Source organism: Streptomyces sp. NPDC090442 (genome assembly GCF_044769405.1).
Taxonomy (GTDB): domain Bacteria; phylum Actinomycetota; class Actinomycetes; order Streptomycetales; family Streptomycetaceae; genus Streptomyces.
Map to the genome: position 1 here is coordinate 1 of NZ_JBIVXW010000042.1, position 84,921 is coordinate 84,921.

Genomic DNA, 84,921 nt, shown 5'->3' on the forward strand with positions numbered 1-84,921 from the left:
TGTCGGGGGCGTGGGGGCGCGACCTGCCCGCCGCCGGCGGCTACATCGTGGAGGTCTCCGCGGCCGGCCCCCCCCCGCCCCCCCCCGGGGGGGGGGGGGGGCCCCCCCCCGCGCCCGCCGCCTCACCTGCCCGACTTCCCGGACTTCCCCGAGCGGGCCGTCGGCGCCGGCGCCGACTTCCCCGACAACTGCACCACCAGCAACACCACGCCGGTCATCAGGAAGTTGCGGACCGCGGCCTCCACCCCGTTCCACGCCTTCGACTGCCACATCGCGAACCACTCGCCGCCGATCGCCCAGAACCCCGCGCCGAACAGCAGCATCATCATCAGCAGCCCGGTGGTCGCCAGCCGCCGCGCCGCCGCGCCACCGGAGCCCCGGCGCAGCACCCCCACCGCCGTCGCCGCCACCAGCAAAAGTGCCGCCACCGACTCCCAGGCGATGATGCCCACGTAGGCGGCGTCCTGCACCGAGTGCGAGGTGATGGCCCGCCACATCAGGTCCGGGGCCTTGAAGGTGGTGTCCATCGCCAGGACATGGCGGACATAAGCCTGATTGGTCCCGAAGTCGGTGATGTTGCCGAAGGCGACCAGCGCGATGTAGAGCGCGACGACCCCCGTCAGTGCCACCGCCGTCCATGACAGTCGGCCCGACCCCGTCCCGCCGTTCCCCCGGTTCTGCATCCGTACATCCTTTCGTTTCGGTGGTTCGCGACGCCGACCGTATCGCGTCCGATCCGGTGCCCGCTCCGCGCCTCCTGCCGCGCCGTCAACTCCCGTACGCTGCTGACTGACCAGGCAGGACACGAGGGGAAGCGGGGAACATGAACCGGAAGCGGTGTGCGGGAACGGTCGCCGTGGCGGCGGCGATGCTCGCGGCGCCCGGCGCGGCAGGCGCCGAGACGACCGCCACGACGACCTCCACCGGCTACGGCACCAGCACCGCCGTCGGCGTCCACAACGCCTACGAGAAGGCCAAGTACCCCTACTTCGCAGATGCGTTGGACTCCGGCGCCGCGCTCGTCGAGGTGGACGTGTGGACCAACGGCCTGGGCGGCACCTGGCGCGTCTCGCACAGCAACCCGATGGGAAACAACAGCAACTGCGTGGGCGCCGGCACCGCCGCCGAACTGCGCACCAAGGACCGCAACCAGGACTTCGCCGGCTGCCTCGCCGACCTCCGCGCCTGGCACGACGCGCACCCCGGCCACCGTCCGATCCTCGTCAAGGTCGAGATGAAGGACGGCTTCAACGCCAAGAAGGGCCGCGGCCCGGCCGAGTTCGACGCGCTGGTCCGCGACAGACTGGGGGACGCCGTCTACGGGCCCGGCGACCTCGCGGCCGGCCACGCCACCCTGGACGAGGCGGTCCGGTCCCGCGGCTGGCCGTCCCGCGCCGACCTGGCCGGCAAGTTCCTCTTCGAGCTCATACCGGGCACCGTCGAGGAGCACAACCCGCTCGACCGGCTGTGGACCGACGTCGAATACGCCGGCCACCTCAAGGACCTCGCCGCGCGGGGCGCGTTGACGACGTCCACCGCGTTCCCCGCCGTGCACGGCGCCGCCCCCGGCGACCCCCGCGAGCGCTACGCCGACCCCGCCCTGCGCCCCTGGTTCGTGGTCTTCGACGGCGACGCGGCCACCTACCTGGGCGGCACCATCGACACGTCCTGGTACGACACCCGCCACTACCTGCTCATCATGACCGACGCCCACAAGGTCCCGCCGGCCCTGGACGCCACCCACCCCACCGAGGCCGAGGCCCGCGCCCGGGTCGCGCAACTCGCCGCCGCGCACGCCAGCTTCGCCACCGCCGACTGGTACCCGCTGCCGGCCGTCCTGCGCACCGTGCTGCCGCGCGGCGGCGCCTGACCGCCCGGCGGGCCGCCCGGTCAACCCCGGGTGGCCCGCCGGTACAGCGCCGCCACGTCCGCCCCGAAGCGGCTGCTGTACGACGTGGCGTCGTCGCCGCCCTCGTCCTGACCGCCGATCACCCCGATCAGCGAGCCGGTGCCGGTCACCTGGTCGACGTCGGTGAGCAGCGGGCCGCCGCTGGTCCCGGCCGGGAAGCCGGCGCAGGGGAAGCGGACCTGGTGGGGCCCCTCGGCCTCCGCGGTGTGCCGGCAGCCGACCGGGGTGTCGCTGTCCCCGGGATAGCCGGTCAACTGCGCCGGCCGGCCCGGCGGGGCGTCGAACCGGATCCGCTCGGCGCCCGTGACGTCCTCGATCCGCTGCTCGGTGCTCCCGTGCCGACGCACCCGGAGGAACGCCACGTCGTGGTCCGGGTCCCGGTCGCTGATCCAGCGCGGGTCCACGTCGATCCGGGTCGGCACCCACAGCCCGTACGGCGTGAGCCCGTCGTGCAGGCCGGGCGCGAAGACCAGCCGGGTGCGGAAGCCGCCGTCGTGGACGCAGTGCGCGGCGGTGGCGACGAGGTTGCCGGCGGGGGAGTGCACCACGCTCGCGGTGCAGTAGTGCGCGGCGGCGCCGTCGTCGCCGGGGGAGAACAGCGCACCGACCGGCGGCGCGGGCGTCGCCGCGGTGGCCACCAGGGGCCGGGAGGCGGGCAGCGGGGCCGGAGTACCGCCGGCGGGACGCGCCATCGCCGTCGCCGCGCCCGGCAACTCCCGGTAGGGGCCGGCCAGTACCGCGGCGGCCGCCCGGTCGCCGCTGGCCCGGGACGCCAGATAGGTCCCGGTCACCGGGTCCCCGGGCGCCACGAACGGGTCCTGCCGGGCGGCCTGCAACGCCAGCGCCGCGCCGCCCACGACGACCGTCAGCGCCCCGAGCACCGCGGTCACCCGCAGCGGCACGCCGGCCCGGGCCCGCCCGGTGCGGACCGGCCCGGGCGATGTGCCCGGCGCCGCCCCGGACGCCTCCTCCTGATCCGCCGCCTCGGGCCCGCGTTCGCTCGTCTCCACCAGTGCCGCCTTGCCGTGACTCAGCCGGCACCGCCTGCCCGCGCACCGCGGGGCGGGACGACGGGGGCGACGCCGGAACCAGACATTTCAACCAGTCTGATGCACGACGGCCCGCGCGGGTTCGGTCCGACGGCCGATCACGTGCCCGGCTGAGCCACCAGGGTGACACCGCGGCCGGCCAGGTTGTGCCCGATCAGCGTCCCGGCCATCCCGAACTCGTTGGGGAAGTCCATCGGCACGATGCCCAGCCCCCGCCAGGCGCTGCCGGCGCCCTCCAGCAGGCTCTTGACGCGCGGGTTGAGACGGTCGGCGTTGGAGCGCGGTGGCAGCAGGGCGGCCGTGGAGACGTAGTTGACGAACAGCTTGCCCGGCTGGTCGACCGCCTTGCGGAACTGCGCCTCGACCTTGGGGTACTTCCCGATCGGCTCGGTCATGTAGTCGTCCTGGACGTCGAAGAGCGCCGGGTCGGCGTACCGCACCCCGCCCAGCCCGTCGGCGTCCGCCAGCAGCACGACCCGGCCCCGGGCCTGCCCCAGCGTCGGCAGCCCCGGGTCCAACCGGAACAGCGAGCGGTACCCCTTGGCGTCCAGGTAGGTGCCGAAGATCCCGCGGAACTCCTCGGCGGAGACCTCCGAATACTCCTGCTTGACCCGCATCAACACGGTCTCGGACGGATGCGCCCGGAGGAAGTCCCGGCAGGCGTTGAGCACGTCGCCGAACATCAACTCCTGGTAGAACGCGCCGTGGTGGATCGCGAAGACGCCGTCGATGGCCCGGCAGCGGACGTCCAGGAACCGTATGCCAAAGGCCAGTTGCTCGGCGATCGAGGTGTTCTGGCAGGCCACCCAGGGGCCGCCGATCCGGGCGCCGGAGTCGTGGGTGCCGGGGACGGTCAGCCGCTGCACCGGCGTGGCGTCACCCAGCGCGGACATCCAGTCCTGCGTGGTGACCGCGGCCGGCGCCGCGGCCACCGCGGTGCCCCCGCCACCGAGGCCCGCCAGCACCCCGGCGGCGGACAGCCCCGCCGCGCCCCTGAGGAAACTCCGTCGATCCAGCGCCGTGCCCATGCCCTGCCCCTCCGTCGAGCCCGTCCGGTCCCGCACGCGGCGGGGCGCGCCCGGCTACGCGTACGGATGTGCGATCGGGGCATCGAACCACATCGGCGGGGAGGTGGGCACCCGGCGGCCGGAAACGCTCAGAGTCGAAGCGCCAGCGACAGGGCGAACCGCCCGGCGTCGTCGGTCCACCACTCCGTCAACTTCAGCCCGGACGCGGCGAGTTCGGAGCGTACCCCGTCCTCGCGGAACTTCGCGGAGACCTCGGTGCGCAGCTCCTCGCCGGCCGCGAACGGCACGGCCAGATCGACGCCGGGGATCTTGACGGTCAGGTCGGCCCGGGCCCGCAGCCGCATCTCGATCCACTCCCGTTCCGCGTTCCACCGCGCGACGTGGTCGAAGTCCGCCGGGTCGAAGTCGCCGCCCAACTCGCGGTTGATGACCTCCAGGACGTTCTTGTTGAAGGCGGCGGTCACCCCGCGGCTGTCGTCGTACGCGGCGACCAACGTGGCCTCGTCCTTGACCAGGTCGGTGCCGAGCAGCAGGGCGTCCCCGGGGGCGAGCAGCGCGTGCACGGAGTCCAGGAACGCGGCCCGCTCCGCCGGCAGCAGGTTGCCGATGGTGCCGCCGAGGAACGCCAGCAGCCGCGGCCCGGGCGTCTCCGGCAGCGTCAGGCCGCGCTGGAAGTCGGCGACCAGGGCGTGCACGGTCAGCCCCGGGTGCTCGGCCAACAGCGCCTCCCCGGCCGCCCGCAGCGCCGACTCGCTGACGTCGACGGGCAGATAGCTCTCCAGCCCGGTCAGGGCGCGCAGCAGGTGGCGGGTCTTGTCGGACGAGCCGGAACCCAGCTCGATCAGGGTGCGGGCGCCGGTCGCGGCGGCGATCCGGTCCGCGGTGGCGCGCAGGATCTCGCGCTCGGCGCGGGTCGGGTAGTACTCGGGAAGCGTGGTGATCTCGTCGAACAGCTCGCTGCCGCGGGCGTCGTAGAACCACTTCGGCGGCAGGTGCTTGGGCGTGCGGGACAGCCCCTCGGCGACGTCGGCGCGCAGCGCGGCCGCGGTGGCATCGGGGGGCAGGGTGCGGGTGATGCTGAGGGGGCTCACGTTGCGGGCTCCTTGAGCGGGGTGAGGTGGACCTCGGTGCGGGTGGCGCGCAGCAGCGTGCGGTCGGGGACCTCGGTCCAGTGGGGGGAGGTGTCATAGGGCTCGGAGGCGACGACCCGGCCGCCGTCGGGGAGGGCCAGGTGGAACAGGGTGTCGCCCCAGGTGGTGGCGGCGATGCCGGTGCCGTCGGTCAGCAGCAGGTTCAGCCGGGAGCCGGGCGCGGCCTCGGCGACCTCCCGGACGGTCTCGGCCAGCGCCTCGCCCGGGTCGTCGCCGCGGGCCAACCGGTGCTGCACCAGGGCCCACAGGAACGCGGTGTCGTTGCGGGCCGCCAGCCGCAGCAGCTCCCGCGCGGGCAGCCCGGCGGCCAGTGGCGCCATGGTGTCCGGCCAGCCGGTCACCGCGCCGTTGTGGCTGAAGAGGTACCGCCCGGCGGCGAACGGCGCGGCGGCCGCCTCGGCGTCCGCCCCGGCCACGGTGGCGTCCCGGACGGCGGCCAGCAGCGCCCCGGAGCGGATCACCCGCCCCAGATCGGGCAGTTGCTCGTCGGCCCAGATCGGGCCGGCCCGCCGGTAGCGGGCCGGTAGCGGGTCGTCGGGCGCGTACCAGCCGACGCCGAAGCCGTCCGCGTTGACCGTGCCGTGCCGCTGGTGGCGCGGCGCCCAGGACTGTCGGTACAGGCCGTGCGGCGGCTCCAGGACCACCCGTCCGAACGGGATCTCCGGCCCCAGGTAAGCGAGATGACGGCACATCAGGCAGCACCTCCGGCCGTCGGGTCGGCGTCCCGGGCGGTGCGGAACCCGGAGAAGATCTGCCGCCGCACCGGGAGGTCCCAGTTGCGGAAGGTGCCGCGGCAGGCGACCGGGTCGACGCCGAACGAGCCGCCGCGCAGCACCTTGTACGGGCCGCCGAAGAACACCTCGGAGTACTCGCGGTAGGGGAAGGCGACGAAGCCGGGATAGGGCAGGAAGTCGCTGGCCGTCCACTCCCAGACGTCGCCGATGAGTTGGCGGACGCCGAGCGGCGAGGCCCCTTCGGGATAGCTGCCGACCGGGGCCGGCCGCAGGTGTCGCTGCCCGAGGTTGGCGCGCTCCGGGGTCGGGTCCGCGTCGCCCCAGGGGTAGCGCCGGGCCCGTCCGGAGTCCGGGTCGTGGCGGGCGGCCTTCTCCCACTCGGCCTCGGTGGGCAGCCGCCGGCCGGCCCACCGCGCGTAGGCGTCCGCCTCGTACCAACTGACGTGCAGCACCGGCTCGTCGGGCGGCACCGGCTCGGTCACCCCGAACCGGCGGCGCAGCCACTGCCGGCCCTCGCGGCGCCAGAACAGCGGGGCCCGCAGCCGGTGTTCGCGCACCTGGGCCCAGCCCTCCGGCGCCCACCAACGCGGCTCCTCGTAGCCGCCGGCGTCGAGGAAGCGCTGGTAGGCGGCGTTGCTGACCGGGGTGGTGTCGAGGAAGAAGGGCGGCACCGTCCGCTCGTGCGCGGGACGCTCGTTGTCCAGCGCCCACGGCTCGGTGGAGGTGCCCATCAGGAACGGGCCGCCGGGGACGAGGACCTCGGCCGGCAGCGGACCGTCGGGCGCGGGCGGCGGCTCGGGCGCGCTCAGCACCGGCGGGCCCTTCCGCAGCTGATGGGTGATCAACATCGTTTCGTCGTGCTGCTGTTCGTGCTGCGCGATCATCCCGAAGGCGAACCCCGCGGAGTGCAGCGGGCCGCCGTGCAGCGCGGTGCGCTCAAGGACGTCCAGCGCCCGGCCGCGCACCTCGGCGAGATAGCCGCGGGCCTCGGCCGGATCCAGCAGCGGCAGCGTGGGACGCGCGGCGCGCGGATGCTCGAAGGCGTCGTAGAGGGAGTCGATGTCCGGGCGCAGCGGGTCGCGGCCGCCGACGGCGCGCAGCAGCCACTGCTCCTCCTGATTGCCGATGTGCGCCAGGTCCCACACCAGGGGCGACATCAACGGGGAGTGCTGGGCGACCAGGTCGGGGTCCTCGACGCTGGTGGTCAGCAGGCGGGTGCGGTCGCGGGCGGCGAGCAGCGCCGCCGCGGCCCGCTCCCGGAACGGCTCGGGGTCGATGGTCACTGGCTGTCCTTCCCGAGGAGGGGGCGGCCCCCGGCCGCGGTGCCGGGCGCCTCGCCGGCCGGGTCCGGGCCGCCGCCGGCGTCCGCCGCGGCCAGCGCGTCGAGCTGGTCGTCGGCGGGGCACCGGCCGCGCGCCACATAGCGTTCGACGAACTCCGCGACCGCCGCCCGGATTTCGGGGGCGGTGCCGAGCCGGGGCAGTGCCTCCTGCGCGGCGGCGAAGCAGGCCGCCGCGGCCGCGTGCAGCTCGGGGTCGGTCAACCCGGCCCGGGCCGCGGTCCGCCACAGCGGATTGCCTGGCGCCGGACGCGAACCGGCCGTCTCCGCAAGCGGCTTGACGGTGCGGTAGGCGAACTCGGCGGCCGCCGGATCGTCGAACAGCGCGGCCGTGACGGCCAACGGCACGATCCACCCGTCCGGCCCCGGCTGCGCGTCGATCATGCGCAGCTCCAGATGACCGCGCGGCCGCACCGGCGGGAAGAGGGTGGTGACGTGGTAGTCCAGGTCCTCCCGGGTCGGCGGCCGGGGCACGCCGGTGCGCAGCCACTCGCGGAAGGTCAGCCCCTCCGGCGCGTCCCACGGGCCGGCCGGACGCCGGACGCACATCACGGGGGCGTCCAGCACGTAGCGGGCCCACGCGGCGCGCGGGTCGGCGTCCTGGGGCGGGGCGAGCGTGCGACCCGGGTCGAGCTGCCCCCAGATGGCCTGGCGGGTGGTGCGGTAGCCGGTCGGACATCCCTCGGCGAGCGGGGAGTTGGCGAACGCGGCGGCCAGCACCGCGCCCAACAGGTGCGCCAGCAGCCAGCGCCGGCCGAACCCCAACGGACCGGGCTCCTCGTGGCCGGCGTCCAGGCAGACCTGGACGGAGGCGGTGCCGCACATCATGGACCGGCCGGCCGTGCCGCGCCGGTCGAAGTACGCCTCCATGGCGTCGTAACGGGGAGCGAGGAGCACCCGCCGCGGGGGGTGCCAGGGGTTGTGGCCGTGGCCCGAGAGTTCCAGGCCCCGCTCCCGCAGGACGGGGCGGACCCGGGCGAGATCGGCGGTCACCGCCTCGACGCAGGCGGTGAGGGAGTCGGCGGGCAGCGAGCTGAGCTCCAGCTGGCCGCCGGGTTCGAAGGTGAGGGCGGAGTGCAGCGGCAGGGCGCGCAGGGCGTCTTGCGCGGCGTGCATCCGGGTCGGTGGGACCGGACATCGGGGGTTGCGGGCGTCGTGCACCAGAAGCTCGATCTCGACGCCTATGCGGCGCGGGGGACCCGTCTTGAAACAGATCCCGCGCAGGTGGGCCTCAAGTTCCGCTTCCGACACTGCCGGTCGTACGGGCATCGCTTCCCTTCCCCTCCGGGGCGGCGGCTGGATTGCCGCCCTCCACCTAATCCCTTGCGGGCGGTCCGCTCAAGAGCGCCTGCCCGCGACGGACCGTCCGGGGCGGGGGACCGGCCAGGTGGGGAGGGGGCGGGCGGCCGGGGAAATCGGTACGCCCGTTCGGGTGCCGCGGGGCCGCGGCCGGGGGTTCGCGCCCGCCCTCCCGGCCGCGCGGTCGCCGCTACTGCCGGTACCCGGCGAGGAAGCGCCCGATCCGGCTGATCGCCGCGTCGAGGTCGTCGGCGCGCGGCAGGGTGAGGATCCGGAAGTGGTCCGGGCGCGGCCAGTTGAAGCCGGTGCCCTGGACGACCTGGATCTTCTCCCGCAGCAGCAGGTCGAGGACGAACTTCTCGTCGTCGTGGATCTTGTGGACCGCCGGGTCCAGGCGCGGGAAGGCGTAGAGCGCGCCCTTGGGCTTGACGCAGCTCACGCCCGGGATCTCGTTGAGGCGCTCCCAGGCCCGGTCGCGCTGCTCGCGCAGCCGGCCGCCGGGGAGCACCAGGTCCGTGATGGTCTGCCGGCCGCCGAGCGCGGCCTGGATCGCGTACTGCGCCGGGGCGTTGGGGCACAGCCGCATGGAGGCGAGGGTGCCCAGCCCCTCCAGGTAGTCCGCCGCGTGCTCCTTGGGGCCGGAGACCACCAGCCAGCCGGAGCGGAACCCGGCCACCCGGTAGGCCTTGGACAGGCCGCTGAAGGTCAGGCAGACCACGTCCGGGGCGAGGACCGCGGCGTGGTGGTGGACCGCGTCGTCGTAGACGATCCGGTCGTAGATCTCGTCGGCGAAGACCATCAGTTGGTGGCGGCGGGCCAGGTCGAGCATGCCCTCCAGCACCTCGCGCGGATAGACCGCGCCGGTGGGGTTGTTGGGGTTGATGATGACCAGCGCGCGGGTCCGGTCGGTGATCTTCGAGGCCAGGTCGTCCAGGTCCGGCAGCCAGTCGGCGGACTCGTCGCACACGTAGTGCACCGGCTTCCCGCCGGCGAGCGAGGTGACCGCCGTCCACAGCGGGAAGTCCGGCGCGGGGATGAGGACTTCGTCCCCGTCCTCCAAGAGTGCCTGCACGGCCATGGAGATCAGCTCCGAGACGCCGTTGCCGAGGTGGATGTCGTCGACGTCCACGTCCGTCAGTCCGGCGTCCTGGTAGCGCTGGGCCACCGCGCGGCGGGCGGAGAGGATGCCCCGGGACTCCGTGTAGCCGTGCGCGCGGGAGAGGTTGCGCATCACGTCCTGGAGGATCTCCTCGGGGCACTCGAAGCCGAACAGCGCCGGGTTGCCGGTGTTCAGTCGCAGCACGCTGTGGCCGGCCTCCTCCAGCGCGTCCGCGTGCTCGATCACCGGTCCGCGGATCTCGTAGCAGACGTCGGACATCTTGCTGGACTGCTTGAACTGCATGCGGCGGCCTCCCACTTCCTGCGTCCACCGCCGGTCGCGGTAGCACTCGTCACCGTACTTGGTTTTCCAAACTTCCAACTTGGAAAATCCAATCACATGTCTATGCTGGTGTCATGCCGCGCCGAAGTTACGACCAGTACTGCGCCGTCGCCCGGGCCCTGGACGCCGTGGGCGACCGGTGGACGCTGCTGATCGCCCGGGAGCTGCTCGGCGGCCCCCGGCGCTACACCGACCTCCACGCCGACCTGCCCGGCGTCAGTACGGACATGCTCGCCTCCCGCCTGAAGGACATGGAGCGCGACGACCTGCTGACCCGCCGCCGGCTCCCCCGGCCCGGCACCGCCTCGGTCTACGAACTCACCCCGCGCGGCCGGGCGTTGCTCCCCGTCCTCGCCGCGCTCGCCGACTGGGGCGCCCCCGCGCTCGACGAGCAGCGCCCCACCGACGCGGTCCGCGCCCACTGGTTCGCCGTCCCGTTGCTGGCCCGTCTCGCCCGGCACTTCGCCGACGCACCGGTGCGGGTCGTCGACGTCACCCTGGACGAGGGCGCCTTCCACCTCGTCCTGGACCCGGACGACCCCACCACCGGCCACTACGCCGACGGCCCCGCCCCCCACCCCGACACCGTCCTGCGCATGACCGCCGCCACCTGCGCCGCCCTCGCCCACGACCGCTTCACGCTCGCCGAGGCCCTGGCCGCCGGCTGGATCGACCAGTCCCACCCCGACGACCGCACCGCGGACCCCGCCACCGCCTGACCGACGGCCCCCTTGCCGCCGCCCGCCGCCCGTGTCACCGTCCCCCCCGATGACGACCGACCGGACGCCGCCCGGCCCGCCCTCCGGGGCGGCCCGCTGGCACACCCACGACCTCACCCTCCACCCCGACCGGGTCGTCAAACGCTTCCGCGCCGCCGAGGGCCCCGGCCCCCGCGCCCGCGAACGCCGCGCGCTGACCCTCCTCGCCGCGCACGCCCCGGGCCTCGCCCCGACCCTCCTCGACCCTCACCCACCGCCGACGGATACCGGCCCGCCGACCCTGGTGATGTCCAGGCTCCCCGGCGCCCCGCTGCGCGGACGGCCCCTCGGCGCCCGCGAGTTGAGCGCCTGGGCCCGCGCCGTCGAGACCGTCCACACCGCCCTCCCGCCCGCCGAGCTGGCCCGGGTGCCGCTGCGTCACGGCCACCAACGGGAGACCGTCGAGCGGGTCCGCGCCTGGCGCGCCCGCACCCCGGAGGAGACGCTCAGCCCGCCCGTCCGACGGGCCGTGCGCGCCGGTCTGGCCTGGCTCGACACCACCGGCCCGGGCGCCCCCGACGCCCCACCCGGAATCCCGCCGGACGTCCCCGCCGTCTTCGGCGCCGGCGACGGGAACTCCGCCAACTACCTCTGGGACGGCCACCGCGTCCGGGTCGTCGACTTCGAGGAGTCCGGCCGCAGCGACCGCGCCTACGAACTCGCCGAGATCGTCGAGCACATCGCCGCCCGGGTGCCGCGCCCCTTCGACACCACCGCGTTCCTGCGGCGCTTCCCGCTCACCCCGGCCGAGGCGACCCGCCTGCCCGCCTGCCGGACCCTGCTCGCCCTCACCTGGCTCACCCTCCTCGCCCACGACGACCCCACCCGCCCCAGAAACCCACCCGGCACCGCCGAAGCCCAGGCCCACCGACTCCGCCGCCTGCTCGACGGCGACGGTGCGCCCTAGGACCTCCCCAACGGGCCGGCCCGGCCCGCCATTCGGCCCCGTGGACGGCGCACCGGGCGCCGCCACGGGCCACGCTCGGGACATGAGACGAGGACGGCGGTTCCTGGGGCGGTCCGGCGGGGCGTGGCTGCTGGCCGCGGTGTTGGTGGCGGGCGCGGTGCCGTCGTCCGCGGCGGTAGGGGCGGCCCGGCCGGGGGAGCGGGGGCCGCGGATGTCGGCCTGGTTGCCGTTCTGGGGCGACGTCGACGGCGCCTACCGGGACGCGCTGGCACACGCCGATCAGCTACGCACCGTCAGCCCCTTCTGGTACGAGACCGCCTCCGGGCGCGCGGTCACCGGCCGACCCGGCGCCGTCCGGCCGGACTTCGTGGCGGGGCTGCGCCGCGCCGGCCTCGCGGTGGTGCCGACGGTGACCGAGACGCCGGACGCACCGGCCATGGCGGCCCTGCTGCAGGACCCGACCCGCCGCCGGGCCCACGTCGACGCGCTGCTGGCGGTGGTCCGCAGCCAGGACTACGACGGCATCGACCTGGACTACGAGACCATGGCCGTCACCGGGGACGCGGCGACCCGGGAGCGGGTGCGCAGCGGCTACGTCGCGCTCGTCGGCGAGCTGTGCGCCCGGCTGCACCGGCGCGGCAAGACGTGCGTGGTGACGGTGATGCCCTCGCACGCGGCCTTCGACTACCGCCGGCTGGGCGCGCTCGCCGACACCGTGCGGTACATGGGCTACGACCTGCACTGGTCCATGGGCGAGCCGGGACCGCTGTCCTCGAAGGACTGGTACGCGCAGATCCTGCGAGAGGCCACCGCCGACATCCCCCGCGACCGGATCGAGCTGGCCTTCCCGGGCTACGGCTGGGACTGGGTGCCCGGCAGCGGCCGGCGCGCCACGCACCGGACGTGGTGGGAGGCCGAGGCGCTGCGCAAGCGGGTGGGCGCCCCCTACACCTTCGACGCGGCCTCCGGCACCCCGCACTTCCGCTACGAAGAAGGCGGCGCACACCACGAGGTCTGGTACCAGGACGCCCGCGGCGTCCGGGCCCAACTGCCGCTGCTGGCGGCGTACGGGGTGCGGGGGAGGGGGCTGTGGGCGCTGGGGTTCGAGGACCCGGGCGTCTGGGAGGTCCTCCGCGGCCAGTAGGCGTCACGCGGCGGCCGGGACGCCGGTCCCCGCCAGGGGCGGGCACCCGCCCCCGGGGTGGGGGCGCACGCCCGCGACGGGTCCGGCCGGAACTGTTCCTTCACCGATACCGACCGCTTAGTATGCCCCGTGGCGAGGGCCCGATCCGGCCCCGCACCGGCCCGGTCGACCCACCATCTGTGGAGGCATCAGGTGAAGGCATGGCGCGTGCACGCGAACGGGGAGCCGCGAGCGGTGATGCGGCTGGAGGAGGTGCCCGATCCGCAGCCGGGCCCCGGCCAACTGCTGCTGCGGGTACGGGCCGCCGGCGTCAACTTCCCCGATGCGCTGCTGTGCCGGGGCCAGTACCAGGTTCGGCCGCCGCTCCCGTTCACCCCCGGCGTGGAGATCTGCGGCGAGGTGCTGGCCGCGGGCGAGGGCGCGGCCGGCGAGGTCGGCGCGCGGGTGCTGGCCCAACCGGCGCTGCCCGGCGGCGGCTTCGCGGAGCTGGCGGTGGTCGACGCCGCGACCGTCCGGCCGGCCCCCGGGGCGCTGGACGACGCCGAGGCCGCCGCGCTGCACATCGGCTACCAGACGGGCTGGTTCGGCCTGCACCGCCGGGCCCGGCTCCAGGCGGGCGAGACGCTGCTGGTGCACGCCGCCGCCGGGGGCGTCGGCAGCGCCGCCGTCCAGCTCGGCAAGGCCACCGGCGCCCGGGTCATCGGCGTCGTCGGCGGTCCCGAAAAGGCCCGCACCGCCCGCGCGTTGGGCTGCGACCTGGTGCTCGACCGGCGCACCGACGACCTCGTCGCCGCGGTCAAGGACGCCACCGACGGGCGCGGCGCCGACGTGGTCTACGACCCGGTGGGCGGCGACGCCTACGCCAAGTCCACCAAGTGCATCGCCTTCGAGGGCCGGATCGTCGTCGTCGGCTTCGCCGGCGGCGCCGTCCCCACCCCCGGCCTCAACCACGCCCTGGTGAAGAACTACGCGATCCTGGGCCTGCATTGGGGGCTCTACAACACCAAGGACCCGGCCGCCGTCGACGCCTGCCACGAGGAGCTGACCAAGCTGGCGGCCCACGGCGCGGTCAAGCCGCTGATCGGCGGGCGGGTCCCGCTGGCCGAGGCCGCCGACGCCGTCCAGCGGGTCGCCGACGGGGACTCCGTCGGCCGCCTCGTGGTGGTCCCCGGAACGGGGGAGACGCGATGACCGACGCCACCGACCTGCGCCGCCGCACCGCCGACCTGCTCGCCGCCCATCCCCCGGGCACCACCGACCGGTTGGACTTCCTCCGCGCCCGCTTCGACGCCGGCCTCGCCTGGGTCCACTTCCCCCAGGGGCTCGGCGGACTGGACGCCCCGCGCGCCCTCCAGGCCGTCGTGGACGCCGAGTTGGCGGCCGTCGACGCCCCGGACAACGACCCCGGCCGGATCGGCATCGGCCTCGGCATGGCCGCGCCGACGATCCTCCGCTACGGCACCGAGGAGCAGAAGCGGCGCTTCCTGCGGCCGCTGTGGACCGGCGAGGAGGTGTGGTGCCAACTGTTCAGCGAGCCCGGCGCCGGCTCCGACCTCGCCGCGCTCGCCACCCGCGCCGTCCGGGACGCGGACGGGAACTGGGTGGTCGACGGCCAGAAGGTGTGGACCTCCAGCGCCCATCTGGCGCGCTGGGCGATCCTGGTCGCCCGCACCGACCCGGCCGTGCCCAAGCACCGCGGACTGACGTACTTCGTCTGCGACATGACCGACCCCGGCGTCGAGGTGCGCCCGCTGCGCCAGATCACCGGCGAGGCGGAGTTCAACGAGGTCTTCCTCACCGGCGTCCGCATCCCCGACACCCACCGCCTCGGCGCGGTCGGCGACGGCTGGCAGGTCGCCCGGACCACGCTGATGAACGAACGGGTCGCCATCGGCGGCGCCCGCACCCCGCGCGAGGGCGGGATGATCGGGGTGGCGTCGACCGCCTGGCGCGACCACCCCGAACTGCGCACCCACGACCTCCACCAACGCCTGCTGACACTCTGGGTGGACGCCGAGGTCGCCCGCCTCACCGGCGAACGGCTGCGCCAGCAACTGACCAAGGGCCAACCCGGCCCCGAGGGCAGCGGCATGAAGCTGGCCTTCGCCCGCCTCGCCCAGCAGATCAGCGGCTGGGAGGTGGAGTTCCGCGGCGAGGCGGGCCTCACCTACGACGACTGGACGCTGCGCCGCCCGGAGGGCGTCGACTTCACCGGCCGCGAGGCCGGCTACCGCTATCTGCGCGCCAAGGGGAACTCCATCGAGGGAGGCACCTCCGAAGTGCTGCTCAACATCGTCGCCGAGCGCGTCCTGGGCCTCCCGCCCGAACCGCGCACCGACAAGGACATCGCGTGGAAGGACCTCCCCCGATGACCCCCACGACCCCCGCCCACGAACCCGACCTCCTCTACTCCGCGGAGGAGGAGGCCCTGCGCGCCGCCGTCCGGGCCCTGCTCGCCGACCGCTGCGATCCGGCCACCGTGCTCGCCGGCCTGGAGAGCGGCCGGCCGCACGACCCGGGTCTGTGGCGGGCGTTGGCGACCGAGATCGGTGTCACCGGCCTGCTGGTCCCGGAAGGGTTCGGCGGCGCCGGCGCGACCGCCCGCGAGGCCGCCGTCGTCCTCGAAGAACTGGGCCGCGCCATGGCCCCCGTGCCGTACCTCACCAGCGCGGTCCTCGCGGTCACCGCACTCCTCGGCTGCGACACCGACCGCGCGGAGGTCGCCGACCTCCTGGCCGCGCTCGCCGAGGGCACCACCCTCGGGACGCTCGCCGTCCCGCTGACCACCGCCCCCGGCGACACCGGCCCGGCCCCCGTACGGGCGGACGCCGCCGGCCGGCTCACCGGGCGCGTCACCTCGGTCGCGGACGCCGCCGGCGCCGGACTGCTGCTCGTCCCGGCCGAGGGTCCCGACGGCCCGGAGCTGTACGCGGTCGACGCCACCGCGGACGGGGTGCGCACCGAGCCGATCACCCCGCTCGACCTCACCCGCCCCCTGGGACACCTCACCCTCGACGCCGCCGCCGGCCGCCTGTTGGCCCGCGGCGACCGGGCCCGCGCCGCGCTCGACCGCGCGCTGCTCACCGGCGCCGGACTCCTCGCCTCGGAACAACTCGGCCTCGCCGACTGGTGCCTGACCGAAACCGTGCGGTACACCGGCGAGCGCACCCAATTCGGCCGCCCCGTAGGGTCGTTCCAGGCCCTCAAACACCGCATGGCCGCCCTCTGGCTCGACGTCGCCTCGGCCCGGGCCGCGGCCCGCAACGCCGCCGACGTGCTGTCCGGAAATGGTCCCGAGGCGCCGCTGGCGGTCGCCGTAGCCCAGTCCTTCTGCGCCCCGGTGGCCGTCCGCGCCGCCGAGGAGTGCGTCCAACTCCACGGCGGCCTCGGCATGACCTGGGAACACCCGGCCCATCTCCACCTCAAGCGCGCCAAGGCCGACGAGCTCGCCCTCGGCACACCGGGACGCCACCGGGAGGCGCTGGCGGGACTGGTGGACTTGGCGGCGCCGTAAGAGGGGAGAGTGGGGGGACCGGCACGGCGCCGGGCGCCCGCCGGTCCCCCCGAGCCGACTTCCGTTCCCGTCCGTCAAGTCGGCCCGGTGCGCCGGGGCGCACCCGCCACGGGGCGGCCGGGCCGACCGGCCCGGCCGCGCCGTGGACGACCGGAGCTCCCCGCCAACTCCCGCCCCCGTTCCCCTACTTGGTGATGGCGAACGGTCGGCTGAAGGCGTGCGCGAGGTCGTTCCCGGCGGCCACCTCCAGGGCGTACTTCGATCCGGGCGGGACCGCGGGGAGCGTCACCAGGGCCTCGCCCGCCGGTGCGGCGCCGGCCTTGGGGGAGACCAGGGCCAGTCGCTGTATGCGGCCGTGGCCGGCGGCGGCGCTGAGCCAGACGTCCACCTCGCTGCCGGTGGTGTTGGTCCAGGTCACCGGGAAGCTGCCGTTGGGCCGCAGGCTCATCGGGCCGGCCGGCGCGGTGATCTCGATCCGGCCGGTGCCGGGGGGCGCCGCATCGGGCCGGGGGCCGGTGAGGCTCCCGAGCCCGGCGGTCGCGGCCCGGGCCGCCGGACCGCCGGGTCCGACGGGGCGGTGCGCCCCGTCGTGGGCGACGGCGGCGTTGGGGCGGCCGGGGGCGGCGGGCTGCCTGGTCCCGGAGTGGTGTGTGGGGGCCAGTTCGAGGACCAGCGTGCAGCCGACCGCGGTGGCGGCGACGGCGATGGCGAGGGAGTTCGCCGCCTCGGCGACCCTGCTCATCGTGTCCTCCTTTCCTCGGGGGAGGGGCGAGCCGGAGCATCCCCGGCGACCTTGATCATCAAAAAGCCGCGCCCGGCGACCACCTGCATGGGCAGCTCCGGCGCGACAGGGCCCGCGCGGGACGCGATACTCCGTGGCGCATCGCGGCGATCAGTAAAGAATCCGTAAATTGGCGAGGGTGTCTTGAAAGTGCGGTTCAGGTAGCGTCGGAGCCATGAAGACCGCCTCCCGCCGTGTGCTGATCGGACCGGTGCTCCTGCTGCTGGCCGCCCTCCTCGCGATGGTCACCGCGGCCGCACCCGGTGCGCACGCCGCAGGTGGACTGGACGAGGCGGCCGCCGCCCTACGGAAGGGCCCGGTCTACGTCGACCCCCGCGCCTCGGGTCAGTTTTCGGCCAGCCAGGCGGACGCCCTGGCCAAGAAGATCAAGGACTCCGGCAAACCGGTCTTCGTCGCCGTCCTGCCCCGCACCTCCGACTACCAGCCGTCCACGCTCCTCCAGGACCTGCGTACCAAGGTCGGCATCAGCGGCGTCTACGCCGTGGAGTTCGGCGACGGCTTCAACGCCGGCGCCGACCCCCGCGTGATGCCGCACACCGCCGTCCAGAACCTCGTCGGCGCCGTCAAGCGCTCCCAGTACCCCACCGTCTCCGAGCGCCTCAACAGCTTCGTCGACACCGCCACCACCGAGGCCCGCGGCCACGCCCCGGCCTCCTGGGGCGGCACCGGCGGCGGCATCGACACCGGCACCGTCGTCGGCCTCGGCGCGCTGATCGCCATCGGCGGCGGTGGCGCCTACGCCATCGCCCGCCGCAACCGCCGCAAGCGGGCCGAGGAGGAGCGCGCCGCCCTCGAAGACCTGCGGGTCGTGGTCGACGAGGACATCACCGCCTTCGGCGAGGAGCTCGACCGGCTGGACTTCGACCCGGGCGAGCCCGGCGCCGACGACGCGATGCGCGCCGACTACGCCCACGCCCTGGACGCCTACGAGGACGCCAAGTCGGCGATGGCCTCGGCCGAACATCCCGGCGACGTCCAGGCGGTGACCAAGGAACTGGACGAGGGCCGGTTCGCCCTCGCCACCCTCGCCGCCCGCCGCGAGGGCCGGCCGCTGCCCGAGCGCCGGCTGCCGTGCTTCTTCGACCCCCGGCACGGCCCGTCGATCGCCGACGCCACCTGGGCCCCGCCCGGCGGCGCCCCGCGCACCGTCCCGGTCTGCGCCGCCGACCAGAGCCGCCTGGCGGACGGCCGCGAACCGCTGGCCCGTACGGTCCGCACCCCGCAGGGCGACCGCCCCTACTGGGACGCGGGCCCGGCCTACGCCCCCTGGGCCGGCGGCTACTTCGGCGGCGGCCTGCTCCCCGGCCTCCTCGTCGGCACCGCGCTCGGCCACATGATGATGACCACCCCCGCCTACGGCGCCGACTTCGGCGGCTACGGAGGCGCCGAGGGCGGCGACGTCACGGGCGCCGACTTCGACCCCGGTGACTTCGGGGGCGGTTTCGGCGGCGGCGACTTCGGCGGCGGGGGAGACGGCGGCTTCGGCGGGGACTTCTGAGCGGCCCACCCCGGACCGTTCCCGCCCGACCCACCACCGCTGCCGGATAGGCCCCCGGCAGCGCCCTCGCGACTCCTCGGCGCCCTGTCCCTCCGCCACCGTCGCGGCACGCACCCCCGCCACCCCGTATGACGGACATTCAGGTGTCCCGGCTCCCGTATGGCGGGCGGCCGAGCAGGGGACGTTCCGCGGTGTCCCGGATGGTGCCTCGATCCCGACCGGGCCGCAGACGGCGGGGACTTGAGGGCGCGCGGGGGAACGCGGCGGGTGTGGGTGCCGACCTGCTCCCTGGTGCTGCCCGCCACGGTGTCGACGAGTCTCGTTGCACGTCCGAGTCCGGGCCCGACGTGCACTCGACACCGCGAGGAGACCCCGATGGAACGCCGCACCTCCCAGGCCGCACTCGTCAGCGCGGCGGCCGCCGCCGTGCTGGCGGCCGTCGTCCCCACCGGCCCGGCACGGGCCCTGCCGCACTCCGACCCCGGCCCCGAGCCCACCTCGCGCGCCAGCATGCTCGACGCGATGCGCCGGGACCTCGGCCTGTCGTCGGCCCAGGCCAGGACCCGGCTCGCGCAGGAGGCCCGGGCGCAGCAGGCCGCCCTCGCGGTGCGCCAGGCGCTGGCCGCGCCGCCCGCCGGGATGTGGTTCGACAAGGCGGCCGGCCGCCTCGTGGTCGCCGTCACCGGAACCGCCGACGCCGGCCGGGTGCGGGCCGCCGGCGCCCTGCCGCGCACCGTCCGGCACAGCCGGGCGACGCTCCTCGGGGTGGTCCGGCAGATCGCCGACCGGGCCGGCCGGGGCGTCCCGGGCGTCACCGGCTGGGGCATCGACGAGCGCGCCAACGCGGTGGCGGTGCGGGTCGACCGCTCGACGCGCACCCTGCGCACCGCCGGCTTCGAGAGCGCGGTGCGGCAACTCGCCGCCCGCTCGCGGGTCCCGATCACCGTCGAGCGCGACGACCAGGCGCCGCGCCAGCAGAACGGCACCGTCGTCGGCGGCGAGCGCTGGATGCCGGGGACCGACGGGATCTGCTCCATCGGCTTCTCGGTGACCGGCGGGGGCGGCGCCCGCGGCTTCGTGACGGCCGGTCACTGCACCCTCAAGGCCAACCAGCCCGCGTTCGGCAAGGACGGCACCCGGCTGGGCACCTCCAACCCGCAGGGCACCCACAGCGTCAACGGACAGGAGGGCGACTTCGGCCTGGTGGCGGTCGACCAGCCGGGCTGGAAGCTGAGCCCCACGGTGGCCGGTGAGGGCGGCAGCCCGGTCACCATCACCGGCTCCCAACAGGGCATCGTCGGGATGTCGATCTGCCACTCCGGCCAGACCAGCGGCTGGCGCTGCGGTGAGATCACCCGCACCGACCAGACCGTCGACTACGGCAACACCGTCATCCCCGGGCTCTCGTTCACCAACGCCTGCTCCGCGGCCGGGGATTCGGGCGGCTCCTACGTCACCCAGCCCGGCGCCCCGAAGGCCGTCGGGGTGCACTCCGGCGGCGGCGCGGCGACCTGCGACACCGGCGGGGACACCGTCACCATCTTCCAACCCATCGACAAGCCGCTCCAAAAGTGGAACCTGAAACTGGTGACCGGCACCTCCTGACGCCCCACCCGACCCCGGCCCACACCGGCACTTTCCAGCCACCGGGGACCGATTCATGACCCCGCTTTTACGACTGCTTTAATGGCAACCGCACAAATGCGAGCCATTCGCAACAACAGTCGATCTCCAAGAGGGGTGTGGGCATGACGTCCCGGTCCATACGGCGAGTGGCCGCCACGGCGCTGGCGGCCACGATGGCGCTCACCGCGGCGGCCTGCGCCACTCCGGACGAGGGCCGGGGCAGCGGAAAGCCCACCGACACCGCGGTCGTCGGCATCGCCTTCGAGCCGGAGACGCTCAGCCCGCTGCTGGGCTACGGCAAGGACGGCAACTCCAAGGTCTTCGACGGGCTGCTCACCCACGACGCCGACATGCGGCTGACGCCCGCGCTCGCCGCCGAACTGCCCAAGGTCACCGACGGCGGGAGGACCTACACGTACACCCTCCGCCAGGGCGTGAAGTTCAGCGACGGCAAGCCCCTCACCGCCGACGACGTGGTCTTCACCTACGCCACCATCCTCGACGAGAAGACCAACAACGCCTCCAAGGCCGAACTCGACGCCCTGGAGAAGGTCGAGAAGAAGGACGACCGGACCGTCGTCTTCCACCTGAAGTACCCCTACGCGCCGTTCGCCGAGCGCACCGTCCTGCCCATCGCGCCGCGGCACATCGCCGGCCAACAGGACGTCAACACCGGCGACTTCACCACCCACCCCGTCGGCACCGGCCCCTACGTCCTCACCAAGTGGTCCAAGGGCGAGAAGCTCACCTTCACCGCCAACCCCCACTACTGGGGCGGCGCGCCCAAGGTGAAGCACCTCACCATGGCGGTCATCAAGGACGACGACATCCGCGCCACCCGGCTGCGCTCCGGCGACCTCGACGGCGCCATCCTGCCGCCCGAACTCGCCGCCACCTTCAAGGGCGACAAGAACCGCACCACCCTCACCGCCAAGACCTTCGACTACCGCAACGTCACCCTCCCCACCGCCAACCCCGTCACCGGCGACCTGGCCGTGCGCCGCGCACTGGACCTCGCCGTCGACCGCCAGGCCATGGTCAAGGGCATCCTCAGCGGCGCCGGCAAGCCCGCCTACGGGCCGGTCCCCACCGACAGCCCCTGGTTCGCCAAGGGCACCGAGCGCCCCCACGACCTCGCCAAGGCCCAGCAGCTCCTCGACGACGCCGGTTGGAAGAAGGGCCCCGACGGCATCCGCGCCAAGGACGGGAAGCGCGCCTCCTTCACCCTCTGGTACCTCTCCGGCGACAAGCTCCGCCAGGAGCACGCCCTCGCCTTCGCCTCCGACGCCAAGAAGGCCGGCATCGAGGCCAAGGTCGAGTCCGGCACCTGGGAGGCCATCGAGCCCAACATGAAGCAGGACGCCGTCCTCGCCGGCGGCGGCAGCCCCGCCGACCCCGACTTCGACCAGTACCTGCTCCTGCACTCCTCGCTCGCCGGCGACGGCTTCAACAACATGTCCCGGTACGCCAACAAGACCGTCGACGACCAACTCGTCGCGGCCCGCCGCACCGACGACCGCCAGGCCCGCAAGGCCGCCTACGACGCCGTCCAGCGCGAACTCGCCAAGGACCCGGCCTACGTCTTCCTCACCCACGTCGACCACGTCTACGTGACCGACAAGCGCTGGACGGACCTCACCACCCAGGTCGAACCCCACGACCACGGACTGGCCTCCGGCCCCTGGTGGAACGTCGAGGACTGGCAGCCCACCAAGTGACCACGCGCCACCGCCCCTTGCCCTGGGGGCCGATGGCGCGGATGACGGCACGGCGGGCGCTGACCGCCGTGCCCGTCCTCCTCGCCGTCACCCTCGGGGTGTTCGCGATCGCCGCTGCCTCACCCTTCGACCCGGTGCGCGCCTACGCCGGCGGCGCCGGGCTCACCGCCTCCCAGGAGAATCTCGACCAACTCCGGCACAACCTGGGCGTCGACCAACCCCTGCTGACCCGTTGGTGGCACTGGCTCACCCACGCCCTCACCGGCGACCTCGGCGACTCCACCAGCCTGCGCGCCCCCGTCTCCCAGGTCATCGGCGAACGCCTGGGCTGGTCCCTGCTGTTGTGCGCGCTGGCCTTCGTCCTCGCCGTGCTCGCCGGCACCGTCCTCGGCGTACTGGCCGCCCGGCGCCGCGGCGGCGCCTTCGACCGCGCCGTCACCTCCGTCGCCTACGTCCTGGAGGCCGCCCCGCCGTACTGGCTCGGCCTGCTCGTGGTCTGGCTCTGCGCGCTCAAGCTGGGCGTCCTCCCGGCCGGCGGTCTCACCGACACCGGCAGCCAACTCGTCACCGCCGACCAGATAGCCCGCCACCTCGCGCTGCCGACCGTGGTGCTGGCCGCCTCCCAACTCCCGTGGTTCGTGCTCTACGTCCGCCAGGGCGTCGGCGACGCGCTCGACGAGGACCCGGTGCGCGGCGCCCGCGCCCGCGGGCTGCGCGAGCGCACCGTCCTGCTCCACCACGCCCTGCGCTCCGGCCTGCTCCCCGTGCTCACCCTCATCGGCTCCCGGGTGCCCGAACTCATCACCGGCGCGCTCCTGGTGGAGACCGTCTTCAGCTGGCCCGGCATCGCCGCCGCCACCGTCCAGGCCGCCACCAGCGTCGACTTCCCCCTGCTGGCCGCGCTCACGGTGCTCGCCACCGCCGCCGTCCTCGCCGGCAACCTCCTCTCCGACCTGCTCTACGGACTGGCCGACCCGAGGGTGGGATTCGATGGCTAGCACCACCACGTCCAGCGCGTCCGCCGCGTCGACCAAGACACCGCGCCGCCGCGGCACCGCGCCGCGGCACGCCCGCCGGCTCCGCGTCTGCCTCGCGCTGCTCGCCGTGATCGTCCTCGCCGTCGTCCTCGTGCCGCTGCTGTTCCCCCTGGACCGGCAGGCCGTGGACCTGGCCGCCAAGCTCCAACCGCCGTCCGCCGCCCACCCGTTCGGCACCGACGAGGTCGGCCGCGACCTGCTGCTCCGCTGCGTCTACGGACTGCGGGTCTCGCTGCTGGTCGGCGTGGTCGCCGCGCTGGTCGCCACCGTCATCGGCACCGCCGTCGGCGCGCTGGCCGGCGCACTCGGCGGGTGGGTCGACCGCACCGTGATGCGCCTGGTCGACCTCTTCTCCTCGGTGCCGCACCTGTTGCTCGGCATCTTCATCGTCGCCATGTTCCGACCCGGCGTCTGGCCCGTGATCGTCTCGGTGGCGCTCACCCACTGGCTCTCCACCGCCCGGATCGTCCGCGCCGAGGTGCTCTCGCTGCGCTCCCGGCCCTACCTCGACGCGGCCCTGTCCGGCGGTGCCTCCCGCTGGCGGGTGACGACCCGTCACCTCCTGCCCGGTGTACTGCCGCAGGCCGGCCTGGCCGCCGTCCTGATGGTCCCGCACGCCATCTGGCACGAGTCCGCCCTGTCCTTCCTCGGCCTCGGGCTGCCCGCCCACGAGGCGAGCCTGGGCATCATGGCCAACGCCGCCCGCAGCTCCCTCCTGGCCGGCGACTGGTGGCCCACCCTCTTCCCCGGCCTGTTCATCATCGTCCCCACCCTCGCCGTCGCCGGCCTGGCCGGCGCCTGGCGGGAACGGCTCAACCCGCGCCGGCGATCGGAGTTGACGCTGTGAACGCCAACGGGATTCCGCCGCAGGCCACCACCGGGGACCCGCTCCTCTCGGTCCGCGGGCTGACCGTGCGCTTCCGGATGTCCGGCGGCCGCTCCGTCGCCGCGGTCACCGACGCCACCTTCGACCTGGCACCGGGCGAATGCCTGGTCCTCGTCGGCGAGAGCGGCTGCGGCAAGTCCGTCCTGGCCTCCGCGCTCCTCGGACTGCTGCCCGGCAACGCCGAGGCCACCGGGACCGCGCACCTCGCCGACGCCCACGGCCCGACCGACCTGCTCGCCGCCTCCGAGGCCGAGCTCGCCCGGTCCGTCCGCGGCCGCCGGATCGGCCTGATCCCGCAGAGCCCGGCCGCCCACCTCACCCCCGTCCGCACCGTCCGCTCCCAACTGGAGGAAACCGTACGGGAGTTGGCCGGCACCCCGCGCGGTCCCGAGCTGCGCGCGGCCGCCGAACGGACCGCCGAACGCGCCGCCTTCCCCGCCGACCACCTCGACCGCCACCCGCACCAGCTCTCCGGCGGCCTCGCCCAGCGCGCCGCCGCCGCCCTCGCCCTCTCCGGCGACGCCCCGCTCCTGCTCGCCGACGAACCGACCACCGGCCTCGACCGTGACCTGGTGGACCGCACCGTCGACGAACTCCGCCGCCACCTCGCCACCCCGTCACAACCCGACCCGTCCGCACCCGCCGACGCCGGCCGCGCACTGCTGATGATCACCCACGACCTCCGGGCGGCCGAGCGGATCGCCGACCGGGTCGCCGTGATGTACGCCGGCCGGATCGTCGAACTCGCCGACGCCCGACGGTTCTTCGGCACCCCCGGCCCCCGCCACCCCTACGCCCGCGGCCTGCTGGACGCGCTGCCCGACCGCGCCTTCACCCCCATCCCCGGCATGCCGCCCGAACTCGGCGACCTGCCGGCCGGCTGCGCGTTCGCCGCCCGCTGCGACCGCGCCACCGACACCTGCGCGACGCTCCCCGCACCGCGCGACGGCGTCGCCTGCCACCACCCGCTGCCGCCGGCGGGCCCGGTGCCGCCCGAGAGGGAGAGCTGACCGTGCTCGAACTGCGCGACATCACCGCGGGATACGACCGCGGCGCCCCCGTCGTCCGCGGCGCGTCCCTGGCCCTCGCCCCGGGCGAGGCGGTCGGCCTGCTCGGCCCCAGCGGCTGCGGCAAGTCCACCCTCGCCCGGGTCGCCGCCCTGCTGCACCGCCCCGACGCCGGCACCGTCCTCCTGGACGGCGCCCCCGCCGCCGGCTGGCGGCACCGCGCCCCCCGCGCCCAACGCACCGCCTTCGGCGTCGTCTTCCAACAGCCCCGGCTCTCCGTCGACCCCCGCCTGCGCCTCGCCGACCTCATCGCCGAGCCGCTCCGCGCCACCGGCCGGAAGTCCGAAGTCCCGGACCGGCTGAGGGAGTTGGCGCCCGACGTCGGCCTCACCGACGACCTGCTCGCCCGCCGCCCGCACGAGGTCAGCGACGGGCAGTTGCAACGCGCCTGCCTGGCCCGCGCCCTGGTGCTCCGCCCCCGCTGGCTGATCTGCGACGAGATGACCGCGATGCTGGACGCCTCCACCACCGCCGCGCTCGTCGCCGTCGTCGAGTCCTACCGTGCCCGCAGCGGCGCCGGACTGCTGGCCGTCGGCCACGACCGGATGCTGCTCCGGCGCTGGTGCGACCGCATCGTGAGCTGGGCGGAACTCGGCGCGGAGGGCGGAATGCCGGGCACCGACTGAGCGTTCCCGCCTACGATGGGCCGACATGTGGTCCCTGGGGAGACAGGAGCGATCGTGGCCGAAGTGGCACCTGTGACGACGGAGGCGGGCACGGACGGGCCCTTCACCGTGCCGATCACCGTCCGCGGCTACGAGACCGACAGTCAGGGACACCTCAACCAGAGCGTCTACCTCCAGTACGCCGAGCACGCCCGCTGGTCCGCCCTCCAGGCCGCCGGCGTCCCGCAGAGCACGTTGGTCGCCCGCGGCATCGGCCCGGTGACCCTGGAGACCACCATCCGCTACCGCAGGGAACTGCGCGCCGGCGACGAGGTCGAGGTCTCCTGCGCGTTCGTCTGGCGCGGCGGCAGGACCAGTGGCAAGACCTTCGTGATCGAGCAGCGCGTGCGCAGGGCAGACGGCACCCTCTCCGCCGAGATCAGCGCCGTCTGCGGACTCCTGGACCTCACCGAGCGCCACCTCGTCGCCGACCCGCGGGCGGCCCTGCGCGAACTGGCCACGAACCCCGGGGTGCTGGGGCTGGCGGAGGAGTAGGGGCGGCTCCGGGAAGGCCCTTGGGGGAGGGGCGAACGGATCCCGTAGGGGATGCACGGGCCCCCTCGGGGCCGTCAACGGCCGGGCGTGGGTGGGGTATTCCCGGCACGGCACACACGATGGCCACCGCACGATGGCCCGCCACACAGCGGCGCGGCAGAGGCCCGGGCCGCCCCTCACCCCCGCTGCTCCACCACCCGCACTTCCGTGCCCGCCGCGCGAACCGCCCGGATCCGGTCCGCCGGCAGGCCGTCGTCGGTGATCAGCAGGTCGAAGTCGGTCAGCGGCGCCAGCGCGTACAGGCCGTCCTTGCGGAACTTGGTGTGGTCGGCGACCAGCACCCGGCGCGCCGCGCTCTCCATCATCGCCCGCTTGACCAGCACCGTCTCCGGCGAGGTGTGATAGCAACGGCCCTTGGCGACGGCCGTCGTCGACAGGAACAGCACATCGGCCCGGTACGCCCGGACCGCGTCCGCGGTGTGCAGCCCCATGAACGCGTCGTACGCCGGGAAGTACGCCCCGCCCAGCGTGATCAGCGAGATCCCCGGCTCCTTGGCCAGTGTGGTGATCGCCGGCAGCGAGTTGGTCAGCACGGTCAACGGCGCGTGCTCGGGCATCTGGTGCGCCAGCATCAGACACGTCGTGCTGTCGTCCAGCATCACCGTCTGCCCCGGCACCAACAGCTCCGCGGCGGCCCGCGCCAACTGCTGCTTGGTCGCCGCCATGGTCGCCATCCGCTCCGCGACCGTCCCGTGGAACTGCGCCGACGGCAGCCCCGTCGCCCCGCCCCGCACCTTCCGCAGCCACCCCTGCGCCTGGAGCGCGTCCAGATCCCGATGGGCGGTCATCAGGCTGATCCCGAACTCGGCGGCCAGCTCCGAGGTCCGCACGAACCCCCGCGAGATCACCGACTCCCGGATGCGGCGCCGCCGTTCCTCCTGGGCCTCGATCCGGTCCATCGCCCCGTTCCCTCCGGTTCGCACCGCGGTCACCCGAGTGAAGGCGCCGCGTGATGTTCGCACGAATGTAACGCGGCACGACGGGTCCGCGTGCCCGCCGAGGGCGGTTCCGCACCGATGCATCACGGCAGGTCGCCCCGGCAATGGGAAGATTCCGGCCACCCTTGACGCCCCTTTTACGCGGACGGTTGCATCACCGCGTCGTCCACCGGCCGCGCGCCCCACCGCACCCTCCGCCGGCCCGGACCCACTCGCACCCGTCCCGCCGCAGAAGAAGGGGAGCTTCGATGACGAACCCTCCGCTGCCCGCGCCCCGCGCGCTCCTGACCCGCCTCGGTATCCCCCCGACCCTCGCCTGGGGCTACCTCGGCCTGCTCCTCTTCATGATCGGCGACGGCGTCGAGTCCGGGTACCTCTCCCCGTACCTCATCGACCGCGGCGTCCCCGAACCCCGCGTCGCGCTCCTCTTCACCGTCTACGGCATCGCCGCCGCCCTCGCCGCCTGGCTCTCCGGCGTCCTCGCCGACCTGTGGGGACCGCGCCGCGTGATGTGGACCGGCCTGGCCATCTGGGCCGCCTTCCAACTCCTCTTCCTCACCGCCGCCCTGCCGCTCGACAGCTACCCGCTGATGCTCCTCGGCTACGGCCTGCGCGGCCTGGGCTACCCGCTCTTCGCCTACGGCTTCCTCGTCTGGATCGCCGGCGTCGCACCCCGCGCCCGCCTCGGCACCGCCATGGGCTGGTTCTGGTTCGCCTTCACCGGTGGCCTGCCCACCCTCGGCTCCCTCGTCGCCAGCGCCCTGATCCCGCACATCGGCGCCTACGCCACCCTCTGGTCCGCCCTGGCACTGGTGGCCGCCGGCGGACTGCTCGCCCTCCTGCTGGTCCGCGACGAACAGGGCTCCCCGCGGCCGCGCGGCGCGGGCGAGGGCCCGCTGGCCACCCTCGTCGGCAGCGTCACCGTCCTGTGGCGCAACCCCCGGGTCGGCGCCGGCGCACTCGTCCGGGTCGTCAACACCGCCTCCCAGTTCGGCTTCTTCGTCATCCTGCCGGTGTACTTCACCAAGACCGTGGGGTTCTCCCTCACCCAGTGGCTGCACCTGCTCAGCGCGATGTTCGCCACCAACATCGTCGCCAACCTCGCGTTCGGCGCGCTCGGCGACCGCATCGGCTGGCGTCGCACCATCGCCTGGTGCGGCGGCGCCGGCTGCACCCTGAGCACCCTGCTGCTGTTCCACGTCCCCACCGCCGCCGGCCCGAACTTCCCGCTCGCCCTCCTGGTCGCCGCGTTCTACGGCGCTACTCTGGCGGGATACGTACCGATATCAGCGTTGATGCCCTCCCTGGAACCGCGGCACAAGGGACAGGCACTGGCGGCCCTCAACCTCGGCGCCGGCGCCAGCACCTTCGTCGGACCCGCCGTCGTCGCCGCCTTCGTCGGGCCGCTCGGCGTCGAAGGGGTGGTCTGGATCTTCGCGGGGATGTACGCGGTGAGCTGCGTCCTCACCCTCTTCCTGAAACTGCCGGACGAGCCGGAACCGGCGGCGGCCGACCAGGACGCCGCCGCACCGCACACCCACCCGGCCTCGGCGTGAAAGGACCCCGCTGATGTCCGTACTCACCATCGACGCCGGCACCACCGTCATCAAGTCCGTCGTCTTCGACGACCAGGGCAACGAGATCGCCGTCTCCCGCGTCGCCACCCACGTCACCCGCCCCCACCCCGGCTGGGCCGAACAGGACATGGACGCCGTCTGGCAGGCCGTCGTCCGCACCGTCCGCGAGGTCCTCACCGACCTCAACGACCCCGTCTGGCTGGTCTCGTTCACCGCCCAGGGCGACGGCGCCTGGCTGGTCGACGACCACGGCCGCCCCACCGGCCCCGCCATCCTCTGGTCCGACGGCCGCGCCGGCGACCTGCTCACCACCTGGCAGCGCGACGGCCTCCTCGAAGCCGCGTTCCGCCGCAACGGCTCACTGACCTGCGCCGGCATGCCCAACGCCCTCTTCGCCTGGCTCGCCGCCCACGACCCCGACCGGCTCGCCCGCTCCGCCACCTCCCTCACCGCCGCCGGCTGGCTCTTCCTCCGCCTCACCGGCCTCCGCGCCACCGACGAATCCGACGCCTCCGCGCCCTTCCTCGACCACACCACCGGCCAGTACGACCCCGCCATCCTCGAACTCTTCGGCCTCACCGCACACGCCCGACTGCTGCCCACCGTCCTCGCCGAGGACCAGCGCATCGCCGAACTCACCACCGACGCCGCCGCCCAACTCGGCCTGCCCGCCGGCCTCCCCGTCGTCATGGCCCCCTACGACATCGCCGCCACCGCCCGCGGCGTCGGCGTCGTCAACCCCGGCCAGGCATGCAGCATCCTCGGCACCACCCTGTGCACCGAGATCGTCCGCACCGGCATCGACACCAGCGGCGAACCCTCCGGCGTCCACATCGCCTACCGCGGCCGCGAACGCGTCCTGCGCGCCTTCCCCACCCTCAACGGCGCCGAGGTCCTCGGCTGGGCCGCCCGCCTCCTGCACCTCCCCGGCCCGCCCGAACTCGCCCGGCTCGCCTTCGAGTCCGAACCCGGCGCCCGCGGCCTGATGTTCCTGCCCTACCTCTCACCCGCCGGCGAACGCGCCCCCTTCCTCGACCCCGGCGCCCGCGGCTCCTTCTGGGGCCTCTCCCTCGAACACACCCCCGCCGACCTCGCCCGCGCCGTCTTCGACGGCCTCTCCCTCGTCCTGCGCGACTGCCTGACCGCCGCCCGCACCGACGTCACCGAACTACGGCTGTGCGGCGGCGGCGCCAACAGCGACGCCTGGTGCGCCCTCATCGCCGACGCCACCGGCGTGCCCACCGCCCGCTCCGGCGACACCGAGATCGGCGCCAAGGGCGCCTTCCTCACCGGCCTGGTCCGCACCGGCGCCGCCAGCAGCATGCACCGCGCCGCTGACACCTACGTCCGCATGCAGCGCACCTGGCAACCCGACCCCGAACGCGCCACCTTCTACGCCGCCCTGCACGACGACTTCCTCGCCTGGCGCGGCCTGGCCCGCACCGCCGGCTGGCAGGGCGCCGCCACCCGCCGCCCGCGCCCCGCCGCCCACCGCACCGACCGCCCCCACCACCCCGCCGAGACCCCCGCCCCAGGAGGCATCCGTGTCTGACCCGCACGCCCCCGGCCCCACCGGCCCAGGCCCCGCCCCCGACGACATCTGGCTCGGCCTCGACCTCGGCACCCAGAGCGCCCGCTGCCTCGCCGTCGACGGCACCGGCACCCTGCTGGCCACCGCCGCCCGCCCGCTCACCAGCAAGCGCACCGGCAACCGCCACGAACAGGACCCCGCCGAGTGGTGGACCGCCCTCGCCGACGCCTGCCGCGAGGCCCTCACCGGCCTCGACACCAGCCGCATCCGGGGCCTGGCGATCGACGGTACCTCCGGCACCCTCCTCCTCACCGACCCCCACGGCACCCCCCTCACCCCCGGCCTGATGTACGACGACGGCCGCGCCACCGACCAGACCGACGCCGTCAACGCCGCCGGCGCCGCCGTCTGGCAGGAACTCGGCTACCGCACCATGCCGCCCTCCTGGGCCCTGCCCAAACTCCGCTGGCTCCTCGAACACGACCCCACCCTGCGCACCGGCACCCGCCTCCTCCACCAAGTCGACCTCGTCACCTGGAAACTGGCCGGCCGTCAACTCCCCAGCGACGCCAGCCACGCCCTCAAGACCGGCTACCACCTCATCGCCGAACGCTGGCCCCACGACGTCACCGACCCCCTCGGCATCCCCGCCGAGCTGCTGCCCGACGTCGTCCGCCCCGGCACCGTCCTCGGCACCGTCCACGCCGACGCAGCCCACACCACCGGCATCCCCGCCGGTACCACCATCGTCGCCGGCATGACCGACGGCTGCGCCGCCCAGATCGGCGCTGGCGCCCTCACCCCCGGCGCCTGGAACTCCGTCCTCGGCACCACCCTCGTCCTCAAAGGCAGCAGTGACCACCTCGTCCGCGACCCCGCCGGCGTCGTCTACTGCCACCGCGGCCCCGCCAACACCTGGCTCCCCGGCGGCGCCTCCGGCAGCGGCGCCGGCGTCATCTCCCAGTACTTCCACGGCGAGAACCTCGACGTCCTCACCGACCAGGCCGCCGCCCTCGACCCCGACGCCGTCGCCTACCCCCTGGTCTCCACCGGCGGCGAACGCTTCCCCTTCCACGCCCCCGAAGCCGAACCCTTCCTCCTCGGCGACATCCCCAACCGCGCCACCGAGTTCCACGCCTACCTCCTCGGCGTCGCCTGCCTCGAACGCCTCTGCTTCGACTACCTCGACCACCTCGGCGCCCCCACCGACGGCCCCCTCACCTTCACCGGCGGCGGCGCCCGCAACGCCTACTGGTGCCGCCTGCGCGCCGAAGTCCTCGGCCGCACCGTCCACGTCCCCGAACACGCCGAAGGCGCACTCGGCATGGCCGTCCTCGCCGCCACCTCCTCCGGCGCCACCCTCGCCGAGGCCGCCGCCGCCATGGTCCGCCCCGGCACCGAGATCCGCCCCGCCCCCGACCGCACCACCCGCCACCTGCCCACCTACCGCCGCTTCGTCGCCGAACTCACCCACCGAGGCTGGCTCGACCCCGCCGTCGCCGACCACGCCCTCAGGAAGGCCACCCCGTGACCGACTTCCTCCTCGTCCGCCACGGCGAAACCATCTGGCACGCCGAGAACCGCTACGCCGGCCGCACCGACGTCCCGCTCACCGACCTCGGCCGCGAACAGGCCCGCACCCTCGCCCACTGGGCCACCACCGCCCACCTCACCGCCATCTGGAGCTCCCCCCTCGCCCGCGCCCGCCTCACCGCCGCCCCCACCGCCGACGCCTGCGACCTCCCCCTCCACGTCGACGAACGGCTCTACGAACTCGACTTCGGCCAGGGCGAGGGACTCACCCGCGACGAGATGCGCGGGCGCTTCCCCCACCACCTGGCCGCCTTCCTCACCGACCCCGCCGACCACCACCTCCCCGGCGGCGAACATCCCCGCCACGCCGCCGAACGCGCCGCCGCCTGCCTCGCCGACATCGCCCGCGACCAACCCCACGGCCGCATTCTGATCGTCGCCCACTCCACCCTCCTCCGGCTCCTCCTCTGCCACCTGCTGGGCATCCCGCTCGCCGCCTACCGCCGCACCTTCCCCCAACTCCACAACGGCGCCCTCACCGAGATCCGCATCGAGGACGAACACACCGCCCTGCTCCGCCTCAACGCCCCCGCCCACACCGCGGCCCCCGCCCTGCCCTGACCACCACCACACCCCCGGCCTCCCCAACAACCCCACCGAACGCAGGAGAAGAACCCCGCATGACCACCACCGTCCTCGCCGCCGGCAACCACTTCATCCGCCCCGGCCTGTTCAGCGCCGCCGTCCGCAAGGCGGCCGGGGACACCCCCCTCGCGATACGCGAACTCCAATTCGGCTGGCCACACACCCCGTTCGGACCCGTCGCCGAGGTCATCGAGGCGTCCGGCACCGAGGACGAGATGATCGAGGCCCTCCAGGGCGTCGAGATCTGCGTCACCGAACACGGCCCCCTCACCGCCCGCATCCTCGCCAACTGCCCCGACCTCAAGCTCTTCTGCACCAGCCGCGGCGGCCCCGTCAACGCCAACCTCGAAGCCGCCACCCGCCACGGCGTCGCCGTCTGCAACGCCCCCGGCCGCAACGCCACCGCCACCGCCGAACACACCCTCACCCTGCTGCTGGCCGCCGCCCGCGGCGTCGGCGACACCCACACCGACCTCCGCCGCGGCGTCTGGCGCGGCGACTACTACGACTACGACAACTGCGGCATCGAGATCGACGGCACCACCATCGGCCTGATCGGCTTCGGCGCCATCGGCAGCCGCGTCGCCAAGGTCCTGCACGCCATGGGCGCCCACGTCCTCGTCCACGACCCCTACGTCCGCCCCGAGGCCCTCGCCGGCCTCGCCGAACAGGTCACCCTCGACGAACTCCTCACCCGCTCCCGCATCGTCTCCCTGCACGCCCGGGTCACCCCCGAGACCACCGGCATGATCGGCCGCGCCCAGATCGCCGCGATGCCCCACGGCTCGGTCCTCGTCAACTGCGCCCGCGGCGCCCTCCTCGACTACGACGCGGTCTGCGACGCCCTCGCCTCCGGCCAACTCGCCGGCGCCGGCTTCGACGTCTTCCCCGAAGAACCCGTCCCCGCCGACTCCCGCCTGCTCACCGCCCCCGGCGTCGTCCTCACCCCGCACATCGCCGGCGGCAGCCAACAAGTCGCCCACAAGGCCGCCGACATCGCCGCCGCCGAGGTCGGCCGCTACCTCCGCGGCGAACCCCTCCGCCACCAGGCCAACGCCTGACACCCACCCAAACGAAAGCGCCGGACGGGCTGGAGGAAATCCCAGCCCGTCCGGCGCTTTCGGCCCTGCCGCGACTAGCGCTTACGCACCAACGGGAACGGCAGCGTCTCCCGGATCGACAGACCCGTCAGGAACATCACCAGCCGGTCCACGCCGATGCCCAGACCACCGGTCGGCGGCATCGCGTACTCCAGCGCCTGGAGGAAGTCCTCGTCCAGCTCCATCGCCTCCGGGTCACCGCCGGCCGCCAACAGTGACTGCGCCGTCAACCGGCGCCGCTGCTCGACCGGATCGGTCAACTCCGAGTACGCGGTGCCCAACTCGGTACCGAACGCCACCAGGTCCCAACGCTCCGCCAACCGCGGATCCACCCGGTGCTGACGCGTCAACGGCGAGACGTCCGTGGGGAAGTCCTTGTAGAACGTCGGCAGCGTGGTCTTCTCCTCCACCAGCCGCTCGTACATCTCCAACACCACGTCGCCCCGACCCATCTCCGGGGTCACCGGCACCGAAGCGCCCAGACACAGCCGCCGCAGCACATCCGGCTCGGTATCGGCCGTCACCTCTTCCCCGAGCGCCTCGGAGATCGCGCCGTACACCGTCTTCACCGGCCAGACACCCGAGATGTCGTGCTCGACCAGCCGCCCGTTCTTGTCCGCCTTACGAGCGGTGGCGCTCCCGAACGCGGCGACCGCCGCGCCCTGGATCAACTCCCGGGTCAGATTGAGCATCACGTCGTAGTCGGCGAACGCCTGGTACGCCTCCAACATCGTGAACTCGGGGTTGTGCTTGTACGAGATGCCCTCGTTCCGGAACGTCCGCCCCATCTCGAAGACCTTCTCCATACCGCCCACACAGAGCCGCTTCAGATACAGCTCCGGCGCGATCCGCAGATACAGGTCCAGGTCGTAGGCGTTGATGTGGGTGTGGAACGGCCGGGCGTTGGCACCACCGTGGATCTGCTGGAGCATCGGCGTCTCGACCTCCAGGTAACCCCGGTCGATCAGCCCCTGCCGCAGCGCCTGCACCGCCGTGCTGCGCGCCCGCACGGTCTCCCGCGCATCCGACGACACCACCAGGTCCACATACCGCTGACGGACCCGCGCCTCCGGGTCGGACAGCCCCCGCCGCTTGTCCGGCAGCGGACGCAGACACTTCGCCGTCAGCCGCCACCCGGTGACGAACACCGTCAACTCGCCGCGGTCACTGGCCCCGACCTCGCCCTCGGCCTCCACATGGTCACCGAGGTCCACATCCGTACCGAAACGGTCCAGCAACTCACCGGCGTCCCGCGTCAGCGCGATCTGCAGATCGCCCGACCAGTCCCGCAACTCCGCGAACAGCACCCCGCCGTGATCCCGGACCAGCAACACCCGCCCGGCCACCGTCACGGTCTTGCCGGTGCGCTCACCGGCCGCCAGCCCCCGGTGCTCCTCGCGCACCTGACCCAGCGTGTGCGTCCGCTGCACGCCCACCGGATACGGGTCGACGCCCGTCTCCCGCAGCCGCTCCAACTTCTGGTGCCGCACCCGCACCTGCTCCGGCAGCGCCGCCAACTCCTGCGCGCGCCGCTCCTCTTCGGTGGCCGGCTCGGCCGCCACCAGACCCAGCTCGTCGAGCGACGGCAGACCCGCCGTGCTCGCCGGGGCCAACACCCGCTTCTTGTGCCCCTTGCCCCACAGCTTGCCCAGGCTCGGCACCGCCACGAAGCCCTCGGCGATACCCGAGGCCATACCGATCCGCGCCAGCGCACCGGCATCCGCGTAGCACAGGAACCGCGGGTACCACTCCGGGTGGTACTTCGAGTTCGAGCGGTACAGCGCCTCCAACTGCCACCAACGGGAGAAGAACAGCAGCAGCCGCCGCCAGACCTTCAACACCGGCCCGGCACCGATCCGGGAACCCTCCTCGAAGGCGGACCGGAACACCGCGAAGTTCAGCGAGATCCGGCGCACTCCCAGCGCCCCGGCCTGCGCGCACACCTGCGCGACCATGTACTCCATCACGCCGTTCGGCGCACTGCGGTCGCGCCGCATCAGATCCAGCGAGATGCCGTCCTTGCCCCACGGCACGAACGACAACAGCGCGATCATCCTGCCGTCGCTGTCGAACGCCTCCGCCAGCAGACAGTCGCCGTCCTGCCCGTCCCCGAGCCGGTCCAGCGCCATCGAGAAGCCACGCTCGGTCTCGGTGTCCCGCCACGCGTCCGCCCGCTGGATGACCTCCTGCATCTCCGCGTCGGTCAGCTCCGCGTGACGCCGCACCCGGAACGTCGCACCGGTCCGCTGGACGCGATTGACGGCCTGGCGGGTGACCCGCATGTCCCGGCCGTCCAGATCGAAGTTCGCCACGTGCAGGATCGCCTCGTCACCGAGCTGCAACGCACCCAGCCCGGCGCGCGCGAACGCCTTCGCGCCGTCCTCGCTCGCTCCCATGACCGCCGGCTGCCAGCCGTACCGACCGGCGACTTCCAGCCACGCGTCAATGGCCGGACCCCACGCCTCCCGGTCACCGACCGGGTCGCCACTGGCCAGGCAGACACCGGCCTCGACCCGGTACGTGACCGCGGCCTTGCCGCTGGGGGAGAAGACCACGGCCTTGTCGCGACGCGTGGCGAAGTAGCCGAGCGAGTCCTGGCTGCCGTACTTCGCCAGCAGCGCCCGGATCCGGTCCTCCTCGTCACCGTGCAGTGCGGCTTCCATCCGCTGCGAACGGAACAGTGCGGCGGCGGCGTTGAGCAGCGCCAGCGCGCCCAGCAGACCGAGCAGGGTGCCGATCCAGTGCGGCGGGTGCCCCTCGACGATCCGGCCGCCGACCAGCCCACCGCAGACGCGGTTGGCCGCCCACAGCAGCCGGTTGCCGCCGCCGTGCTCCAACGAACCGGGCGCCAGCGACACCAGGCCCCAGCCGATCAGCACCGCGGTCACCAGACCGCCGACGAGCACCAACGCGGCCCGCAGGAACGCCCCGCGCCGGGTGATCGCGTAGAACTCCCGGTGCGACACCACCAACAGCACCAGCGCGCCGGTGCACAGCACCAGGGAGAAGCCGAACTCCCAGAACCCGGCGGCCAGGAACAGCGCGTCGGCGAGGACGTTCAACACCATGTACGCGGCCACGAACCACAGGGCCACCCGTTTCCGGGCGGTCATCGCCGCGGCCAGGAGGAAGAGGAACGCGGCGTAGGCGAAGTTCGGCGCCACCGGGATGGTGAGCGTGTCCAGCCAGTAGATCACTGAGTGGAGAGCGCGCCGAAGGGGCCCGATCAGCGCTGTCAGGGCACAGAAGAGCCCCAGCAAGCTGAAGATGATGGCAAAGCCATTGGGGACGCGGCGCCGGAAGCGTCGCCACCCCGTGAGTTGATCCTGGTCCTGCACGGTGCTCATTCCGTCACATTAGGCTCTGAAAGGGGTCGGCAGTCCAACACGAGGCGCGAGCTCCCCGCCTCCGTTCCACTGCCGCTGCGACCGGCCGACCCGCCGGCCCCGCCCCCTGCGTTGTCTGTCCCTCGCGAGGAGGGTCGGGTGACCGCCACGGGGTCACCCACCTGGACCTTGCCATAAAGCCGGCGTAAGTCCGAGTCCGGGTGTGATGTACGCGTCAGAATCGAGGTCCGCCCGGACGGCCGGACTCCGACCCACGGTGAACCGCAGCCCGTAGTCCTTGGTGAAGAACCGCCCGCCACCGGAGTCCACGCCGTTCAGCTCGGCCCGCAGGATGACCTTGGTGCCCGGCTTCCACGCCTGCTCCGGACGCCAGACGACCCGGTCCCGACCGCCGCGGGAGGTCTCCCACGTCCACCCACCTTCGGTGCCGCTGTCCGTGGTCACCTCCAGCCGCCGCTCCACCGCCGCCCGGTTGCGCACCGGGAAGGCGAAGGTCAGCGCGATCGGATCGTCGGCGTCGACCACCTCGCCGTGCGGGCGCGGGCTGAACGTCAACCGGTTCCGCTTGACGACCTTCCCGGTCGTCAACGACTCCTTGGCCTCGCTCGTCCCGCCCTGCGGACTCTTGGTCCGGGCGAGCACGGAGTACTTGGTGTCCGGCGCGGCCTTGGCCCGCGACGTCCACACCGTCCCGCCCTGACTGAAACCGCCGACCAACTGCCGCCCACGCGGATCGGTCACCGTGACCTCGGTCAGCACCCCACCGTGCGCGCTCACCTGCAAACGGTCGCCGGCCTGCACCGTCGGCTGCCCGTCGGCCGATCCCAGCCCCACCCGCACCGGCCGCTCCTGGCTCGCCGAGGCCCGGGCCGCGTCGCACGCCGCGAGCGTGCCGACGCCGAGCACCGGCATCAGCGCGAGGGCGACACACAGCGACCGGGACGGCCTAAACGGCCGGGCGTGGCTCAGGCTCATGGGGCGGGCTTTCCGTCGGGGGGTACGGGAGCGGCGGCAATGTCGGCCGCTAAGACGGTCAATCGCCGCACCACGTTGCGAGGGGTGGGGTGATCCATGCCACTTCTTTACCGGCGGTCGAGAATCCCCTCGAACGTGGCGTTCCGGTGCGGAAGTTGAGCCGGCCCGCGGCCCCCGCCCCGAACGCCGCCGCCGCGCCCCGGCGTCGCCCCACCCCGTAACCCGCAGTGATCACCCGTTAGGAGCACCACGCCTCAAGCCGCACATACCCCGAAATGCGCCAAACTGGCCACCGCTCGCCGCCCGTTCGGGCGCTGGTCGAGGAGGTGTTGTGTCCGTGGCCGTCTCCGTCTCCGTCATCCTCTTGTTGGTGGTCCTGATCGTGATCTTCCTGCGCAGCGGAAAGCTGAAGATCTCGCACGCCATCGTGTGCGGACTGCTCGGCTTCTACCTCGCGGGCAGCAGCCTCGCCCCGGACATCCACCACGGCCTCGCCGGCGCCGCCGAGGTCGTCAGCAGCGTCCGCCCCTAGGTGATCCCCTGACCCACCCCCGACAATCACCCTAAGTAGCAACTTCCGGGAACGAACAACTCTCCGTAATCGTTGCCGAAACAAGGAAGAGGCAAGCGGCGGCCGGCACCGACACCCGGCAGACACTCGCCCGCCTCGCCCCACCCGTCGCGCCTCACCTGCCCTGGAAGCCCCGACCCGTCGCCGGACCGCGTGCCACCGCGTCGGGCTCGCCCTTGACGCTCCGCCCCGCGCCACCCAACGCCCCGGCCGCCGCCCCGCTCGGCTTCTCCGCCAGCGGGGCCGGTGCCTCAGCCGGTGGAGAAGACGCCCACCGCGTTGGCCACCCGGCGCTCCCTGCCGTCGGTGGGGTGGTTGCGGACCTGCTCCTCGTCGTGCTGGTCGCGGGTGACGAAGGTCGAGGAGCCTCCGCCGTCGAGGTCCAGCGCGTCGCGGGCGCCGAGGCGGGCCATCAGGTCGGCCAGTTCGCGCACGGTGAGGCCGGTCTGGTGCAGGCCCTTCTCGCCGTCCAGGGCCATCAGGAGCAGGGTGCGGCCGTGGTGGGCGATGCCGGCGGAGGTGCGCATCGTCACCGCGGCGGTGTCCAGGCCGCCCGCCGGGTGGCCGTTGCGGAGGACCGGGAAGCCGCCGACGGCGCAGCGGAGGCGGCCCGGCAGGCGGGAGGCGAGCCGGTGGGCGAGGCGCACCCGTTGGCCGACGTGGAGCGTGCGCAGTCGGCGGGCGCCGGCCTCGCGCCCGAGCAGGATCACGGATCCCGGTTCGATCACGCCGGCGCCGGGGCGTTCGGCGGTCTCCACCACGCGGCCGTTGCGGATCGTCGCCTCGGCGGCGTCGGTGTCGCAGCCGGCGGCCCGGTCGGTGTCGGTGCCGCACACGGCCCGCTCCCGGGACACCTGGCCCCACTCGGCGGTGTACGCGCCGATGGCGCCCTCCGGGAGCGCGTACTGGTTCAGGCCGCGCAGTGGCCAGGAGCCGTGGGGGGTGCGGATCGTGCCGTGCAGTGCCAGTCGGTCCAGGCGCGCGCGGTGGTCGTAGCCGACGCCGAGCACGTCCTCGGTGGTGGCGCCCGGTGGGAGGGCGGGGCCGAAGCGTTGGCCGTTGGGGACCGCGGCCTTGAGCTCCCGCCCGGAGGACACCGCGGGGCCGACCGAGGAGCCGGTGGCCTCGACCCCGGGGTGCTGGGCCTCGGAGATGTCGAAGAAGTCGCCGTTGACCGCCCCGACCGCGTCCCGCTCCCCGGCCAGTTCGGACACCCGGGCGCGGGCGGCGACGGCCGCCGGGTGGAGCAGGTCCACGGTGACCGCCGGGGCGGACAGGTCCACGGTCAGCAGGTGTCCGTGGACGAGGCCGCGCGACAGCGGCATGCGGAATTCGGTGTAGGTCACCCCGGGTGCCAGTCGCACCGGGGTGGATCGGGTGAGGCCGCCGTCCGCGGCGTTCGCCCGCGTCGTGCCGGCGGCGGCGCCACCGACCAGGACGCCCCAGGCGACGGCGACCGCCGCCACCGTCCGGGCCTTGCTCAACCGCTGTTTCACATCAGCCCCCTGACGTTGTGTCAACTGTCGCAGGCGGTGGCGGTCGTGCTGTGAGCCGCGGATGGCGGTGGGTCGAACATCCGCGGAACGGTGTAGCGGAGGTGACGGGGAAGCGGGGCGGCGGGTGAGTCGGGCGAGGTGGGCGACGACGTTGTGCCGCCTGGTGTCGCCTGGGGTGGGTGGGAGGGGTGTGGTGTGTGGGGCGGCCCGGTGGGGGTGGGCGGGTCCGGACCTGGTTGCCCCGTGGGGTGTCGGGTGGTCGCGTCAGGTGCCCAGGAGGTTTTCCCAGAAGGTCGCGCCGTTGACCAGCTCCATGTAGTGGGCCCAGTCCCAGTACTGGCCGGGGTCGGTGTGGTCGGTTCCGGGGACCTCGACGTGGCCGATGATGTGCTCGCGGTCCTTGGGGATGCCGTAGCGCTCGCAGATGGCGGCGGTGAGCATCGCGGAGTGGGCGTAGAGCGACTCGGTGAACCACTTCGGGTCGTCGATCCAGCCCTCGTGCTCGATGCCGATGCTGCGGGTGTTGTAGCTCCAGTTGCCGGCGTGCCAGGCGACGTCCCGTTCGTGGACGCACTGGGCGGTGAAGCCGTCGGCGGAGCGGACGACGTAGTGGGCGGCGGCCTTGTGCGCGGGGTCCTGGAAGAGCCGCAGGGTGTCCGGGAAGGTCTCCTGGGTCACGTGGATGATGACGGTGTCGATGGCGTACTGCGTCGGGCGGTCGGCGGCGGTGTAGTTGGCGGGGTCGGCCGGGGTCCAGTGGACCGGCGGGTAGTCGGCGGGCCGGGTGGAGCGTTTGCGCGGGGCCGCGGCGGCCGGGGCGAGGGGGGTGAGCGCGGCGGCCGCGGCGAGTGCGGCGGCGCTGGTGAGCAACCGCCGGCGGGCCGGGAGGTGCTGGGCGGGTTCCATGTGAACTCCTGACAAGGACCGAGGGGGTGGTCGCGTACATGTCACGCACATGCCGGTGCGTTCATCATGCGCAACAGTGCGCGTCCTGCCAAGGGAATGGCCGTTGCGTCAATGGCTTGACCAAAGAAGGCCCGCGGCTGGTCAAAAGCGCTCAACGTTCCCTGATCGGCCCAACGCCCCAATGATTCCGGGGTGGTCGCACGCGTGCACCCGGGTGCCGCACCGCACCTTCGGTCCCTTACGGGGCGTCAGTGCGGGGGCGGCACCCGGGTGGTGGCGTCTGCGGTCCGGTCGGCGGGGGCGGTGCCCCGGCCCCGTGGGTCAACGGCCGATCTCGACGTCCTCCAGGATGCCCAGCGCGTCCGGCACCAGCACCGCCGCCGAATGGTAGGCGCTGACCAGGTACTTGATGACGGCCTGGTCGTTGATGCCCATGAAGCGGACCGAGAGGCCCGGGCGGTACTCGTCGGGGATGCCGGTCTGGTGGAGGCCGACGACGCCCTGGTTCTCCTCGCCGACGCGCATCGCGAGGATCGAGCTGGTCTGGTCCGGGTTGATCGGGATCTTGTTGCAGGGCAGCAGCGGGATGCCGCGCCAGGCGCGCACCGGCGTGCCGTCGAAGTCCACCGTCGCCGGGTAGATGCCGCGGGCGTTCCACTCGCGGCCGATGGCGGCGATGGTCCGCGGGTGCGCCAGCAGGAACTGCGTCTTGCGGCGCCGGGAGATCAGCTCGTCCAGGTCGTCGGGGGTGGGCGGGCCGCTGTGGGTGTGGATGCGCTGCTTGAGGTCGGCGTTGTGCAGCAGGCCGAACTCGCGGTTGTTGACCAGCTCGTGCTCCTGGCGCTCGCGCAGCGCCTCCACCGTGAGTCGCAACTGCTGGTCGAGCTGGTTCATCGGGTCGTTGTAGAGGTCGGCGACCCGGGAGTGGATCTTCAGTACGGTCTGCGCGACGCTGAGCGAGTACTCCCGCGGCGCCCGCTCGTAGTCCACGAACGTGCCCGGCAGTTCCGGCTCGCCGCTGTGGCCGGCGGCCAGTTCGATGGCGGCCTCGCCGTGCTTGTTCTGCGCCGGGACCAGGGCCGTGCGGACGCTCTGGATGTGCTCGGTGAGCACCGCGGAACGGCCGAGCACCTCCTCGTAGTCGCCGCGGGAGAGGGTGAGGACGGTGCCGCGGGTGGCGGCGCGCAGGGTGAACTCCCATTCCGCGTCCGGCGCGAGCAGCGCCGCCTCGCCGGCCGCCCCGCCGCCGGCGAGGACGCCGAGCACCCGCTCGTCGCCGTACTTGCCGGTGCCGATGCGCTCGAACTTGCCGTGCGCGATGAGGATGACCTGGTCGGTCGTCGCGCCCCGCTCGGCGAGCACGTCCCCGGGGACGATGTCGCGCTGGACGAAGCGCCCGGCGAGCTCCTGGAGGGTGGGGTCGTCGGTGAGGCCGCGCAGCGGGGGGAGCTCGCGCAACTCCTGGGGGATCACCCGGACTTCGGTGCCCTCGGTGATGAACTCCACCTCGCCGTCGCCGAGGGTGTGGGTCAGCCGCCGGTTGACGCGGTAGGTGCCGCCGGAGACCTGTACCCAGGGCAGGACGCGCAGCAGCCAGCGCGAGGAGATGCCCTGCATCTGCGGCGGGGTCTTGGTGGTGGTCGCCAGGTTGCGGGCGGCCGTGGGGTCCAGGCTGGACCGGAGCTGCTCGGTGCCGTCGGTCTGCGGGCCGGACGTGGGGTCCACGGATGTGGTCATGACGGGAAGTCACCTGTTCCGTTCGGTGCGTAAAACGTCGCTGCGGAGATTTCCGGGAAAGCGCGGAATAGCGGGGGAGTCGGGTGCGGAGGGTGTGCTGCCGGCCCGTTGCGGGCGGCAGTTGTCCCTCCCGTTCGTCCGCTCAGTGCCCGATTTCCACGTCCTGGAGGAGTCCCACCGCGTCGGGTACGAGAATGGCCGCCGAATAGTAGGCGCTGACGAGGTAGTTGGCGATGGCCTTGTCGTCGATGCCCATGAAACGCACCGAAAGGCTCGGTTCGTATTCATCGGGAATTCCGCTGCGGTGCAGTCCCACCACGCCCTGCTTCTCCTCGCCCGTGCGCAGCACCAGCACCGAGCTGGTGCCCTCCTTCGTCACCGGGATCTTGTTGCAGGGGAAGATCGGCACGCCGCGCCAGGACGGCACCGAGTGGCCCATGAAGTCGACCGCGTCCGGGTAGAGGCCGCGGGCGCTGCACTCCCGGCCGATCGCGGCGATCACCTTGGGGTGGGCCAGCAGGAAGCTGGGGTCCTTCCAGACCGTCGCGAGGAGTTCGTCCAGGTCGTCGGGGGTGGGCGGGCCGCTGCGAGGGTGGATGCGCTGCTTGAGGTCGGTGTTGTGGAGCAGCCCGAAGCCGGGGTTGTTGATCATCTCGTGCTCCTGGCGCTCGCGCAGCGCCTGCACGGTGAGCTTGAGTTGCTCCTCGACCTGGTTCATCGGGTCGCTGTAGAGGTCGCCGACGCGGGTGTGGGTGCGCAGGACGGTCTGCGCGACGCTGAGTTCGTACTCCCGCGGGGCCGGTTCGTAGTCGACGAAGGTGCTGGGCAGGGCGGGCTCGCCGTGGTGGCCGGAGGCGAGCGCGACCTCGGACTCGCCGCTGGCGTTGGCCGGTCGGGCGTCGCCGCGCGGGTCCGCCGCGAGGTGGTCGCGCAGGGCCGGGGTGCGCCCGATGACCTCCTGGGCGTCCTGCCGCGCCAGGGTCATCACCGTCACCCGGGTCACCGCCCGGTAGCTGAACTCCCATTGGCCGTCGGCGGCGTTGAGCGGGGCGTCGCCGAGGTGGTCGCCGCCGGCCAGCGCTTCGAGGACGGCCTCGTCGCCGTATTTGCCGGTGCCGATCCGGTCGACGCGGCCGTGCGCGATCAGGACCAGGCGGTCGTGCGGGGTGCCGGCCTGGGCGATCACCTCGCCCGGCGCGTACTCGTGTTGAGTGAACCTTTCGCCAAGCGCGGCGAGCACAGGGGTGTCGGTGAAGTCCTGGAGGACGGGGAGTTCGCGCAGCTCGTCGGGGATGATCGAGACCGAGGTGCCGTTGATGTCGAAGTCGATCCGTCCGTCGCCGACGGTGTACGCCAGCCGCCGGTTGACGCGGTAGGTGCCGCCGGAGACCTGCACCCAGGGCAGCAGCCGCAGCAGCCAGCGGGACGTGATGCCCTGCATCTGCGGCGCGGTCTTGGTGGTCGTCGCCAGATTCCGCGCGGCCGCGGTGGTCAGGCTGGAAATCTGGCTCTCTTCGGCGCTTCCGGGCAGCGTTTCGCCGGCAATCGTCACCATGTCACCTATCTCGTGGAGGCTGCGGCACCGTACACCGGGGAAAGTCAGAAATGTCCGCCGGCAGCTCACCGCCGCCTTGAAGATAGTGGCGCTGTTTTTATCAGCACAATCGCTCGAATGGGTGGCATGGAAAACGCTTTCCCTGGAAAGGGTTTAGCGGTTTTTGGATTTGGGCACGGTGTGCCGGGGTGATTGCCCGGGCGGTCAACTGCCCCACAGGGCAGCCGCGTTGCTCAGCGTGGCGGTCAATCGCCCCCAGGCGGCGGTGTCCTGCTCCCGGGCCGGGTATTCCGGGCCGCGGGCCGTGCCCCAACGACGCGCCACCGCCGCCGGGTCCTCCTCCAGCAGCAGCCCGGCCGCCTGTGCCGCCGCCCCCAGCGCGGCGAGCTCGTCGGCGTCGGGCACCACGACCGGACGGCCGGAGAGCCGGCGCACGGTCTCCCGCCAGGCATCGCCCCGGGCCCCGCCGCCGATCAGCAGCAGCGGCGCGCCGGGCGCGGCGTCCGTCCCCGGCAGCGCGTCCAGCGCCCGCAGCAGCGCGAACACCGCGCCGTCATAGGCGGCTTGGAGCAGCTGGCCGGCGGATGTGTCGTGGCGCAGGCCGTGCAGCAGGCCCGAGGCGTGCGGCAGATTCGGGGTCCGCTCGCCGTCCAGGAAGGGCAGCAACACGGCGTCGCCGCCCGGCTCGACGGCCTCCCGGTCGCGGCCGAGCAGCGCGGCCACCCGGTCCACGGCGAGCGTGCAGTTGAGCGTGCAGGCCAGGGGGAGCCAGTCGCCGCGGGCGTCGGCGAAGCCCGCGACCGTGCCGGTGGGGTCGGCGGGGCGGCGGGTGCTGACCGCGTAGACGGTGCCGGAGGTGCCCAGGCTCAGCACCGGCTGCCCGGGGCGCAGGCCGAGGCCGAGCGCCGCCGCCATGTTGTCGCCCGTTCCGGCGGCCACCAACGCGCCGTGGGGCAAGGGGAGTTCGTCGGTCCGCACGGTGCCGGCGGCCTCTCCGGGGAGCGCCACCCGCGGGAGCATGGCGGGGGTCAGCCCGACTCGTTCCAGTACCTCCGGGTCGTAGGCCCCGGTGGCGGACGACCACCAGCCGGTGCCGGAGGCGTCGCCGCGGTCGGTGACCTGCTGGCCGGTCAGCCGCTGGACGAGGTAGTCGTGCGGTAGCCGAACGGCGGCGGTGGCGGCGGCCGCCGCCGGCTCGTGGGCGCGCAGCCAGGCCCACTTGGCGACCGTGAACGCCGGGCCGGGCACGCTGCCGATCCGCTCCGCCCACGCCGCCGGTCCGCCGCCCTCGGCGATCAACCGCTCGCTCTCGCGGGCCGGTCGGACGTCGTTCCACAGCAGCGCGGGGCGGACCGGCTCGCCGGCCGCGTCCAACGTGACCAGGCCGTGCTGCTGTCCGGCGACGGAGACCGCGGACGCCTGGCGCGCGGTGGGCCCGCACTGCGCCAGTGCCTCGCCCAACGCCCGCCACCACTGCCGGGGATCGCTCTCCTTGCCCGCCGTGCCGTCGACCGTGTGCGGCGCCTGCCCCCGGGCCAGCACCTCGCCGGTGGACGCGTCCACCACCAGCGCCTTGGTGGACTGCGTCGAGCTGTCCACCCCGACGACCAGCGGTCCGACCGACTCTGCGCCCATCGCGTACTCTCCCTCGGCGGCCGGTGGCCCAGGCCCTGACGGCGGGGCCCCGGCCGCTTCGGACCCCGTGCGCTGCCGCATAGTAATGCGCGCGCGGCGGCTCCCGCGGTGCCTGTGGACGACGCGCGCCGGGCCCGCCGGCGGGTGCGGATCGGCTGCCGGACGGCTCGCGGGCGGAGCGGAACTCCGCGGTGTGTCGTCCGTCCTCGTCGCTCCCGTGGGTTGGTGCGCTCCACCGCCAACTGCCGCTCGCCGGCACCGTGGTGACGGGCGGCGAGGCCGGTGGACGGCGGGGCGACCTCGTCGCCAGCGCGGTGCCGATGTGGTGGCGCTGGCCGGCGAGGGGGCGGGCCCGTTCGCCGTTCGGGCCCGGGGTGGCGCGGTGCGTCCCGGGAGAGGTCGGCGAGGGTGCTGCACCCTCCGGGTAGTGAAGTGCGCACGTCAGGACGTTAGGGTCTGTCCGGGCGATCAGGGCCGGGAGTCGTCCGTACCGGGCCGCGGGTCGTCAACGGTGGCCGCAGCACGGACGTTTCGCGCCGGAACGGTCCGGAGCGGTCGCCGGGTCCCTGACTCCACACCGAAGAAGCGATCGATTCCGCATGAGCTTTCCCCCGCCTCCGCAGTCCCCCCAGCCGCCGCAGCCGCCCCAGGGCGGAGGGGGCGGTTTCGGTCCGCCAACGGGCGGTGCGTACGGCCCGGGTGGTTTCGGTCCCGGGGGTTACGGGCCGTCGACGCCGCAGGCCGGGCAGCCGCCCGCCGGCCCGTATGGCGCACCCGCCGGCCCGTACGGCGCGCCCGGTGGCTTCGGCCCCGCCGGGGGCGGCGGTCCGGGCGGCGGCAACGGGGGCTGGCAGCAGCCGCCCGCACCGCCCTCCGGCGGCGGCAACGGCACCACCGTCGCGCTGATCATCGGTGCCGGCGTGCTCGTCCTCGCGCTGGTCATCGGCGGCTTCGTCTGGGCCAACAGCGGTTCCGGCGGCGGCAAGCAGGCCGGCCCGGGCCCCGGCACCGGCGCGAGCGCCACCCCGTCGGACACCGCCCCGACCCCCTCCGGCTCCCCGACCCCGAGCGCCCCGGAGAGCTCCCCGGCCGCGCCCACCGGCCGCACCGCCCCCTTCTACCGGCTGAAGGCCGGCGACTGCTACGACATCCCGCCGGGCGGCAACGGCGGCAACAACGAGCCGGCCTCCTGCCACACCCCGCACGACGCCGAGGTGGTCTTCGTCTACACCCTGCCGCGCGGCCTGACCTCCGAAAGCGAGATCAAGGACAAGGCGGCCGCGCTGTGTTCGGTCGAACTCCACGACCGCGCGGCCAAGCAGCCCAAGGGGACGGCCGAGGGCACCTACGTGCAGTTCCCCAACGCCGAGGGCTACAAGGTGGGCATCAGGTCCGTGGTGTGCAGCCTGACCGGCAACCGCAGCGGCAGCAAGAAACTGACGGCGCCGCTGCGTTAAGCCGGCAACCGGGGGCGGCCGGTGCGCCCGTCAGGCGGGCCGACCGGCCGCCGGGTCCGCGCCGCCCACCCCGTCCACCTCGGTGGCCGCCGGGCTGAGGACGCGGGTCAGGAACGCCCGGGTCCGCTCGTGCCGGGGCGCGCCGACCACCGTTTCCGGGGTGCCCTCCTCGACGATCAGCCCGCCGTCCAAGAAGGCGACCCGGTCGGCGACCTCCCGGGCGAAGCCCATCTCGTGCGTGACGACCAGCATCGTCATCCCGTCCCGGGCCAGCGCCCGCATCACCGCCAGGACGTCGCCGACCAGCTCCGGGTCCAGGGCCGAGGTCGGCTCGTCGAAGAGCATCAGCTCCGGGTCCATCGCCAACGCGCGGGCGATGGCCACCCGTTGTTGCTGCCCGCCGGACAGCCGGGCCGGATAGGCGGCCGCCTTGTCGGCCAGCCCCACCCGGGCCAACTGGTCGCGGGCGGTCCGCTCGGCCGTGGCGCGGTCCCGGTGGAGCACCCTGCGCTGGGCGAGGGTGAGGTTCTCCAGGGCGGTCAGGTGCGGGAAGAGGTTGAAGGACTGGAAGACCATGCCGATCCGGCGCCGCACCCGGTCGATGTCCACGTCCGGGTCGGTGACCTCGGTGCCGGCGACGGTGATGCGGCCCGCCGTCGGCTCCTCCAACAGGTTCACGCAGCGCAGCAGCGTGGACTTGCCCGAACCGGACGGCCCGATGAGGCACACCACCTCGCCCCGGCCCACCGAGAGGTCGATCCCGCGCAGCACCTCCAGGCCGCCGAACGCCTTGCGCAGCCCGCGCACTTCGATGGCGATGTCGTGCCCGCCGCTGGTCATCGGTTCCCCTCCCGTTTTCCCATCCGCCTGCCCCGGCGCCTCATCTGGCGTGCGCCGTACGGGATTCCAGCCGCCGGACCACCTGACCCAGCGGAAGGGTGATCACCAGATAGAGCAGCCCGGCGACCAGTACCGGGGTGAGGCTCTTGTGCTCGTTCAGCGCGTCCCGCCCGAAGTTGGCCAGCTCGAACTGGTTGAGCGACAGCCCCAGCAGGTAGACCAGCGAGGAGTCCTTCGTCAGCAGGATCAGCTCGTTGGTCAGCGGCGGCAGCACGATCCGGAACGCCTGCGGCAGCACGATCGAGACCATCGCCCGGCCCTGCGACATGCCCAGTGAACGGGCCGCCTCCGTCTGCCCCTTGGGCACCGCCTGGATTCCGGCCCGCAGGGTCTCGGCGATGTAGGCCGCGCCCACCAGCCCCAGGGACAGCATCACCGTGGCGCTCTGGTCGAGCGCGACCTGGAACGCCAGCGGCACCCCGAAGCCGAGCGCGATGAAGACCAAAAGGGCGGGGATCCCGCGGAAGAACTCGATGTAGGCCACCGCCAGCCAGCGGTACGGCGGTACCGACGACAGCCGCAGCAGCGCCAGCGCCATGCCGAGGGCGAGCCCGAAGCCGAAGCCGAGGAGGGTGTAGCGCACGGTGTTGACCAGCGCGGTGGTGACGACGTCGGGGAACAGCGCTCCGGCGACGGCGGGGTCGAAGAACGCCGTCCCCACCTGGCGCCAGTCCGCGAGCAGGGCGAGTGCCGCGACCGCGGCGACCAGTACGCCGTACTGCGCGCCGCGGACCAGGAGGGCCCGGCGGCGCCGGGAGCGCGGCCGGGGCATCAGCCGAACCACTTCCGGTGGATCCGGTCGTAGCTCCCGTCCCGTCGTGCCTTGGCAAGGGTGGTGTCGATGCTCCGCCGGAGCGCGTCGTTGCCCTTGCGGACGGCGAATCCGTAGTGCTCGCCGGTGTCGAACTCCGCGGTCACGGTGGTGTCCTGGTTGTGCTTGGCGTAGTCCAGGAGGACGCCGTTGTCGTTGATGCCGGCGTCGACCTGGCCGGATCGCACCGCGGCCAGCAGCAGCCCGACGTCCTCGAACTCGACGAGCTCGACGCCCGTTCCGTGGTCCTTGGCGCAGCCGGCGCCGGTCGTGGCCTTCAGGTAGCCGAGCTTCCTTCCCTTCAGGTCACCGATCTCCTTGACCGGGGTGGCACCGCGCTTGACCAGGAGCGCCTGGGTGGCGTCGAAGTACGGGGCGGAGAAGTCCATGACCTTGGCGCGGGCGGGGGTGATGGTCATGCCCGCGGCGGCGACGTCGCAGGTGCGGATGGCGAAGTCCTGGCCGGTTTCGACGCCCTCGAACGGGGTGTTGACGATCCGCTGGGTGACGCCCAGATCCTTGGCGACGAGGTCCACCAGGTCGACGTCGAAGCCGACGATCCTGCCGTTCCGGGTCTCCTCGAACGGGGCGTAGGGCAGGTGCGTACAGGTCACCAGGGCCCCGGGGCGGACCAGTTCGGGGCCGGTGCCCTGCTTCCCGTTGGGGGCGGTGCTGGTGCAGCCCGCCAGAAGGGCGGCTACCGCCGCGGTGGCTGATACGGGCAACGCGGAGCGAGCGGTCACAGGTCCTCCAGGAGTGCCGTGCCGGGCAACCGGGCCGTGAGTGCGGCGAGTTGGCCTGCATCCTGCCATCGGCCGGGGGCGCTGTCGCCGGTGCGTCCCGTTGCGGCTCCGTAACGCCCCTGGGGGGCGGCGCCGGGCCGCGCCGCCCCCCAGGGCGGCTCAGCGCAGCGTCCAGAGCCAGCCGAGCGGGGTGAGGCCGAGGGCGCGGGCGACCGAACGGGAGGCGTGGTTGCCGGCGGTGGTGCTGTAGAAGAGCACCTCCTTGTGCCGGGCGGCGCGGCGGGCCCAGGTGGCGACGACGGCCGGCGCCAGCCGGCGGCCGCGGAAGTCCGCGCGGGTCCAGATCCCGGCCTCCGCGGCGGTGGCGTTGGCCTCCGGGGTGTGGCAGATGGACACCGGCGCGGGGCCGTCCAGGGCCATCGCCCACTCCCCGGCGGCACCGGAGATCAACTCCGCCCACTCGTCGGGCTCCCAGTTGCCGGGCCGCTCCAGCCGCCCCGCGGCCCGGCGGCCGTCGGCGTCCGACACGATCACCGGCAGCTCCGCCGGGGGCGGCGTCGGGAGTTGGCGGGGGAAGACGAACGACGGGCCGCCCTCGATGGCGGCGTCCGGGTCGGCCACCCCCAGGGCGCGGGCCAACCGCACCAGTTCCAGGGGAGCCTCCTCCGGGGCGTAGGGCTGCTCCTGGTCGCCGGCGGCCGGGGGCGGCAACGGGCCGGTCACGCCCGGCCCCAGTGCCAGCAGCCGGCTCCGGGGCGACCAGGCCCAGACGGCCTTGACCGGCTTGTCCGTCACCGTCGCCAGGCCGCCGGCGGCGGCCGGTTCCAGCCCGTAGATGGTGTCCACTTCCAGCGCGAGCAACGCCGCGTCGTCCCACTCCATGGCCGGAGGCTAACGGGGCGCTCCGGTGATCCGCGCCCCGTTTTCCGGGGGCCGGTCAGCGGCCCAGTACGGCCGCCAGTTCGGCGATGGTCTCCGGGCCGACCCGGCAGCAGCCGCCGATCAACCGGGCGCCCGACGCGACCCAGCCGGCCACCCGGCCGGCGGGGAACGCCGGGCTGCCGCGCCAGGTCCGGGCCGCGGCGTCCCAGCGCTCGCCGCTGTTCGGATAGACCACCACCGGCTTGCCGGTGATGTCGGCCGCGAGCGCCACCGCCGCGTCGGCGTCGTCCGGCGCACAGCAGTTGACGCCGACCGCGATCACCTCGTCCGCGTCGGCGAGCGGCGCGAACGCCTCGGCCAGCGGCTGCCCGGCGCGGGTGCGGTCCCCGGCGATGCTGTACGACAGGTAGGCGGGGACGCCGAGGCCGCGCACCGCCCGCAGCAGCGCCCGTGCCTCGTCCGCGTCCGGCACCGTTTCCAGGGCCAGGACGTCCGGCCGGGCGGCGGCCAGGACCTCCAGGCGCGGTCGGTGGAAGCGCTCCAACGCGTCCACCGACAGCCCGTATTGGCCGCGGTATTCGGAGCCGTCCGCCAGCATCGCCCCGTACGGGCCCGCCGACGCGGCGACGTACAGCGGGCCGGCGGTCCCGGTCGCGCCGGCCCGCGCGGCCGCCTCGCGGGCCAGCGCGACGCTCCGGCGCAGCAGTCCGGCGGCCTCCTCGGGCCCGGTGCCGCGCCGCGCGAACCCCTCGAACGTGGCCTGGTAGCTGGCGGTGATGGCCACTTGGGCGCCGGCCCGGTAGTACGCCAGGTGGGCGCGCACCACGGCCTCCGGGTCCTCGGCGAGCAGCCGGGCCGACCACAGGGCGTCGCTCAGGTCGTGTCCGTCGGCCTCCAGTTGGTTGGACAGGCCGCCGTCGAGGACCACCGGGCCGGCGGCGAGCGCCTCGGCCAGTGGGGGCGACGGCTGCGACGACGGGCCGGTCATGGCGACCACCTCTCCTTGCGTGGCTACTCGGGCCGGACCGCCTGGATGTCCAGCTCGATCCGGATCGTAGCGCCGATCGCCGCGATGCCCCTGGCCAGCATCTTGCGCCAGTCCAGGGTGAAGTCCTCGCGGTGCAGTTCGGTGACGGCCTGGCAGGCGGTGCGGGTCTCGCCCATGATGCCGGTGCCGATGCCCAGGTAGCGGGTGTCCAGTTGGATGGTGCGGCTGACGCCGTGCAGGTGGAGCACGCCCTGCACGGCCCACCGGCCGCCCCCCTTGTGGACGAACTTGTCGCTGACGAACTGGAGGTGGGGGTACCGCTCGACGTCCAGGAATTCCGCCGACCGAAGGTGGTCGTCGCGCATCCGCACGCCGGTGTCGATGCTGGCCGCGTCGATGGTCACGTCGACCCGGGAGTCCTGCATCCGCTCGCCGATCCACAGTCCGCCCTCGAAGCGGTTGAACCGGCCGTGGATCTCGGCCAGTCCGATGTGCCGGGCGGTGAAGCGGATGGCGCTGTGGTCAGGGTCGAGCCGCCACTGGCCGGCCTCCGGGAGCGGCAGCGCGGGCGCCAGCTCCAGGGTGACCGGGAGGGGCGCGGTCCGCTCGCCCGCCACCACCGCGACCTCGAAACGGGCCGGTTGGAAGCCGTCGGAGGTCACCACGACCCGGTAGGGGCCGGGCTGCAGCGTCACCGTGAGACGGCCGTTGGGGTCGGTCCGGCCGTGCGTGACGTCCCGGCCCTCGGCGTCCCGGATGGCGATCTCCACTGCGGCCATCGGCAGTCCGACGGGATCGTTGACGCACAGGTCCAGCGCGCCCGCCCCGTGCGGGAGGGTCGGCTGCGGGCTGTGCGGCGTGCGGTCGCGCAGGCGGCGGAGGATGGCGAGCGGCATGGCAGGACGGGGCCTAACGGTCGGATCGGTCGGACGGGGGCGTATGCGGACGCAAGCGGGCGGCGTCGCGGAATGAATCGCACGAAAAGGGTGCGGATTCGGTTCCATCCTGTCATTGGTGGCGACCCGAACTGACCACCAGGTGTCAAGGCTTGGTTAAACGTGAGGTTTCTCGCATCGCGCGGGGATTCCCCTACGGGTGTGCATCGGGTACTCCTACGCGATCCCGGCCAGCGCCGCCGCCGGATCGTCCGCCGCCGGCCCCGCGGGCGCCCACCGCCCGCCCTCCTTGCGGAACGGCCACCAGCGGCCGTCGCGCCCGTAGCGGAGCTGGGTGCCGCCGCCCACGACCGTCCAGCGGTTGCCGGCGGCCCGCAGCCGCGGCCGGGACGCCTCGTCGGCCCAGGCGGCCGCCAGCCGGTCCCGCGCCCGCGCCGCCACCTCCGGCGTCGGCGCCCACTCCTCCTCAAGGGCCGCCAGCCCGGCCGCACCGCCCAACTGCCAGGCGCGGACGGCCAGTACGAGGCCCCGCGCATCGCGCCCCGAACCGTCCGCCAGCCGCGCCGCGACCGCCGCCCCCGGACCGGCGGCCGCCAGCCGCACCGCGTCCTGCGCGGGCGTCGGGGACGGCGCCGGCGGCCCGTCCGCGTGCCCGGGGGAGAGCGCCTCGGTCAGCAACTCGTGGGCGCGCGCCGCCGCGTCGCCGATCAGGAACTCCAGGGCGTCCGCGGTCACTTCGGACGGCGGGCTGCCGCCCGCGAGCGACGGTGCCGGGCCCGGGGCCGCGACCGGCGGCGGGGGCGCGGGCAGCGGCGGCAGCGCATTCCGTGCCGCGTACGCCGCGTCGGCCGGGACGCCCGCCGCGTCCGCGTCCGTACGGCCGTCCCCGGCCGCCGCGTCGCCCCGGGACGCGCTGCGCCGCTGGAGCTCGGCCAACAGCTCCTCCTCGCCCCGCCCGCGCAACAGCAGCAGCACGAACGGATCCTCGTCCAGTAGCCGCGCCACCTGGTGGCAGAGCGCCGCCGCGTGCGCACAGTGGTCCCACGCGCCGCAGTCGCACTCCGGCTCCAAGTCCCCGACGCCCGGCAGGAGTTCCACGCCGGCGGCCGCCGCGTCCTCCGCCAGTACGGGCGGCAGGTCGCGGTCCAGTAGTGCCGCGAGGTGCCCGGCGCGGTCCGCGACGACGTCCAGCAGCCGTTCCCAGTCCGCCGCGGACCACTGCTGGAGCAGCACGTCGGCGCGGTACCGGGTGTGGTCGCGGTCCTGGACGACGGCGGTGACCCGCCCGGGGCGCACGGAGACCGCGCCGACCGCGCCGGAGCGTGCGTGCCGGCGCCCCCGCTTCACCTGCTCCCCGTCCAGCGCCGTGTCCGCCAGCGCCTTGAGCCACGCCCGCCCCCACCAGGTCTGCGCGAAGCCCCGCCCGCGCGGTACCGGGAGCGTGGCGAACGTCCGCTCCAGACCTGGCCGTTCGGCTCCGCCCCCGTACACCGCGCGCCCGTCCGTCGGGTTCCCGTACACCGGCCCGTCCTCCCGTTCGTCCATGGTGTTCATCGCTCGCCGCCGCGCAGGGCGACCAGGTCCGCCAGCTCCGCGTCGGACAGCTCGGTCAGCGCGGCCTCCCCGGAACCCAGGACCGCGTCCGCCAACCGCTGCTTACGGGCCAGCAGTGCGGCGATCCGGTCCTCGACCGTGCCCTCCGTGACCATCCGGTGGACCTGCACCGGCTGGGTCTGCCCGATGCGGTACGCCCGGTCGGTGGCCTGCGCCTCGACCGCCGGATTCCACCAGCGGTCGAAGTGCACCACGTGCGACGCCCGGGTGAGGTTCAGGCCCGTCCCCGCCGCCTTCAGGGACAGCAGGAACACCGGCACCGTCCCCTCCTGGAAGCGCCGCACCATCTCCTCCCGTCGGGCCACCGGCGTTCCGCCGTGCAGGAGTTGGGCGGCCACCCCGCGCGCCGCCAGGTGCCCGGCCAACAGCCGCGCCATCTGCACGTACTGGGTGAACACCAGGACGCCGGCGCCCTCGACGAGCAGGGTGTCCAGCAGTTCGTCCAGGAGTTCCGTCTTGCCGGAGCGCCCGGCGAAGCGCACGGTGCCGGCGTCGGTCCCGTCCGGCGGCTCCTTCAGGTAGTGCGCGGGGTGGTTGCAGATCTGCTTGAGCGCGGTGAGCAGCTTGACCACCAGGCCCCGGCGGGCGAACCCGTCCGTCCCGGCGATCTCGTCGAGCCCTTCGCGTACCACCGCCTCGTACAGCCCGGCCTGTTCCGCGGTGAGCGCCACCGCCCGGTCGGTCTCCGTCTTGGGCGGCAGTTCGGGCGCGATCCCCGGGTCGGACTTGCGCCGGCGCAGCAGGAACGGCCGCACCAACCGGGCCAGCCGCTGCGCCGCCGCGGCCGCCTCGGGGGACCCGGCCGCGCCGCCCTCGACGGGTTGCGCGTACCGCCGCCGGAACCGGGCCAGCGGCCCGAGCAGCCCCGGCGTCGTCCAGTCCAGGATCGCCCACAGCTCCGTCAGGTTGTTCTCCACCGGCGTGCCGGTCAGCGCCACCCTGGCCCGGGTGGGAAGCGCGCGCAGCGCCCCGGCGGTGGCGGAGAACGGGTTCTTGACGTGCTGCGCCTCGTCGGCGACGACCAGCCCCCAGTCGGCCTGCGCCAGTCTGGTGGCGTCCAGGCGCATCGTCCCGTAGGTGGTGAGGACGAACTCCCCGGCGGCGAGGCCGTCAAGGCTCCGTCGCCCGGAGTGGAAGCGGCGCACCGGCGTCCCCGGCGCGAACTTCTCGATCTCGCGCTGCCAGTTGCCCATGAGGGAGGTGGGGCAGACCACGAGCGTGGGGCCCGCCGATCTCGGGTCGGCCTGCCGGCGCAGATGCAGGGCGATCAGGGTGAGGGTCTTGCCCAGGCCCATGTCGTCGGCCAGGCAGCCGCCCAGGCCGAGCGAGGTCATCCGGTGCAGCCAGTCCAGGCCGCGCACCTGGTAGTCGCGCAACGTGGCGGTGAGGCCGGACGGTTGGCCGAGGGACGGCCCCTGCGCCCGCTCCGGGTCGGCCAGCCGGTCGCGCAACTGCGCCAGCCAGCCGGCCGCTTGGACCTCCACCCGTCGACCGTCCTCGTCCAGGGCGGAACCGGTGAGCGCCACCCCCAGGGCGTCCAACGGGGCGACGGCGCGGTCCTCGCGCTCCCGGGCGGCGCGCACCTGCTCCGGGTCCAGCAGGACCCATCGGCCGTGCAGGCGCACCAGGGGGCGCCGGGCCTCGGCGAGCCGGTCCAGCTCCGCCCGGTCGACCTCCCGGTCGCCGACGGCGAACCGCCAGCTGAACGACAGCAGCGCGTCGGCGGAGACCAGCGACGGCACCCCACCGGGCCCGGCCCCGTACGCGCCGGCGTCCGGCCCGTCCGGCGATCCCACCACGGCCCGCGTGGTCAGCGTCCGTGCCAGTTCCTCGGGCCAGTGGACCCGGACGCCGACGGCGGCCAGTGCGCCGGAGGCCGGCCCCAGCAGCTCGGCGACCTCCTCGTCCGCCAGTTCCAGCGCGTCGGGCACCGCGGCGCTCAGCAGCGGCGTCAGCGGCTCCCAGGCCCCGGCCGCCCGGCGCAGCGTCAGCAGCGCCTCCGCCCGCGCCCGCGCGCCGAACTCGCGTCCCGACGGCGCCGTGCCCGCCCACACCTCGGCGACGTCGGCGACCACGGTGGGGTCGGCGGCGCTGTGCACCTGGACGACGGCGGAGAACGTCGCCCCCGAGGGCGCGACGTCCGCCCCCTCGGTAGCGAGCGCCTCGCCGCCACCGCCCGCCAACGGGTCCGCCGCCCCGCTTCCCGCCCGCCCTCGGGGCGTACCCGACGCACCCGTGGGCTCCCCGGTCGCCGCCGGTACCGCCGGCCGCCCCAGGTCCACGCCGTGCACCTCCACCCGCAGGGAGAGCCGCACCCCCGCGTCGTGCCCGGCGGCCACCTCCGCCGCCCAGGGCCGCAGCTCGGGGAGGCGCCGCGGGGCCGGCGCGGCGAACGCCGGTCCGCCGGCGGCGAGTTCGGCGGCGGGCGTACGGGGCAGCCCGTCGGCGACCGCGTCCAGGAAGGCCCGCACCTGGTGTTCCGGTTCCGGCAGCCGCACCGGGGCGGAACCGGGGAGCGGGGTGGCGTGGGCATGCGGTGGCATCGCGGCGGCCAGCTCGCGCAGCCGCGCCATGTCGTCCGGGTCGAGCGGACCGGCTCGCCAGGCGTCGCGGTCGGTGGGGGACAGGCCGGGCAGCAGCCGACCGCGGGCCGTGAGGTGGAGCGCCAACAGGGCGGCCGCGCCCCAGAAGGCGGCGGCCGGATGGGCGTCGCGGCGGCACCGTATACGGGTGAGATGGGGGAGCGCCTCGGCGACCGGCAGCACCAGGGCCGGCACGGCACGCACGGCGATACCGTCAGCGCCGTCTTCGGCCGAGGCGTTGCCCGCCGGTCCGGTGGGCAACGCGACCGGCAGGTCCTCCAGCACAGGCGCTCGTTCGCCGTCCCCGGGGGAGGTGTCCCGTACGACGGCGTCCAGGGCGCCCTCGCCGCCCGGATGCCAGAAGGCGACCCGCCCGAGCCGCGGCGGGTCCGACGGCAGGAAGACCGCCGCGCAGCCGGAGAGCACGGAGAGCAGTGCGGGCGGGACGGAGGGGAGGGAACCCACTGGACCGGTACTCCTCAAATTTGACTACTGGGCGTGGAGCGGCCGAGGGTACAGCACGATCCGCCCCGTGAGGGAACCTCCGGCGCCGAACCGGCGTTCAATGGAATACGACGGAGCGCGGCACGCGCCGCAGAAAGGGCGTGAAGGATGTCCACACAGGCGAAGGTCGCGATCGGCGGCGTCGCGGTGGGAGTGATCCTGCTGTGGCTGCTGCCCTTCTGGGCGGCCGTTTTGGTCATGGTCGGGATCCCGGCCGCCGCGTATCTGACGCTGGACCCCTCCCAGCGGCGCCGGCTGCGCAGGGCGAGCCGCAAGGAGCTCGGCCGCTGAATCGACGGGCCGCACCGGGCCGCGGATGAGCGCGGTCCCGGTGCGCCGCCGTCAGACGGGGCGGGCCGCCAGCCCGTCCAACGAGGCCAGCAGGCCGGGCAGTTCGGGCCCCCTGCCCACCGGGTGCACCTGGCCCGGCTCGTCGTCCAACAGGACGAGCGCGATGTCGTCGGTGCGGGCCACCATGCTCCACCCCGGCCCGTCGACCCGCAGCGTGCGGGCCCCGCCCGCGGCGAACGACGACCGCACCCGGCCGGGCGGCGGCGGATCGGCCACATAGCCGCGTGCCTCGGCCAGCACCCGCCGCACGCCCCGGTGCCGCTCCTCGCCGGGCTCCGCGAAGGTCACGTCCGCGTCCTCGACCTGGGCGCGCCAGGAGGCCCACTGGAGCGCTATCTCGTCCGCGCCCAGCCGCCGTTGGGCGGGCCCCCAGTCGGCGGCGTCCGGCGGCGCCAGCGGTGCCCGGTCGCCCTTCTGCGGCTCCGGGTCGTGCGGCTGCGGGACCCCGGGGGCCGACACCGCGAGCGCCAGCGGCCAGCCCGGCAGCGCCGCCACCATGCTCTCCTCGCCCGGCGACAGGTCGTACTCCATGCCGCAGTCCCAGGCCGCGATCGCGCAGGCCACCAGCGACACGTCCTCGGTGGCCACGGTCCAGCGCGCCCCGGTGCCGTCCTGCCCGAGCAACAACCCGTAGCCCTCCGCGTACGGTTCGAGACCGAGCCCCGCGCACACCTCGGGATAGTCGTCGCCGAGCACGCTCGGGAACTGCGCGGGGGTGAGCAGCACCGCCGTCAGCACCAACAACTGATCGCCGTCGCCGCTCTCGGTCGTGGGCACGCCGGGTCTCCCTCCATCGGGTCCGCACTTTTGCCGCGCACCCTAATTGGCCGGGAGCGACCTTGTCACCAGCCGTACGCTGCGACGATGCCACCGGTACCGGGACGCGGGGCCGCCGGCTGGGAGGGGCGGCGGCAACGCGGTCTCCTCCGGGGCGGAGTGTTCTCCGCAGCCCTTACTGTGAGAACTTCGGCGACGAAGGGACAGACGACCGGTGCAGCGCTACGACTGGCTCAAGGAGATCCAACGGCTCGACCCCGAGCGGGACTTCTTACGGATCCACCGCATCACCTACGCCCACGAGTTCCCCTGGGACATCACCAGGGCCCTGGAGTTGGCCCTCTACCGCACCTACGCGGTGCCGAGCATCGGGCGGTTGCTCGCCGAGACCGCAGAGCTCACGGACCGCGCGCAAAAGCGGTACGACGACACCGCGTTGCTCCTGGACACCGTCATAGAGCACGGTTTCGAGGGCAGTGAGGGCCGGACCGCGATCCGCCGCATCAACCAGATGCACCGCAGCTACGACATCAGCAACGAGGACATGCGCTATGTGCTGTGCACCTTCGTGGCGGTCCCGATCCGCTGGATCGAGCGGTACGGCTGGCGGCGGCTGAGCGAACACGAGAAGCGCGCCATCGCCGCGTACTACCGCACCCTCGGCCGCCACATGGGGATCAGCGACATCCCGGAGACCTACCGGGACTTCGAGAACTGCCTGGACGCCTACGAGGAGGCGCACTTCGGGTGGGACCCCGGTGCCCGTCGGGTGGCCGACGCCTCCCTGGACCTGATGGCGGGCTGGTACGGCCCGCTGGCCCCCGTGGTGCGCGGCGCCAGCAAGGCCCTCCTGGACGACACACTGCTGGACGCCTTCCGCTACGACCGTCCCCGCCCCGCCGTGCGGACGGCGGTGCGGACGGCCCTGAAGCTGCGCGCCAAGGCCGTGCGACTGCTGCCACCGCGCCGCACGCCCCACTACGCCCGCCAGAACCCCGAGATCAAGGGCTACCCGAACGGCTACCGGGTCGCCGAACTCGGCACCTTCCCCAAGTCCCGTGGGCTCGGCGGCTGTCCCGTTCACCCCGTCGGCGACGCTCCTGCCCAGGAGGGCCCGGCGTCCTGAGGCGCGGCGGTCCGCCAGGGGCGCGTCATCCCCGCCGGACCGCCAGTGCCAGATAGCGACTGTCCTCGTCGGTGTACTGGCGAAGCTCCCAGCCGCTGCCGGCCAGGAGGGGCCGCAGCCGGGGCTCGGCTCGCAGGTCGTCGGGGGTGAGCGAGTGCCCCTTGCGGGCGGCCAGGGCGGCCCGCCCGATGGGGTGGAAGAGCGCCAGCCGCCCACCGGGGCGCACCACTCTGGCGAGTTCGGCCAGCCCGCCAGCGGAGTCGGACAGATGGGAGATCAGCCCGGCGGCGAACACGGCGTCCAACGCCGCGGACGGGAGCGGGAGTCGGGCCACATCGGCGAGCAACAGGCCCGCGCAGGCGCCCCGTCCGGCCCGCACGGCGGCCGCCAGCATCTCCGGGGTGAGATCCGCACCCAGCACCGTCCCGTGCGCCCCCACGGCCGCCCTGAGGGTCGGCAGGGCGCGTCCGGTGCCGCAGCCGGCGTCCAGCACCCGCTGGCCCGGCCGGAGGCCCAACTCGGCCACGCCGGCGGCGTAGGCGGGGCCGTCGTCGGGGAACTTGGCGTCCCAGCCGGCGGCGCGGACGCCGAAGAACGCGCGGACGTCGTGCGGTTGGCTGCTCTGCGGGCCGGTCATCGGTCTCCTTCGGGTGCGGTACGGGTCAGCGGGGCGGTGAGGGCGTAGAGGACGCCCGCGACGAGCAGCGCGGCCACCACGCCGAGGTTCATGGCGCCCAGCGTGCCGTGCGCGGCGCCGTCGCCGAGCAGAAAGCCGGTGGCGCGGGCGATGTTGGGGTCGGCGGAGGTGATCAGGCCGAGTCCGACGGCGGTGGCCACGGTGAGCGAGAGGAGCGCGGGCCACCTGACGGCGGGCGCCGCGGCCGGCCCGGTACCGGAGCGCCGGGCGCGCCACCGCTCCACCAGGAAGACCGCCGTCCACGCGGCCATCGCCACCCCGACCACCGACAGGAACGCCTGGAACGTGGCGAAGAAGCTGGGCGAGACGAACAGAACGTACCAGCCGCCGACGGCCATCAACGCCCCGTCCACCAGCACCGCGAGGTGTCGGCGCACGGGCGCCCCGAGGGCCAGCAGCGACATCCCCGAACTGTAGATGTCCATGATCGCCCCGGAGGCGAACCCCCCGATGGCGGTGAGCAGATAGGGCACCAGGAACCAGGTGGGCAGCGTGGCCGCCAGCGCGCCCACCGGGTCGGCGGCGGCCGCGGCGGCCAGCTTGGGGTCGCCGGCGTTCAGCAGCACCCCGAAGACCAGCAGCACCACCGGGGCCAGCACCCCGCCCAGTGTCGTCCAGCCGGTGATGGCCCGGGCGCTGCTGTCCCGCGGCAGGTAACGGCTGTAGTCCGCGGCACAGTTGACCCACCCCAGCCCCAACAGGGTCGTCGCGAAGACCACGCCCCCGATGGCGGTGCCGAGAGTGGCCGGCCGGCCCGCCCCGAGGGCGGAGAGGTGGATCCGGTCCGCCATCAGCACCAGGTAGGCCGCGGTCATCGCGGTGATGGCGGCGGTCAGGTACTTCTGCACCTTCATGATCAGCGCGTGCCCGTAGACGCCGACGACCACCACCGTCACGGCGGTCACGGCGAAGCACAGGGCCTGCGCCCCGGTGGTCGGCGTCCGCCCGTCCGCCCGCGCGAAGACCGCCGGCGCAACGCGCGCCAGGATGGTGGCGCCGCCCAGGGAGGAGAGCGCGACCAGGACCGTCTCCCAGCCGACGTTGGAGACGTAACTGAACACGGTGGGCAGCGCGTTGCCCCGACGGCCGAAGACGGTCCGCCCGATGGCCATGGTGGGCGCGCCGGTCCGCGCCCCGGCCACCGACACCAGGCCCACCAGGAGGAACGACAGCACATAGCCCACCGTCCCGGTGACCACCGCCTGCCAGGCGTTGAGGCCAAGACCCATGACGTAGATCCCGTAGGCGATGCCGAGCAGGGACAGCCCGGAGGCGGCCCAGGGCCAGAACAACGCCCGTGGCGCGCCGTGCCGTTCGGCGTCCGGCACCGGGTTGATGCCGTTGCGTTCCACGGTCGCCGCCGAGGCGTTGGCCCCGGCGGCCGTCGGGTGCCGCTTGGGCGACCGCGTCGCCCGCTGCTGCGTCATGCGCACATGATTCCCCATGGCCGGCGCGGGCGGGGAACGCCTGTACGGCAACTCCGGCCCGAGGCGGCCCGGTCCGCGGCGGGCATGGCCGAAAGCAGGCGCACGGTACGGGCCGGCACCGGCTTTCCCGAATCCGAGGACATCCCGATCAGCGGGAGGTACGGTCCTCGCCATGGTTCCGGACGGCACGCGGTGCCGCACCCGGCCCCATCGCTGTGCCCTGGATCCGCACACCCGCGCCGCGCGGGACCTCGCACCTTGGAGGAGACGGCCGATGAACGCCGTGCAAGGGCCCCCGGAGGACACGCCCCCACCCCCTGCCCCCGATATGGCCCTGAAGGTCCTGGTGGCGGGTGGTTTCGGGGTGGGCAAGACGACCCTGGTGGGCGCGGTGAGCGAGATCCGGCCGCTGCGTACCGAGGAGCAACTCAGCGAGGCGGGACGGGTGGTCGACGACGCCGGGGGAGTGGTGGGCAAGACCAGCACCACCGTGGCGATGGACTTCGGCCGCATCACCATACGGGCCGGGCTCTCCCTGTACCTCTTCGGCACCCCGGGCCAGGACCGCTTCTGGTTCCTGTGGGACGACCTCTCCGAGGGGGCGCTGGGCGCGGTGGTACTGGCCGACACCCGGCGGCTGCCGGACTGCTTCCCGGCCGTGGACTACTTCGAGCGCCGCGACCTGCCGTTCGTCGTGGCCGTCAACTGCTTCCCGGGGGCCGGCTCCTACGGGGCCGACGAGGTCTCCCGCGCCCTGGATCTGGGGCGCGGGACGCCCGTCGTGCTGTGCGACGCCCGGGACCGCGACTCGGGCAAGGAGGTGCTGGTCCGGCTGGTCGAGCACGCCGGACGGAGGCACTCCGCCCGGTAGGTGGGCCCGGCGGGCCGTTCGGTACCGAGCGCTGGCGCCGGCCAGCGGGCCCGTTCCTCAGTCCGCGACCCCGGCGAGCGCCACCACCTTGTCGATCCGGACCCGCACCACCAGTTCGCCCGGGACGCCGTTGCGAGCCCCGTACTCCTCCGCGCGCTCCTCGCCCACGTAGCGCGCCGCGATCCGGGTCGCCCAGTGCCGCACGTCCGACAGTTCGTCGCCCAGCTCCGCCGTCCCCTGCACGACCACGAACGAGAACGGCGGCCGCTCGTCGTCGACGCACAGCGCCACCCTGCCGTCGTGGGCCAGATTGCGGCCCTTGACCGTGTCCCGACCGGTGTTGAACAGCAACTCGTCACCGTCCAGGAGGAACCACACCGGGGCGACGTGCGGACTGCCGTCGGCCCGCACCGTCGAGAGTTTTCCGGTTCAGGTGCCCTCGGAAAGGAACGCCCGCCACTCATCCTTCGTCATCCTGTGTGCCATGCCGCCATCCTCGCCGTCGGCACCAGCAGCACCGCACGTGGCTCGCCGCTGCGGGGCCGCTTGCCGAGACGGCGGAGGTGGGACAGGCTGGCACGGCGGCCCGCCGACGGGCCGCGAACTGCCGTCCGGCCAGACCGCGGACGGGGATACGGGGAGGGAGCGGCATGGCACTGAGCAGCGGACTCGACTGGCTGCTGGACGACCTGACCAAACGAGTCGAGTTGGTGCGGCACGCGTTGGTGTTGTCCAACGACGGGCTGGTGACCGGCGCGAGCCAGGAGCTGGCGGGGGCGGACGCCGAGCACCTCGCCGCGGTCGCCTCCGGACTGCACAGCCTCGCGAAGGGATCCGCGCTGCACTTCGGCGTCGGTCGGGTGCGGCAGACGATGATCGAGTACGACGACGGGGTGTTGTTCGTGACGGCGGCGGGGGACGGCAGTTGTCTGTGCGTGCTGGCCGGCGCCGACGCCGACATGGGCCAGATCGCCTACGAGATGACGCTGTTGGTCAACCGCGTCGGGGAGCACCTGGGCGTCGCGGCCCGCCGGCCGGAGAGTTATCCACAGGCCCGAAGCGAGCGTTGACGCACTGTCACTGTCAGCGGCTAACGTCGTAACCGTCAGTGAACGACGAACGAGTCGCAGGGGGAGACCACCATGACGGTGACAGTGATGTGCGACGGGCAGCAGACGCTCTCGACGGGGCGTGCCGCCCAGGAACTCCAGTTGCGGACGGGCGAGTTCGAGCTCGCCGTCCAGCTCGGGGAGGTCCGTACGGTCCCGGCCGGGTCCGACGGCCGGCAGGGAAGCGGAGGGCCGCCCGGCCGACGCCGGGTGCCGGCGGAGGAGGTCGCCCGCCTCCAGATCGAGCCGGGCTTTCCCGAGGCGCTCCGCAGCCGCCTCCGTACGGTCACCACGCATGAGGCGGCCGCGCTGATGGGCGTCGGCCCCGGCCGGGCGCTGCGGCTCACCCGCGCCGGCTGCGTGGGCCCGGTCCGCTTCTATGTGAACCGCTTCGGCGCCGTGGTCTGGCTCTATCTCGCGGCGGAGATCGCGGAGTTCGCCGACCGGGAGCCGGAGCTGCTGCGGGGCAACACCCCGATCGCGATGCGGGTGATGCTCACCAGCGGGCAGGACTGGCGGGCCCGCCAGTGGCGCAGCCGGAGGGTCGCCCAACTCATGGGTCGGACCGACGATCCATGGGAGTCGGCGGCGGTGATCGCCGCCGTCCTGCCGCCGGAGGAGCTGGCGTCGGTGGCCGAGGACGCGCTGGAGCGCGCGGTGCTCCGCCGGCTCCGGCCCGCCCTCGCCTCCGCGATCGCGGCGACCCCGGCGGCCCGGGAGTCCTTCGAACGGGCCCTGGTCGCGGAGGAGTTCGACGAGGTGCTGTGGTACCGCGTCAATCTCTCCCGCGCCCTGGAAACCGCCCGCCGGGAGGACCCGGGCCGGGCCCGCCCCGCGGCCGCCCAGCGCACCGGCCGGCCACCGAGCCTGCGGAACGCCCCCACCTGGCCGGCCGGGGCCAGAAACCTCACCCTGCGCGGCTAGGGCGCTTCTGACGGGTCTCCGCGGCGTCGCGGCGCCCGGCACGCCCGCTCGCGGCACCCGATCCGGCCAGGGCGGGCGGGGATGCGGCTGCGCGGATGGTGGGCCGGGAGGCGTCGCCCACCGTCACCGGTGGGGTTGTCCGGCGTCCCCCTGGTCCGACGGCTCCGACAGCACGGCGCGGGCGATCGTCGACAGGGTCACGGTGCGCTCCGCGCCGACGACCAGCCAGCCCTTGTCGAGCAGGGACTGCAGCAGCGGGCGGGCCTCGTCGCCCAGTTCGTCGGCCAGATCGTCGTCCGTCGGGGGCGCGCCGGCCCGCAGGCGGGCGGCGATCTGGCGGACGACGGCCTGCTCGGCCGCGGTGAGGGTGAAGTCCATGAGCCGAGCGTAGGACGTCGGCGCCGCGCACCGTGCGGGCCCCGTCAGTCGCCCAACGTGCGGAACAGCCCCTCCTGGACGACGGAGACCAGCAGGCGGCCGGCGCGGTCGTAGATGCGGCCGCGGGCCAGACCCCGGCCGCCGGTGGCGATCGGGGACTCCTGGTCGTAGAGGAACCACTCGTCCGCGCGGAACGGGCGGTGGAACCACATCGCGTGATCGAGGGAGGCCATGTCGAAGCCGCGCGGGCCCCACAGGGGCTCGATCGGGATGCGGACCGCGTCCAGCAACGTCATATCGCTGGCGTAGGTCAGCGCACAGGTGTGCACCAACGGGTCGTCGCCCAGCGGCCCGACGGCGCGCATCCACACCGCGCTGCGCGGCTCCGCGCCCTCGATCTCGTCCGGCGTCCAGCGCAGCCGGTCGACGTACCGGATGTCGAACGGCTGCCGGCGCGCCATCCGTTCCAGCGCCTCGGGCAGACCGCCCAGGTGCGCGCGGACCTCTTCCGCGACGTTGGGCAGTTCCTCCGGGTCCGGCAGCGCCCGGTGCATCGGCAGTTGGTGTTCGAAGCCGGGTTCCGGCTTGTGGAAGGAGGCGGTCAGATTGAAGATCGTGCGTCCCTGCTGGACGGCGACGACCCGGCGGGTGGTGAACGACCGCCCGTCCCGGACGCGTTCGACCTGGTACACGATCGGCACCCCCGGCCGGCCCGGCCGGAGGAAGTACGCGTGCAGCGAGTGGACCGGGCGGTCCCCGTCCGTGGTCCGCCCGGCGGCCACCAGCGCCTGGCCGGCGACCTGCCCGCCGAAGACCCGCTGGAGGCTCTCCTGGGGGCTGCGGCCCCGGAAGATGTTGACCTCGATCTGTTCGAGGTCCAGCAGATCGACCAGTTTCTCGGCCGGATTCGTCGTCACCGGTGGCCCTCCGTCGTCTTCCCCGGCGGCCTCGGTCGAGGCCGCCGCCTCACAACTGCCCCACCTCGGTGACCCGCACGACGGCGCGACCCTCCTCGTCGGAGGCGGCCAGATCCACCTCGGCCGAGATGCCCCAGTCGTGGTCACCGTTCGGGTCGGCGAAAGTCTGCCGCACCTTCCACAGCCCGTGCTCGGCATCCTCCTCGATCTGCAGGAGCTTGGGGCCGCGGGCGTCCGGGCCGGTGCCCAGGTCCTCGTACTCGTCCCAGTAGGCGTCCATCGCCTCGCCCCAGGCGTCGGCGTCCCAGCCGGACTCGCCGTCCATCTCGCCGAGTTCCTCGACCTTGTCCAGCGCCGCCAGCTCCACCCGCCGGAACATCGCGTTGCGGACCAGCACGCGGAACGCCCGGGCGTTGGCGGTGACCGGCCGGACCTGGTCGGCGCGCTCGGCCGCCTCCTCCGCCGTCTCCACCTCCGGGTTGGCCAGTTGCTCCCACTCGTCCAGCAGGCTGGAGTCGACCTGCCGGACCATCTCGCCCAGCCAGGCCACGATGTCCTGGAAGTCCTCCGACTTCAGATCGTCCGGCACGGTGTGGTCCAGCGCCTTGTACGCGCTGGCGAGGTAGCGCAGCACGATGCCCTCGGTGCGTGCCAGCTCGTAGAAGGAGGTGAACTCCGTGAAGGTCATGGCGCGTTCGTACATGTCGCGGATGACCGACTTCGGCGACAGCGGGTGGTCGCCGACCCACGGGTGGCTCTTGCGGTAGAGGCCGTAGGCGTGCGAAAGGATCTCGTCCAGCGGCTTGGGGTACTCGACGTCCATGAGGCGCTCCATGCGCTCCTCGTACTCGACGCCGTCGGCCTTCATCTGCGCGACGGCCTCGCCGCGCGCCTTGTTCTGCTGGGCGGCCAGGATCTGCCGGGGGTCGTCCAGCGTCGACTCCACCACCGAGACCATGTCCAGGGCGTAGGAGGGGGATTCGGGGTCGAGCAGGTCGAACGCGGCCAGTGCGAACGTCGACAGCGGCTGGTTGAGCGCGAAGTCCTGCTGGAGGTCCACGGTGAGCCGGACGATCCGGCCCTCCGCGTCCGGCTCCGGGAGCCGCTCGACGATGCCGCCGTCCACGAGGGAACGGTAGATCGCGATCGCGCGGCGGATGTGGCGCAGTTGGTTCCGGCGCGGCTCGTGGTTGTCCTCCAACAGCCGCCGCATCGCCTCGAACGCATTGCCCGGCCGGGCGATCACCGACAGCAGCATCGCGTGCGTCACCCGGAAACGGGACGTCAGCGGCTCCGGATCGGAGGCGATCAACTTCTCGAAGGTGTTCTCGTTCCAGTTGACGAAGCCCTCCGGCGCCTTCTTGCGGACCACCTTGCGGCGCTTCTTCGGATCGTCGCCCGCCTTGGCCAGCGCCTTCTCGTTCTCCACCACGTGCTCGGGTGCCTGTGCCACCACGAAGCCCGCGGTGTCGAAGCCGGCCCGCCCGGCGCGGCCCGCGATCTGGTGGAACTCCCGCGCCCGCAGCGTCCGCACCCGCGTCCCGTCGTACTTGGTCAGCGCGGTGAACAGCACCGTGCGGATGGGGACGTTGACGCCCACGCCAAGGGTGTCGGTGCCGCAGATCACCTTCAGCAGCCCCGCCTGCGCCAGCTTCTCCACCAGCCGTCGGTACTTCGGCAGCATGCCCGCGTGGTGCACGCCGATGCCGTGCCGGACGTACCGCGAGAGGTTCCGCCCGAACTTGGTGGTGAACCGGAAGTTCCCGATCAGCTTGGCGATCTCGTCCTTCTCGGCGCGGGTGCACATGTTGATGCTCATCAGCGCCTGCGCCCGCTCCACGGCGGCGGCCTGGGTGAAGTGCACGATGTAGACCGGCGACTGGCGGGTCTCCAGCAGCTCGGTCAGCGTCTCCGTCATCGCCGTGGTGCGGTACTCGTACGACAGCGGCACGGGCCGGGTCGCGGAGCGGACCACCGACGTGGGCCGGCCGGTGCGCCGGGTCAGGTCCTCCTCGAAGCGCGACATGTCGCCGAGCGTCGCCGACATCAGCACGAACTGGGCCTGCGGCAGCTCCAGCAGCGGGATCTGCCAGGCCCAGCCGCGGTCCGGTTCGGCGTAGAAGTGGAACTCGTCCATCACGACCTGGCCGATGTCGGCGTGCTTGCCGTCACGCAGCGCGATCGAGGCGAGGACCTCGGCGGTGCAGCAGATCACCGGGGCGTCGGAGTTGACGGAGGCGTCGCCGGTGAGCATCCCGACGTTCTCGGTGCCGAACAGCTTGCACAGGTCGAAGAACTTCTCCGAGACCAGCGCCTTGATCGGTGCGGTGTAGAAGGTGACCTGATCGTTGGCGAGGGCGGTGAAGTGCGCGCCGGCGGCCACCAGGCTCTTGCCCGAGCCGGTGGGGGTGGACAGCACGACGTTCGCCCCCGAGACCACTTCGATCAGCGCCTCCTCCTGGGCAGGGTAGAGCGCGATGCCCTGCTGTTCGGCCCAGCCCGAAAAGGCTTCGAAGAGGGCGTCGGGGTCGGCGGTGTTCGGCAGATGATCGATGAGGGTCACGCCCCCCATACTGCCTGCCCGGCACCCGGATCCGGGAACCGGTGCTCCGGATGGAGATCAACCGGAGACCAACGACGGTCGCGGGAGGCCGTCGTGCGCCCCGGCGCACGAGGGGGCACACACCCCGCGCACGGCCGCGTGCGGACCGTGTCCGACCCTGTCGGTGAGGCGGGTGGGCCGCTGCACCCGCTCCTCGGACGGAGATCGTTTGACGCTACGCTGAGTTGCCGACCGGGTGTCAGAAGCGCAGAACAAGGGGTGGGGAACAACCATGATGGGACCGGCGCACTCGCTGTCGGGAGCCGCTGCCTGGCTGGGGGTGGGAGCGGCGGCCTACGGCGCCGGGTCTCCGATGCCCTGGCCGGTCCTGGTCAGTGGTGCGCTGATCTGTGCCGGGGCCGCGCTCGCTCCGGACCTCGACCACAAGGCGGCCACCATCTCGCGCGCCTTCGGGCCGCTGTCGCGGTGGCTGTGCGAAGTCGTCGACACCCTCTCGCACGCGGCCTACAAGGCGACCAAGATGCGTGGCGACGCGAACCGTTCCGGCGGGCACCGGACGCTGACCCACACCTGGCTGTGGGCGGTGCTGGTCGGTGGGGGCATGTCGCTGCTGGCCACGGAGGGTGGCCGCTGGGCGGTGCTCGGCATCCTCTTCGTGCACATGGTGCTCGCCATCGAAGGGCTGCTGTGGCGGGCGGCGCGGGTCTCCAGCGACGTGCTGGTGTGGCTGCTCGGCGCCGCGACGGCCTGGATCCTGGCGCAGGTGATGGACGAGCCGGGCAACGGCGCGAACTGGCTGTTCGCCGAGCCGGGGCAGGAGTACCTCTGGCTGGGCCTGCCGATCATGTTGGGCGCGCTGGTGCACGACATCGGCGACGCGCTGACCGTCTCGGGCTGTCCGATCCTGTGGCCGATCCCGATAGGCCGGAAGCGGTGGTACCCGCTGGGCACCCCCAAGCCGATGCGGTTCCGGGCCGGGAGCTGGGTGGAGATGAAGGTGCTGATGCCGGTGTTCATGCTGCTGGGCGCCATAGGGGCGTTGGGGGCCTTGGGCTACGTCTGATCCGTCGCGTCCGTCGCGTCCGTCGCGTCCGTCGCGTCCGTCGCGTCCGTCGCGTCGCCGCGCGGATGCGGGGCGGAGCGCCGGCGGTCCGGCCCGACGTATCGACGGCCCGTTCTGATGCGTCGGGGGCGTGGCCCGGTGGGGCGGCCCCGTGCGTCACGGGTGTCACGGCGGAGCGGCGCCCGGGTGGCGCACCGCCGCATGTCGGGGCACCACCCTGCGTCGTCTGCGGCTCAGCCGTGCCAGGAGCGCCACAGCGCCGCGTATGCGCCGCCGGCCGCGACCAGTTCGCGGTGGCTGCCCAGTTCGCTGATCCGGCCGTCCTCGACGACCGCGATGACGTCGGCGTCGTGCGCGGTGTGCAGCCGGTGGGCGATGGCCACGACCGTGCGGCCGTCGAGGACCTTGCCCAGGGACCGCTCCAACTGGCGGGCGGCGCGCGGGTCCAGCAGCGAGGTCGCCTCGTCCAGGACCAGGGTGTGCGGGTCGGCCAACACCAGGCGGGCCAGCGCGATCTGTTGGGCCTGGGCCGGGGTCAGCGCCGTGCCGCCGGAGCCCACCTCGGCGTCCAGGCCGCCGGGCAGCGCGCCGGCCCAGGCGTCCGCGTCCACCGCGCCCAGCGCCGCCCAGAGTTCGGCGTCGGCCGCGTCCGTGCGGGCCAGCAGCAGGTTGTCCCGGAGCGTCCCGACGAAGACGTGGTGCTCCTGGTTGACCAGGGCGACGTGCTCCCGGACGCGCTCGGTCGGCATCGTGGACAGCTCCGTGCCCCCCAGAGACACCGAGCCGGCCCGCGGCCCGTAGATGCCGGCCAACAGCCGGCCCAGGGTGGACTTTCCGGCGCCCGACGGGCCGACCAGCGCCACCCTGCTGCCCGGCCGGACGCGCAGGGACACCTCGCGCAGCACGTCGACGCCGGCGCGGTAGCCGAAGGTGACGTCCTCGGCGCGCACCTCCCGGCCGTCGGGCGCCGCCGAGGCGTCGGCGGCCTCCGGCTCGATCTCCCGGACGCCGACGAGCCGGGCGATCGACACCTGGGCCACCTGGAGCTCGTCGTACCAGCGCAGCACGAGGTTGACCGGTTCGGTCAGCATCTGGGCCAGCAGCGCGCCGGTCGTCAACTGCCCCGGGGTGAGCCAGCCGCGCAGTACGAACGCCCCGCCGAGCACCACGACCGCACCGAGGATGAGCACGTGGGTGACGTTGATGACCGGGAAGAGGACCGAGCGCAGGGAGAGGGTGTAGCGCTCCCACTGGGTCCAGGTGCGGATCCGGCGCTCGGACAGGGCGATCCGGCGGGCGCCCATCCGGTGCGCCTCGATGGTGCGGCCGGCGTCCACGGACTCGGTGAGGGTGGCGGAGACCGCGGCGTAGCCGGCGGCCTCGGAGCGGTAGGCGGCGGGCGCGCGCCTGAAGTACCAGCGGCAGCCCACCAACAGCACCGGCAGCGCGACCAGCACGGACAGCGCGAGCGGCGGGGCGGTGACGGTGAGCCCGCCGAGCAGCAGTCCGATCCACACCACGCCGATCGACAGTTGCGGCACGGCCTCCCGCATCGCCTCGGCGAGCCGGTCGATGTCGGTGGTGATCCGGGACAGCAGGTCGCCGGTGCCGGCCCGCTCCAGGACGCCCGGTGGCAGCGCCACCGACCGGACCAGGAAGTCCTCGCGCAGGTCCGCCAGCATCCGCTCGCCGAGCATCGCGCCGCGCAGCCGCACCATCCGGACGAAGACCGTCTGGACGATCAGCGCGAGGGCGAACAGGCCGATGGTGCGGCCGAGTTGGATCTGTCCGCCGCGGCCCGCCGACAGGTCCTCGACCAGCCCACCGAGGAGGTAGGGCCCGACCATCGAGGCGATCACCGCGACGGCGTTGACGGTGACCAGCACGGTGAACGGCCCGCGGTGCCGGCGGATCAGTTCGCCGACATAGGCGCGGACCGTCGCCGGCGAGCCGACCGGCAGGGTGGCGGCGGTCGGTGGCGGGCCGGCGTCCTGCTCCGGCGGGGCCAGGCCGATCATGCGGTCTCCTCGATGGTGGGTTCGGTGCGGGGCGTCGACGCGGCCGGGGCGGGGTCGGGTTCGCGGGTGACGACGGCGCGGTATTCGGGGTGGGTGACGAGCAGTTCGCGGTGCGGTGCCTCGCCGGCGACCTTGCCGCCCTGGACGAACACCACCTGGTCGGCGCGGTCCAGGAGCAGCGGGCTGGAGGTGAGGACCACGGTCGTGCGGCCGGTCCTGATATCTCGCAGTCCGTCCGCGACCCGGGCCTCGGTGTGGGCGTCGACCGCGCTGGTCGGCTCGTCCAGCACCAGCACCTCGGGGTCGGCGACCAGCGAGCGGGCCAGGGCCAGGCGCTGCCGCTGGCCGCCGGAGAGCGACCGGCCGCGCTCGGTGAGGCGGCCGCGCATCGGGTCGTCGCGGTCGTCGGCGGACGCCCGGGCCAACGCGGCCAGCACATCGCCGCAGTGGGCCGCGTCGAGTGCCGCGGTGGCGGTCACCCGGCCGGATGCCGGGACGTCGAGGAGCTCCCCGAGCGTCCCGGAGAGCAGCACCGGGTCCTTGTCCTGGACGAGCACCACGGCCCGGGCGGTGTCGCGGGGGAGGTCGTCCAGCGGGGTGCCGCCGAGGGCGACGGAGGGCGAACGGTCCGGTTCCGCAAGGGAGTTGACGGTGTCGAAATGGTCCGGGTGGTGGTGGTCCGGGGCGTGGTGGTCCATGTCGCGTCGGCCCGCGGCGTGGCGCGGCGGTGCCGGTTCGCCGGAATCCGGACCGAGGATCGTGGCCGCGACGGCGTCAGCTTCGACCTCGACGCCGGCCCCGACGTCAGTGCCGGCGCCGAGGCCGGAGGGGAGATCCGGGTGCCCGGGCGGGTCGGTGTGCGGCGGGTGGCCGCCGAGCCGGTCGGCGAGTCGGCCGGCGGCGTCCGGGTCGCCGCAGACCACGGCGGTCAACTGCCCGGCCCGGGCGGTCAGTCCGCTCACCGGGTCGTGCAGGTCGCCGGAGGGCGGCTCCGCGGCGGTCAGCCGGCCTTCCACCGGCCGGCTCAGCGCCAGCACGCGGGCCGTGCGTCCCGCCGAGGGGAGGGAGAACGACCAGGACATCGTGAGCTCTTCGAAGTGGCGCAGCGGGTACAGCAGGAAGGACACCGCGCCGTAGACGGTGACGAGTTCGCCGATGGCGATGCTGCCGTCGAGCGCGAGGCGGACGCCGTACCAGACCACCGCGATCAGCAACAGGCCCGGCAGCGCGACCTGGACGGCCGAGATCAGCGACCACATGCGGGCGCTGCGGACGGCGGCCCGGCGGACCTCCTGGGAGGCGTCGCGGTAGCGGCCGAGGAAGAGGCTCTCGCCGCCGATGCCGCGCAGCACCCGGAGGCCGGCGACGGTGTCGGAGGCGAGTTCGGTGGCCCGACCGGCCTTGTCCCGCTGGTCGTCGGCCCGGCGGGTGGCCGGCGGCAGCAGCGGCAGCACGGCCAGCGCCAGGACGGGCGCGCCGAGGGCGACGACGAGGCCGAGCGTGGGCTGGTAGCCGACGAGCGCCAGGCAGACGCCGACCGAGGCCACCAGCGCCGCGGTGAACCGCGAGAGCGCCTCGACGAACCAGCCGATGCGCTCCAGGTCACCGGTGCTGACGGCCACGATCTCGCCGGCGGCCACCCGTCGGGTCATCGCCCCGCCCAGCTCCGCGGTCTTGCGGCTGAGCAGTTGCTGCATCCGGGCCACCGTGACGATCCAGTTGGTCACGGACGCGCGGTGCAGCATGATGTCGCTGACCGCGACCGCGGTGCCGAGCAGCGCCAACACCCCGCCCGCCAGCGCCAGTCGGGAGCCGCGGCCGTCGACCGCGGCCTGTACGGCCAGGCCCACCGGGAGCGGGAAGGCGGCCAGCGAGCCCATGTGCACCAGCCCCCAGAAGAGGGCCTTGAGCAGCCCGCCGCGCTGTTGCCGGCACAGCCAGACGAGGAATCGGCCGCCGCTGCGGACGTCCGGGACGCCGGGGTCGGGATGGGGTAGGTCACGAATGCGCATGATGTCCAGGGGAGTTGTCGCGGTGGTCGAGGGACGGGCCGCGCGCGGGCGGCGGCGGGTGCGGTGCCTTGGGCGCAGGCCGGAGTGGCCCTCGCGGCCGGCCGTGACGGGCCCCGGCGCGAGCGGCGGCACAGGGAAGCGTGGCGCGTTGAGGGGCCCGGCTTCAAACCGTTTTTCACCAGAAAGGTGGTTAAGCCGCGGGAACGGCTTTGCCGTCCCGCTCGTTGGGGGCCGATGACCCGTCAGGGTGAGGTGGGAGCATGGGCGTCATGCGGACGGTGGGCGGTGCGATGAGGGCGGCGGCGGTGGCCGCGGCGACGGCGGTCCTGCTTGCCGGTTGCGGTGCCGGCCACGGGGGCGACGGGCGACGGGACGCCAAGGGCGAGGGGGCCGGGGCCCGGGAGCGGCCCGGCGGCCCGGCCCGCGGGGGCTCGGCCACCACCCGTCACAAGGACCTCCCGGAGGTCGGCGCCGCGCTGCGCGCCCGGATTCCGGCCGGCAGCCGCCAGGTCGTCGCGGTGTACGGGGCGGGCCCGAACTCCCCGGACGCGACCGTGGTGCTGTACGACCGTGCGGGCAACGACTGGCTGTCCGAGGCGAGTTGGCCGGCGCACAACGGTCGGCGCGGGTGGACGGTGGATCACCACGAGGACGATCAGCGCAGCCCGGTCGGGGTGTTCCGGCTGACCGACGCCGGCGGGGTGCGCGCCGATCCGGGGACCCGGCTGCCGTACACCCACTCGGCGGCCTTCACCCCGCCGTCGTACTGGTCGAAGAACACCCGCCACGACTTCGACTACGTGGTGGCGATCGACTACAACCGGGTCGCGGGTGCCTCCCCGTTGGACCCCACGCGCCCACAGGGGCAGTCCAAGGGCGGCGGGGTCTGGCTCCATGTGGACCACGGGAGCGGGACCTCGGCCTGCATCAGCGTGGCCGAGCCGGCGATGGCGGCGCTGCTGCGGGCGCTCGACCCGGCGCGGCAGCCGGTGGTGGTGATGGGGGACAAGGCGCACCTGTCGGGGTGAACCGGCGAGCGACGGGCCGGGCGAGGGAGGCCACCGCGCCGCTCTGCTTGGATCAAGCTCCAAGATTTTCCCGGAAGTTGCACCGCCCCCTTCCAGCGCGATCGGCGACCGACCATAGTGGCGGACTTCGGAAGTCCACTTCCGTACTCCAAAATCCGTCCATGGAGGAGTGCCCGTGCCGCACGCCACCGGAACCCTCGTCCGCCGTGCCGGACGACTGCTGCGCACCAGCCTGTTCGCCCAGGTCCTGCTCGCCCTGCTGCTCGGTGTCCTGGTAGGACGCCTCTGGCCGCAGGCGGGCGGCTCGCTCCAGCCGTTGGGCGACGGCTTCGTCCGCCTCATCAAGGCGGTGATCTCCCCGCTCGTCTTCTGCGTCGTGGTCGCCGGCATCACCAAGGCCGGCGACCTCAAGTCCTTCGGCCGGATCGGCGTCAAGGCCCTGATCTGGTTCGAGGTCGCGACCAGCGCCGCCCTGGTCGTGGGCCTGCTGGCGGGCAACGTCTTCGCGCCCGGCGCGGGGATGCACATCGACCCGGCCACGCTCGACAAGGGCGCGGTGAACGCCCAGACCGGCGGTGGAAAGCTGCCCTCCGCCGCCCAGTTCGTCCTGGAGGCCCTGCCGAACAGCGCGGTCGGCGCGTTCGCCGAGAACTCGCTGCTCCAAGTCCTCGTCCTGGCCTGCCTGGTGGGCGCGGCGCTGCTGCACCTCGGGCAGCAGCGGGTGCCCCAGTTGCTGCCGCTGATCGAGCAGACCCAGGACGTGGTCTTCACCATCGTCGGCTACATCATGCGCCTCGCCCCGCTCGCGGTCCTCGGGGCCACCGCCCACCTCGTCGCCCAATACGGGCTGGGCGCGATGTCCACGTACGGCAAGCTGATCGCGGTCTGCTACGGCGTCGCGCTGGTCTTCCTGGTCCTGCTGGGCCTCGCCCTCAAGGCCGTGACCGGGCTGAGCCTGTGGAAGTTCGTCCGCTACACCCGCGAGGAGCTGCTGCTGGCGCTGGGCACCGGATCGAGCGAGACGGTGATGCCCCGGATGATGCAGAAGCTGCGCGCCGCCGGCTGCCGGGACGACGCGGTGGGCCTGGTGCTGCCCACCGGCTACTCCTTCAACCTCGACGGCGCCTCCATCTACCTCTCCGTCGGCACCCTCTTCATCGCGCAGGCCATCGGCGTGCACCTCTCGCTCGGTCAGCAACTCACCGTCGTACTGGTGCTGATGCTGACCAGCAAGGGCATGGCGGGGGTGCCCGGTTCGGCGTTCCTGGCGCTCTCCGCGACCGCCTCCGCGCTCGGCGTCATCCCGGCCGCCGCGGTCGCCCTGCTGCTCGGCGTCGACCGGATCATGGACTCGATGCGGGTGGCGACCAACCTGCTCGGCAACTGCGTCGCGGTCTTCGCGGTGTCCCGTTGGGAGGGTGCGCTGGACCGGGTGACGGCGAAGCAGGTGCTGGCCGGCGCGGCCCCGGCCGGGCGGTCGCCGGCGGCGACCGCCCCCGCCGGCCAGCAGAAGCCGGACGGCACCGCCGTCGCCCCCGGCGAGCAGTGACCCACCGGGGTCCGGCGGCCCACCCGCCACCGGACCCCGGAGTCGTGCCGGGGACAAGTCCCCCGCTACTCGGCCGGCTTGGGCGAGTCCATCCCGGGCCGCGCCTTGTGCCACAGCCCCCGGGTGAAGTCCGGGATCTCCTGCGGCACGCCCTTCGCCCGCAGCGAGCGGTCGCTCAGCGGCACCGGCGCGGACCAGGTCGCCGCGTCATAGACGTCGAAGTCCGGCACCAGGCCCAGGCGCAGGCACTGGGTCAGCCGGAAGACCAGCATGTAGTCCATCCCGCCGTGGCCGCCGGGCGGGTTGGCGTGCTCCTTCCACAACCAGTGGTCCCACTCGGTGTACCTGCCGAAGTCGCCCCACTCGTCGTTGCCCTGGTCCGGCTCCAGATAGATCCGCTCGGGATAGTCCTCGAAGAGCCCCCTGGTCCCGCCGAGGCTGTTGATCCGGCTGTACGGGTGCGGGGTGGAGACGTCGTGCTCCAGCCGGATCACCCGGCCCTTGGCCGTCTGCACCAGGCTGATCGTCCGGTCGCTCTCGACGTACGACTCCTTCCAACTCGGGTCGCCGGGCGGCATGTGCTGCTTGCGGTAGGCGGCCAGGCCTAGTGCGGGCGTGCCGAAGCTGGCGATCCGCACCACCCGGTCGCCGCGGTTGACGTCCATGTAGTTGGCGACCGGACCGAAGCCGTGGGTGGGGTAGAGGTCGCCGCGCAGCCGGGTGTGCCACAGCCGGCGCCAGGGCCCCTCGTAGTACTTCGGGTCGAACATCAGGCCCCGCAGGTCGTGGAGGTACGCCCCGGCGCCGTGCAGCAGTTCGCCGAAGAGGCCGGCGTGCGCCATCCGCAGCACCCGCATCTCGTTTCTGCCGTAACAGCAGTTCTCCAACTGGAGGCAGTGTCTGCGGGTGCGCTCCGAGAGGTCCACCAGTTCCCAGAGCTGGTCCAGGCGCAGCGCCAGCGGGCATTCGGTGCCCACGTGCTTGCCGTTGAGCAGGGCGGTCTTCGCCATCTCGAAGTGCCGGTCCCAGGGCGTCGCCGCGTAGACGAAGTCGATGTCGGTGCGCCGGCAGAGGTTTTCGAAGTCGTGGTCCCCGTTGGTGTAGACGGCCGGGGCGGGTTGGCCGGCCTTGGTGACCTTCGCGACGGCCTTGGCGACCTTCTCCTTCACCGGGTCGCAGAGCGCCACCACGCGCACGTGCGGCACCGCCAGGAAGAGGTCGATCATGCTGTCGCCCCGGTTGCCGAGGCCGATGATGCCGACCCGCACCGTGCCGCGCGGCGCGAACGGCACCCCGATCATGGTCTTGCCCTGCGGCTTCGGGGCGGTTGCGGCGGCGTCGGCGGTGCCGGCCGCGCCGGGTGCGGCCGCGGCCGCCGGGCCGGTGCCGAGAGCGGCGAGTCCCAGCCCGGCGGCGCCCGCCGCGCCCGCGGTCCACAGCACCGAGCGGCGGCTGGGGCCGGTCTCCTCGGGCTCCTGGTTCTGCGGTGGTGCCTCGTGCATCGGTCCTCCAAGGGAGCGGATCGTACGCGGGACAGTCGTGAACCTCGGTGAGGACCTTGACGGTTGGGCGGCCTGGGGCACAAGAGGGCACATTGGACTCTTGGTGCGCGTAGCTGGACTTTTCGCACCGGGCCAGTGCCCGGCCGTCGAGGGCGCGGCGCTCCGCCGGCAGCCGTCGGTGTCTTTCGCAAGAGCCTGAAAAGCCTTGCCGAAAACCTTGACGTGTCCACGCACGAAAAGGCAGGCTCCGGAGCGGAAATCCCCCCATGGCGGCCTGGCGCGTGGCTGCTCTCGTGGGCGCGGTCCCCGTGCCCCATGACGAAGGAGCCGCAACGATGCAGCGACGCAGGAGCCGCCCCGCACGGCGACCCGGCAGCCCAACGTCCCGACGGCGGGCCCGTGTTCTGGGCGGGGCGCTGACCGGGACGGTGACCGCGGTCGGCCTGGCCGTCCTGGCCCCCTGGCCCTCGCAGGCCACCCCACCGGGCGACCGGACCGTCACCGCCACCCTCTTCGAGTGGAAGTACGCGGACGTCGCCCGGGCCTGCACCGACCAACTGGGCCCGGCCGGCTACGGCTACGTGGAGGTCTCACCCGCCAGCGAGCACATCCAGGGCGACCAGTGGTGGACGTCGTACCAGCCGGTCAGCTACAAGATCGCCGGCCGGCTCGGGGACCGCACCGCGTTCGCCTCGATGGCCAGCGCCTGCCACCGCGCCGGCGTCAAGGTCATCGCCGACGCCGTCATCAACCACATGTCGGCCGGCTCCGGGACCGGCACCGGCGGCACCCAGTACACCAAGTACAACTACCCCGGCTCCTACCAGGACTGGGACTTCCACACCTGCCGCAAGCCGATCTCCGACTACACCAACCGCTCCGACGTCCAGAACTGCGAGCTGGTCGGCCTCGCCGACCTCGACACCGGCAGCGACTACGTCCGGACCACCCTCGCCAAGTACCTCGACGACCTGCGGTCGTTGGGCGCGGACGGCTTCCGGATCGACGCCGCCAAGCACATCGCCGCCACCGACCTCGCCGCCATCAAGGGCAAGATGAAGGACCCCGGCTACTGGGTGCAGGAGGTCGTCTACGGCGCCAACGAGGCCGTCCAGCCCGACGAGTACACCGGCACCGGCGACGTCGACGAGTTCCGCTACGGCACCCACCTCAAGAGCGCCTTCCAGGGCGGCAACCTCGCCCAGCTCAAGTCCGTCGCCGACACCAAGCTGAGCAGCGACAAGGCCCGTACGTTCGTCGACAATTGGGACACCGAGCGGAACGGCTCCACCCTCAGCTACAAGGACGGCGCGGCCTACACCCTGGCCAACGTCTTCATGCTCGCCTCGCCGTACGGCTCGCCCAACGTCTACTCCGGCTACACCTGGACCGACAAGGACGCCGGCCCGCCGCCGTCGGGCAGTTCCGGATGGACCGACGAGCACGCCAAGCGGGAGATCACCGGGATGGTGGGGTTCCGCAACGCGGTGGGTTCCGCGGCGCTGACCAACTGGTGGGACAACGGGGGCAACGCGATCGCGTTCGGGCGGGGTTCGGCCGGGTTCGTCGCCCTCAACGGCGGGGACGGGGAGGTGCAGCGGAGGTTTGCGACGTCGTTGCCGGCCGGCACGTACTGCGATGTGGTCGCGGCGGACCCGAAGGCGTGCGGCGGGCACGAGGTGAGTGTGGGCGGGGACGGTTCGGCGCAGATCACGGTGCCGGCGCACGGCGCGGTGGCGCTGCACATCGCTCGCTGACGCCCGCTCGCCCTCACGCTCCGGACGGGTCGATCTGCGGCCGTGTCGCCCACTCCAGCGTCAGCAGGGCGGAGCGGTAGCCGCGGCCTCCCGTGGCGTGGTCCATGCCGATCTCGCACATGCGGTTGGCCGAGAGGTGGGCGTCGAAGTGGCGGGCGGTGACCTCCGCGGCCTCCCGCGCGGTGGCGGACTCGGTGAGCTCCGGGTGGAGCATGCCGCGGTCGCCGGCGAACGCGCAGCAGCCCGCGTCGTCGGGGACCACCACCTCGTCGGCGCACGCCTCGGCGATCCGCCGGAGCTGCTCCTCGTCCCCCAAGTGCTGCATGGAGCAGGTGGGATGGAGGACGGCGGAGCCGAGGGTGCGCCCGATCTCCAGGTGGGGGAGGAGCTCCGCGGCCCAGACGATCGAGTCGACGACGGTCAGTTCGGCGTGCAGCGCGCGGTTGGACGGCGTGAGGTGGGGGGCGACGTCGCGGGCCAGGCCCAGGGCGCAGGAGGACGCGTCCACGATCAGCGGGAGTTGGCCGCCGGCCGTCCAGACCCAGGCCGCCTCGACGATGCGGTTGGCCATCAGGCGGTTGCCCCGCTCGTAGCCCTTGGAGTGCCAGATGGTGGCGCAGCAGGTGCCGGCGGTGTCCGGGGGGATCCAGACCGGGCGGTCGGCCCGGCGGGCCAGCGCCACCACGGCCTCGGGGAGGGACGGGCCGTGGTGGTCGGCGGGGCCGCCGAAGATCCGGTTGACACAGGCCGGGTAGTACACGGCGGCGGCGCCCGGCCGGCGGGTCGCGGGCAGGCGGCGGGCCGCCGCGCCGGGGAGTTGGGGCAGCCACTCCGGTACCAGGTCGGGGCGGACGGCCTTACGGGCGGCGCCGGTCAGCGAGGTCAGCAGCCGGTCGTCGAGCCGGTGCGCGGCGGCCACCGCCAGCCGGGCGGCCCGCTCGACGGCGGCGAAGTGCCGCGCGGTCCGCTCGGCGATCCGCTCCTCGCGCGGGGAGTGCCGCCGGTGCCGGAAGTCCCTCATCAGCGCCCCGGTGTCGATGCCGACCGGGCAGGCCAGCTTGCAGGTGGAGTCGCCGGCGCAGGTGTCGACCGCGTCGTAGCCGTAGGCGGCCAGCAGGGCGTCGTTGACGGCGGAGCGGGGCGGCTGGCGCAGCATCTCGCGGCGCAGCACGATGCGTTGGCGGGGCGTGGTGGTCAGATCCTCGCTGGGGCAGGTCGGTTCGCAGAAGCCGCACTCGATGCAGGGGTCGGCGATCGCCTCGACCTGCGGGATGGTCTTCAGCCCGCGCAGATGCGCCCGCGGGTCACGGTCCAGGAGGATCCGCGGGGCGAGGATGCCCCGCGGGTCCACGATCTCCTTGATCCGCCACATCAACGCGGTGGCCCGCGGCCCCCATTCGAGCTCCAGGAACGGCGCGATGTTCCGGCCGGTGGCGTGCTCGGCCTTGAGCGAGCCGTCGAAGCGCTCGACGGTCAGCCGGCAGAAGTCGTCCATGAAGGCGGCGTAGCGGGCCACGTCGTCGGGGTCGCCGGCGTCGAAGGCGAGCAGGAAGTGCAGATTGCCGTGGGCGGCGTGCCCGGCGACCGCCGCGTCGAAGCCGTGCCGGGCCTGGAGTTCCAGCAGCGCCGTGCAGGCGTCGGCGAGCCGGGCCGGCGGCACCGCGAAGTCCTCGGTGATCAGCGTCGTGCCGGAGGGCCGGGAGCCGCCGACCGCGGTGACGAACGCCTTGCGGGCCTTCCAGTAGCCGGCGATGGTGGCCGCGTCCCGGGTGAAGGCGTTGTCGACCGACGGCACCGGGGCGACCAGCTCCAGCCCCGCCAACACCCCGGCCGCCGCCTCTTCCCGGGCCCGCTGCGCGGCCTCGTCCGGCGCCCGGAACTCCACCAGCAGCGCCGCGGTCTCCTTGGGCAACTCCGCCCAGTCCGCGGGCACTCCGGCCACGCTGACCGACGCGCGCAGGGTGTTGCCGTCCATCAGCTCCACGGCCCGGGCGCCGGCCTCGTTGAAGCGCGGGACGGCGGCCGCCGCGGCGGCGAGGGTGGGGAAGAACAGCAGCGCGGTGGAGGTGCACCGGTCCAGCGGCAGGGTCGTGAAGACCGTCTCGGCGATGAAGCCGAGGGTGCCCTCGGAGCCGACCATCAGGCCGCGCAGGATCTCGGTCGGCGTCCGCCCGTCGAGGAGGGCGTCCAGGCGGTAGCCGTTGGTGTTCTTGAGCGTGTACTTGGCGCGGATCCGGGCGACCAGCTCCGGGTCCGCCTCGACCTCCGCCTTGAGGGCCAACAGCTCGGTGCAGAGCACCGGTTCGGCCCGGGCCAGTCGGAGGTCGGCGTCCGGCCGGGCGGTGTCGACGACGGTGCCGGACGGCAGCACGAGGGTCAGCGAGGACAGCGTGCGGTAGGAGTTGCGGGTGGTGCCGGCGGTCATGCCGGAGGCGTTGTTGGCGACCACGCCGCCCACCGTGCAGGCGATGGCGCTGGCCGGGTCGGGGCCGAGCAGCCGGCCGTACCGGGCGAGCGTGGCGTTGGCCCGCAGAACGGTGGTGCCGGGCCGGATCCGGGCTCGGGCGCCGTCGTTCAGCACCTCGATGCCGGACCAGTGCCGGCGCACGTCGACGAGGATGTCCTCGCCCTGCGCCTGGCCGTTGAGCGAGGTGCCGGCGGCCCGGAAGACCACGTGGCGGCCGTGCGCGCGGGCGTAGCCGAAGACCGCCGCGATGTCGTCGGCGGTCTCGGCGACCACCACGACCTGCGGGAGGAAGCGGTAGGGGCTGGCGTCGGAGGCGTAGCGGACCAGGTCGGAGACCCCGTGCCGGACCTTGTCCGCGCCGAGCAGGGCGATCAGGTCGCCGCGCAGCGGTTCCGGAGTGCCGCCCGCCAGCCGCTCGGGCACCCGGTCGGACGCGGGGCGGGTCGCGGTGGGCCGCAGGGCCTCGGGGGTGGGCTCCATCAGGGGCACGGTGACCTCCGGTTGACGGTGCGTCAGTGCGGCGGGCCGGGCGGCCCGGTCAGTGCGGTTCGCCCGGACCGTCGACGAGGGTGGACAGCAGACCGCCGAGCTCCGTGCGCTGTTCGGCGGTGAGTGGAGCCAGGATCTCCTCCGCGGCGGCCCGACGGGCGCCGCGCAACGCCCGCAGTGCGGACCGGCCGGTCTCGGTCAGCTCGATCCGCACCACCCGGCGGTTGGTCGGATCGGGCACCCGGCGCACCGCGCCGTTCGCCTCCAGCGCGTCCACCAGCGTCGTCACCGCGCGGGGCACCACCTCCAGCCGCTCGGCGAGGTCGGCCATCCGCGGTGGGGCGTCGTGGCAGTGGCCGACGATCCGCAGCAGACGGGACTGCGCGGGGGTGAACGCGAGATCCAGGTCGGCCATGTGGCGCCTCTGGCTGCGGTGCATCCGACGGGTCAGTCGCACCAGTTGCTCGGCGACGTTGGCGCTGACCGACGGCTCGGGGGAGGACATGGCCCCAGGGTACAGGACAAGATTCATTGTGAGTATAGGTAACAATGAGCTAAGCTCGGCAAAGTTCCCCTCCGCCCAGCCTTCTGGCACCCGCCCCCTCGAAGGAGCCCATGCGTCCCGAACCACCCGCACCGGACTGGACCCCGCCGCCCAAGGACCCCGACGCCCCGGTCCAGCTCCGCCGGATCCTCGCGCTGTTCCACCCCTACCGCGGCCGGCTGGCCCTGGTCGGCCTGCTCGTCGCCGCGTCCTCCCTGGTCTCGGTGGCCTCCCCCTTCCTCCTCCGGGAGGTGCTGGACGTCGCCATCCCCGACCGGCGCACCGGCCTGCTCACCCTGCTCGCCCTCGGCATGATCGCCACCGCGGTCACCACCAGCGTCTTCGGCGTCCTGCAGACCCTGATATCCACCACCGTCGGCCAGCGCGTCATGCACGACCTGCGCACCGCCGTCTACACCAAGCTCCAGCGGATGCCGCTGGCGTTCTTCACCCGCACCCGCACCGGCGAGGTCCAGTCCCGGATCGCCAACGACATCGGCGGCATGCAGGCCACCGTCACCTCCACCGCGACGTCCCTGGTCTCCAACCTGACCTCCGTCGTCGCCACCGTCGTCGCCATGGTCGCCCTCGACTGGCGGCTGACCGTCGTCTCGCTCCTCCTGCTCCCGGTCTTCGTCTGGGTGAGCCGCCGGGTCGGCAACGAGCGCAAGAAGATCACCACCAAGAGGCAGAAGCAGATGGCCGCGATGTCCGCGATGGTCACCGAGTCGCTGTCGGTCAGCGGGGTGTTGCTCGGCCGCACCATGGGCCGCGCCGACTCCCTCACCAAGGACTTCGCCGCCGAGTCCGAGCGCCTGGTCGACCTGGAGGTCCGCGCCAGCATGGCCGGCCGCTGGCGGATGGCCACCATCGGCATCGTCATGGCCGCCATGCCCGCGCTCATCTACTGGGCCGCCGGCCTGGTCCTCCAACTCGGCGGCCCCGCCTTCTCCCTGGGCACCCTGGTCGCCTTCGTCACCCTCCAGCAGGGCCTGCTGCGCCCCACCGTCTCCCTGCTGTCCACCGGCGTCGACATGCAGACCTCGCTCGCGCTCTTCCAGCGCATCTTCGAGTACCTCGACCTGCCGGTCACCATCACCGAACCCGCCGCACCGGTCCAACTGCCCGCCCCGCGCGGCGAGATCCGCTTCGAGGACGTCTCCTTCGGCTACGACCCGGAGGTCGCCCCCACCCTCGACGGCATCGACCTGACCGTCCCGGCCGGCAGCAGCCTCGCCGTCGTCGGCCCGACCGGCAGCGGCAAGACCACCCTGAGCTACCTCGTCCCGCGCCTGTACGACGTCACCGGCGGCCGGGTCACCCTCGACGGCACCGACGTCCGCGACCTCGGCTTCGACACCCTGGCCGGCGCGGTCGGCGTGGTCTCCCAGGAGACCTACCTCTTCCACGCCTCGGTCGCCGAGAACCTCCGCTTCGCCAAGCCCGACGCCACCGACGAGGAGATCGAACGGGCCGCCCGGACCGCCCAGATCCACGACCACATCGCGGCCCTCCCCAACGGCTACGGCACCGTCGTCGGCGAGCGCGGCTACCGCTTCTCCGGTGGCGAGAAGCAGCGCCTGGCCATCGCCCGCACCATCCTGCGCGACCCGCCGGTCCTCGTCCTCGACGAGGCCACCAGCGCGCTGGACACCCGCACCGAACACGCCGTCCAGAAGGCCGTGGACGCGCTCTCCGAGGGCCGCACCACCCTCACCATCGCGCACCGCCTGTCCACCGTCCGGGACGCCGACCAGATCGTGGTCCTCGACGGCGGCCGGATCGCCGAACACGGCACCCACGACGAGCTGTTGGCCGCGGATGGCCGCTATGCGGCTCTGGTTCGCCGCGATGCCCGTGGGGTGGCTTCCCACGTTGTCGGCTGACCCGCCGTGGGGGTCGACGCCCTTTGCGCCTGCGGCGCGGGCTGAGTTGGTCCGCCGGTCCGCCGGTCCGCCGGTCCGCCGGTCCGCTGCGCGGGGCGGGTCGAGTTGTTGTCCGCTGCGCGGGGCTGTCGGGGTGCGGTGACGGGCCTCCGGGGCAGGGGTTCCGGACTGCTTCGCTTTACGTCCGGAACCCCTGCCCCTCCGGCCCGTCCCCTCCCGTGGGATGGGTGGGAAGAACGGTGGGTGGTGCCTCCTGCCGGTGGGCCAACGCACGCTTGTGGGCTGAGTGGTGACCGTCAGAGGACCAGTCGTCTCGACCCCTGCTTGGAGAATTTCCACCCCACAACGGGAGGGGGCGGGTCTCCGGGGGTGGTAGGCCCCACGGAAAACCAAACACTATTGCCGACCACAAAACG

At 73.7% G+C, this 84,921-nt stretch carries 68 protein-coding genes and 1 pseudogene; 32 read left to right on the top strand and 37 right to left on the bottom strand.

Annotation, left to right across the window (positions count from 1 at the left end):
• Window positions 1-122: 122 nt before the first annotated feature.
• Window positions 123-683, bottom strand: a complete 561-nt coding sequence (locus ACIQU6_RS26955; protein WP_403484262.1) for a DUF2165 domain-containing protein — start codon at window positions 681-683, stop codon at window positions 123-125.
• A gap of 140 nt (window positions 684-823) precedes the next feature.
• Between ACIQU6_RS26955 and ACIQU6_RS26960 the strand changes: the two genes are divergently transcribed.
• The gene (locus tag ACIQU6_RS26960; protein WP_403484263.1) at window positions 824-1,870 is read left to right on the top strand and encodes a phosphatidylinositol-specific phospholipase C domain-containing protein; all 1,047 of its coding nucleotides are present in this window, start codon (window positions 824-826) and stop codon (window positions 1,868-1,870) included.
• Window positions 1,871-1,890: 20 nt separating this feature from the next.
• Here the strand turns inward: ACIQU6_RS26960 and ACIQU6_RS26965 are convergent, their stop codons facing one another.
• The 7 genes from ACIQU6_RS26965 to ACIQU6_RS26995 all read right to left on the bottom strand — a co-directional run bounded on the left by ACIQU6_RS26965 (window position 1,891) and on the right by ACIQU6_RS26995 (window position 9,911).
• A complete protein-coding gene (locus ACIQU6_RS26965; RefSeq protein ID WP_403484264.1) occupies window positions 1,891-2,919 on the bottom strand; it encodes a trypsin-like peptidase domain-containing protein in 1,029 nt (342 codons plus the stop codon).
• 137 nt (window positions 2,920-3,056) lie between these two features.
• A complete protein-coding gene (locus ACIQU6_RS26970) occupies window positions 3,057-3,986 on the bottom strand; it encodes a phosphatidylinositol-specific phospholipase C (protein ID WP_403484265.1) in 930 nt (309 codons plus the stop codon).
• A 128-nt stretch (window positions 3,987-4,114) separates the two neighbouring features.
• A complete protein-coding gene (gene egtD, locus ACIQU6_RS26975) occupies window positions 4,115-5,077 on the bottom strand; it encodes an L-histidine N(alpha)-methyltransferase (protein ID WP_403484266.1) in 963 nt (320 codons plus the stop codon).
• Window positions 5,074-5,829 (bottom strand): ergothioneine biosynthesis protein EgtC, encoded by a 756-nt coding sequence (egtC, locus tag ACIQU6_RS26980; RefSeq protein ID WP_403484267.1) that lies wholly within the window; start codon window positions 5,827-5,829, stop codon window positions 5,074-5,076. The genes egtD and egtC overlap by 4 nt, the downstream gene beginning before the upstream one ends.
• Window positions 5,829-7,154 carry an ergothioneine biosynthesis protein EgtB gene (egtB, locus tag ACIQU6_RS26985; protein ID WP_403484268.1) on the bottom strand — a complete coding sequence of 442 codons (1,326 nt, stop codon included), beginning with the start codon at window positions 7,152-7,154 and terminating at the stop codon, window positions 5,829-5,831. The genes egtC and egtB overlap by 1 nt, the downstream gene beginning before the upstream one ends.
• Window positions 7,151-8,479: an ergothioneine biosynthesis glutamate--cysteine ligase EgtA gene (egtA, locus tag ACIQU6_RS26990; RefSeq protein WP_403484269.1), complete on the bottom strand. Its 1,329-nt coding sequence runs from the start codon at window positions 8,477-8,479 to the stop codon at window positions 7,151-7,153. The genes egtB and egtA overlap by 4 nt, the downstream gene beginning before the upstream one ends.
• A gap of 220 nt (window positions 8,480-8,699) precedes the next feature.
• Entirely contained in the window at window positions 8,700-9,911 is a 1,212-nt protein-coding gene (locus tag ACIQU6_RS26995) for a pyridoxal phosphate-dependent aminotransferase (protein WP_403484270.1), read from the bottom strand.
• A gap of 113 nt (window positions 9,912-10,024) precedes the next feature.
• Here ACIQU6_RS26995 and ACIQU6_RS27000 point away from each other — a divergent pair, with 113 nt between their 5' ends.
• From ACIQU6_RS27000 to ACIQU6_RS27025, 6 genes are all read left to right on the top strand, one after another.
• Complete coding sequence (locus tag ACIQU6_RS27000) at window positions 10,025-10,669, top strand: winged helix-turn-helix transcriptional regulator (protein WP_403484271.1); 645 nt, start codon at window positions 10,025-10,027, stop codon at window positions 10,667-10,669.
• A 49-nt stretch (window positions 10,670-10,718) separates the two neighbouring features.
• Window positions 10,719-11,615, top strand: coding sequence for a phosphotransferase family protein (locus ACIQU6_RS27005; protein WP_403484272.1), 897 nt, complete (start codon window positions 10,719-10,721; stop codon window positions 11,613-11,615).
• A gap of 82 nt (window positions 11,616-11,697) precedes the next feature.
• The gene (locus ACIQU6_RS27010) at window positions 11,698-12,759 is read left to right on the top strand and encodes a glycosyl hydrolase family 18 protein (RefSeq protein ID WP_403484273.1); all 1,062 of its coding nucleotides are present in this window, start codon (window positions 11,698-11,700) and stop codon (window positions 12,757-12,759) included.
• 192 nt (window positions 12,760-12,951) lie between these two features.
• On the top strand, window positions 12,952-13,950 hold the full coding sequence (locus tag ACIQU6_RS27015) for an NADPH:quinone oxidoreductase family protein (RefSeq protein WP_403484274.1): 999 nt from the start codon (window positions 12,952-12,954) through the stop codon (window positions 13,948-13,950).
• Window positions 13,947-15,131, top strand: a complete 1,185-nt coding sequence (locus tag ACIQU6_RS27020; RefSeq protein ID WP_403484275.1) for an acyl-CoA dehydrogenase family protein — start codon at window positions 13,947-13,949, stop codon at window positions 15,129-15,131. Before ACIQU6_RS27015 ends, ACIQU6_RS27020 begins: the two co-directional genes overlap by 4 nt.
• The gene (locus ACIQU6_RS27025) at window positions 15,128-16,273 is read left to right on the top strand and encodes an acyl-CoA dehydrogenase family protein (protein ID WP_403484276.1); all 1,146 of its coding nucleotides are present in this window, start codon (window positions 15,128-15,130) and stop codon (window positions 16,271-16,273) included. Before ACIQU6_RS27020 ends, ACIQU6_RS27025 begins: the two co-directional genes overlap by 4 nt.
• Before the next feature lie 184 nt (window positions 16,274-16,457).
• Here ACIQU6_RS27025 and ACIQU6_RS27030 read toward each other — a convergent pair whose 3' ends face one another.
• Window positions 16,458-17,015 carry a hypothetical protein gene (locus ACIQU6_RS27030; RefSeq protein ID WP_403484277.1) on the bottom strand — a complete coding sequence of 186 codons (558 nt, stop codon included), beginning with the start codon at window positions 17,013-17,015 and terminating at the stop codon, window positions 16,458-16,460.
• A gap of 214 nt (window positions 17,016-17,229) precedes the next feature.
• Here ACIQU6_RS27030 and ACIQU6_RS27035 point away from each other — a divergent pair, with 214 nt between their 5' ends.
• The 8 genes from ACIQU6_RS27035 (at window position 17,230) to ACIQU6_RS27070 (ending at window position 26,067) form a co-directional block, all read left to right on the top strand.
• Window positions 17,230-18,573, top strand: coding sequence for a hypothetical protein (locus ACIQU6_RS27035; RefSeq protein WP_403484278.1), 1,344 nt, complete (start codon window positions 17,230-17,232; stop codon window positions 18,571-18,573).
• 375 nt (window positions 18,574-18,948) lie between these two features.
• Window positions 18,949-20,178, top strand: coding sequence for a S1 family peptidase (locus ACIQU6_RS27040; protein WP_403484279.1), 1,230 nt, complete (start codon window positions 18,949-18,951; stop codon window positions 20,176-20,178).
• Window positions 20,179-20,321: 143 nt separating this feature from the next.
• The gene (locus ACIQU6_RS27045) at window positions 20,322-21,917 is read left to right on the top strand and encodes an ABC transporter substrate-binding protein (RefSeq protein WP_403484280.1); all 1,596 of its coding nucleotides are present in this window, start codon (window positions 20,322-20,324) and stop codon (window positions 21,915-21,917) included.
• Between the two features lie 32 nt (window positions 21,918-21,949).
• On the top strand, window positions 21,950-22,915 hold the full coding sequence (locus ACIQU6_RS27050; protein ID WP_403484324.1) for an ABC transporter permease: 966 nt from the start codon (window positions 21,950-21,952) through the stop codon (window positions 22,913-22,915).
• Complete coding sequence (locus ACIQU6_RS27055; RefSeq protein WP_403484281.1) at window positions 22,908-23,801, top strand: ABC transporter permease; 894 nt, start codon at window positions 22,908-22,910, stop codon at window positions 23,799-23,801. The genes ACIQU6_RS27050 and ACIQU6_RS27055 overlap by 8 nt, the downstream gene beginning before the upstream one ends.
• A 77-nt stretch (window positions 23,802-23,878) precedes the next feature.
• Entirely contained in the window at window positions 23,879-24,850 is a 972-nt protein-coding gene (locus ACIQU6_RS27060) for an oligopeptide/dipeptide ABC transporter ATP-binding protein (protein ID WP_403484325.1), read from the top strand.
• Between the two features lie 2 nt (window positions 24,851-24,852).
• The gene (locus ACIQU6_RS27065) at window positions 24,853-25,533 is read left to right on the top strand and encodes an ABC transporter ATP-binding protein (RefSeq protein ID WP_403484282.1); all 681 of its coding nucleotides are present in this window, start codon (window positions 24,853-24,855) and stop codon (window positions 25,531-25,533) included.
• Window positions 25,534-25,587: 54 nt separating this feature from the next.
• Window positions 25,588-26,067 (top strand): acyl-CoA thioesterase, encoded by a 480-nt coding sequence (locus ACIQU6_RS27070; RefSeq protein ID WP_403484283.1) that lies wholly within the window; start codon window positions 25,588-25,590, stop codon window positions 26,065-26,067.
• Between the two features lie 176 nt (window positions 26,068-26,243).
• On the opposite strand, the gene ACIQU6_RS27075 is transcribed toward ACIQU6_RS27070, so the two are convergent.
• Entirely contained in the window at window positions 26,244-27,026 is a 783-nt protein-coding gene (locus ACIQU6_RS27075) for a DeoR/GlpR family DNA-binding transcription regulator (RefSeq protein WP_403484284.1), read from the bottom strand.
• A gap of 287 nt (window positions 27,027-27,313) precedes the next feature.
• On the opposite strand from ACIQU6_RS27075, the gene ACIQU6_RS27080 reads away from it, so the two are divergent.
• Genes ACIQU6_RS27080 through ACIQU6_RS27100 form a run of 5 tightly spaced genes read left to right on the top strand, consistent with a single transcriptional unit; the run spans window position 27,314 to window position 33,412 of the window.
• The gene (locus ACIQU6_RS27080) at window positions 27,314-28,621 is read left to right on the top strand and encodes an MFS transporter (protein WP_403484285.1); all 1,308 of its coding nucleotides are present in this window, start codon (window positions 27,314-27,316) and stop codon (window positions 28,619-28,621) included.
• A gap of 13 nt (window positions 28,622-28,634) precedes the next feature.
• The gene (locus tag ACIQU6_RS27085) at window positions 28,635-30,194 is read left to right on the top strand and encodes an FGGY-family carbohydrate kinase (RefSeq protein WP_403484286.1); all 1,560 of its coding nucleotides are present in this window, start codon (window positions 28,635-28,637) and stop codon (window positions 30,192-30,194) included.
• Window positions 30,187-31,704, top strand: a complete 1,518-nt coding sequence (locus tag ACIQU6_RS27090; RefSeq protein WP_403484287.1) for an FGGY-family carbohydrate kinase — start codon at window positions 30,187-30,189, stop codon at window positions 31,702-31,704. Before ACIQU6_RS27085 ends, ACIQU6_RS27090 begins: the two co-directional genes overlap by 8 nt.
• Window positions 31,701-32,327, top strand: a complete 627-nt coding sequence (locus tag ACIQU6_RS27095; RefSeq protein ID WP_403484288.1) for a histidine phosphatase family protein — start codon at window positions 31,701-31,703, stop codon at window positions 32,325-32,327. The genes ACIQU6_RS27090 and ACIQU6_RS27095 overlap by 4 nt, the downstream gene beginning before the upstream one ends.
• A gap of 59 nt (window positions 32,328-32,386) precedes the next feature.
• Window positions 32,387-33,412 carry a 2-hydroxyacid dehydrogenase gene (locus ACIQU6_RS27100; protein WP_403484289.1) on the top strand — a complete coding sequence of 342 codons (1,026 nt, stop codon included), beginning with the start codon at window positions 32,387-32,389 and terminating at the stop codon, window positions 33,410-33,412.
• A 74-nt stretch (window positions 33,413-33,486) separates the two neighbouring features.
• Here ACIQU6_RS27100 and lysX read toward each other — a convergent pair whose 3' ends face one another.
• Together lysX and ACIQU6_RS27110 are read right to left on the bottom strand one after the other, a co-directional pair.
• Entirely contained in the window at window positions 33,487-36,798 is a 3,312-nt protein-coding gene (gene lysX / locus ACIQU6_RS27105; protein ID WP_403484290.1) for a bifunctional lysylphosphatidylglycerol synthetase/lysine--tRNA ligase LysX, read from the bottom strand.
• A 153-nt stretch (window positions 36,799-36,951) separates the two neighbouring features.
• On the bottom strand, window positions 36,952-37,773 hold the full coding sequence (locus tag ACIQU6_RS27110; protein ID WP_403484291.1) for an Ig-like domain-containing protein: 822 nt from the start codon (window positions 37,771-37,773) through the stop codon (window positions 36,952-36,954).
• Between the two features lie 337 nt (window positions 37,774-38,110).
• Between ACIQU6_RS27110 and ACIQU6_RS27115 the strand changes: the two genes are divergently transcribed.
• Complete coding sequence (locus ACIQU6_RS27115; RefSeq protein ID WP_383418683.1) at window positions 38,111-38,305, top strand: hypothetical protein; 195 nt, start codon at window positions 38,111-38,113, stop codon at window positions 38,303-38,305.
• A gap of 290 nt (window positions 38,306-38,595) precedes the next feature.
• On the opposite strand, the gene ACIQU6_RS27120 is transcribed toward ACIQU6_RS27115, so the two are convergent.
• The 5 genes from ACIQU6_RS27120 to xylB form a co-directional block, all read right to left on the bottom strand.
• Complete coding sequence (locus ACIQU6_RS27120; protein WP_403484292.1) at window positions 38,596-39,840, bottom strand: phosphodiester glycosidase family protein; 1,245 nt, start codon at window positions 39,838-39,840, stop codon at window positions 38,596-38,598.
• 264 nt (window positions 39,841-40,104) lie between these two features.
• Entirely contained in the window at window positions 40,105-40,746 is a 642-nt protein-coding gene (locus tag ACIQU6_RS27125; protein ID WP_403484293.1) for an N-acetylmuramoyl-L-alanine amidase, read from the bottom strand.
• A gap of 321 nt (window positions 40,747-41,067) precedes the next feature.
• A complete protein-coding gene (locus ACIQU6_RS27130; protein ID WP_403484294.1) occupies window positions 41,068-42,483 on the bottom strand; it encodes a family 2B encapsulin nanocompartment shell protein in 1,416 nt (471 codons plus the stop codon).
• A gap of 142 nt (window positions 42,484-42,625) precedes the next feature.
• Window positions 42,626-44,038, bottom strand: coding sequence for a family 2B encapsulin nanocompartment shell protein (locus ACIQU6_RS27135; RefSeq protein WP_403484295.1), 1,413 nt, complete (start codon window positions 44,036-44,038; stop codon window positions 42,626-42,628).
• Between the two features lie 204 nt (window positions 44,039-44,242).
• Window positions 44,243-45,673, bottom strand: coding sequence for a xylulokinase (xylB, locus tag ACIQU6_RS27140; RefSeq protein WP_403484296.1), 1,431 nt, complete (start codon window positions 45,671-45,673; stop codon window positions 44,243-44,245).
• A gap of 599 nt (window positions 45,674-46,272) precedes the next feature.
• Between xylB and ACIQU6_RS27145 the strand changes: the two genes are divergently transcribed.
• A complete protein-coding gene (locus tag ACIQU6_RS27145) occupies window positions 46,273-47,130 on the top strand; it encodes a septum formation family protein (RefSeq protein WP_403484297.1) in 858 nt (285 codons plus the stop codon).
• Between the two features lie 30 nt (window positions 47,131-47,160).
• On the opposite strand, the gene ACIQU6_RS27150 is transcribed toward ACIQU6_RS27145, so the two are convergent.
• The 8 genes from ACIQU6_RS27150 to ACIQU6_RS27185 all read right to left on the bottom strand — a co-directional run bounded on the left by ACIQU6_RS27150 (window position 47,161) and on the right by ACIQU6_RS27185 (window position 57,011).
• Window positions 47,161-47,970: an amino acid ABC transporter ATP-binding protein gene (locus ACIQU6_RS27150; RefSeq protein WP_403484298.1), complete on the bottom strand. Its 810-nt coding sequence runs from the start codon at window positions 47,968-47,970 to the stop codon at window positions 47,161-47,163.
• Between the two features lie 40 nt (window positions 47,971-48,010).
• Complete coding sequence (locus tag ACIQU6_RS27155) at window positions 48,011-48,802, bottom strand: amino acid ABC transporter permease (protein WP_403484299.1); 792 nt, start codon at window positions 48,800-48,802, stop codon at window positions 48,011-48,013.
• Entirely contained in the window at window positions 48,802-49,584 is a 783-nt protein-coding gene (locus ACIQU6_RS27160) for a transporter substrate-binding domain-containing protein (RefSeq protein ID WP_403484300.1), read from the bottom strand. Before ACIQU6_RS27160 ends, ACIQU6_RS27155 begins: the two co-directional genes overlap by 1 nt.
• A 159-nt stretch (window positions 49,585-49,743) precedes the next feature.
• Entirely contained in the window at window positions 49,744-50,466 is a 723-nt protein-coding gene (locus tag ACIQU6_RS27165; protein WP_403484301.1) for a GNAT family N-acetyltransferase, read from the bottom strand.
• A gap of 55 nt (window positions 50,467-50,521) precedes the next feature.
• Window positions 50,522-51,454 carry a homocysteine S-methyltransferase gene (mmuM, locus tag ACIQU6_RS27170; protein WP_403484302.1) on the bottom strand — a complete coding sequence of 311 codons (933 nt, stop codon included), beginning with the start codon at window positions 51,452-51,454 and terminating at the stop codon, window positions 50,522-50,524.
• A gap of 23 nt (window positions 51,455-51,477) precedes the next feature.
• Window positions 51,478-52,350, bottom strand: a complete 873-nt coding sequence (locus tag ACIQU6_RS27175) for a YceI family protein (protein WP_403484303.1) — start codon at window positions 52,348-52,350, stop codon at window positions 51,478-51,480.
• A 216-nt stretch (window positions 52,351-52,566) separates the two neighbouring features.
• Complete coding sequence (locus ACIQU6_RS27180) at window positions 52,567-53,895, bottom strand: SWF or SNF family helicase (RefSeq protein WP_403484326.1); 1,329 nt, start codon at window positions 53,893-53,895, stop codon at window positions 52,567-52,569.
• Between the two features lie 5 nt (window positions 53,896-53,900).
• Window positions 53,901-57,011 carry a DEAD/DEAH box helicase gene (locus tag ACIQU6_RS27185; RefSeq protein ID WP_403484304.1) on the bottom strand — a complete coding sequence of 1,037 codons (3,111 nt, stop codon included), beginning with the start codon at window positions 57,009-57,011 and terminating at the stop codon, window positions 53,901-53,903.
• A gap of 147 nt (window positions 57,012-57,158) precedes the next feature.
• On the opposite strand from ACIQU6_RS27185, the gene ACIQU6_RS27190 reads away from it, so the two are divergent.
• The gene (locus ACIQU6_RS27190; RefSeq protein ID WP_274912171.1) at window positions 57,159-57,341 is read left to right on the top strand and encodes a hypothetical protein; all 183 of its coding nucleotides are present in this window, start codon (window positions 57,159-57,161) and stop codon (window positions 57,339-57,341) included.
• Window positions 57,342-57,392: 51 nt separating this feature from the next.
• Here the strand turns inward: ACIQU6_RS27190 and ACIQU6_RS27195 are convergent, their stop codons facing one another.
• Complete coding sequence (locus ACIQU6_RS27195; RefSeq protein WP_403484305.1) at window positions 57,393-58,178, bottom strand: hypothetical protein; 786 nt, start codon at window positions 58,176-58,178, stop codon at window positions 57,393-57,395.
• A gap of 214 nt (window positions 58,179-58,392) precedes the next feature.
• Between ACIQU6_RS27195 and ACIQU6_RS27200 the strand changes: the two genes are divergently transcribed.
• Window positions 58,393-59,304 (top strand): oxygenase MpaB family protein, encoded by a 912-nt coding sequence (locus ACIQU6_RS27200; RefSeq protein WP_403484306.1) that lies wholly within the window; start codon window positions 58,393-58,395, stop codon window positions 59,302-59,304.
• A 25-nt stretch (window positions 59,305-59,329) separates the two neighbouring features.
• On the opposite strand, the gene ACIQU6_RS27205 is transcribed toward ACIQU6_RS27200, so the two are convergent.
• Both ACIQU6_RS27205 and ACIQU6_RS27210 read right to left on the bottom strand, forming a co-directional pair.
• A complete protein-coding gene (locus ACIQU6_RS27205) occupies window positions 59,330-59,941 on the bottom strand; it encodes a class I SAM-dependent methyltransferase (protein WP_403484307.1) in 612 nt (203 codons plus the stop codon).
• Window positions 59,938-61,428: a purine-cytosine permease family protein gene (locus tag ACIQU6_RS27210; RefSeq protein WP_403484308.1), complete on the bottom strand. Its 1,491-nt coding sequence runs from the start codon at window positions 61,426-61,428 to the stop codon at window positions 59,938-59,940. The genes ACIQU6_RS27205 and ACIQU6_RS27210 overlap by 4 nt, the downstream gene beginning before the upstream one ends.
• A gap of 274 nt (window positions 61,429-61,702) precedes the next feature.
• Between ACIQU6_RS27210 and ACIQU6_RS27215 the strand changes: the two genes are divergently transcribed.
• The gene (locus ACIQU6_RS27215) at window positions 61,703-62,299 is read left to right on the top strand and encodes a GTP-binding protein (protein ID WP_403484309.1); all 597 of its coding nucleotides are present in this window, start codon (window positions 61,703-61,705) and stop codon (window positions 62,297-62,299) included.
• 57 nt (window positions 62,300-62,356) lie between these two features.
• On the opposite strand, the pseudogene ACIQU6_RS27220 reads toward ACIQU6_RS27215, so the two are convergent.
• Window positions 62,357-62,773: pseudogene (locus tag ACIQU6_RS27220) on the bottom strand (PPOX class F420-dependent oxidoreductase).
• A gap of 176 nt (window positions 62,774-62,949) precedes the next feature.
• Here ACIQU6_RS27220 and ACIQU6_RS27225 point away from each other — a divergent pair.
• On the top strand, window positions 62,950-63,369 hold the full coding sequence (locus tag ACIQU6_RS27225) for a roadblock/LC7 domain-containing protein (protein WP_383418407.1): 420 nt from the start codon (window positions 62,950-62,952) through the stop codon (window positions 63,367-63,369).
• A gap of 72 nt (window positions 63,370-63,441) precedes the next feature.
• Window positions 63,442-64,332 carry a DUF6397 family protein gene (locus ACIQU6_RS27230; protein ID WP_403484310.1) on the top strand — a complete coding sequence of 297 codons (891 nt, stop codon included), beginning with the start codon at window positions 63,442-63,444 and terminating at the stop codon, window positions 64,330-64,332.
• A gap of 123 nt (window positions 64,333-64,455) precedes the next feature.
• Here the strand turns inward: ACIQU6_RS27230 and ACIQU6_RS27235 are convergent, their stop codons facing one another.
• Genes ACIQU6_RS27235 through ACIQU6_RS27245 form a run of 3 tightly spaced genes read right to left on the bottom strand, consistent with a single transcriptional unit; the run spans window position 64,456 to window position 68,190 of the window.
• A complete protein-coding gene (locus ACIQU6_RS27235; protein WP_403484311.1) occupies window positions 64,456-64,710 on the bottom strand; it encodes a hypothetical protein in 255 nt (84 codons plus the stop codon).
• 44 nt (window positions 64,711-64,754) lie between these two features.
• Window positions 64,755-65,627, bottom strand: coding sequence for an acyl-CoA thioesterase (locus tag ACIQU6_RS27240; protein ID WP_403484312.1), 873 nt, complete (start codon window positions 65,625-65,627; stop codon window positions 64,755-64,757).
• 49 nt (window positions 65,628-65,676) lie between these two features.
• Window positions 65,677-68,190, bottom strand: a complete 2,514-nt coding sequence (locus ACIQU6_RS27245) for a DEAD/DEAH box helicase (RefSeq protein WP_403484313.1) — start codon at window positions 68,188-68,190, stop codon at window positions 65,677-65,679.
• Between the two features lie 271 nt (window positions 68,191-68,461).
• Here ACIQU6_RS27245 and ACIQU6_RS27250 point away from each other — a divergent pair, with 271 nt between their 5' ends.
• On the top strand, window positions 68,462-69,253 hold the full coding sequence (locus ACIQU6_RS27250; RefSeq protein ID WP_403484314.1) for a metal-dependent hydrolase: 792 nt from the start codon (window positions 68,462-68,464) through the stop codon (window positions 69,251-69,253).
• A 233-nt stretch (window positions 69,254-69,486) separates the two neighbouring features.
• Here the strand turns inward: ACIQU6_RS27250 and ACIQU6_RS27255 are convergent, their stop codons facing one another.
• Both ACIQU6_RS27255 and ACIQU6_RS27260 read right to left on the bottom strand, forming a co-directional pair.
• On the bottom strand, window positions 69,487-71,271 hold the full coding sequence (locus tag ACIQU6_RS27255) for an ABC transporter ATP-binding protein (protein ID WP_403484315.1): 1,785 nt from the start codon (window positions 71,269-71,271) through the stop codon (window positions 69,487-69,489).
• Window positions 71,268-73,283 carry an ABC transporter transmembrane domain-containing protein gene (locus tag ACIQU6_RS27260; RefSeq protein WP_403484316.1) on the bottom strand — a complete coding sequence of 672 codons (2,016 nt, stop codon included), beginning with the start codon at window positions 73,281-73,283 and terminating at the stop codon, window positions 71,268-71,270. Before ACIQU6_RS27260 ends, ACIQU6_RS27255 begins: the two co-directional genes overlap by 4 nt.
• Window positions 73,284-73,543: 260 nt before the next feature.
• On the opposite strand from ACIQU6_RS27260, the gene ACIQU6_RS27265 reads away from it, so the two are divergent.
• Together ACIQU6_RS27265 and ACIQU6_RS27270 are read left to right on the top strand one after the other, a co-directional pair.
• On the top strand, window positions 73,544-74,311 hold the full coding sequence (locus ACIQU6_RS27265; protein WP_403484317.1) for a hypothetical protein: 768 nt from the start codon (window positions 73,544-73,546) through the stop codon (window positions 74,309-74,311).
• 175 nt (window positions 74,312-74,486) lie between these two features.
• Entirely contained in the window at window positions 74,487-75,860 is a 1,374-nt protein-coding gene (locus ACIQU6_RS27270) for a cation:dicarboxylate symporter family transporter (RefSeq protein WP_403484318.1), read from the top strand.
• A 65-nt stretch (window positions 75,861-75,925) separates the two neighbouring features.
• On the opposite strand, the gene ACIQU6_RS27275 is transcribed toward ACIQU6_RS27270, so the two are convergent.
• Entirely contained in the window at window positions 75,926-77,362 is a 1,437-nt protein-coding gene (locus ACIQU6_RS27275) for a Gfo/Idh/MocA family protein (protein WP_403484319.1), read from the bottom strand.
• A gap of 335 nt (window positions 77,363-77,697) precedes the next feature.
• Here ACIQU6_RS27275 and ACIQU6_RS27280 point away from each other — a divergent pair, with 335 nt between their 5' ends.
• Complete coding sequence (locus ACIQU6_RS27280) at window positions 77,698-79,119, top strand: alpha-amylase family protein (protein WP_403484320.1); 1,422 nt, start codon at window positions 77,698-77,700, stop codon at window positions 79,117-79,119.
• A gap of 13 nt (window positions 79,120-79,132) precedes the next feature.
• Here the strand turns inward: ACIQU6_RS27280 and ACIQU6_RS27285 are convergent, their stop codons facing one another.
• Together ACIQU6_RS27285 and ACIQU6_RS27290 are read right to left on the bottom strand one after the other, a co-directional pair.
• A complete protein-coding gene (locus ACIQU6_RS27285; RefSeq protein ID WP_403484321.1) occupies window positions 79,133-82,075 on the bottom strand; it encodes an FAD-binding and (Fe-S)-binding domain-containing protein in 2,943 nt (980 codons plus the stop codon).
• A gap of 49 nt (window positions 82,076-82,124) precedes the next feature.
• A complete protein-coding gene (locus tag ACIQU6_RS27290; RefSeq protein ID WP_403484322.1) occupies window positions 82,125-82,580 on the bottom strand; it encodes a MarR family winged helix-turn-helix transcriptional regulator in 456 nt (151 codons plus the stop codon).
• Window positions 82,581-82,690: 110 nt separating this feature from the next.
• Between ACIQU6_RS27290 and ACIQU6_RS27295 the strand changes: the two genes are divergently transcribed.
• Window positions 82,691-84,505: an ABC transporter ATP-binding protein gene (locus tag ACIQU6_RS27295; RefSeq protein WP_403484323.1), complete on the top strand. Its 1,815-nt coding sequence runs from the start codon at window positions 82,691-82,693 to the stop codon at window positions 84,503-84,505.
• The last annotated feature ends 416 nt before the right edge of the window (window positions 84,506-84,921 follow it).

What these genes read in the sequence shown, in the direction of transcription:
- ACIQU6_RS26955 (WP_403484262.1), bottom strand. Translation starts at nt 683, where the DNA reads ATGCAGAACCGGGGGAACGGCGGGACGGGGTCGGGCCGACTGTCATGG.
- ACIQU6_RS26960 (WP_403484263.1), top strand. Translation starts at nt 824, where the DNA reads ATGAACCGGAAGCGGTGTGCGGGAACGGTCGCCGTGGCGGCGGCGATG.
- ACIQU6_RS26970 (WP_403484265.1), bottom strand. Translation starts at nt 3,986, where the DNA reads ATGGGCACGGCGCTGGATCGACGGAGTTTCCTCAGGGGCGCGGCGGGG.
- egtC (WP_403484267.1), bottom strand. Translation starts at nt 5,829, where the DNA reads ATGTGCCGTCATCTCGCTTACCTGGGGCCGGAGATCCCGTTCGGACGG.
- egtA (WP_403484269.1), bottom strand. Translation starts at nt 8,479, where the DNA reads ATGCCCGTACGACCGGCAGTGTCGGAAGCGGAACTTGAGGCCCACCTG.
- ACIQU6_RS26995 (WP_403484270.1), bottom strand. Translation starts at nt 9,911, where the DNA reads ATGCAGTTCAAGCAGTCCAGCAAGATGTCCGACGTCTGCTACGAGATC.
- ACIQU6_RS27000 (WP_403484271.1), top strand. Translation starts at nt 10,025, where the DNA reads ATGCCGCGCCGAAGTTACGACCAGTACTGCGCCGTCGCCCGGGCCCTG.
- ACIQU6_RS27005 (WP_403484272.1), top strand. Translation starts at nt 10,719, where the DNA reads ATGACGACCGACCGGACGCCGCCCGGCCCGCCCTCCGGGGCGGCCCGC.
- ACIQU6_RS27010 (WP_403484273.1), top strand. Translation starts at nt 11,698, where the DNA reads ATGAGACGAGGACGGCGGTTCCTGGGGCGGTCCGGCGGGGCGTGGCTG.
- ACIQU6_RS27020 (WP_403484275.1), top strand. Translation starts at nt 13,947, where the DNA reads ATGACCGACGCCACCGACCTGCGCCGCCGCACCGCCGACCTGCTCGCC.
- ACIQU6_RS27025 (WP_403484276.1), top strand. Translation starts at nt 15,128, where the DNA reads ATGACCCCCACGACCCCCGCCCACGAACCCGACCTCCTCTACTCCGCG.
- ACIQU6_RS27030 (WP_403484277.1), bottom strand. Translation starts at nt 17,015, where the DNA reads ATGAGCAGGGTCGCCGAGGCGGCGAACTCCCTCGCCATCGCCGTCGCC.
- ACIQU6_RS27035 (WP_403484278.1), top strand. Translation starts at nt 17,230, where the DNA reads ATGAAGACCGCCTCCCGCCGTGTGCTGATCGGACCGGTGCTCCTGCTG.
- ACIQU6_RS27040 (WP_403484279.1), top strand. Translation starts at nt 18,949, where the DNA reads ATGGAACGCCGCACCTCCCAGGCCGCACTCGTCAGCGCGGCGGCCGCC.
- ACIQU6_RS27045 (WP_403484280.1), top strand. Translation starts at nt 20,322, where the DNA reads ATGACGTCCCGGTCCATACGGCGAGTGGCCGCCACGGCGCTGGCGGCC.
- ACIQU6_RS27050 (WP_403484324.1), top strand. Translation starts at nt 21,950, where the DNA reads ATGGCGCGGATGACGGCACGGCGGGCGCTGACCGCCGTGCCCGTCCTC.
- ACIQU6_RS27055 (WP_403484281.1), top strand. Translation starts at nt 22,908, where the DNA reads ATGGCTAGCACCACCACGTCCAGCGCGTCCGCCGCGTCGACCAAGACA.
- ACIQU6_RS27060 (WP_403484325.1), top strand. Translation starts at nt 23,879, where the DNA reads ATGTCCGGCGGCCGCTCCGTCGCCGCGGTCACCGACGCCACCTTCGAC.
- ACIQU6_RS27075 (WP_403484284.1), bottom strand. Translation starts at nt 27,026, where the DNA reads ATGGACCGGATCGAGGCCCAGGAGGAACGGCGGCGCCGCATCCGGGAG.
- ACIQU6_RS27080 (WP_403484285.1), top strand. Translation starts at nt 27,314, where the DNA reads ATGACGAACCCTCCGCTGCCCGCGCCCCGCGCGCTCCTGACCCGCCTC.
- ACIQU6_RS27085 (WP_403484286.1), top strand. Translation starts at nt 28,635, where the DNA reads ATGTCCGTACTCACCATCGACGCCGGCACCACCGTCATCAAGTCCGTC.
- ACIQU6_RS27100 (WP_403484289.1), top strand. Translation starts at nt 32,387, where the DNA reads ATGACCACCACCGTCCTCGCCGCCGGCAACCACTTCATCCGCCCCGGC.
- lysX (WP_403484290.1), bottom strand. Translation starts at nt 36,798, where the DNA reads ATGAGCACCGTGCAGGACCAGGATCAACTCACGGGGTGGCGACGCTTC.
- ACIQU6_RS27110 (WP_403484291.1), bottom strand. Translation starts at nt 37,773, where the DNA reads ATGAGCCTGAGCCACGCCCGGCCGTTTAGGCCGTCCCGGTCGCTGTGT.
- ACIQU6_RS27125 (WP_403484293.1), bottom strand. Translation starts at nt 40,746, where the DNA reads ATGGAACCCGCCCAGCACCTCCCGGCCCGCCGGCGGTTGCTCACCAGC.
- ACIQU6_RS27130 (WP_403484294.1), bottom strand. Translation starts at nt 42,483, where the DNA reads ATGACCACATCCGTGGACCCCACGTCCGGCCCGCAGACCGACGGCACC.
- ACIQU6_RS27135 (WP_403484295.1), bottom strand. Translation starts at nt 44,038, where the DNA reads ATGGTGACGATTGCCGGCGAAACGCTGCCCGGAAGCGCCGAAGAGAGC.
- xylB (WP_403484296.1), bottom strand. Translation starts at nt 45,673, where the DNA reads ATGGGCGCAGAGTCGGTCGGACCGCTGGTCGTCGGGGTGGACAGCTCG.
- ACIQU6_RS27145 (WP_403484297.1), top strand. Translation starts at nt 46,273, where the DNA reads ATGAGCTTTCCCCCGCCTCCGCAGTCCCCCCAGCCGCCGCAGCCGCCC.
- ACIQU6_RS27150 (WP_403484298.1), bottom strand. Translation starts at nt 47,970, where the DNA reads ATGACCAGCGGCGGGCACGACATCGCCATCGAAGTGCGCGGGCTGCGC.
- ACIQU6_RS27155 (WP_403484299.1), bottom strand. Translation starts at nt 48,802, where the DNA reads ATGCCCCGGCCGCGCTCCCGGCGCCGCCGGGCCCTCCTGGTCCGCGGC.
- ACIQU6_RS27165 (WP_403484301.1), bottom strand. Translation starts at nt 50,466, where the DNA reads ATGGAGTGGGACGACGCGGCGTTGCTCGCGCTGGAAGTGGACACCATC.
- mmuM (WP_403484302.1), bottom strand. Translation starts at nt 51,454, where the DNA reads ATGACCGGCCCGTCGTCGCAGCCGTCGCCCCCACTGGCCGAGGCGCTC.
- ACIQU6_RS27175 (WP_403484303.1), bottom strand. Translation starts at nt 52,350, where the DNA reads ATGCCGCTCGCCATCCTCCGCCGCCTGCGCGACCGCACGCCGCACAGC.
- ACIQU6_RS27180 (WP_403484326.1), bottom strand. Translation starts at nt 53,895, where the DNA reads ATGGACGAACGGGAGGACGGGCCGGTGTACGGGAACCCGACGGACGGG.
- ACIQU6_RS27190 (WP_274912171.1), top strand. Translation starts at nt 57,159, where the DNA reads ATGTCCACACAGGCGAAGGTCGCGATCGGCGGCGTCGCGGTGGGAGTG.
- ACIQU6_RS27205 (WP_403484307.1), bottom strand. Translation starts at nt 59,941, where the DNA reads ATGACCGGCCCGCAGAGCAGCCAACCGCACGACGTCCGCGCGTTCTTC.
- ACIQU6_RS27210 (WP_403484308.1), bottom strand. Translation starts at nt 61,428, where the DNA reads ATGACGCAGCAGCGGGCGACGCGGTCGCCCAAGCGGCACCCGACGGCC.
- ACIQU6_RS27215 (WP_403484309.1), top strand. Translation starts at nt 61,703, where the DNA reads ATGAACGCCGTGCAAGGGCCCCCGGAGGACACGCCCCCACCCCCTGCC.
- ACIQU6_RS27225 (WP_383418407.1), top strand. Translation starts at nt 62,950, where the DNA reads ATGGCACTGAGCAGCGGACTCGACTGGCTGCTGGACGACCTGACCAAA.
- ACIQU6_RS27230 (WP_403484310.1), top strand. Translation starts at nt 63,442, where the DNA reads ATGACGGTGACAGTGATGTGCGACGGGCAGCAGACGCTCTCGACGGGG.
- ACIQU6_RS27235 (WP_403484311.1), bottom strand. Translation starts at nt 64,710, where the DNA reads ATGGACTTCACCCTCACCGCGGCCGAGCAGGCCGTCGTCCGCCAGATC.
- ACIQU6_RS27250 (WP_403484314.1), top strand. Translation starts at nt 68,462, where the DNA reads ATGATGGGACCGGCGCACTCGCTGTCGGGAGCCGCTGCCTGGCTGGGG.
- ACIQU6_RS27255 (WP_403484315.1), bottom strand. Translation starts at nt 71,271, where the DNA reads ATGATCGGCCTGGCCCCGCCGGAGCAGGACGCCGGCCCGCCACCGACC.
- ACIQU6_RS27260 (WP_403484316.1), bottom strand. Translation starts at nt 73,283, where the DNA reads ATGCGCATTCGTGACCTACCCCATCCCGACCCCGGCGTCCCGGACGTC.
- ACIQU6_RS27265 (WP_403484317.1), top strand. Translation starts at nt 73,544, where the DNA reads ATGGGCGTCATGCGGACGGTGGGCGGTGCGATGAGGGCGGCGGCGGTG.
- ACIQU6_RS27275 (WP_403484319.1), bottom strand. Translation starts at nt 77,362, where the DNA reads ATGCACGAGGCACCACCGCAGAACCAGGAGCCCGAGGAGACCGGCCCC.
- ACIQU6_RS27280 (WP_403484320.1), top strand. Translation starts at nt 77,698, where the DNA reads ATGCAGCGACGCAGGAGCCGCCCCGCACGGCGACCCGGCAGCCCAACG.
- ACIQU6_RS27290 (WP_403484322.1), bottom strand. Translation starts at nt 82,580, where the DNA reads ATGTCCTCCCCCGAGCCGTCGGTCAGCGCCAACGTCGCCGAGCAACTG.
- ACIQU6_RS27295 (WP_403484323.1), top strand. Translation starts at nt 82,691, where the DNA reads ATGCGTCCCGAACCACCCGCACCGGACTGGACCCCGCCGCCCAAGGAC.